The 115,343-nt window shown below is 63.6% G+C and carries 86 protein-coding genes, 1 tRNA gene and 1 pseudogene (2 of these 88 cut by a window edge); 33 read left to right on the forward strand and 55 right to left on the reverse strand.

From position 1 onward, the window contains the following. A protein-coding gene (locus tag CLU91_RS06990; protein WP_198521270.1) for a viperin family antiviral radical SAM protein crosses the window boundary here: on the reverse strand, positions 1-45 show its beginning. Its footprint begins 882 nt before the window's first position; 45 of the gene's 927 nt are visible here — the first part of the coding sequence; its start codon is at positions 43-45; its stop codon lies off the left edge, out of view. Positions 46-232: 187 nt separating this feature from the next. Here CLU91_RS06990 and CLU91_RS06995 point away from each other — a divergent pair, with 187 nt between their 5' ends. Beyond that, a complete protein-coding gene (locus CLU91_RS06995) occupies positions 233-2,989 on the forward strand; it encodes an ankyrin repeat domain-containing protein (RefSeq protein ID WP_100873582.1) in 2,757 nt (918 codons plus the stop codon). Here CLU91_RS06995 and glpK read toward each other — a convergent pair whose 3' ends face one another. The 8 genes and pseudogenes from glpK to glpD all read right to left on the reverse strand — a co-directional run bounded on the left by glpK (position 2,990) and on the right by glpD (position 12,189). Next, positions 2,990-4,483 carry a glycerol kinase GlpK gene (glpK, locus tag CLU91_RS07000; RefSeq protein WP_100873583.1) on the reverse strand — a complete coding sequence of 498 codons (1,494 nt, stop codon included), beginning with the start codon at positions 4,481-4,483 and terminating at the stop codon, positions 2,990-2,992. A gap of 80 nt (positions 4,484-4,563) precedes the next feature. Next, positions 4,564-6,292 (reverse strand): annotated as a pseudogene (locus CLU91_RS07005) (ABC transporter substrate-binding protein). Positions 6,293-6,355: 63 nt separating this feature from the next. Beyond that, a complete protein-coding gene (locus CLU91_RS07010) occupies positions 6,356-6,658 on the reverse strand; it encodes a DUF2160 domain-containing protein (RefSeq protein WP_402718758.1) in 303 nt (100 codons plus the stop codon). Between the two features lies 1 nt (position 6,659). Beyond that, positions 6,660-7,466 (reverse strand): carbohydrate ABC transporter permease, encoded by an 807-nt coding sequence (locus CLU91_RS07015; RefSeq protein WP_100873584.1) that lies wholly within the window; start codon positions 7,464-7,466, stop codon positions 6,660-6,662. Continuing rightward, positions 7,463-8,347, reverse strand: coding sequence for a carbohydrate ABC transporter permease (locus tag CLU91_RS07020; RefSeq protein WP_034754965.1), 885 nt, complete (start codon positions 8,345-8,347; stop codon positions 7,463-7,465). Before CLU91_RS07020 ends, CLU91_RS07015 begins: the two co-directional genes overlap by 4 nt. Then, positions 8,347-9,447, reverse strand: coding sequence for an ABC transporter ATP-binding protein (locus CLU91_RS07025; RefSeq protein WP_100873585.1), 1,101 nt, complete (start codon positions 9,445-9,447; stop codon positions 8,347-8,349). Before CLU91_RS07025 ends, CLU91_RS07020 begins: the two co-directional genes overlap by 1 nt. Position 9,448: 1 nt before the next feature. Continuing rightward, complete coding sequence (locus CLU91_RS07030) at positions 9,449-10,543, reverse strand: ABC transporter ATP-binding protein (protein ID WP_100873586.1); 1,095 nt, start codon at positions 10,541-10,543, stop codon at positions 9,449-9,451. A 74-nt stretch (positions 10,544-10,617) separates the two neighbouring features. After that, positions 10,618-12,189 (reverse strand): glycerol-3-phosphate dehydrogenase, encoded by a 1,572-nt coding sequence (gene glpD, locus CLU91_RS07035; RefSeq protein ID WP_442906420.1) that lies wholly within the window; start codon positions 12,187-12,189, stop codon positions 10,618-10,620. 194 nt (positions 12,190-12,383) lie between these two features. Between glpD and CLU91_RS07040 the strand changes: the two genes are divergently transcribed. The 3 genes from CLU91_RS07040 to CLU91_RS07050 all read left to right on the forward strand — a co-directional run bounded on the left by CLU91_RS07040 (position 12,384) and on the right by CLU91_RS07050 (position 14,998). Beyond that, positions 12,384-13,142: a DeoR/GlpR family DNA-binding transcription regulator gene (locus CLU91_RS07040; RefSeq protein ID WP_071076562.1), complete on the forward strand. Its 759-nt coding sequence runs from the start codon at positions 12,384-12,386 to the stop codon at positions 13,140-13,142. A 355-nt stretch (positions 13,143-13,497) separates the two neighbouring features. Next, on the forward strand, positions 13,498-14,001 hold the full coding sequence (locus CLU91_RS07045) for a MarR family winged helix-turn-helix transcriptional regulator (RefSeq protein ID WP_100873587.1): 504 nt from the start codon (positions 13,498-13,500) through the stop codon (positions 13,999-14,001). Positions 14,002-14,080: 79 nt separating this feature from the next. After that, positions 14,081-14,998 (forward strand): pyridoxal-phosphate dependent enzyme, encoded by a 918-nt coding sequence (locus tag CLU91_RS07050; protein WP_100873588.1) that lies wholly within the window; start codon positions 14,081-14,083, stop codon positions 14,996-14,998. A 3-nt stretch (positions 14,999-15,001) separates the two neighbouring features. Here CLU91_RS07050 and CLU91_RS07055 read toward each other — a convergent pair whose 3' ends face one another. The 7 genes from CLU91_RS07055 to CLU91_RS07085 form a co-directional block, all read right to left on the reverse strand. Then, positions 15,002-17,005 carry a diguanylate cyclase domain-containing protein gene (locus tag CLU91_RS07055; protein WP_157814636.1) on the reverse strand — a complete coding sequence of 668 codons (2,004 nt, stop codon included), beginning with the start codon at positions 17,003-17,005 and terminating at the stop codon, positions 15,002-15,004. Next, the gene (cysC, locus tag CLU91_RS07060; protein ID WP_100873590.1) at positions 17,002-17,532 is read right to left on the reverse strand and encodes an adenylyl-sulfate kinase; all 531 of its coding nucleotides are present in this window, start codon (positions 17,530-17,532) and stop codon (positions 17,002-17,004) included. The genes CLU91_RS07055 and cysC overlap by 4 nt, the downstream gene beginning before the upstream one ends. A gap of 62 nt (positions 17,533-17,594) precedes the next feature. Then, positions 17,595-20,264: a nitrate reductase gene (locus tag CLU91_RS07065; RefSeq protein WP_100873591.1), complete on the reverse strand. Its 2,670-nt coding sequence runs from the start codon at positions 20,262-20,264 to the stop codon at positions 17,595-17,597. A gap of 12 nt (positions 20,265-20,276) precedes the next feature. Next, positions 20,277-21,503: an NAD(P)/FAD-dependent oxidoreductase gene (locus CLU91_RS07070; RefSeq protein WP_100873592.1), complete on the reverse strand. Its 1,227-nt coding sequence runs from the start codon at positions 21,501-21,503 to the stop codon at positions 20,277-20,279. Further along, positions 21,500-21,853: a nitrite reductase small subunit NirD gene (nirD, locus tag CLU91_RS07075; protein ID WP_198521445.1), complete on the reverse strand. Its 354-nt coding sequence runs from the start codon at positions 21,851-21,853 to the stop codon at positions 21,500-21,502. The genes CLU91_RS07070 and nirD overlap by 4 nt, the downstream gene beginning before the upstream one ends. 12 nt (positions 21,854-21,865) lie before the next feature. Further along, entirely contained in the window at positions 21,866-24,418 is a 2,553-nt protein-coding gene (gene nirB, locus CLU91_RS07080) for a nitrite reductase large subunit NirB (protein ID WP_100873593.1), read from the reverse strand. A gap of 10 nt (positions 24,419-24,428) precedes the next feature. After that, on the reverse strand, positions 24,429-25,724 hold the full coding sequence (locus CLU91_RS07085; protein WP_100873594.1) for an MFS transporter: 1,296 nt from the start codon (positions 25,722-25,724) through the stop codon (positions 24,429-24,431). A 334-nt stretch (positions 25,725-26,058) separates the two neighbouring features. Here CLU91_RS07085 and CLU91_RS07090 point away from each other — a divergent pair, with 334 nt between their 5' ends. Together CLU91_RS07090 and CLU91_RS07095 are read left to right on the forward strand one after the other, a co-directional pair. Further along, complete coding sequence (locus CLU91_RS07090; protein ID WP_100873595.1) at positions 26,059-27,747, forward strand: CehA/McbA family metallohydrolase; 1,689 nt, start codon at positions 26,059-26,061, stop codon at positions 27,745-27,747. 190 nt (positions 27,748-27,937) lie between these two features. Beyond that, positions 27,938-30,043 (forward strand): prolyl oligopeptidase family serine peptidase, encoded by a 2,106-nt coding sequence (locus CLU91_RS07095; protein ID WP_100873596.1) that lies wholly within the window; start codon positions 27,938-27,940, stop codon positions 30,041-30,043. Positions 30,044-30,135: 92 nt separating this feature from the next. Here CLU91_RS07095 and CLU91_RS07100 read toward each other — a convergent pair whose 3' ends face one another. Next, entirely contained in the window at positions 30,136-30,759 is a 624-nt protein-coding gene (locus tag CLU91_RS07100) for a glutathione S-transferase family protein (protein WP_100873597.1), read from the reverse strand. Between the two features lie 212 nt (positions 30,760-30,971). Between CLU91_RS07100 and CLU91_RS07105 the strand changes: the two genes are divergently transcribed. Continuing rightward, the gene (locus tag CLU91_RS07105; protein ID WP_100873598.1) at positions 30,972-33,677 is read left to right on the forward strand and encodes a M1 family metallopeptidase; all 2,706 of its coding nucleotides are present in this window, start codon (positions 30,972-30,974) and stop codon (positions 33,675-33,677) included. A 536-nt stretch (positions 33,678-34,213) separates the two neighbouring features. Next, a complete protein-coding gene (locus CLU91_RS07110) occupies positions 34,214-34,942 on the forward strand; it encodes a YceI family protein (RefSeq protein ID WP_232730656.1) in 729 nt (242 codons plus the stop codon). Here the strand turns inward: CLU91_RS07110 and CLU91_RS07115 are convergent. Continuing rightward, positions 34,905-35,534 carry a LysE family translocator gene (locus CLU91_RS07115; RefSeq protein WP_100876617.1) on the reverse strand — a complete coding sequence of 210 codons (630 nt, stop codon included), beginning with the start codon at positions 35,532-35,534 and terminating at the stop codon, positions 34,905-34,907. The genes CLU91_RS07110 and CLU91_RS07115 overlap by 38 nt on opposite strands. Before the next feature lie 155 nt (positions 35,535-35,689). On the opposite strand from CLU91_RS07115, the gene CLU91_RS07120 reads away from it, so the two are divergent. After that, positions 35,690-38,590 carry a hybrid sensor histidine kinase/response regulator gene (locus CLU91_RS07120; RefSeq protein ID WP_232730657.1) on the forward strand — a complete coding sequence of 967 codons (2,901 nt, stop codon included), beginning with the start codon at positions 35,690-35,692 and terminating at the stop codon, positions 38,588-38,590. A 10-nt stretch (positions 38,591-38,600) separates the two neighbouring features. Here the strand turns inward: CLU91_RS07120 and CLU91_RS07125 are convergent, their stop codons facing one another. Next, complete coding sequence (locus CLU91_RS07125; protein ID WP_100873599.1) at positions 38,601-41,696, reverse strand: NAD(P)-binding protein; 3,096 nt, start codon at positions 41,694-41,696, stop codon at positions 38,601-38,603. A 247-nt stretch (positions 41,697-41,943) separates the two neighbouring features. Between CLU91_RS07125 and CLU91_RS07130 the strand changes: the two genes are divergently transcribed. Further along, positions 41,944-42,486 (forward strand): phosphohydrolase, encoded by a 543-nt coding sequence (locus CLU91_RS07130; RefSeq protein ID WP_100873600.1) that lies wholly within the window; start codon positions 41,944-41,946, stop codon positions 42,484-42,486. Between the two features lie 361 nt (positions 42,487-42,847). Further along, complete coding sequence (locus tag CLU91_RS07135; RefSeq protein WP_232730658.1) at positions 42,848-43,447, forward strand: response regulator; 600 nt, start codon at positions 42,848-42,850, stop codon at positions 43,445-43,447. Between the two features lie 417 nt (positions 43,448-43,864). Here the strand turns inward: CLU91_RS07135 and CLU91_RS28445 are convergent, their stop codons facing one another. Further along, entirely contained in the window at positions 43,865-44,308 is a 444-nt protein-coding gene (locus CLU91_RS28445) for a hypothetical protein (protein WP_232730659.1), read from the reverse strand. On the opposite strand from CLU91_RS28445, the gene CLU91_RS07145 reads away from it, so the two are divergent. Together CLU91_RS07145 and CLU91_RS07150 are read left to right on the forward strand one after the other, a co-directional pair. Beyond that, positions 44,307-44,900: a chromate transporter gene (locus CLU91_RS07145; protein WP_100873602.1), complete on the forward strand. Its 594-nt coding sequence runs from the start codon at positions 44,307-44,309 to the stop codon at positions 44,898-44,900. The genes CLU91_RS28445 and CLU91_RS07145 overlap by 2 nt on opposite strands. Continuing rightward, on the forward strand, positions 44,897-45,481 hold the full coding sequence (locus tag CLU91_RS07150) for a chromate transporter (protein ID WP_100873603.1): 585 nt from the start codon (positions 44,897-44,899) through the stop codon (positions 45,479-45,481). The genes CLU91_RS07145 and CLU91_RS07150 overlap by 4 nt, the downstream gene beginning before the upstream one ends. A gap of 2 nt (positions 45,482-45,483) precedes the next feature. Here the strand turns inward: CLU91_RS07150 and urtE are convergent, their stop codons facing one another. The 7 genes from urtE to CLU91_RS07185 all read right to left on the reverse strand — a co-directional run bounded on the left by urtE (position 45,484) and on the right by CLU91_RS07185 (position 52,699). Further along, complete coding sequence (gene urtE / locus CLU91_RS07155) at positions 45,484-46,182, reverse strand: urea ABC transporter ATP-binding subunit UrtE (protein WP_100873604.1); 699 nt, start codon at positions 46,180-46,182, stop codon at positions 45,484-45,486. A 2-nt stretch (positions 46,183-46,184) separates the two neighbouring features. Next, a complete protein-coding gene (gene urtD, locus CLU91_RS07160; RefSeq protein ID WP_100873605.1) occupies positions 46,185-47,015 on the reverse strand; it encodes an urea ABC transporter ATP-binding protein UrtD in 831 nt (276 codons plus the stop codon). Further along, positions 47,012-48,133 carry an urea ABC transporter permease subunit UrtC gene (urtC, locus tag CLU91_RS07165; RefSeq protein ID WP_100873606.1) on the reverse strand — a complete coding sequence of 374 codons (1,122 nt, stop codon included), beginning with the start codon at positions 48,131-48,133 and terminating at the stop codon, positions 47,012-47,014. Before urtC ends, urtD begins: the two co-directional genes overlap by 4 nt. Then, positions 48,130-49,713, reverse strand: coding sequence for an urea ABC transporter permease subunit UrtB (gene urtB / locus CLU91_RS07170; protein WP_100873607.1), 1,584 nt, complete (start codon positions 49,711-49,713; stop codon positions 48,130-48,132). Before urtB ends, urtC begins: the two co-directional genes overlap by 4 nt. Before the next feature lie 140 nt (positions 49,714-49,853). Next, positions 49,854-51,107, reverse strand: coding sequence for an urea ABC transporter substrate-binding protein (gene urtA, locus CLU91_RS07175; RefSeq protein WP_100873608.1), 1,254 nt, complete (start codon positions 51,105-51,107; stop codon positions 49,854-49,856). Positions 51,108-51,294: 187 nt separating this feature from the next. Continuing rightward, positions 51,295-52,083, reverse strand: coding sequence for a DUF4349 domain-containing protein (locus CLU91_RS07180; RefSeq protein WP_100873609.1), 789 nt, complete (start codon positions 52,081-52,083; stop codon positions 51,295-51,297). Between the two features lie 16 nt (positions 52,084-52,099). Beyond that, positions 52,100-52,699 carry a transglutaminase-like domain-containing protein gene (locus CLU91_RS07185; protein ID WP_100873610.1) on the reverse strand — a complete coding sequence of 200 codons (600 nt, stop codon included), beginning with the start codon at positions 52,697-52,699 and terminating at the stop codon, positions 52,100-52,102. A 274-nt stretch (positions 52,700-52,973) separates the two neighbouring features. On the opposite strand from CLU91_RS07185, the gene CLU91_RS07190 reads away from it, so the two are divergent. The 5 genes from CLU91_RS07190 to CLU91_RS07210 are packed head-to-tail and all read left to right on the forward strand — an operon-like array spanning position 52,974 to position 58,842. Further along, a complete protein-coding gene (locus CLU91_RS07190) occupies positions 52,974-53,552 on the forward strand; it encodes a DUF2760 domain-containing protein (protein WP_100873611.1) in 579 nt (192 codons plus the stop codon). Then, positions 53,549-55,420, forward strand: a complete 1,872-nt coding sequence (locus CLU91_RS07195) for an Hsp70 family protein (protein WP_100873612.1) — start codon at positions 53,549-53,551, stop codon at positions 55,418-55,420. Before CLU91_RS07190 ends, CLU91_RS07195 begins: the two co-directional genes overlap by 4 nt. A gap of 2 nt (positions 55,421-55,422) precedes the next feature. Next, positions 55,423-58,188, forward strand: coding sequence for an Hsp70 family protein (locus tag CLU91_RS07200; protein ID WP_100873613.1), 2,766 nt, complete (start codon positions 55,423-55,425; stop codon positions 58,186-58,188). 58 nt (positions 58,189-58,246) lie between these two features. Next, the gene (locus tag CLU91_RS07205; RefSeq protein WP_099380726.1) at positions 58,247-58,498 is read left to right on the forward strand and encodes an AbrB/MazE/SpoVT family DNA-binding domain-containing protein; all 252 of its coding nucleotides are present in this window, start codon (positions 58,247-58,249) and stop codon (positions 58,496-58,498) included. Then, positions 58,492-58,842, forward strand: a complete 351-nt coding sequence (locus tag CLU91_RS07210) for a type II toxin-antitoxin system ChpB family toxin (RefSeq protein ID WP_100873614.1) — start codon at positions 58,492-58,494, stop codon at positions 58,840-58,842. Before CLU91_RS07205 ends, CLU91_RS07210 begins: the two co-directional genes overlap by 7 nt. 62 nt (positions 58,843-58,904) lie before the next feature. Here CLU91_RS07210 and CLU91_RS07215 read toward each other — a convergent pair whose 3' ends face one another. The 3 genes from CLU91_RS07215 to CLU91_RS07225 form a co-directional block, all read right to left on the reverse strand. After that, on the reverse strand, positions 58,905-59,303 hold the full coding sequence (locus tag CLU91_RS07215; RefSeq protein ID WP_100873615.1) for a GFA family protein: 399 nt from the start codon (positions 59,301-59,303) through the stop codon (positions 58,905-58,907). A 62-nt stretch (positions 59,304-59,365) separates the two neighbouring features. After that, the gene (locus CLU91_RS07220; protein WP_100873616.1) at positions 59,366-60,943 is read right to left on the reverse strand and encodes a CHASE2 domain-containing protein; all 1,578 of its coding nucleotides are present in this window, start codon (positions 60,941-60,943) and stop codon (positions 59,366-59,368) included. 84 nt (positions 60,944-61,027) lie between these two features. Then, complete coding sequence (locus CLU91_RS07225) at positions 61,028-62,224, reverse strand: serine hydrolase domain-containing protein (protein ID WP_442906599.1); 1,197 nt, start codon at positions 62,222-62,224, stop codon at positions 61,028-61,030. A 372-nt stretch (positions 62,225-62,596) separates the two neighbouring features. On the opposite strand from CLU91_RS07225, the gene CLU91_RS07230 reads away from it, so the two are divergent. Beyond that, on the forward strand, positions 62,597-63,739 hold the full coding sequence (locus tag CLU91_RS07230; RefSeq protein ID WP_100873618.1) for a sigma-54-dependent Fis family transcriptional regulator: 1,143 nt from the start codon (positions 62,597-62,599) through the stop codon (positions 63,737-63,739). Positions 63,740-63,883: 144 nt separating this feature from the next. After that, positions 63,884-65,692, forward strand: coding sequence for an NAD(P)/FAD-dependent oxidoreductase (locus CLU91_RS07235; RefSeq protein WP_100873619.1), 1,809 nt, complete (start codon positions 63,884-63,886; stop codon positions 65,690-65,692). 170 nt (positions 65,693-65,862) lie between these two features. Here CLU91_RS07235 and CLU91_RS07240 read toward each other — a convergent pair whose 3' ends face one another. Continuing rightward, positions 65,863-66,429, reverse strand: coding sequence for a YceI family protein (locus tag CLU91_RS07240; RefSeq protein ID WP_100873620.1), 567 nt, complete (start codon positions 66,427-66,429; stop codon positions 65,863-65,865). Positions 66,430-66,886: 457 nt separating this feature from the next. Here CLU91_RS07240 and CLU91_RS07245 point away from each other — a divergent pair, with 457 nt between their 5' ends. From CLU91_RS07245 to CLU91_RS07260, 4 genes are all read left to right on the forward strand, one after another. Beyond that, entirely contained in the window at positions 66,887-67,345 is a 459-nt protein-coding gene (locus tag CLU91_RS07245; RefSeq protein WP_332870885.1) for a YbaN family protein, read from the forward strand. 324 nt (positions 67,346-67,669) lie between these two features. Then, positions 67,670-68,479, forward strand: a complete 810-nt coding sequence (locus tag CLU91_RS07250) for a methionine ABC transporter ATP-binding protein (RefSeq protein ID WP_100873622.1) — start codon at positions 67,670-67,672, stop codon at positions 68,477-68,479. Then, positions 68,472-69,146, forward strand: coding sequence for a methionine ABC transporter permease (locus tag CLU91_RS07255; protein ID WP_100873623.1), 675 nt, complete (start codon positions 68,472-68,474; stop codon positions 69,144-69,146). The genes CLU91_RS07250 and CLU91_RS07255 overlap by 8 nt, the downstream gene beginning before the upstream one ends. 32 nt (positions 69,147-69,178) lie before the next feature. Continuing rightward, entirely contained in the window at positions 69,179-70,006 is an 828-nt protein-coding gene (locus CLU91_RS07260) for a MetQ/NlpA family ABC transporter substrate-binding protein (RefSeq protein WP_100873624.1), read from the forward strand. 80 nt (positions 70,007-70,086) lie between these two features. On the opposite strand, the gene CLU91_RS07265 is transcribed toward CLU91_RS07260, so the two are convergent. Next, positions 70,087-70,704 (reverse strand): OmpW/AlkL family protein, encoded by a 618-nt coding sequence (locus CLU91_RS07265; protein WP_100873625.1) that lies wholly within the window; start codon positions 70,702-70,704, stop codon positions 70,087-70,089. Positions 70,705-70,941: 237 nt separating this feature from the next. Between CLU91_RS07265 and CLU91_RS07270 the strand changes: the two genes are divergently transcribed. Then, positions 70,942-71,910: an IS1595 family transposase gene (locus tag CLU91_RS07270; protein ID WP_100873626.1), complete on the forward strand. Its 969-nt coding sequence runs from the start codon at positions 70,942-70,944 to the stop codon at positions 71,908-71,910. 5 nt (positions 71,911-71,915) lie between these two features. Here the strand turns inward: CLU91_RS07270 and CLU91_RS07275 are convergent, their stop codons facing one another. Beyond that, positions 71,916-72,812: a LysR family transcriptional regulator gene (locus tag CLU91_RS07275; protein ID WP_100873627.1), complete on the reverse strand. Its 897-nt coding sequence runs from the start codon at positions 72,810-72,812 to the stop codon at positions 71,916-71,918. 253 nt (positions 72,813-73,065) lie between these two features. On the opposite strand from CLU91_RS07275, the gene fur reads away from it, so the two are divergent. From fur to CLU91_RS07310, 7 genes are all read left to right on the forward strand, one after another. After that, positions 73,066-73,506, forward strand: coding sequence for a ferric iron uptake transcriptional regulator (gene fur / locus CLU91_RS07280; protein ID WP_099763157.1), 441 nt, complete (start codon positions 73,066-73,068; stop codon positions 73,504-73,506). A 73-nt stretch (positions 73,507-73,579) separates the two neighbouring features. After that, positions 73,580-73,945: a MerR family transcriptional regulator gene (locus CLU91_RS07285; RefSeq protein ID WP_100873628.1), complete on the forward strand. Its 366-nt coding sequence runs from the start codon at positions 73,580-73,582 to the stop codon at positions 73,943-73,945. Between the two features lie 59 nt (positions 73,946-74,004). Further along, on the forward strand, positions 74,005-74,595 hold the full coding sequence (locus tag CLU91_RS07290) for an NAD(P)H-dependent oxidoreductase (RefSeq protein WP_198521271.1): 591 nt from the start codon (positions 74,005-74,007) through the stop codon (positions 74,593-74,595). 172 nt (positions 74,596-74,767) lie between these two features. Further along, entirely contained in the window at positions 74,768-75,982 is a 1,215-nt protein-coding gene (locus tag CLU91_RS07295; RefSeq protein WP_198521272.1) for a SpoIIE family protein phosphatase, read from the forward strand. A gap of 65 nt (positions 75,983-76,047) precedes the next feature. Continuing rightward, positions 76,048-76,605 carry a SiaB family protein kinase gene (locus CLU91_RS07300; RefSeq protein ID WP_071076508.1) on the forward strand — a complete coding sequence of 186 codons (558 nt, stop codon included), beginning with the start codon at positions 76,048-76,050 and terminating at the stop codon, positions 76,603-76,605. A 22-nt stretch (positions 76,606-76,627) separates the two neighbouring features. Further along, entirely contained in the window at positions 76,628-77,026 is a 399-nt protein-coding gene (locus CLU91_RS07305; protein ID WP_099763155.1) for a DUF1987 domain-containing protein, read from the forward strand. Positions 77,027-77,029: 3 nt separating this feature from the next. Next, on the forward strand, positions 77,030-77,770 hold the full coding sequence (locus CLU91_RS07310) for a GGDEF domain-containing protein (RefSeq protein WP_100873629.1): 741 nt from the start codon (positions 77,030-77,032) through the stop codon (positions 77,768-77,770). A gap of 14 nt (positions 77,771-77,784) precedes the next feature. Here the strand turns inward: CLU91_RS07310 and CLU91_RS07315 are convergent, their stop codons facing one another. The 9 genes from CLU91_RS07315 to CLU91_RS07355 all read right to left on the reverse strand — a co-directional run bounded on the left by CLU91_RS07315 (position 77,785) and on the right by CLU91_RS07355 (position 90,388). Beyond that, positions 77,785-78,498, reverse strand: a complete 714-nt coding sequence (locus tag CLU91_RS07315; RefSeq protein WP_232730661.1) for a substrate-binding periplasmic protein — start codon at positions 78,496-78,498, stop codon at positions 77,785-77,787. A 157-nt stretch (positions 78,499-78,655) separates the two neighbouring features. After that, positions 78,656-78,751 (reverse strand) — tRNA-Sec (locus CLU91_RS07320). Between the two features lie 12 nt (positions 78,752-78,763). Continuing rightward, positions 78,764-80,719: a selenocysteine-specific translation elongation factor gene (selB, locus tag CLU91_RS07325; protein WP_100873630.1), complete on the reverse strand. Its 1,956-nt coding sequence runs from the start codon at positions 80,717-80,719 to the stop codon at positions 78,764-78,766. Further along, positions 80,716-82,137: an L-seryl-tRNA(Sec) selenium transferase gene (selA, locus tag CLU91_RS07330; protein WP_100873631.1), complete on the reverse strand. Its 1,422-nt coding sequence runs from the start codon at positions 82,135-82,137 to the stop codon at positions 80,716-80,718. Before selA ends, selB begins: the two co-directional genes overlap by 4 nt. After that, positions 82,134-83,180, reverse strand: coding sequence for a formate dehydrogenase accessory protein FdhE (fdhE, locus tag CLU91_RS07335; RefSeq protein ID WP_100873632.1), 1,047 nt, complete (start codon positions 83,178-83,180; stop codon positions 82,134-82,136). Before fdhE ends, selA begins: the two co-directional genes overlap by 4 nt. A gap of 138 nt (positions 83,181-83,318) precedes the next feature. Beyond that, on the reverse strand, positions 83,319-83,990 hold the full coding sequence (locus CLU91_RS07340) for a formate dehydrogenase subunit gamma (RefSeq protein ID WP_100873633.1): 672 nt from the start codon (positions 83,988-83,990) through the stop codon (positions 83,319-83,321). Beyond that, positions 83,980-84,900, reverse strand: a complete 921-nt coding sequence (gene fdxH, locus CLU91_RS07345; RefSeq protein ID WP_035820208.1) for a formate dehydrogenase subunit beta — start codon at positions 84,898-84,900, stop codon at positions 83,980-83,982. The genes CLU91_RS07340 and fdxH overlap by 11 nt, the downstream gene beginning before the upstream one ends. Positions 84,901-84,913: 13 nt before the next feature. Beyond that, complete coding sequence (gene fdnG / locus CLU91_RS07350) at positions 84,914-87,985, reverse strand: formate dehydrogenase-N subunit alpha (RefSeq protein WP_100873634.1); 3,072 nt, start codon at positions 87,983-87,985, stop codon at positions 84,914-84,916. Positions 87,986-88,252: 267 nt separating this feature from the next. Beyond that, complete coding sequence (locus CLU91_RS07355; RefSeq protein ID WP_100873635.1) at positions 88,253-90,388, reverse strand: TonB-dependent receptor; 2,136 nt, start codon at positions 90,386-90,388, stop codon at positions 88,253-88,255. A gap of 382 nt (positions 90,389-90,770) precedes the next feature. Here CLU91_RS07355 and CLU91_RS07360 point away from each other — a divergent pair, with 382 nt between their 5' ends. After that, positions 90,771-92,477 carry a methyl-accepting chemotaxis protein gene (locus CLU91_RS07360; RefSeq protein WP_100873636.1) on the forward strand — a complete coding sequence of 569 codons (1,707 nt, stop codon included), beginning with the start codon at positions 90,771-90,773 and terminating at the stop codon, positions 92,475-92,477. A 23-nt stretch (positions 92,478-92,500) separates the two neighbouring features. Here the strand turns inward: CLU91_RS07360 and CLU91_RS07365 are convergent, their stop codons facing one another. The 13 genes from CLU91_RS07365 to CLU91_RS07430 all read right to left on the reverse strand — a co-directional run. After that, positions 92,501-94,222, reverse strand: coding sequence for a S41 family peptidase (locus CLU91_RS07365; protein ID WP_157814637.1), 1,722 nt, complete (start codon positions 94,220-94,222; stop codon positions 92,501-92,503). A gap of 62 nt (positions 94,223-94,284) precedes the next feature. Next, entirely contained in the window at positions 94,285-94,737 is a 453-nt protein-coding gene (locus CLU91_RS07370; RefSeq protein WP_100873638.1) for a hypothetical protein, read from the reverse strand. A gap of 163 nt (positions 94,738-94,900) precedes the next feature. Next, on the reverse strand, positions 94,901-96,262 hold the full coding sequence (locus tag CLU91_RS07375) for a trypsin-like peptidase domain-containing protein (RefSeq protein WP_100876623.1): 1,362 nt from the start codon (positions 96,260-96,262) through the stop codon (positions 94,901-94,903). Positions 96,263-96,337: 75 nt separating this feature from the next. Further along, on the reverse strand, positions 96,338-96,877 hold the full coding sequence (locus CLU91_RS07380; RefSeq protein ID WP_157814638.1) for a hypothetical protein: 540 nt from the start codon (positions 96,875-96,877) through the stop codon (positions 96,338-96,340). Between the two features lie 111 nt (positions 96,878-96,988). Beyond that, a complete protein-coding gene (locus CLU91_RS07390) occupies positions 96,989-108,292 on the reverse strand; it encodes a filamentous haemagglutinin family protein (RefSeq protein WP_232730662.1) in 11,304 nt (3,767 codons plus the stop codon). Between the two features lie 184 nt (positions 108,293-108,476). Further along, positions 108,477-109,478, reverse strand: coding sequence for a FecR family protein (locus CLU91_RS07395; RefSeq protein WP_157814639.1), 1,002 nt, complete (start codon positions 109,476-109,478; stop codon positions 108,477-108,479). 108 nt (positions 109,479-109,586) lie between these two features. After that, positions 109,587-110,093 carry an RNA polymerase sigma factor gene (locus CLU91_RS07400; protein WP_100873643.1) on the reverse strand — a complete coding sequence of 169 codons (507 nt, stop codon included), beginning with the start codon at positions 110,091-110,093 and terminating at the stop codon, positions 109,587-109,589. A gap of 12 nt (positions 110,094-110,105) precedes the next feature. Then, positions 110,106-110,789 carry a hypothetical protein gene (locus CLU91_RS07405; RefSeq protein ID WP_157814640.1) on the reverse strand — a complete coding sequence of 228 codons (684 nt, stop codon included), beginning with the start codon at positions 110,787-110,789 and terminating at the stop codon, positions 110,106-110,108. Between the two features lie 231 nt (positions 110,790-111,020). Continuing rightward, positions 111,021-111,701, reverse strand: coding sequence for a hypothetical protein (locus CLU91_RS07410; RefSeq protein WP_100873645.1), 681 nt, complete (start codon positions 111,699-111,701; stop codon positions 111,021-111,023). A 9-nt stretch (positions 111,702-111,710) separates the two neighbouring features. Then, positions 111,711-113,438, reverse strand: a complete 1,728-nt coding sequence (locus tag CLU91_RS07415; RefSeq protein WP_100873646.1) for a putative porin — start codon at positions 113,436-113,438, stop codon at positions 111,711-111,713. 36 nt (positions 113,439-113,474) lie between these two features. After that, positions 113,475-114,191, reverse strand: coding sequence for an energy transducer TonB family protein (locus tag CLU91_RS07420; RefSeq protein ID WP_232730663.1), 717 nt, complete (start codon positions 114,189-114,191; stop codon positions 113,475-113,477). Positions 114,192-114,201: 10 nt separating this feature from the next. Further along, entirely contained in the window at positions 114,202-114,612 is a 411-nt protein-coding gene (locus tag CLU91_RS07425; RefSeq protein ID WP_034753784.1) for an ExbD/TolR family protein, read from the reverse strand. 13 nt (positions 114,613-114,625) lie between these two features. Further along, positions 114,626-115,343: the 3' portion of a DUF2341 domain-containing protein gene (locus CLU91_RS07430; RefSeq protein WP_100873647.1), read on the reverse strand. 1,064 nt of this gene lie beyond the right edge of the window; 718 of the gene's 1,782 nt are visible here — the last part of the coding sequence; its start codon lies off the right edge, out of view; its stop codon occupies positions 114,626-114,628.

Below are 115,343 nucleotides of genomic sequence, written 5' to 3' on the forward strand. Positions count from 1 at the left end.
ATTGACGACGAGTTCGCGTACGGACATGGTGGGGGTAAGGCTCACGGCACACTCCGGTTGTTTGATCAGTCCTCACGATACCCAGAAAGTTACTCAAAAACCATGAAAAATCCCGCCCCCTCCCCTCGAGATTTGACATTTACAGCGATATCCATGGAAAAGAGGGGGTGGGGACGAGAAGTTTCCGTGACACCAGCACGAGCAACGTGGGAACATTATTGCAATCAAAACAATGAAAGCAAAAAAAACAATGGCAACCATTCCTAGCTTTGAAGCGCTGTTACTTGAAATCCATCAAAGCCTTGATTTAGGTCCCTATTCAAGCAAGGTCAAGGACAAATTCGCCAATCTCGGCATGCGCAACAAAAACCACAAAGACATGGCGGCCAATGTTTGTGGCGCCATCTTTAATAGCCTGGATATGGATGCTGCAGCTTGCCGAGATGCGGTCCTGGGAATGAGCGAATGGGAGGGGTACCACAAGGCTGTTGAACTCAACACATGGACCTCGAATGCAGACCAGCACCAAGTGGTATGGCATCTTCTCGGATACTGCTATGTTCCGGCCTTGGCCCGCAGAATCGCGTTCTGGAATCTCGACGGCGCATTCGACAAGGGAATGCCAGGCGGAGCATTCTGGTTCTTGCCTCACGTCAATATCACCACGGGAACAATGGAGCTGCCTGTGCCTCACGTTGTCGACTGGCTCATCGACCTGCTGGACTGCTCCATCGGCAAGGCAGGCGTCGGGACAGGATTGCCTGGTGACGACAATACCGACAGGGACTCCATCGTCAGGAACTTGCACAACTGGAAAAACGCATCTATCCCGCGCGTCCATTCGATCAATGGATACTTCTCTGACGGCGCCAAACTGGTGTTCAAAGGCGTATTTGAACTTGCAGAAGATCTTGCTGATGACGCCAAGTTTGAAGCGGCCCTCGCCTTCATTCAATTCAGAAATTTATCTGCGGACGACCTTCGCGATCAGATTCCGATGACACAGCCGGGGCGGCTTGAAGCTATCATGGATGAATCGGCCACCGATGAGGAGAAACAGCTTTTCGTGCAGGCACTGTTGACACGCTATGCAAAGCCAGGCATGGCCATGATCCGGCAGCGACTGCGGGTCGCCCGCATGGTGCAGGATGGATACATCAGATTGCTGAAGTTCCTCTGCCCGGGCGTACAGGCCACTTGTACGGACCCGTCTCAGAACAAGCTGCTGCAATTGGCGGGAATCTTCGGCACCGTCTACAATCTGACTGTTGATGCTTGGAAAAATTCCGACACGCAAGATGAGGAAGACATCCTGTTCGAATCACGGCTGGCCCCCTGGGACAAGGCGGACATCTTTCTCTCGATCTTGCCTTCCATTAAAAACGAGCGGCATCTCCCCGTGGCCGACCTGCTGACGCGCCGGTTCGCGAAACTCGCTGATGGCGATGCCCTGGAAGACCTCGTCGCACTCGACATGCACACTGCCACAACCCTTATCGCAAGCAAATGCCGGCGATTGAAGGAAGAGCATGAAGAAAACATGCGATTACACTCCTTGCTGGAGCGGGTCCGTACCGCCTCACCTTGGCGGGCGCTCCAGGGTGAAGCCAGCTATGCCGTCGTCAGCCATATTGCCAATTCGACCACTCCCCCTGCAAAAACCAGGTTGCTGGCGATGCAACGGTTGCGGGAATTAGCGGCAACGCCCGCGGAAATGGTTGGCGCGATTGTCCTGGAACTGGCCGAACTGTTGAATTGCCCTCACACGAACAGGCCAAGCGATGTCCGGCAACAGGTGGAAGCGCTCCTAGCAGATGCCGAAACCAGCGCTGGCCATACGACATGGAAGGCGCCCTTGCTGCAGTACCGCGCCAAGCACTTGCTGGCACAAAACGCGTTCGACGATGCGGCAAAGCTGATGCGGGCAGCACTCGAAGCTTGCAACGATGGAAACTTCGGCACACTGCGCGGTGAAATCGCCAGGGATGCGTTTGCCATCGAAGTTGCCAATCTGGGCCTAATTCCTGCCAACCACGAAAAATACCATCGCAATATGCTTGCCTATGGCATGTTTCAGGGCCAGGTGACATCACTGGAAGACACCGCCGTATGGGTGTCGGAGTATTTCTGGGACGACCTTTACAAGCCCTATCCTGGCATGGAGAGCGTGCAGCCATTGGCAAAAAAACAGGCGGAGGCATTCATCCAGGAAGCGCTTCCTGTCATCATCGAAGGTAACTGGGATGCCTTGAAGCAGTGGATGAAACACCATGCCAAAACGCTCAAACAAGGCACTATCCGTGAGGTGCGCAGCAACACCGTGCTCATGGCGTGGCTGAAGATGCAGGATGAATTTGCAAGACAGCTGCCCATACTGCGTGCTGCGGTCTCTTCCGATCTGCAAGGCGAAATAAGCAAGGTGGAAAAGTTGGTGGCCCATTGGCGCCATGCCATTCATCTGTTGGTTGAAGCATGGCCCAAACAAGTCAACATGGCAGACTTCAAAGGACAGACGCCCTTGATGATGGTGGCCGATGCCAGCGATGAGCAACTGACTCTGGCGTTCCTGAATGCCGGCGCCGATGTGAATGCCCAGGACTACCTGGGACGCACCGCCTTGCATGCGGCGGTTACTGCCCGGTCAAAAAACTGTGTTTCCATGCTGTTGACACATCAGGCGGACACGTCCAGAGTCACCTACGATGAAGCGAACACCGCACTCCATACGGCCGCGCGCATGGGCTACGCCGACATCGTAGCCCTTGTGATCGAACATCATGCACACCTCGTAGCAAAGGAAAACTCGTTTCACCAGACACCGTTGGAATTGGCAAAAAAGATAATGATTGACTTGCCAGGCTTCCGGAATATGATGGCAACACACCATAGGCGCAGCATTGGATCAACACAGGATTTCGATCAAATTATTGCAATGCTGACAGACACTGCATGCGATGATCAGCTCGGCAAAAAGAAAAATGCCAGCTAATCATTCGCTCCAGTCGCGCGAGCGCTCCACGGCCCGCTGCCATTTGTGCAGCCGGCTCAAGCGTTCATCGGCTGCCATGGCCGGCTCGAAACGGCGTCCCACCTGCCACTGGGCGGCGATTTCTTCCTGCGATGCCCAGAAACCCACGGCCAGGCCCGCCAGGTAGGCGGCGCCCAGGGCCGTCGTTTCCGTCACCACGGGACGCACCACGGGCACATTTAATATGTCGGCCTGGAACTGCATCAGCATGTCGTTGCGCGCCGCGCCGCCATCGACGCGCAATTCACTCAAGGCGATGCCCGCATCATCCTGCATGGCGGACAACACGTCGACGTTCTGGTAAGCCACGCCCTCCAGCGCCGCGCGCGCGATGTGGGCCTTGCCCGTGCCGCGCGTGATGCCGATCAGGGTGCCGCGCGCATATGGGTCCCAGTACGGCGCGCCGAGTCCGGCGAACGCGGGCACGAAGACCAGGCCGCCCGAATCGGGCACGCTGGTGGCCAGCGCTTCCACTTCGGACGAGTCGCGGATGATGCCCAGGCCATCGCGCATCCACTGCACGGCCGCGCCCGCAATGAAGGCGCTGCCTTCGAGCAAATAATCGGTTTGATTGGCATCCGTCCCCAGGCTCCAGCCCACCGTCGTCAACAGCCGGTTTTTCGATGGCAAGGGGCGCTTGCCCACGTTCATCAGCATGAAGCAGCCCGTGCCGTAGGTATTTTTCGCCATGCCAGGCTTTAAACACACCTGGCCAAACGTGGCGGCCTGCTGGTCGCCCGCGATGCCGGCAATCGGCACGGAGATACCCAGCAGGTCAACGTGCGTGTGCGCGGCCACGCCGCTCGATGGCACGACGTCGGGCAGCAGCGAGGCGGGAATGCCCAGCAGCGCCAGCAGATCCGTGTCCCACTGCAAAGTATGAATGTTGAACAGCATGGTGCGCGCCGCGTTGCTCGTGTCCGTCAAGTGGGCGCCGCTCATCTTGTAGATCAGCCAGCTGTCGATGGTGCCGAAGGCCAGTTCTCCCCGCTCGGCGCGCGCGCGGGCGCCGGGAACGTTGTCGAGCAGCCATTTCAATTTAGTCGCGGAAAAATAGGCGTCCAGCACCAAGCCCGTCTTTTGCTGGATCACGTCCGCCTTGCCCTGCCCGACCAGCTGCTCGCAATAGGCCGCATTTCTACGGTCTTGCCAGACGATGGCGTTGGCGACGGGCTCGCCCGTGGCGCGGTCCCACAGCACCGTCGTTTCGCGCTGGTTGGTCACGCCGATGGCGGCCACCTCGCTTGCCGCCACGCCGCTGTCGCGCAGCAACTGCTGCAGCACGCCTTCTTGCGAAGCCCAGATTTCGTTCGCGTCATGCTCGACCCAGCCCGGCTGGGGGAAAATCTGGCGAAATTCGCGCTGCGCGCTGGCGTGCGGCCGGCCCGCATGGTCAAACAGGATGGCACGCGAACTGGTGGTGCCCTGGTCTAAAGCAAGTATGTATTTGGTCATGGTCGCTACTACGTCTATACAGTGAAGAGGCACGGGCAAGCGCCCGTGCCCCGGGACAACGGCGGCAGAAGTTTACACGACTACCTTACCTTGCCCTCTTTCCAAGCCTGCAATAATTTATCGTAGGCAATCGTTTCACCCTTCGGCTTTTCATTCGCCAGCTTTTTCCATGGAGCGTGCTGGTCCGACAGATACTGGTTCGGATCGCCCTTGGCATTGAGCTTGGGGGCGCACGCCTTCATGCCGGCACGCTGCAGGCGCGCCATGACCTGGTCCATTTCCTCGGCCAGGTTATCCATGGCGGCCTGCGGCGTTTTTTTCCGCCGTAATGGCCGTGGCCACGTTTTTCCACCACAACTGGGCCAGCTTCGGATAGTCGGGCACGTTGTTGCCCGTCGGCGTCCACGCCACTCTGGCGGGGCTGCGGTAGAACTCGATCAAGCCGCCGTATTCGTTCGCGTGCTTCGTGAAGTAATCGTGGCGGATGTCGGAATCGCGAATAAAAGTCAGGCCGACGATGGATTTCTTCAGCGACACGGTTTTCGACGTGACGAATTGCGCGTACAACCAGGCGGCAGCCTTGCGGTCATCGGGCGTGGACTTGAACAGGAACCAGGAACCGACGTCCTGGTAGCCGTTCTGCATGCCCTCTTTCCAGTACGGGCCGTGCGGCGACGGCGCCATGCGCCATTTCGGCGTGCCGTCCTTGTTCACCACTGGCAAGCCCGGTTTCGTCATGCCAGCCGTAAATGCCGTGTACCAAAAGATTTGCTGGGCGATTTCACCCTGCGCCGGCACGGGGCCCGCTTCCGAGAAATTCATGCCGTTCGCCTGCGGCGGCGCGTATTTCTTCATCCAGTCGATGTATTTCGTCAGCGCATACACGGCCGCCGGCGAATTGGTGGCGCCGCCGCGTGAAACGGACGCGCCGACGGGTGTGCACTTGTCGGCCGCCACCTTGATGCCCCACTCGTCGACGGGCAAGCCATTCGGGATGCCCTTGTCGGCCGCGCCAGCCATCGACAGCCACGCATCCGTGAAGCGCCAGCCCAGGGATGGATCTTTCTTGCCATAATCCATGTGGCCATACACTTTCTTGCCGTCCAGTTCCTTCACGTCATTGGTGAAGAAGTCGGCGATGTCTTCATACGCGGACCAGTTCTGCGGCACGCCCAGCTCGTAGCCATACTTGGCCTTGAACTTGGCTTGCAAATCCTTGCGCGCGAACCAGTCGGCGCGGAACCAGTACAGGTTGGCAAATTGCTGGTCGGGCAGCTGGTACACCTTGCCGTCGGGCGCCGTGGTAAAACTGATGCCGATGAAATCTTTCAGGTCCAGGCCGGGATTGGTAAATTCCTTGCCCTTGGCGGCCATGTAGTCGGACAGCGGCTCGACGGCGCCATAGCGGTAGTGCGTGCCGATCAGGTCGGAATCGGAAATCCAGCCGTCATAGATGCTCTTGCCGGACTGCATGGAGGTTTGCAGCTTTTCCACCACATCGCCTTCCTGGATGATGTCGTGGCGCACCTTGATGCCCGTGATTTCCTCGAAGGCCTTGGCCAGGGTCTTCGATTCGTAGACGTGGGTGTCGATGGTTTCCGAGACCACGGAAATTTCCTTGATGCCCTTGGCTTTCAGCTTGGCGGCCGCATCGATGAACCACTGCATTTCAGCAAGCTGTTGCTGCTTGCTCAGGCTGGATGGCTGGAATTCCTTGTCGATCCAGGTTTGCGCCTGCTTGGCGTCGGCCAGGGCCGCATTCGACACGAGCATGGCCGCAGCCGCGAAGACCGTGAACTTCAATTTCATCGTGAATCTCCTTTTTAGTTGTCATCTGGCCTGCGATAGCGGGCCAGTGTTCTCATCTACGACTTATCCCCAACGCATTACCACCAACAACACTACAAAACTGATGCCGGCCCCGATGGCCTGCTGCATTTCCGTAAACCCCGCCCACGCCAGATTCACATACGCGGCCGTGAGTAAACCAATGAACAGCCTGTCGCCGCGCGTCGTCGGCATGGGCAAAAAGCCCTTGCGTGCTATGCTGGGCGAACGGATTTGCCACACCGTCATGCCAGCGAGCATCAAGCCGATGCAGATGAAGAAGATGGCCACTTCCGGCGTCCACGCCATCCAGCCGAACAGGCTGGCTGTGCTATCGGTATTTTCCATGTCACACCCTCCCCATCGCGAAACCCTTGGCGATGTAATGCCGCACGAACCAGATCACCAGCGCGCCGGGCACGATTGTCAGCACGCCCGCCGCCGCCAGCACGCCCCAGTCCATGCCGGCCGCCGACACCGTGCGCGTCATGGTGGCGGCGATCGGCTTGGCATTGACGGACGTCAAGGTGCGCGCCAGCAGCAATTCCACCCAGCTGAACATGAAGCAGAAGAAGGCTGTCACGCCCACGCCCGACTTGATCATCGGCAAGAAGATGCGGATGAAGAAACGGGGAAAACTGTAGCCGTCGATATACGCCGTCTCGTCGATTTCCTTGGGTACGCCGGACATGAAGCCTTCCAGTATCCACACGGCCAGCGGCACGTTGAAGACCATGTGCGCCAGCGCCACGGCCAGGTGCGTATCCATCAGGCCCACCGTCGAGTACAGCTGGAAGAACGGTACGAGGAAGACGGCGGGCGGCGTCATGCGGTTGGTCAGCAGCCAGAAGAACAGGTGTTTATCGCCGACAAAGTTATAGCGCGAAAAGGCATACGCGGCCGGCAAGGCGACGGTGACCGACATCACCATGTTCAGCGCCACGTACATCATGGAATTGATGTAGCCGCTATACCAAGATGGGTCCGTAAAGATGGTCTTGTAGTTGGCGAACGTCAGGTGTTCGGGCCACAAGCTCAGCACACCGACGATTTCCTCGTTGGTCTTGAGCGACATATTGAGCATCCAGTAGATGGGCAGCAAGGAACCCAGCAAAAAGACGATCAGGATGGTGGCACTGATTTTCTTATGCATCATTTCTGGTCTCCCGTGCCGACTCTCTGCATCCACGTGTACAGCACAAAGCAGAACAGCAGGATGATCAGGAAGTAAATCAATGAAAACGCGGACGCCGGCCCCAGATCGAACTGGCCGACGGCCTTTTGCGTCAGGTATTGCGACAAAAAGGTGGTGGCATTGCCCGGTCCGCCACCGGTCAGTACGAACGGTTCCGTGTAGATCATGAAACTGTCCATGAAGCGCAGCAAGACGGCGATCATCAGCACATTGCGCAGTTTCGGCAGCTGGATGTAGCGGAATACGGCCAGGCGCGAGGCGCCATCGATGCGCGCCGCCTGGTAATACGCGTCGGGGATGGCGCGCAAGCCCGCATAGCACAGCAGCACAACGAGAGGCGTCCAGTGCCAGATATCCATCACCATCACCGTCAGCCAGGCGTCGAGCGAATTGCCGTTGTAATTGTAATCAAAACCCAATTGATTCAAGGTGTAGCCCATCAGGCCGATGTCGCCACGGCCAAAGATTTGCCAGATGGTGCCCACCACGTTCCAAGGGATCAAGAGGGGCAGCGCGATCAGCACCAGGGCGAGGGACGCCTTCCAGCCATCGGCCGGCATGCACAGGGCAATCAGGATACCGAGCGGAATCTGGATGGCCAGCACGGAACCGGAAAACAGCAACTGGCGCAGCAAGGCGCTGTGCAAGTCGCCGTCCAGCATGACCATGCGGAACCACTCGGTACCGACGAAGACCTTTTGCGTGGGGCTCAGAATATCTTGCACGGAATAGTTCACCACCGTCATCAGGGGCAGGATGGCGGAAAAGGCCACGCACAGCAGCACGGGCAGAATCAGCAGCCAGGCACGGCGGTTGTTATCGGTTTTACCGTTATGTATCATCAGGCCACCCGCTTGTCGTTGACATAGTAAAGGGTGCGTTGCGGCGGAAAGCGCAGCCGCACAGCATTCCCGACGACGGCATCGATGGCGCGCAGCTTGGCCGCCACCGTGGCGCCGCCCAGCTGAAATTCCGCCAGATAATGCGTGCCCATGTTGCGTACGGCCGTGACCGTCGCGTCCAGGCAATGATCCTTCCCCCCGCCGCCCTCGCCCGCTTTCACGCATTCGACGAATTCCGGTCGTACGCCCATCGTGATTCTGCCTTGCGCGCCAGCCAGGGCCGCGCGGGCAGCGGCGGACACGGCGAGCAGCTGCCCCGCCACGCGCACGCCGCCATCGTCCAGGGTGCAATCGAGCAAGTTCATGCCCGGATTGCCGATAAAGTAGCCGACAAAGGTGTGTGCCGGTTCCTCGAACAGCGCTTGCGCGCTGCCCGTCTGCACCACTTCGCCCTGCGTCATGACGACCACCTGGTCGGCAAAGGTCAGCGCTTCCACCTGGTCGTGGGTAACGTAGATCAGGGACAATTTCAGTTCGTGGTGGATTTCCTTGAGTTTGCGGCGCAACAGCCATTTCAGATGCGGGTCGATCACCGTCAGCGGTTCGTCGAACAGCACGGCCGCCACGTCGGGGCGCACGAGCCCCCGTCCCAGCGAAATCTTTTGCTTGGCGTCCACGGACAAGCCGCTGGCGCGCAGTTTCAAGTCGCCCGTCAATTCCAGCATCTGCGCCACCTGCTGCACGCGCTTTTTCACCTCGATCTCTTTCCAGCCGCGATTGCGCAGCGGAAACGCCAGGTTGTCGTGCACGGTCATGGTGTCGTAGATGACGGGAAACTGGAACACTTGCGCGATATTCCGAGCTTCCGTGGGCAGCTGCGTCACATCCTTGCCGTCGAACAGCACCTTGCCATGCGACGGTTTCACCAGGCCGGAGATGATATTGAGCAAAGTCGTCTTGCCGCAGCCGGACGGCCCCAGCAAGGCGTAGGCGCCACCGTCCTGCCATTCCATGCTCATGGGCCGCAGCGCATAGTCGGCGGGGGCCGTCGGGTTCGGTTTGTAGGCGTGGGCCAGGTCGACCAGTTCGATGCGCGCCATGTCACACTCCTCCCTGCGCAGGAGCGAACAGCAGGCCGCCGTCTTGCCCGAAGATCAGCAAGGCATGCGGCTGGCAATACACGGTGCAGGCGCTGCCGATCTCCAGCTTGTGCACGCCACCGAGTTGCGCCACCAGGGCCAGCTCGCCGCGGCGCGCATGCACATAGGTTTCCGAGCCGCTGATTTCCGCCAGGTCCACCTGCGCCGCAATGGCCACGTCGCCATCGGACTGGGGAGACAGATGCAGGCTGTGCGCGCGCACGCCGAGGATCACCTCCGTGCTGTCGCCCAGGCGGGCGCGCTGTGCATCGCTCAGGGGTATGGCCAGGCCGTCGGCCAATTGCGCCACGCCATCTGCATCGACTTGCGCCGGGATAAGGTTGATGGGCGGATCGCTGAAGGTGCGCGCCACGGCGATGGAATTGGGCGCGTTGAAGACGTCCAGGGTCGGCCCCTGCTGCAGCAGCCGCCCTTCGTGCAGCACGGCCACGTGGCCGCCCAGCTGTAGCGCTTCCAGCGGTTCCGTGGTGGCATACACGACCGTCGTGCTGCCGCTGGAAAACAGTTCCGTCAATTCGCGGCGCAATTCCTCGCGCAATTTGTAGTCGAGGTTGACCAGCGGTTCGTCGAGCAGCAACAGCGAGGCATCCTTGATCAGCGCGCGCCCCAGCGCCGTGCGCTGCTGCTGGCCGCCCGACAATTCTCCTGGCGTGCGCTGCAAATACGGCGTGATGTGCAGGCGCTCGGCCAGCGCCAGCACCTTGGTGCGGATCTGCTCCTCGGGCTCCTTGCGCAAGCGCAAGGGCGAGGCGATATTGTCGTACACGGTGAAGGCTGGATAGTTGATGAATTGCTGGTACACCATGGCCAGGTTACGTTTGCTGACGGGCACGCCCGTTACGTCGACGCCATCGGCCGTCACCGTGCCCCCGCTGGGCTTGTCCAGGCCCGCCATCACGCGCATCAGGGTGGTCTTGCCGGCACGCGTAGTGCCCAGCAAGACGTTGATGGCGCCCGGCACCAGCGCCAGCGACATCGGATATAAATAATCGTCAGCCCCCTGCTTCCTGCTGATCTTGTCCAGTACCAGTTGCACGCGCGTCTCCTCCAGTGATGGTTTCTTATTCTTCGCCGTACCCTCTGTGGGGCGCGGTCGCCAACGTATTGCGCTTACGACGACAACGGGTGCTGCAACAGCCAGGCGTCGAGCGTGGCCGCCGTCTCGCGCGGCAGGTGCAGGCCCAGCTTGGAGCGCCGCCACAGGATGTCGGCCGCGCTGACGGCCCATTCATGGCGCCGCACATAGTCCACTTCCGCCGCGTACAGGCCGGCGACAATTTCCTCGCCCATGGCCGCCAGGTCCGTCCGCCCGGCCAGCAGCACATGGATGCGCGTACCGTAGGCCCGTGCATAGCGCGCCACCAGCGCCGCCGGCAGCCACGCATACTCGCGCTGCAAGCCTTGCACGAACTGGCCGAACTCGCGCACGGACCGGTTCTGCGGCGTGCTGCCGTACACGTCGCCGCCGGGCAGGCAAGCGTTGGCCGTCCAGGCTGGCCGTGTATTGCCCAGCAAGGGCGCCAGTAGATCGAGCGCTTCCTCGGCCAGCTTGCGAAACGTGGTGATCTTGCCGCCGAAGATACTCAGCAGCGGCGCGCCTTCCTGGTCCAGTTCGAAACGGTAATCGCGCGTGACGGCCTTGGCGTCGGCCGCCGCGTCTTCCACCAGCGGGCGCACGCCCGCATACGTCCAGACCACGTCGGCCGGCACGACGGGCTTGCTGAAATAGTAACTGGAAAGCTCGCACAAGTAACGAATTTCCTCGTCATCGATTTCCACCTTGCCACGCTCGCCCTGGTAGTCGAGATCGGTGGTGCCGATCAGCGTGAAATCATGCTCATACGGAATGGCAAACACGATGCGTCCATCGGGATGCTGGAAGATATATGCGTGATCATGCGCGAACAAGCGCTTGACGACGATATGGCTGCCCTTGATCAGGCGCAAATGCCGGCCCTGTCCGCCGGGCGCCGCCTGCTGCAGGAACTCGGCCGTCCAGGGTCCCGCCGCATTGACGACGCTGCGCGCGCGCACGGTCGTCTGCGTGCCGCTGGCATGCTGCAAGGTGGCCAGCCAGGAAGCGCCCTCCCCCTCGCCTTCGCGCGCCAGCGTCGTGCAGCGCGTGCGCGTCAGAATGGTGGCGCCCTTGTCCGCCGCATCGATGACGTTGAGCACCACCAGGCGCGCATCATCGACCCAGCCGTCGGAATACACGAAGCCGCGCTTGAACTGGGGTTGTAATGGTTGTCCCGCCGCGTGGCGGGTCAGATCGATGCCGCTGGAGGCGGGCAGGATTTCGCGCTTCGCCAGCATGTCGTAAAGGAACAAGCCGGCGCGTATCAGCCAGGCGGGACGCTGGCCCCTGGCGTGCGGCATGACGAAACGCAAGGGCCACATGATGTGCGGCGCCGAGCGCAGCAGCACCTCGCGCTCGATCAGCGCCTTGCGCACGAGGCCGAATTCATAGTATTCGAGGTAGCGCAGGCCACCGTGTATCAGCTTGGTGGATGCGGACGAGGTGTGCGCGGCCAGGTCGTCTTTTTCGCACAGCACCACGGACAAGCCCCGGCCCGCCGCGTCGCGCGCGATGCCGGCGCCGTTGATGCCGCCGCCCACCACCAGCACGTCGCATGTCATCGCCGGCTGCGGCACCGCGTCGATTCCCTGCTGCATTGAGGCCATCGGGACTCCATCGTTATCAAGGACAAGCGACCAAGAAAGACTAGGCACACCCGGCGACTGTGGTTAAGATCAATACGGATGTCATACGAATGCAATATGGATAAGATTACGCCATAAATCGAACTCATAGCAACATGTTTTCACCCACATTTGTTCGATTTTGTTCGCTTATGCAATTTTAAAGAGACACGCCCATGAATTTGAATCCCCGCCAGCGCCGCTTGCTTGAAGTGGTGCGCCAGAAAGTCACGATGTCGGTCGAGGAGTTGGCCCAGCAACTCGACGTCACGCCACAAACCGTGCGGCGCGACGTCAAGCAGATGGAAGAAGCGCGCCTGCTGGCCCGCTATCACGGCGGCGTGGGCTTGCCCTCGTCCGTGGAAAACATCGATTACAGCCAGCGCCAGGTCTTCAACAGCGACGCCAAGCGGCGCATCGCCACCGCCGTGGCGGCGCAAGTGCCGCATGGCTGCTCGCTGCTGATCAATATCGGCACTACCACCGAAGAAGTGGCGCGCGCGCTGGGACAGCACACGGGCTTGCACGTGGTGACGAACAACCTGAACGTGGCCGCCATCCTGGCCGACAACGCCGCCTGCGAAGTCATCGTGGCCGGCGGCGTGGTGCGCGGACGCGACCGTGGCATCGTGGGCGAAGCCACCATCGACTTCATCCGCCAGTTCAAGGTCGACATCGGCATCATCGGCATTTCCAGCATCGACGAAGACGGCAGCCTGCGCGACTTCGATGCGCGCGAAGTAAAAGTGGCGCAAGCCATCATCGAGCAGTCGCGCGAGGTGTGGCTGGTGGCTGACCAGCATAAATTCGGCCGCAAGGCGCTGGTGCGCCTGGCCGACCTGGCGCAAATCGATATCTTGTTTACGGATGCGCCGCCGCCGGCCCGCTTTGCCGACGTACTGCGCGACGCGGGCGTCAAAGTGGTGGTGGCCTGAGCGGCAGGTAGGTCTGCATGAAACGGCGCACTGCCGCGTGGGCAATACGGCAGGTCGGGGCCAGCGCAGCGAATGGTATGAAATATTTATCAATTCGGCAAAAAAGCTGTTACCATTGATACAACATGAGTTATTTTTTTAATCTTCCTCTCCGGTAATACGATTAGCCGCTTGATATTGCTTTTTATCTATCCAGAGCAAGGAAATGAGGAAAAACTCTTTGCCGGTCAGTGATTTCCTGTGAAAACAGTGTTAAAACTACCTCAAGCACGATGATTATTCCCAAACAAACCACTCGACAGCAAGCGTCAAGGCCCTGACCATGCCGACAACGCCGCCCAGTGAAGGAAAAGAAATGAGCCATAATTTTGAAACGGCCGCCTCGCCGCAAGCAGTCCATTCCAACAGCGTTCCCGTCAGCGAACTGGAAGCCCATCTGGGCTACTGGCTGCGTTTCGTCTCCAACCACGTTTCCCACAGCTTCCAGAAAAAAGCGGAAGCCAACGGCGTGACGGTGTCCGAATGGGTGGTGCTGCGCGAAATGTTCCGTCTGGGCTGCACCTCGCCCACGGTGCTGGCGCAAGTGTCCGGCATGAGCAAGGGCGCCGTGTCGAAGCTGATCGACCGCCTGGAAAGCAAGGGCATGGTCAGCAAGTCCATCCTGCTGGCCGACCGCCGCCAGCATTCGATCGAACTGACCACGGAAGGCGAGGCGCTGGTGCCCGTGCTGGCCGAGATGGCCGACCAGAACGACGAGGAATTCTTCGGCAAGCTGCCGCGCCAGCTGCGCGACGACCTGCTCGAGGCTATGAAGGCAGTGGCACGCACGCATCAGCTCAAGAGCGCGCCCCTGAATTAAGGCCGCTTGCGGCAAGCGTGGGACGGTGGCACGGGCGCTTCGGCTATGATGCTGGCCTGACCGTTTATCAGGAACACGCATGGCCCTGCACATCGAAACCCCTCTGCTCAACTCCCGTGCGCTGAGCCTGCTCAGCGAACGCGCCATCTGGCTCAAGCTCGAAGCCTTGCAGCCGCCCGGCTCCTTCAAGATCCGCGGCATCGGCCTGGCCTGCGAAGAATACGCGCGGCGCGGCGCCAGCCGCTTCATCTCTTCTTCCGGCGGCAATGCCGGCATCGCCGTCGCCTACGCGGGACGCCAGCTGGGCATTCCCGTCATCGTCGTGGTGCCGGAAACGACCAGCGCGCGGGCCCGGGCCCTGATCGCCCAGGAAGGCGCCGAAGTCATCGTGCACGGCGCCGCCTGGCAGGAAGCCAACGCGCTGGCGCAGTCGATGCTCACGCCGCAAGACGCCTTTTTGCACCCGTTCGACGACCCGCTGCTGTGGCAAGGGCACGCGGGCATGATCGATGAAGTGGCCCGCGCTGGCTTGAAACCGGACGCGGTGGTGCTGTCGGTGGGCGGCGGCGGCCTGCTGGCCGGCGTGGCCGAAGGCTTGCTGCGCAACGGCTGGGACGACGTGGCCATCGTGGCCGTGGAAACCGAAGGCGCGGCCTCGCTGGCGGCGGCCGTGGCCGCGCGCGACCACGTGGCCCTGCCATCTGTCGCCAGCATCGCCACCTCGCTGGCCGCGCGCCAGGTGTGCGCGCAAGCCTACGCCATCAGCCAGACGCGCCTGCTGCACAGCGTGGTGGTCTCGGACAAGGCCGCCGTCGCCGCCTGCCAGCGCTTTATTGACGACCAGCGCCTGGTGGTGGAGCCGGCCTGCGGCGCGGCGCTGGCCGCCGTCTACGGCAAGGTGCCGGAACTGGCGCCCTACCGCAATGTGCTCGTCATCGTCTGCGGCGGCGTCACGGCCACCACGCAGCAGCTCGACCACTGGAGCGCCACTCTGTAATAGCTACGGCGCCGCCTCAAGCAGCGCCACGCCGTCGCGGCCCTGCCTCTTCGCGGCATACAGGGCCTGGTCCGCCAGGTCAAGCAACTGCGCCGGCGTCAGCGCGCCTTCGCGGAAGATGGCGATGCCGATGCTGGTCGTCACCGGCAGCGGGCCGCCGGCCAGCTCGAACGGCTGGCGGATGGCGTCGATGATCTTCGCACCGATCTGGCGCACTTCCGCCGCGCCGTTCACGCCGTCGAAAATGATCACGAATTCATCGCCGGCCAGGCGCGCCACCAGGTCGCTGGCGCGCACGCTGCGCACCAGGCGCGCGGCGAATTCCTTGAGCACCTCGTCGCCCGTTTTGTGTCCCAGGCTGTCGTTGATGGCCTTGAAACGGTCGATATCGAGATAGGCCAGCGCCATCGGCGCGCGCGCCACGCGCGTGCGCTGCATGCTTTGCGCCAGCTGTTCGTCGAAGCGGCGCCGGTTGGCGATGCCCGTCAGCGTGTCGGTGGCGGCGGCAAACTGCAGCGCCGTATGCACCGCCTTGGTCTTGGTGATTTCGTGGATCAGGCCATACACGCCTTCCACCGCGCCGCTCTCGCCCACATCGGGCACATAGCTGGTCTGGAAGGCACGCCGGCCCGCCTCCCCCTCGCCATCGATGGTGAATTCATATTCGACCTCCTCGCCCGAGAAGGCGCGCTGCAGGTAGGCTTCGCGCAATTGATACGCGTCCTCCCCCAGCACGTCGCGTATCGACTGCATCATGCTTTCCTTGCGCGACCGGCCGAACCATTTTTCAAACGTGGCGTTGATGAACTGGTAGCGGTGCTCGCGGTCGATGTAGACGATCACCACGGGCACATGGTCCGTCAGCAGCTTCAGGCGCCGTTCGCTGTCGCGCGTCTGCGCCTCGGCGATTTCACGCTCGGCCACCAGTGAGTAAAAATCGCGGCTCAAGTCGCCGATTTCGTCGCGCCGCTCGATTTGCAGCGCCCCGATGTCCAGGCGCTGGCGGCCGATTTCATGCACATGGCGGCGCAGGCGCTCCAAAGGCTGCAACAGGCGCAGCACCACGCGCCAGCCGGCCAGTCCCGCCAGCAGCGCCAACAGCACGGCGGCCAGCAATATCTTGCTGCGCATCGCATGCAGTGGCGCAAAAGCTTCATGCATCGGATAAACCGAGGCCAGTATCCAGCCCGTGGCGGCGATGCGGTGGTAGGCGAACAAGGCATCGACGCCTTGCGTGGTGGTGCCCGTCAGCCAGCCCTCGAAGCCCTGCATGGCGCGCCGCGTCGGTTCGCTGATCGGGCCATGCGCTTCGATATGCTGCATGATGCGCGACTTGTCGGGATGCTCGACGATGACGCCGGTGCTGGTCATGATGTACAGATAGCCGCCCGTGCCCGGCTTGAGCGCGCCCAGGCGTCCCAGGAAATCGGGCTGGCGCAGGTTCACGCTCGCTGCCAGCACATGGCGCATGGCGCCGTGCGCGTCGAACACGGGCTGCGTCACCACCACGATGGGCATGCCCGAAATGCTGCCGTTGAGCGGCGCGGAAATCACGGAACGCCGGGTCGCCAGCGTCTGGTCGAAATACGGGCGGCCTTTCAGGTTCATCCTTGCCTGCGGTTTGACGGGGCCCACACTGGCCAGCACAAAGCCGTCGACGCCAACCACGGCGGCCGTGTAGAACTCCTTGCCCAGCACCGTTTGCGCGGCCAGGAAGCGCTGCAGGCCGGCGCCATCGTGCGCGCCGCTTGCCGCCAGACTGTCTGCCATCGCGCGCAGCACATTGCGCTTCGCATCGAGTTCCTCGTCGATGAAGACGGCGGCGCTGGCCAGCGATACATACTGCTGGCGTCCCGTCACGTCGCGCATGCCGCGCTCGGCCACGCTCAGGGTGGCCAGCGCCAGCGAGGCCACGGCCGCCAGCACGAGCAGGAAGACCACCACGCTCATGCGCGCCTTCAGGCTGGCGGGCAGGCGCCGGCGCAATCGTTTGCGCCAGGTCGTCACGGCCGCTGCTGAAGGTAGTGGCACAGGCGCTCGACCGACTCGTCCAGCGCCAGGGTGCCCGTGTCCAGGGTCAGCGCGGCGGCCAGCGGCGCCTCATACGGCGCCGAAATGCCCGTGAATTGCGCAAGCTGCCCCGCGCGCGCCTTCGCGTACAGGCCCTTGGGATCGCGCGCCTCGCACACGGCCAGCGGCGTGCTGACGTGGACTTCGATGAAATGCGCCGCGCCGATGATGGCGGCGGCCATGGCCCGGTCGGCGCGGTATGGGGAAATGAAGGCGGCGATGACGGTCAGGCCCGAGTCGTTCATCAGGCGCGCCACTTCGGCCGTGCGGCGGATGTTTTCATGCCGGTCATGCGGCGTAAAACCGAGGTCGCGGTTCAAGCCATGGCGCAGCTGGTCGCCGTCGAGCAGCGCCACGGCGCGGCCCTGCGCCTTCAACGCTTGCGCCAGCGCCAGCGCAATGCTGGTCTTGCCGGCGCCGCTCAAGCCCGTCAGCCAGACCGTGTCGTGTTGTCCTGCTGTCATCACACTGCCTCTCTTTTGTAGAGCTGGCAATATAACAAAGCCGCGCAGGAAAGGACAGATTATCAGGCTGCGCTGCGCGCCTCCAGCAGCAACTGTCGTATCTCGGGCACGCAGGAGCCGCAATTGCCGCCCGCCTTGACGCAGGCCGTCACCTGTGCCGTCGTCGTCAGTTTTTGCTCCACGATGGCGGCGCAAATGGTGTTGCGGCCCACGCCAAAGCACGAGCACACGGTGGGACCGGCGTCGGCGCCCTTGCCGATGGGCTGGCCCAGCAGCACGCCGGCGCGGTCCGCCGCATCCATTTGCGCGTGCGCAAACAGGCCCGCCAGCCAGCTGCGCGACGGCAGGTCGGGACGCGGCGAGACATACACGCATTGCGCGATGCGTCCTTCGTCCAGGTGCACGGCGCGGTACACGCCGGCGCTGGCGTCGGCATAATCGAGCCAGTCGGCGTCGTCGTCCGTGACGCCGAGCAGCGCGCGCGCCCAGGCGCCCAAGTCCTCGATGCGCTGGCGACCCGCCAGTTCATAGCGCAGGAATTGCTCGCCCTGGATGCGCGTCCAGTGCGCCACGCCGTCCAGCTTCAAGGGCGTGCGGCTCAATACGAAAGCATGCCAGTGCACGCGGAACTGCTCGATGCGCACGGGCGTATGCTTGAATTCGGGTTCGCCCGAGACGGTGTCGACGACCGGGTTGACGACGGCGCCCACGCGCGCGTCCGACGCATTGGCGTCGCTCCAGTGGATCGGCACGAAGACCTGGCCGCGCACGATGCCGCCGCCATGCACGACCCTCGCCACCATCGCGCCCCAGGCGCTGGAAATGCGCGCCAGCTCGCCTTCGCGCACGCTGTACAGCAGCGCATCCTGCGGGTGAATATCGATGAACGCTTCGGCGACATGGCCCGACAGTTTCGCCGCCTTGCCCGTGCGCGTCATCGTGTGCCACTGGTCGCGCACCCGGCCCGTGTTGAGGATCAGCGGATACTCTGCGTCGGGCGCATTGCGCGGCGCGCGCGGCGCCGTCGGCACGAAACGCGCGCGGCCGTCCGCATGCGCGTAGCGGCCGTCGCCGAACAGGCGCGCCTGGCCCTGCGGCCACTGCTGCGGCGCCAGATCATCGTACTGCGCGGCGCTCAGCGCCACCAGGTTCGACAGGTTGAACAGGCGCTTGGTGGCTCCCTCGTTGCGGAAAGCGGACAGGCGCGCGTGCTCATCGAAGATGGCTTGCGGCGACGTGAAATCGAAGCCGGCATAACCCATGCGCCGCGCCACGTCGCACAGCACGTCCCAGTCGGCGCGCGCCGCGCCGGGCGCCGGCAAGAACGCCCGCTGGCGCGAGATGCGGCGCTCCGAATTGCTCACCGTGCCATCCTTCTCGCCCCAGCCCAGCGCGGGCAGCAGCACGTCGGCATGCGCGTTCGTGTCCGACTGCGCGCTGATGTCCGACACCACCACCAGCTCGCACTTGGCCAGCGCGCGGCGCACCTGGTCGGCGTCCGGCATGCTGACGAGCGGATTGGTGGCGATGATCCACACGGCTTTTACTTTGCCCGCTTCGATCGCGTGGAACAGTTCCACCGCTTTCAGGCCAGGCTTGTGCGCCATGCCGGGAGAGTCCCAGAACGTCTGCACGGTGTCGCGGTGCAGGGGATTATCCAATTCCAGGTGCGCCGCCAGCATGTTGGCCAGGCCGCCCACTTCGCGCCCGCCCATGGCGTTCGGCTGGCCCGTCAGCGAAAACGGCCCCATGCCTGGCTGGCCGATACGCCCCGTCGCCAGGTGGCAGTTGATGATGCTGTTGACCTTGTCCGTGCCGGAGGACGACTGGTTCACGCCCTGCGAAAACGCCGTGACGACCTTGCGCGTGGCGGCAAACGCCTGGTAAAACGCCAGCAAGGCAAGCGGATCGACCTTGCAGATTTTCGCCACACGCAAAGGATCGGAACAGTCGACATGGGCAGCGGCCAGCGCCTCATCGAGGCCGCTGCTGTGCCGCGTGACGAAATCATCGGCGATCACGCCCTCCTTCGCCAGATAGCACAGCAAGCCGTTGAACAGCCACACGTCGGTGCCCGGTTTCACGGGCAAATGGACATCGGCCAGCTCGCAGGTGGCCGTGCGGCGCGGGTCGATCACCACCAGCTTCATCTCCGGCCGGGTTTCGCGGATGCGGGCGATGCGCTGGAACAAAATAGGATGGCACCAGGCCGTGTTCGAGCCCACCAGCACCACCATGTCGGCCAGCTCCAGGTCGTCATAGCAGCCCGGCACGATATCCTCGCCGAACGCGCGCTTGTGTCCCGCCACGGCCGACGACATGCACAGGCGCGAATTGGTGTCGATATTCGCGCTGCCCACATAGCCCTTCATGAATTTATTGGCCACATAATAATCTTCCGTCAGCAGCTGGCCCGAGACGTACAGGGCGACGGCGTCGGGGCCGTGTTCAGCGATGATGGCGCGCAAGCCGCCGGCCACCCGGTCCAGCGTGGCATCCCAGGAAGCGCGCTGCAGCACACCATCGACACGCACCTGCGGATACAGCAGGCGCTTGTCGAGGTCCAGGGTGTCGCCCAGCGCCGAGCCTTTCACGCACAACTTGCCCAGGTTGGCCGGGTGGCTGCTATCGCCGGCGATGCGGATGGCGCCGTCGGGCAGGCGTGTCGCTTCCACGCCGCAGCCGACGCCGCAGTACGGGCAAGTGGTTTTTACGGGCGTGCAGCTTGTCATGGGGAGGTCCTGTCAGGCGGCCTGGCCGCACAGGGCCTGGCCAAACAATAAATGGGAACGCAGCGCGCTGATGTCGCGGCGCTGCTGGATCAGGTCGAAATACCAGGGACCGTCCTGCACCTCGCCATACAGCACGGCGCCCACCAGGCGGCTGCCCTGCACCACCAGGCGCTTGTAGACGCCGCGGCGCGGATCGCGCAGCACCAGGTCTTCGCTGCCTTCGCCGCCGATGATGTCGCCGGCCGAATACAGGTCGATGCCCGTCACTTTCAATTTGGTGGCGCTGGCCTGCTGCACATAGCGCCGGTGTCCCGCGCCGGCCAGGTGCGCGCCGCATACGCGCGCCTGCTCCCAGATGGGCGCCACCAGGCCGAAGGTGGCGCGCCGGTGCTGCACGCACTCGCCCACCGCGTACACGCGCGGGTCATAGCTTTGCAGGCAGTCGTCGACGACGATGGCCCGCTCGCAGTGCAGGCCGGCCGCTTGCGCCAGCGCGATGTTGGGTCGCACGCCGGCCGTCATCACCACCAGGTCGGCCGGGATCGACGTGCCATCGGCAAAGCGAACTGCCTGCACCCGCTCGGTGCCGACAATTTCCGCCGTTTGTGCCTGCATCAAAAACCGCAGGCCGCGCGCTTCCAGCGCCGTTTTCAACAGCATCGACGCGGGCGCATCGAGCTGCTGGTTCATCAGGGCCCCGCTCATGTGCACCACGGTGACGTCCATGCCCTGGCGCTGCAAGCCGTTGGCCGCTTCCAGTCCCAGCAAGCCGCCGCCGATGACCACGGCGTGGCGATGCGTGCGCGCCGCCTGCAGCATGGTGTCGACGTCGCTGATGTCGCGAAAGCCGATCACGCCGGGCAGGTCGTGGCCCGGCACGGGCACGATGAACGGCGTCGATCCGGTGGCCAGCAGCAGGCGGTCGTAGCGCACTTCGATGCCCGACAGCGCCTGCACGGTGCGCGCCTTGCGGTCGATGCGCACCACGGGGTCGCCCGCGTGCAGGGTGATGCCGTTGTGCGCATACCAGTGCCGCGTGTGCAGCATGATGTCATCCACCGTCTTTTCACCGGCCAGCACGGGAGACAGCAAAATGCGGTTGTAATTGCCGTGCGGTTCGGCGCCGAACACGGTGATGTCGTACAGGTCCGGCGCGAGTTTCAACAGTTCCTCGACCGTGCGCATGCCGGCCATGCCGTTGCCGACCACGACTAAAGACGGCCGCGCGGCGGTGTTCATATGGCCACCCACACCATACCGCCGAACACGCGCGCGGGCCAGGCGGCGACGGAATGTTCGGGCGCTTCCAGGCACTCGCCGCTGGCCAGGTCGAAATGCTGCTTGTAGATGGGCGAGGCGACGACGACTCGCTCGCCGATGCTGCCCACCAGGCCACGCGACAGCACGGAAGCGCCCGCGTTCGGGTCGACATTATCGATGGCGTACACGCGCGGCGCGGCATCGCCGACGCGGAACACGGCCACGTGGCGCCCCCCCAGCAGCGCGCACACGCCCGTGTCGGGCACGATATCAAGCAAGGGACAGACGGCCACCCAGTTGTCGGCGCTGGCGCCGGACAGTTCATTCATCGCATTCATGGCTCAAGCCTCCACGGCAAGGATGGGGATCACGGTGCTGCGGCGTTCACTCGGCGTGGCAGGCCGGATCTGGCCCCGCTCTTCGACGAACACCACGTTGTCATCGTTCTTTTCGCTGTTGACGAAATGGCGGAAACGCTGGCGCACGGCGGGGTCGGTGACGGCCGCTTTCCATTCGCAGGCGTAGGTGTCGACCACGTGCTGCATGTCCGCTTCCAGTTCCGCCGCCATGCCCAGGCTGTCGTCGATGATGACGCGCTTGAGGTAATCGAGGCCCCCTTCCAGGTTGTCGCGCCACACGCTGGTGCGCTGCAGGCGGTCGGCCGTGCGCACGTAAAACATCAAAAAGCGGTCGACATAGCGCACCAGGGTCGCTTCGTCGAGATCGGAGGCGATCAGTTCCGCGTGGCGCGGCTTCATGCCGCCATTGCCGCACACGTACAGGTTCCAGCCCTTTTCCGTGGCGATCAGGCCGATGTCCTTGCCCTGCGCCTCGGCGCATTCGCGCGTGCAGCCGGAAACGCCGAACTTGATCTTGTGCGGCGTGCGCAAGCCCTTGTAGCGGTTCTCCAGCTCGATGGCAAAGCCCACGCTGTCGGCCACGCCATAGCGGCACCAGGTGGAACCGACGCACGATTTCACCGTGCGCAGCGACTTGCCGTAGGCGTGGCCCGATTCGAAGCCGGCCGCGATCAGTTCTTCCCAGATGGCCGGCAACTGGTCGACTCTTGCGCCGAACAGGTCGACCCGCTGGCCGCCCGTGATCTTCGTATAGAGACCATATTTTTTCGCCACCATGCCCACGGCGATCAAGCCGTCGGCCGTCACTTCGCCGCCCGGCATGCGCGGCACCACCGAGTACGTGCCATCCTTCTGGATATTGCCGAGGAAGTAATCGTTACTGTCCTGCAGGCTGGCGTGCACGGGCGACAGGACGAAATCGTTCCAGCAAGACGCCAGGATATTCGCCGCCACGGGCTTGCACACGTCGCAACCGAGACCCTGGCCATGCGCGCCCAGGAGTTCGCCAAAGCTGCGGATTTTGCCGACACGGACCAGGTGGTGCAATTCCTGGCGCGAGTACGCAAAATGCTCGCACACGTGATTGTTCACCATCAGGCCCTGCTTCTGCATTGCCGCCTTCATGATCTGCGTGACCAAAGGCACGCAGCCGCCGCACGCGGTGCCCGCTTTCGTGCAGCTTTTCAGGGCGGCTATGGTGGTGGCGCCCTCGGCGACGGCCGTGCACAGCGCGCCCTTCGACACGTCGTTGCACGAGCAGATTTGCGCCGACTCGGGCAAGGCGTCCACGCCCAGGCCCACCTTTTGCTGGCCGTCCGCCTGCGGCAGGATGAGAAATTCGGGAAACTCGGGCAGCTCGATTTTATTGAGCATCATCTGCAGCAAGGTGCCATATTCGCTGGCGTCGCCCACCATCACGCCGCCGAGCAGGTATTTGCCGCAATCGGAGACGACGATCTTCTTGTAGATCTGCTTGCGCTCGTCCATGAACTGGTAGGAGCGGCTGCCCGGCGCATTGCCGTGCGGGTCGCCGAGGCTGGCCACGTCCACGCCCATCAGTTTGAGCTTGGTGCTCATGTCGGCGCCCTTGAACGAGGCTTCGCCCTCCTCTTCCAGCACATGGCGCGCCGCGATGCGCGCCATTTCATAGCCGGGCGCCACCAGGCCGAAGACCAGGCCGCCCCACAGCGCGCATTCGCCGATCGCGTAAATATCCGGGTCGGAGGTGACGCAGCTGTCGTCGATGGCGATGCCGCCGCGCGGTCCCACCTCCAGGCCGCAGACCCGCGCCAGCTCGTCGCGGGGGCGGATGCCGGCCGAGAAGACGATCATGTCCGCTTCCAGGTGACTGCCATCGGCAAACTGCATGCGGTGCGTGGCCGCTTCGCCATCAAGGATGGCCAGGGTGTTCTTTTGCGTGTGCACGGTCACGCCCAGTTCCTCGATCTTGCGGCGCAGGACGCGCGCGCCGCCTTCATCGACCTGTACGGCCATCAGGCGCGGCGCGAATTCCACCACGTGGGTGTCGAGCTTCAAATCGCGCAAAGCCTTCGCGCATTCGAGGCCCAGCAGCCCGCCGCCGATGACCACGCCCGTTTTGGACTTGGCGCCCCAGGCCAGCATGGCTTCCAGGTCTTCGATGGTGCGGTAGACGAAACAGCCATCGCGCTCCTTGCCCGGCAGCGGCGGCACGAACGGCGTGGAACCGGTGGCGAATACCAGCTTGTCGTAGGCCAGCACTTCACCGGTGCTGGCCGTGACGGTTTTCGCCGCGCGGTCGATGGACACGGCGCGCGCATTGAGCTTCAACACGACGTTGCCCTTGTCGAAAAAGCCGGGCGCCACCAGCGACAGGTCCTCGGCCGATTTGCCGTTGAAAAATTCGGACAGGTGCACCCTGTCATAGGCGGGGCGCGGCTCTTCGCACAAGACCGTCACGGACAAGCGCGTATTGTTTTCCAGCGCCAGCCGTTCGAGGAATTTGTGCCCGACCATGCCATGGCCAAGGACGACGATCTTCACGGGGTGGTTCATTCTGCTCTCCTCAGGCCGTGGCCATGTTCGGTTCGGCCGCCAGCCCCGTGAAGCGGGCGGCGATGGCGCACAGGGCCGAGATCACCACCAGCGCACTGAGGATGATCAAGGTCTGGCGGATGTCGCCCGTGCCCTTCATCAGGAAACCGGCCGCCACGGCACCCACGTTGCCGCCGGCGCCGATGATGCCGGCCACGCCGCCCAGGGCCTTGCTGTCGATGAAGGGCACCAGCGCGTAGGTGGCGCCGCAAGCCATATGGGTGAACAGGCCGAAGACCAGCATGGCGATGACGGCGTACGTGACGCTGTCGACCTTGGCAAACCACAGCAAGCCCACGCCTTCGCCGATCATCAGCATGAACAGCAGGGTCACGCGGCTGTTCAGGTTGCCGCGCAGGGCCAGTTTGTCGGACAGCCAGCCGCCCAGGGCGCGGGCAAACAGGGCCAGCAAGCCGAAGCTGCCGGCGGCCAGGCCGGCCGATTTCAGCGACAGGCCGAAATGGTCGACGTAGTACACGGCGGCGATGTTGTGGATGAAAATCTCGATGCCGAAGCAGGCGCCGTAGGTGACGAACAGCAGCCACACGCGGTAGTTGGAGCTGGCCGCCTTGAAGCTGTCCCAGCCACCCTTTTTACCCCCCTCAATGGCGATGCCAGCGGCGCGCAAGTCCGAGTAATTGCCTTCCGGGCAATCCTGCGTATAGCGCCAGTACAGCACGGCCATCACCAGCATCAGCACGCCCGGCACCAGCAGGGCGATGCGCCAGCCCAGCGATTCGGACACGCCCAGCATCAGCACGGCACCGAGCAGCAGCGGCATCAGCGCCTGCGCCGCGCCGCCGCCCGCATTGCCCCAGCCGGCGGCGGCCGCATTCGCCGTGCCGACAACGCGGGGGGCGAACATCACGGAGGTGTGATATTGCGTGATGACGAAGCTGGCACCGACGGCGCCGATACCCAGGCGGAAGAACAGAAAGCTTTCATAGCTTTGCGAGGCGGCCACGCCCAGCACGGGAATGGCGCCCAGCAGCAGCAAGCCCGTGTAGGTCTTGCGGGGGCCGTAGCGGTCGCACAAGGGCCCGACGATCAGGCGCACGAGGATGGTGATGGCGACGGCCGCGATATTGATGTTCGCCACTTGCGCCAGGGAAAGACCGAACTCGCCCTTGATGACCGGCATCAGCGGCGCGCAGGCGAACCAGGCGAAGAAACACACGAAAAATGCCATCCACGTCAGGTGAAATGCCCGCATGGGCGGCGTGGCGAGGGAGAAGAGCGCGATGCGCGTTGCTTTTTGGCTGGCCATATAGGTTCCCGAAGTATCCCGAAAATAACAAAGATGCAAACAAAAACGGCGCCCGCCCCCGCCGATGAAAAAAATCAGCCAGAGCGGACGCCGTTGTCCAGGTGGTCCGTCGTTGGACCGTTGTGCGTTTATTCAGGGGATCGCCGTTGATCCGTACCTTCTGTTTAGCAAGCGCCGTGCCAGCTTGCCGCAGGGGCAAATCGCCTTATCGGTACGAGGTTTGCGCCAGATCATGGCCAATCACGGTGCAAACACGCCACTTGCTGGTGCATGCGGGAACCAGCGATGGCAATTCTTGTCTAAATACCATTCGAAGTCGTCGCGGGAGGCCACAATGGTCAAGACACTGCGCCGCTGGCGGCCACCGTGGCTGGCTTGCGCGTGCGTCGGCGTGTTGCTCATTACGTGGAGCAACACCGCTGCCGCGCAAGAGGCCAAGGAACACAGCGAACTCGATGCCACCGTCGTCGCGCCCTTCCGCGCCGCGCACGGCGAGCGGGTCACGCAGGCGCGCACATTTGTCCTGCGCCTCGCCTATCCCGACACAGGCCGCTCGCATGCGGTGCGCTGGAGCCTGACCTTGTCCGGCCCCGGCCCGCAAGGTGCCGTGCTGCGGCGCTGGTCGGGCACGGAACAGGTGGGGACCAAAGGCAAAAGCGTGAACTTGCCCTGGGATGGCCGCGCCGACGCCGATGCGCGCGAACGGCGCGTGCTGGCGCCGGACGGCTTTTACGAACTGCGCTTGCTGGCCGTGGCCGATGCGGGCACGCCGCAAGAGGCGCAAGTGGCGCAGCAATGGCACATCCAGGTGCAGCGGGGTGCCAGCACGGCACCTGCGGTGCCCGCCTTCCAGGCCGGCCTGCAACAATTGTCCCGCCTGGAAGGCCAGGTCGACTACCGCATCGTCTACGCCAACCTGCACAGCCAGACGCGCCACAGCGACGGCGGCGCGGCGCTCGACGCCTGCCATGGCGCGCAGGAGCCGCAAACGGCGCCCTACGGCCCCATCGACGCCTATATGTATGCGCAGCAACATGGCCTGGACGCCTTGCTGACCTCCGAACACAACCATATGTATGACGGCTCGGACGGCACCAACGCCGCCGCCGTGCCGGCAGAAGCCAAGGCCCTTTACCAGACGGGACTGGCCGAAGCGGCCGCCTACACGGCCGCCCACCCGGGCTTCCTGGCCCTGTACGGCATGGAATGGGGCGTCATCAACAAGGGTGGCCATCTAAATATCTTCAATAGCGAGCAGTTGCTGGGCTGGGAACGCAATGCCAGCGGCGAGCTGCTGGCCGATGTGGAAACGCCGAAGGGCGATTACGCGGGCCTGTACAGCTTGATGCGCGAACGGGGCTGGATCGGCCAGTTCAACCACCCGGCGCCAGCGGGCCAGTTTCTCGTCAACGGCCAGCCGCTGGGCTACACACAAGATGGCGACGCGGCCATGGTGCTGTGCGAAGTGATGAACACGTCCGCGTTTTCCACGAACGACGAGGAAACGGAAAACCGGCGCAGCAATTACGAGGCGGCTTGCAACCGGGCCCTGGCAGCGGGCTACCACCTGGCCTTCAGCAGCAACCAGGATAACCACTGCGCCAACTGGGGCGCGTCGTATGGCAACCGCACGGCCGTGCTGGTGGCCAGCGCGGCCGCCGGCATGCCCGTGTCACGCGAACAATTCCTCGACGCGCTGCGCGCGCGCCGCGTCTTTGCCACGATGGACAAGCACGCGCAATTGCTGTTCACGGCGAATGGCAGGCTGATGGGCGAGCGCTTCGATAACCGAGGGTCGCTGCGCCTGGCCACCCATTTCAGCAACAGCGCGGGGCGGCAAGCGGCGGTCATCGCCATCTTGCACGGCGTGCCGGGCGGCAACGGCTCCGTGACCCAAATATCGGACCAGGCCGAGCTCACCGTCACGCCCGCGCCGGGCCCCCACTTCTATTACGCGCGCCTGACGCAGGACGACGGCAATATCGTCTGGTCGGCGCCCGTGTGGGTCAATCAGCTGCCTTGAGGAGGCCGCCTCGCCTGTATCGCACCGCAGATTCTGCGGCGTGCTTCCATTCCAGCAAACAATATTGGAAAAGTAAGTATTTTTTCAGGTAGCCGCCCATAGACACTGGTTCCCCGCAGCAATCCATGGCACCATGGCTGCGCCGTTTTGCCCGCAACGCGGCCTCCATCGGACCAACCAGGAACCCTCTATGTCGTCATATCGCATTCTCGCCGGCAGCATGCTGCTCGGCCTGGCCGCAGCGGGCATTGCCCATGCGCAAGCTCCTTCCCCCGCCGCCGCCAATACCGATCCCCATTTGTGGCTGGAAGACGTTCTCGGCGACAAGCCGCTGGCCTGGGTCAAGCAGCACAATGCCGTCACCACCAAAGAACTGGAGGCCCGGCCCGGCTTCCCTGCCCTGCAGGCGCGCCTGAAAACCATCCTCAACTCGAAGGAACGCATTCCCTACGTCAGCAAGGAAGGCGAGTTTTACTACAATTTCTGGCGCGATGCGCAGCATGTGCGCGGCATCTGGCGCCGTACCACGCTGGCGCAGTACCAGCAGGCCGAACCCGCCTGGGAAACCGTGATCGACCTCGACCAACTGGCCGCCGGCGAGAGTGAAAACTGGGTCTGGGGCGGCGCGTCCTGCCTGTATCCGAAGGGCGAACGCTGCCTCATTTCCCTGTCGCGCGGCGGCGGCGACGCCAAGGTGGTGCGCGAATACGACGTGGCCAAGCGCGCCTTCGTCGACGGCGGTTTTACCTTGCCGGAAGCGAAGGGCAGCGCCAGCTGGATCGACCAGGATACCCTGTTCGTCTCCACCGATTTCGGCCCCGGCACGATGACCAGTTCGGGCTACCCGCGCATCATCAAACAGTGGCAGCGCGGCACGCCGCTGGCGCAAGCGCAAACCTTGTACGAAGCCAAGGCCGACGACTTGAGCGCGGGCGCCTACAAGGACTTCACGCCCGGCCACGAACACCAGTTCATCGAGCGGCAAATCGATTTCTACAGCGGAGAAATGTTCCTGCGCGACGGCGCCGACTTGAAGAAAGTGCCGAAGCCGGACGACGCCACGGCCTTCACCGTGCGCGACCAATTGATCATCACCCTGCGCTCGGACTGGAAAGTCAACGGCAAAACCTACCTGCAAGGCTCATTGCTGGCGACCGACTTCAAGGCCTTCATGCAGGGCAAGCAGGTGCTGGAAGTGCTGTACGCGCCCACGTCCACATCGTCGCTGGATAATGTCACGGCGACGAAATCGACCATCCTCGTCACCACCCTGGACAAAGTGAAAAACCGCCTGACGGAACTGCGCCACGTGAACGGCAAGTGGCAGCGCCGCGCCGTCGACGCGCCGAAACTGGGCACCCTGGCCGTCAGCGCGCTCGATTCCGTCGACTCGGACCAGTACTTCCTGACGGTGACGGACTTCCTCAACCCGACCACCCTGTACCTGGCCACGGCGCAAAGCGACCAGCGCACGAAAATCAAGTCGCTGCCCGCCTACTACGACGCGGCGCCATACAAGGTGGAGCAGTTCGAATCGACGTCGAAGGATGGCACGAAAGTGCCGTATTTCGCCATCATGGGCAAGAAGACGAAGTTCGATGGCAGCAATCCCACCGTGCTGTATGGCTACGGCGGCTTCGAAGTGTCGCTCAAACCGAGCTACAGCGGCACCACGGGCGTGGCGTGGCTGGAAAAAGGCGGCGTGTACGTGCTGGCGAATATCCGCGGCGGCGGCGAATTCGGCCCCCGCTGGCACCAGGCGGCATTGAAGGAAAACCGCCAGCGCGCATATGACGACTTCATCTCGGTGGCACAGGACCTGATCAAGCGCAAAGTCACCAGTCCGCGCCACCTGGGCATCATGGGCGGCAGCAATGGCGGCCTGCTGACGGGCGCCGTGCTGGTGCAGCGTCCCGATCTGTTCAACGCCGTCGTCAGCCAGGTGCCGCTGCTCGACATGCGCCGCTATAACAAGATGCTGGCGGGCGCCTCGTGGATGGGAGAATACGGCGACCCGGACGTGGCGGAACAATGGGCCTACATCAGCAAGTACTCGCCGTACCAGAACGTCTTCAAGGACAAAAAGTATCCGCGCGTGCTGTTTACTACCTCCACGCGCGATGACCGGGTCCACCCTGGCCATGCGCGCAAGATGGTGGCGAAGATGGAAGAGCAAGGCCACGACGTGCTGTACTGGGAAAACACGGAAGGCGGCCATGCGGGTGCGGCCAACAACGACCAGCAGGCGCTGATGTGGGCGCTGACCTACACCTTCCTGCACGAGCAGCTGAAGTAAAGTGGTGGTGTCGGATTACGCGCTCACGCGCCTCGGCGGCCCCGCTAATCCGACCTACCCAACATCACCGGCCTGCCCGGCTGCGGTATTCCTTACTTCGCCTGCGCGCTGGGGCGCTCGGCGATGCGGTCGCGGTAGGCCTGCAGGTTCTGCAACCCTTCCGCGCCCGGCCGGTACTTCATCAGGCCGCGCGCAAATTCCAGCGCGCAGAAGGCCGTGATGTCGGCAATCGTGAAACGCTCGCCAGCGATGTACGGCTGGCCGGCCAGCACCTGGTCCAGCCACTGCGCCGTTTCGCGCAGCTTGCCCGCCTGCGCCGTGGCGAAATCGGGGAACTGCGGGTTTTCCAGCGCCACCAGGGCCGGATGGCCGTGACGCACCCAGTTGGCGGCGGCGCTGAACAAATGCAGTTCCACGCGGCGGTCAGCCATCTCGATAAACGCGCGCTCCTCGAATCCCTCGCCCATCAGGTTCGGCTGCGGCTGCAAACCTTCCAGGTAGGTGCAGATGGCGCGCGTCTCGGTCAGCACGCGCCCGTCCGCCAGTTCCAGCACGGGCACCCGGCCCAGCGGGTTTTTCGCCAGGAAGGCGGGATCGCGGTGCTGGCCCGCCATCAGGTCGAGCGCCACTTCCTCAATGCCGGTGATGCCCTTCTCGGCGATGAACATGGTGACGCGGCGCGGATTGGGCGTGCGGGGGCTGATGGTCAGTTTCATGTGCGTGGGTCTCGTCTCGTTATGGTTGTTCACAATCATACCAGCGCACGGCAGCCGCGCGACGGCCCTGGCGCGTTGACTTTGCCCCCGTTTCGCCTTAGATTGCCGTACGGGAACGCTGGCCACCAGTTTCAGCGATGTCCCCAACACGTCACTCACGCCCGCAGCCTATCCGGCTGGCGGGCGTTTTATCCATGAAACCAGGGCATACCATGCATCGCACACCGACTCCGCGCTTCCGGCGCAGCCAACTGACCGCCGCCGTCCTGGCACTGGCTGCCGTCACCGCCTTCAACCCGGGCTACGCCGCCCCCGCCGCCAGGTACGCCTCGGCCAGCCACGCCACCACGACCACCACGCAGCTGCCGCGCGGCGTCACGCCCTTGCACTATATCGTGTCGATCACGCCGGATGCCGCCGCCGCTACCTTCAAGGGCGAAGCCGCCATCAAGGTGGCCATCGACAGGCCAACGGCCAGCATCACCTTCAATGCCTTGAACCTGGCATTTGCCGCCGCCGCCATCGAAGGCCAGGGCGGCAGCAAGCAGGTGACGCGCAAGATCGCGTTCGATGCGGACAAGCAGACGGCCACGGTGCATTTTGCCCAGCCACTGGCCAAGGGCGAGTACCTGTTGCGCATCGATTACAGCGGCAAGATCGGCACGCAGGCCACGGGCCTGTTCTCGCTCGACTACGACACGCCGCAAGGGCGCCAGCGGGCGCTGTACACGCAGTTCGAAAATTCGGACGCGCGCAGCATGCTGCCGTCGTGGGATGAGCCGGACTACAAGGCCACCTTCGATCTCAGTGTGGTCGTGCCGAGCAGCCAGATGGCCGTCAGCAACATGCCGATTGCCCGCAGCGAGGAGATGGGCTATGGCATGAAGCACGTGTACTTCGCCACCACGCCGCGCATGTCGACGTATCTGCTGTTCTTCGGCCTGGGCGACTTCGAGCGCGCCACGGCCATGAGCGACGGCACGGAAATCGGCGTCATCACGAAGAAAGGCGCGCTGGCGCAAAGCCGCTTCGCGCTCGACGAGTCAGCCGCCCTGCTGCGCGAGTACAACGATTACTTCGGCGTCCGCTACCCGCTGCCCAAGCTCGACAACATCGCCGCGCCGGGCCGCAGCCAGTTCTTCGGCGCGATGGAAAACTGGGGCGCCGTCTTCACCTTCGAATACGGCCTGCTGCTCGACCCGGCCATCTCGACCCAGTCGGACAAGGAAAACATCTACACCACGCTGTCGCATGAAATGGCGCACCAGTGGTTCGGCGACCTGGTCACCATGCGCTGGTGGGACGACCTGTGGCTCAACGAAGGTTTTGCGTCGTGGATGGAAAGCCGCACCACGGAGCGTCTGCACCCCGAATGGAACACGGCCCTGTCCAACGTGGGCGGGCGCGAATCGGCCATGAGCCAGGACGCGCTGCGCACCACGCATCCTGTGATCCAGCGCATCGCCACCGTGGAGCAAGCCAGCCAGGCCTTCGACGGCATCACCTACCAGAAGGGCGAAGCGGTGATCCGCATGCTCGAAGCCTACGTGGGTGCCGACACCTGGCGCACGGCCGTACGCAGCTACATGCGCAAGCATGCATATGGCAATACGGTGTCGGACGACCTGTGGCGCGAAGTCGATGCGGCCGCCGGCAAGTCCGTCAGCGCCATCGCCCATGATTTCACCCTCCAGCCAGGCGTGCCAATGATCACGGTGGGCGACGCCGTGTGCAGGAACGGCAGCACGCGCGTGACCCTCACGCAGACGGAGTTCAGCAAGGACCAGCCGAATAAAAAACCGCTGTCGTGGAAAGTGCCGGTGATGGCCTCGACGGTCGGCAACGGCAAGCTGGCCCGAGTGCTGGTCAAGAATGGCAAGGCGACCCTGAACGTGCCCGGCTGCGGCGCCCTGCTGGTGAACGCGGGCCAGAGCGGCTACTACCGCACCGTGTACGCGCCCGCCAACACGCGCGCGCTGGCCGGCAGCTTTGCGCGCCTGGCGCCCATCGACCAACTGGGCTTGCTGGCAGACAGCCAGTCGCTGGGCCTGGCCGGTGCGCAAAACCTGGCCGATTTCCTGGAATTGGTGAAGGCCACGCCGCTGTCGGCCGACCCGCAGGTGCTGGGCAAGGTGGCCGGCGCCCTGGGCGACCTGTACGAACAGTATGCCGGTGATAGCACGGAGAGCAAAACGCGCCAGCAGGCCTTCGGCCGCTACGCCATGGCGCGCCTGGCGCCCATGATGGCGCAGACGGGCTGGGAAGCGCGCGCGGGCGAAGCGTCGAGCGTGGCGACCCTGCGCGCACGCCTGATTGCCATCCTCGGCGACATGGGTGAGCCGGGCGTGATCGCCGAGGCGCGCCGCCGCTACGCGGCCAGCGAACAAGATCCCACCGCCATGCCCGCGCCGCTGCGCCGCACCATCCTGGGCGTGGTGGCCCAGCATGCGGACGAGACCACCTGGGAGCAGCTGCACGCCCGCGCGCAGCAGGAAAAGACGCCGCTGGTGAAGAATCAGCTATACGACTTGCTGGCGTCGAGCGACGATCCCGCCCTGGCGCAGCGCGCGCTGGCGCTGGCGCTGACGGATGAACCGGGCGTGACCAACAGCCCGGCCATGATCTCGCGCGTGTCGCGCACGCATCCGGAACTGGCCTTCGACTTCGCGCTGGCGCACCTGGAGCAAGTCAATGCACGCATCGATGCCAGTTCGCGCAGCCGCTACTTCCCGCGCCTGGCCGCCGGCTCGGCGCAGCCGCAGATGATCGCCAAGCTGGAAGCGTATGCGCAGGCCAACCTGCCGGCCAGCGCGCGTGGCGATGCCGACAGTTCCGTGGCCGGCATCAAGTACCGCATCAAGGTGCGCGCCGAACGGCTGCCCGCCGTCGATGCGTGGCTGGCCAAGCAAACGGGCTAAATGGAATTCCCGGCGCCACGGCGCCGGGATGTGATCAACACCGATGAAAACGCAGGCAAAAAAGACCGGCATCGCAAAGTGCGGTAGCCGGTTGAAACGCTGTTTCAGAGCGCAGGGATAAACTGGGAAAAACAGGAAAGCGGAAATCGTGCCGGTCATTGAGGTGTCCGGCAACCCTGCGCCCGGGGTTTCCGTGCGCCATGTATCCACTATGCCAGCCCTTCGCCGACACAGGCTTAGGACTTCATTAAATCCCCGCACTATCCCTGCACTTTCCCTGCCCCGCCCTGCGATTATTACTACAAAACAAGTTTCACGTGTCTGGTGCCGATGCTTGAGCTCACCGGCTAAGCTGTTGAGTCATGCCTGCATCCTATCGCTCCCGGAACGTAGTGACTTGCGCAACGCATGCTGTGTGCCAACAAAAGCATCATAACAGCGTCATATGACCGCCTTATGACGTAGCTCTAACATTGCACGCGCGCCGCCGCGCCGATCGCGTACTATTCCCCCATCGTCCTTGTTCCTTCTGCCCCATGTTCAGCCAGAACCTTCGCACCGTTTTCCTGCTCGCCTGCGCCGTGCTGGCCGCTTGCACGCCCTTGCCGCCCGCCCCTGCCCCTGCTTTCACGCCGGCTACCCCTGCCGCCACATCCGCGCCCGCGTGGCAGCGGCCCGGCGTGCAGTTACTGTACATCGCGCCCGAAGAATCGCTGCTGACCATCACCGTGCGGCGCGGCGGCGCGCTGGCCCGCCTGGGACATGACCACGTGATCGCCAGCCGCACCTTGCAAGGCGTGGTGGCGCCCGCGCCGGGACGCGCGCAATTCCAGTTCCGGCTCGACCAGATGAGTGTGGATGAAGAGGGCTTGCGCCAGGCGGCCGGCCTGACGACGACGCCGTCGGCCGACGCCATCGCCGGCACGCGCCACAACATGCTGGTGCGCGTGCTGGACGCCGAGCGTTATCCGTGGGTCAGCATCGCGGCGCGCCGCACGGGCGACAAGGAAGTGCTTGAGGCGGACATCACCTTGCATGGCGTGACGCGCACGGTGCAACTGCCGGTGCGCATCGAGCAAGCGGCCGATGGCCACAGCATTCAGGCCAGCGGCAGCCTGCTGTTGAAACAGAGCGACTTCGGCATCGTGCCGTTCGCCATCCTGGGCGGCGCCATAGCCGTGCAGGATCAGATGGAACTGGCGTTTCGCATTACCGCCCGGCAAGAACTCAGCGCGCCAGGATCAGGCGCAAGCCCAGACCGATGAAGATGGTGCCGGCCACGCGGTCCAGCCACAGGCCCGCGCGCGGGCGGCGGTTGAGCCACAGGCCGACGGCACCGGAAAAATAGCCGAGCAGGCAGAACAGCACGCAAGCCTGCGCCGTAAAGACCAGGCCCAGCTGCGCCGTCTGCCAGCTGGCATTGCCCTGGCCCGCGACGATAAACTGCGGCAAGAACGACAGAAAAAACAGCACGACTTTCGGATTGATACTGTTGGCAAACAGTCCTTTGCCGAACAGGCGCAGCAAGGACTCGTCGGGCAAGGCGCCCGCGCCATCGACTCTGGCGCCGCCACGGCTGCGCAAGGCGCCGATGCCCAGCCACACCAGGTACAGGCCGCCAACCACTTTCAGCGCCGTAAATGCCGTGGGCGAGGCGGCCAGCAGGGCCGACACGCCGATGGTCGCCAGCACCGTATGCGTGAGGCAGCCAAGGGCGCAGCCCAGGCCGAATGCCATGCCCTGGCGGCGTCCGCGCGACATGCCCACGCCCAGCACCATCAGGTTGTCGGGGCCGGGACTGGCGGTGATCAAAACGGCGGCGGCCAGGAAGGCCAGGAACTGGTCGGGACTGAGCATGGTGAACTCGCGGGCAAAAGCCGCCATGATACCGGAGCGCTCGCCATGCCGGCAGAACATGAGTGACCGTGCGCCACCAAGAGTCGATTAAAATGGCTACTCAACAGCAAACGGCGTTGCCGCCAGTTCCCGCGCGACCATCACCACACTCATCGATGCCTATCCAGCCGCCCCCCTCCCGCCACCGCGCTTCCCGCTCCCGCGTCAGCGTCTGGCTATGCGGCTGGCCGTTCCTGTTCGGCCTGCTGTTCGGTTTGCTGGGCCTGGCGGGCGCGGCGCAGGCAGCCCCTTTGTCACTGAGCAATCAAGGCATTGCGCACCTGGGCAGCGGAGGGAAACTGTTTTTCGCCGGAAATGACGCCGCGCCTGCCGATGCGGCCGCCCTGCCCGCCTGGCTGGCGCGCCAGCGCCCGGCCAACCAGGTCGACCTGTTCGGCGGCGCCTACTGGCTGCATGCGCAGGTGCGCAACGACAGCAGCGTCGCGGCCTGGGTCATCGACCCGAACGACACCCTGATCGACCTGGTCGACGTGCACGTGTATGGCCCCGCACCGCACACGGCGCCGCAGACCTTGCTGACGGGCTACCAGCGTCCGCACGAGTATTTGCTGCACTACGGCAGGAACGTACAGCTGGCGCCGGGCGCCACCTACGACATCCTGATCCGCTTTTCCAGCCCTTATTATGCGCGCGCGCCGCAGTTCGGCGTGAGGACGCAGCAGGACTACCGCAATCTGGTGGGCAAGGAAAACTTCCTGATGGTGGCGTCCATCGGCGCCCTGCTGGCGCTGGGCCTGTTCAATTTCTTCATCTTTTCCATCACCCTGGACAAAGCCTCGGCCTATTACGCGCTGTACGTGCTGACGTATGGCCTGGCCTGGGCCATGACGTTCCACGTCTTTGCCGACCTGTTCGACTGGCACCAGCTGCAGCTGCATTACGTGCCGTTCTTCCTGCTGCCCGTCTTCAGCACCCTGTTTTACATGCATTTCCTGTGCCTGCGCGACTACTCGCCCCTGCTGTACCACCTCAGCAAGGTCAATCTGGTGCTGCCACTGCTGCTCTTGCCCAGCTGCTTCGTCGCCCTGTCGTATGCGCACACCCTGGCCACCATCGCCATCAGCATCTGGATGCTGCTGGCGCTCATCTGCGGCATCGTCGTCTGGTGCCGCGGCTACCAGCCGGCGCGCTTCTTCGTGCTGGCCTTCGTCGCCCTGATGCTGCCCGGCTTCCTGATCCTGCCGGCCAACCTGGGCCTGATGCCGGCCATGGTGGCCAACGCCCAGCTGGTGACCCTGCTCGGCGGCACGCTCGACGGCTTGCTGCTGGCCTTTGCCCTGGCCGACCAGATCCGATTGCTGCGCAACAACCTGGAGCAACGGGTGCAGGAGCGCACCCTGGCGCTGACCCTCAGCAATGACGCCCTGCTGAAGGCCAAGGAGCATGCGGAAGTGGTCAGCCGCCACCGCATCGATTTTCTGTCCGCCATGAGCCACGACATCCGCACGCCGCTGGCCGGCGTGATCGGCATGCTGAAATTCGCCCTGCGCGACCAGTCGGTCAAGGGCCGCACGCAAGAGTACCTGCGCATCGGCCTGCACAATGGCGTCTCGCTCTTGACCATTCTCAACGACATCCTCGATTTCTCGAAGATCGACGCGGGCAAGCTGACCCTGGAAACCGTGGACTTCGACCTGCTGGCGCTGATCGGCGACGCGGCCGGCATCGTGCAGGGCCAGGCCGACGCCAAGAGCCTGCTGCTGCGCCGCGAACTGGCGCTGGACCTGCCCCGCTACGTGCGCGCCGATCCCACGCGCCTGCGCCAGATCCTCATCAACCTGCTGGGCAACGCGCTGAAATTCACGGCGAATGGCGAAGTGCTGCTGGAAGTGCGGCGCGCCCGCACGCCGCCGCGCCGCGATGGCCGCAGCGAGATCGACTTCATCATCAGCGACACGGGCCCCGGCATCGACGCGGACACCTTGCCGCGCCTGTTCCAGAAATTCGAGCAAGCCGACCACTCCACCACGCGCCGCTATGGCGGCACGGGACTGGGCCTGGCCATCTGCAAGGAATTGGTCGAACTGATGCAGGGCAGCATCGGCGTGGAAAGCCGGGTCGGCATCGGCTCGCGCTTCCATTTCACCTTGCCGCTGCATGACGGCAGCGCGCCGGCGGCCGACGCGCGCCGGCCCACGCGCCAGGCGCGCCATGCCTGCCGCCTGCGCATCCTGTGCGCCGAAGACGTGCGCACCAACCAGATCATCATCGGCACCCTGCTCGAAAGCATGGGCCATGAGGTGACCATCGTGGAAAACGGCGAACAGGCGCTGCACGCGCTGGGCACGGGCACCTACGACTGCGTGCTGATGGATGGCCGCATGCCGCTGATGGATGGCGAACAGGCCGCGCGCCTGATCCGCGACGGCGGCAACGCGCAATTCCCCATTCCCGACGCGCACATCCCCATCCTTGCGCTGACGGCCAATGCCAGCGAACATGACCGGCAACGCTACCTGGCCTGCGGCATGGACGACTTCCTCAGCAAACCCGTCGACGAAGCGCTGCTGTTCCAGAAAATCGACGCCATCATCGACCTGCTGCTGGCGCGCGGCCACGCCCTGCCGCCGGCCGGGCCCTCTGGGGACGATACCCTGGCGCGCCAGTTCGGCCTGGACGATGCCGACGACGCGCAGGCGCAAACGCCAGCGCCGGCCGATCCCATGACGGCGCCCGTGCACATCCTGCCGCTGGCAGGCCTGTCGCCGCAGCACTTGCAGCGCATCGCGCAAGCGTTCCTGACGGAGGCGCCGCGGCGCCTGGACCTGGCTTGCCACGCCGTGCGCGACGGCAACGCCAGCGCGGCCGCTGCCGCCTTCCACGCCTTGAAAGGCAGCGCCGGCTACCTGAGCCGCCCCACCCTGCACGGCCTGTGCCACCAGATGGAAGCCCTGGCCTCGAACGGCCAGCTCGAAAACGTGACGCAATTCCTGCCACAGCTGCAGACGGCGCTGGACGTGGCGCGGCGCGACCTGGAAGCTCAGCCGGGAGCTTGAGGCGCCCGCGCTAGAAATCCTTCTCGCCCTGGATCACGGCCGGATAGCCCGTCATGGCGCGCGAAGTCTGCATGCCCGCCATCACGGCCGCTTCCACGCAGCCCGCGTTCAGGCCCGTCCTGATCCAGTCGCCCGTCAGGAACAGGTTACTGAAGCCCGACTGGTCGGTGGCCAGCCGGTACTGCGTACTGTTCACCACCGACATCACGTAGCGCTCCGACGGGTCGACGTTGGCGCGCCAGTACTGGCTGTCGAAGCGCGCCGGCCCCGTGCCCTCTTTCGCGTCGACCAGCCATTGCCACGGAAACGCGCCCGGCGCGCCCGCCTCGGGCCACAGTGCGCCGATCTCGCGTTCGAGCTGGTGCAGCGCGCCCTGTTTCGCCCTGGCCGCGCAGCGGGCGGGAAAATCCGTGTCGGTGACGGGCGGGTAGCTGTCGACGGGGAAGGCGCTGCAAAAGTACGAGACATTTTTCGGCTCCAGCCCGGCCGGCCAGTCTTCGTGCGCCAATAGCTGGTCCATCGGCGCCCAGGTGTCGTACGGCTCAGTAAAAGCCGACAGCACCGGCTGCTGGCCCTTGGGCTGCGTGGTCCAGCCCATCTGATGCAAATCCTTGTTGAGCCATACCTGGTAAGCCTGCGTGGCCACGGTTTGCACCTTCTCGGCCGCCAGTTGCAGGGCCGGGCTGTGCGCCAGCAGTTGCGGGCACAGGGCGGGCAGCGAGCCGATGGAAATGCCGAACACCACCTTATCGAAATCGACGCCCTTCTTCAAGACCGTGGCGGGCAGCTGACGGCCGAACGCTTGCCGGTACTGCTGCGGCCAATCGCTCCAGTACAATTCCAGGTTGACGTCCTGCGCCTGCAGCAGCGCCGCCTGGGCCGGCTCAATCTGCGCATAATCGGGCGCGCTGGGCCAGCAAGCCAGGCCTTTCACGTCCACCAGCGGCGCGTAGCCGGCGGCGGGGTCCTTCAATTGCACCTGCTGCGTGATGCGGATACTGGCTATGTCGCCCGCGCCCGGCACCAGTTCTTCCACGCGCTGGAAGAACTTGAATTCCACGCCCCGTCTGGCGAGCACCTGGTACAGCGGCGTAAAGATGGTGTCGCCCATGCCGGCCTGCATCTTGAACATGATGCCGCCCTTGTAGGCCAGGCCGATGCGCGCCATCGAGCGCAACAGCGTCCCCGCCTCGATGTTCGGTTTCGAATAATCGCCGCCCTCGTAGGCAAACACCAGGTCGTAGAAACCGCGCACGGGCGCCGAATTGACGCTGAACTGCTCGTCGCCGCCATGTTTTCTCAGCCAGGCACGGAAATCGATGTCGTTGATGACGTCAAAGCCATGCTTGAACACGCCATCCTCGAACATGCCTTTCATGACCGTGATGCCCAGGTCCAGGCAAATGAACAGCCGGCGCAATGCATCGTCGCCATCGATCCGGGCGCGGTAGCGCAGGCGCAGCCACGCGCGGATGCCGTTCAGGGTGCTGGCCAGCAGCTGGTGGCGGGCCTGGTCGTGACGCGAGGAGTCGGGCGCCAGGTCGGCCACCAGCGCCGCCAGGGCGCCGACGGACAAGCCCACGTCGAGCCCCAGTTCATCGGCCTGCCCCACCACTTCATCGGCCAGGCGGCGCAGCCAGCCCGGCCACACTCCCTCTCCCTCGCCGTCGCCTGGCTGCGCGCTGGCGCGCACGATGCGCGCGTCGGCGTCCGCCACCTGCCGGATCTGGCGTATCCACTGCTCGATCCAGCCCACCATGGCGATGGCCATCTGCCACAGGGTGATGTCTTCGCCGCCCTCGCCCGGTTCACCCGGCAAGGTGGGAAAGACGATGGACCAGTTGCGCCACTGGCCCTTGACGTCTTCCGACAGGGCCACGTAATCGTGCTGCTGGAACGCGTCGCGCCAGGTGGCCAGCGGCGCGCCCGGCGGGCGTTCCAGGCTCGCATACGCTTCCTTGATCATCCTGAAGGCGTTGGCATAAAAGCCGAACCAGATGTGCAGGCCGTGTTCCTCGATGCGCTGGCCCGCTTGCGCATTGCGCCCGCTGGCGCCCTTGCCGCCCAGGCGCCAGCCCAGCTGGTAGACGGTGATGGCGTGCCGGTTTTGCCAGCCCGGCTGGTTCGTCAAGTAATACGCGGTGGTCATGGCCGCCACGCCGCCGCCGAGGATGGCGATCTTTTCCGGCGCGATCTGCGAGTTGTCGACCAGTTCCTCGCCCGGCATGGCCATGAAGTCGAAGTTCACATGGAAGGGCAATATTGCCGCCTGCGGCCCCAGCTGCAAACCCAGGGTCTGGTCGAGCGGAAAACTGTCGAACGCGTGCAAGGTGCATTCATACTCGTAGCCGAGCAGGCGCGCGCTGTGCAGGCGCTTGATCTCGGCCGGCGCGGCGACGATGGCCTGGTACACGGCTTTCACGCCCGCGCTGTCGGGGAATTGCTTGAGGAAAATCTGGTCGATGCGAGGATGGCGCAACAGCGACAGGATATCGGCCCAGCCGGCCTGGTCCATGTCGAAGAAATCGGGAATGGACAGGAAAATCTGGAAGGCCTGCTCGATCAGTTCCAGGAAGCTGTTGACGGGTTTATGCTGCCCCGTCTGCACGGTGGCATTGACTTCCAGCAGCGGGTGCAGGGCCAGTTTCGTCTCGGGTGAGAAATGCTGGAAACCCTTGGCGGCCACGGCACAGCGCAACGGCTCGCTGCCAGCGGCGGGAATGGCGTAGTCGCACAGGTATTTCGGGTAGCCGAACAGTTCGCGCCCGTTGATCAGGGCCATCGCGTCGTCGACGAAAATATGGCACGGGTACCAATAGATATGCGCCAGCTTGCCCTGTTCATCCATCTGGCCCACCATGATCCAGGTGACGATGTCGACTTCCGTGATCCAGCCCTTGGCCTGGTCGACGGGGTTGGCCGAATCCGCATGGTTGACGCGCGTAAACGTCAGCATCACGTACGGCGACAGCGCTTTCAGGGTCATCTTGCTGCCCGCCACCTGGTTCAGGGTGGTGTTGACGGTGGCTTGCAGTTTGGCCAGGTCGCCCCGGACGAAATAGCCATACATTTCCGATTGCTTCAATTGCAGCGGCGAGTGCATCATCACCGAACCGCCCTGATAGAGATACGAAGGTCTTGCTGAAGGTTGCGCCGTCATTGCCCTGCCCCTGTGAAGTTTCAGACAAACAAGATTGCTATAGTGTATTGAGAAAAACAATGAATGATATGAAATAAATGAAAGGATTTGCCAAGATGCATAGGCTCAGCAGCCCGCCACGCGCGCGGCGCGCCGGGGCAAGCCTGTGCCATCGGGTGTAGGATGAACCATCTTGACTATCCGAGCACAGGCAATGATTACCACCGATTACGTTTCCACTTATTCCGGCAACCGTTTTTATCCCTTGCGCCCGCATATCGACAAGGTAGTCATTGAAGACATTGCCCACGGCCTCGCTTATCAGTGCCGCTTCAATGGACAGACGCAAGTGTTTTACTCGGTCGCCCAGCACAGCCTGATCGTCGCGGAACTGGTGCCGCCCCATCTGCGCCTGGCCGCCCTGCTGCACGACGCGGCGGAAGCCTACCTGGGCGACATGGTGAAGCCCTTGAAAGTGCTGCTGCCGGAATTTGCCGTGCTGGAAGACAAGGTCAGCGCCATCATCGCCGCCACGTATGGCCTCGACTTTTCCGATTACGCCCCCATCAAGCGGGCCGACCTGATCGCACTGGCCACGGAAAAGCGCGACCTGATGCCGCACTCGGCCGAACGCTGGGCTTACCTTGACGGCATCGCCCCCTTGCCCGGTATAATCGACGCCATGGGTCCGGCCGAAGCCAAGCAGCGCTTCCTGCATGCCTTTGCCCAGCTGAGCGGGCTCGGACTGGCGGCGTGAATGCTTCCCCCTGCCGCACGAACGGGCGCTAAGCCCCGGTTTTTGCACGGCTTTTTCAGATATCCACAGCAACTGTGGATAAAGTTGTTGATAAGCCCCTCTTGACAAGCCGCAACGCCAGTACAGATGCGGCTTTCAACAATTTGCTGATTTCACAGGCAATTTTTTACCCCAATGAAATCAATGACTTAGAATCATGATTTTTCGCCAAAGCAAAGTTGCTCGAACACTATGAAAATATATTTTGCTGTGCATAAGCAATCTTGCTCTTGGCCGTCTTGCCTGAACCGCATTGTTTTGACAAACCCCGCAGACTGGCATAGTGTGGAGTGAGTGAGCACGATCAACGGTGGATAAATGCATGAATATGGATAGCGACAATGCCGCCAAGGGAGCGGACGAACCCGACTGGCTGGTCGAGGAACCACTCGGGCGGACAGACGTGGCAGCAGAGTCCGCCAACGCGGCGCCATGGCGCGTGCTGATTGTCGATGACGATGTCGATGTGCACGTGGTAACCAAGTTTGCCCTCAGCCAGGCCAGTTTCCAGGGCCGCAGGCTGAGCTTTCTGCACGCGTATTCGGGCGCCGAGGCGCTCGCCTTGCTGCGCAGCACACAAGATATCGCCGTGGTGCTGCTCGATGTCATCATGGAAACTCAGGATGCCGGGTTGCAAGTGGCGCGCCAGGTGCGCGAAGATTTGCACAACAGTGCCGTGCGCATCATCCTGCGCACGGGCCAGCCTGGCCAAGCACTGGAACACCGCATCATCATCGACTACGACATCAATGATTTCTGGTGCAAGACCGACCTGACCACGCGCAAGCTGTTTACCACCGTGATCGCCTCGCTGCGCACCTACGCCACCTTGCGCGAAGCGCAGCAACAAGTCGCCGACCTCGCCGCCGCCCTGGCCCACTGCGGCGACGCGCCAGCGGCACCGGCTGGCGGCAAGCCCTGAGCAGCCGCCGCTACTTTCAGTCATAAAAACAAAAGCACTGGACAGGCATACAGGCTTGTAGCATGCCCCATTCTGGCCCCTCTTGCTGGCCGATGGCATGCGCTGACCGGCGACTATTTCCTAAGTAGCGGATTGTTAAGCGCTTTTTCAGATATCCACACGGACTGTGGATATCTTTGTGGATAAGCGCCTATTGACAGGCTTCAAAGCCACAGCCCGTGCGGCTTTCAATAAACTGCTCAATCAAACAGCAAAAATAAAATCCATTAAAATCAATTACTTAGAAATTCACACATAATCACAAGAAAATTATTTCGCCAATTTCGTTAACCCATCATTTGTGCATAACTGAGCTGTAATGATCAATCCGACAACACCGGACTAACGCTGCCGGCAACACACTTGCCGAGCGGATATTCAATGCACGGTCTGGCGGCGCTGCTCCGGATGCAGCAGCACTCTTTCGATCAATTCGGGGGAGACATTGTATGACTTCAGGTATTCCAGGGCACACAAGGTACTAAAGGCGGCCTGCACGGCGATGCCCAGATTGACGATGTCGCACGTCTTTTGATCGATCCGGGCATGCGCCACCACGGCTTTGACGGGCATATGCAGCGTTTCTGTGGAATTAGGCATGATGAACAACTCCTGCGAAGGGGAACGGAGGGAGGGAGACGGCGTGGCGGTAAGAACCGCACCAGCGCTGACAGGAACAGTGGTCGTGCTGCCGATAAAGTATTGCCGATAAACTCTCGATGTCAATGGCAGGGAAACATGAGCCACAGTTTTTTTCTTGCAGGCACAACTGGAGCCGAAAGCGATGGACAAGCGCAATCGGCCACGGCGATAATCAGCCATGCCCTCATCCCCCCTTTCCGCCCTGCCGCCCGACCTGCCCCGTCCGCAACCGGCCTCGCTGGCCGACCTGTTCTTCTCGTTCACCTGGCTGGCCTTGCAGGGATTCGGCGGCGTGCTGGCCGTGATCCAGCGCGAAATGGTCGAACGCAAGCGCTGGCTGACGCAAGAGGAATTCCTGGAAGACTGGGCCGTGGCGCAAATCATGCCCGGACCGAATGTCGTCAACCTGTCGCTGATGGTGGGCGGGCGCTATTTCGGCTTGCGGGGCGCGCTGGCGGCGCTGGCCGGCATGCTGGCCGTGCCCCTCGTCATCGTACTGCTGCTCGGTGTGCTGTACACGCGCTTTGGCGACAATGCGCAGATGGCGGGCGCACTGCGCGGCATGGCCGCCGTGTCGGCCGGCATGATCGCCGCCACGGGCGTGAAACTGGCGACCGCGCTGACCAAGCATCCGCTGCCCCTGTGGCTGACCTTTTCCATCACCGTACTCGGCGTGCTGATGGTGGCCGTGCTGCGCTGGCCCCTGCTGTACATCCTGCTGGGCCTGGGCGGCATCGGCTGCCTGCTGACCTATCGAAAGCTGTCCGCATGACGCCGCCACTGCAACTGGTGTTGAGCGCGGGCGACTGGCTGAACCTGTTCGGCCACTACCTGATGCTGTCGCTGATGTCGATCGGCGGCGCCATCTCCACCACCTCCGAAATGCACCGCTTCCTCGTCGAGCAGCATGGCTGGCTGACCCAAGCGCAATTCAATGAGTCGATTGCCATCGCGCAAGCCGCGCCCGGCCCGAACGTGCTGTTCGTCGCCCTGATGGGCTGGAACGTGGGCATGAATGCGGGCAGCTACACGGCCGCCTACCTGGGCGTGCTGGTGACCATGGTGGGCATCATGCTGCCCAGCACGACCCTCACCTACGTGGCGGCCCAATGGGGCTACCGCAACCGCGACCTGCGCCCCGTGCGCGCCTTCAAGCAAGGCATGGCGCCCATCGTCGTCGCCCTGCTGATTTCCACGGGCATGATTTTGGGCGGCGCCAACCACGACCTGCGCACGGACTGGCCCCTGTGGAGCTTGTCCATCGTGGCCGGCCTGATCATCTGGCGCACGAAGATCCATTTATTGTGGCTGCTGGCGGCCGGCGCCGTGCTAGGCTGGTTCCAAGTCGTCTGACCTTACACGGCCAAATGGCGCTTGACCTCTTCGCCATCCATCTGTTCCGCTTTGCCGCTGGCCACCACGCTGCCGCGCGACAGCACGATGAAGTCGTCGGCCAGTGCGCGGGCAAAATCGAAATACTGTTCGCACAGCACGATGGCCATGTCGCCGCGCTGTTTCAATAAGGCAATGACCCTGCCGATATCCTTGATGACGGACGGCTGGATACCTTCCGTCGGCTCGTCGAAGATGATCAATTGCGGTTCGGCCAGCAGCGCGCGGGCGATGGCCAACTGCTGCTGTTGTCCGCCGGACAAATCGCCGCCGCGCCGCTGCAGCATCTCTTTGAGTACGGGAAACAGTTCATACACGTGGGGATCGATGCGCGAGGCTTGCCTGCCCCGCTTCACCGCCATACCCATCAGCAAGTTTTCCTCGACCGTCAGGCGCGCAAAGATGTCGCGCCCCTGCGGCACGTAGGCGATGCCCAGCTTGGCCCGCGCATGCGGCGTCAGTTTCGTGATGTCGCGCCCCTGGAACACCACCGTGCCCTGCGCCACGGGCAGCACGCCCATCAGGCATTTCAGCAAGGTGGTCTTGCCCACGCCATTACGCCCAAGCAAGGCCAGACACTCGCCCTTGCGCGCCGACAAACTGATGCCGCGCAAGGTATGCGAGGAGCCATAGTATTGATTTAACTGTTGCACTTCGAGCATGCTTACCTTCCCAGATAGACTTCGATGACCCGTTCGTCGGCTTGCACTTCGTCCATGCGGCCCTGCGCCAGCACGGAACCTTCATGCAGCACGGTGACGATGCCTTGCCGGGCGATCTCCGTGACGAACCCCATGTCGTGCTCGACCACCATGATCGAATGCTTGCCGCGCAATTCATTGAGCAATTCCGCCGTGCGCGCCGTTTCCGCGTCCGACATGCCGGCCACGGGTTCGTCCAATAGAATCAGTTGCGGCTCCTGCATCAGCAGCATGCCGATTTCCAGCCACTGCTTTTGCCCGTGCGACAGCAAACCGGCCGGCCGCGCCTCGTGGCCGTTGAGGCGTATCAAACGCAATATCGCTTCGATCTTGCCCGCCTGCTCGGACGTGAGGCGGGCAAACAGGGTGGGCGCCACGCGCTTGTCCATCTTCATCGCCAGTTCCAGGTTGTCGAACACCGTGTGCTGCTCGAACACCGTGGGGCGCTGGAACTTGCGGCCGATGCCCGCGTGGGCGATTTGCGCTTCCGTCATCGTCGCCAGGTTCATGGTCTGGCCGAACCAGGCCGTGCCGGACGTGGGCCGCGTCTTGCCGGTAATCACATCCATCATCGTCGTCTTGCCGGCGCCGTTAGGGCCGATGATGCAGCGCAACTCGCCCACGGAAATATCGAGGCTGAGCTTGTTGATGGCCTTGAAACCGTCAAACGACACGCTGATGTCTTCCAGGTAGAGGATGGCGCCATGCGTCGTATCTACGCCCTCGCTTTTCACGCGCGCATACGTGGGGCCAGCTTCCGCGCTGGCCATGCCGGGCAACATGCGGATGCTCATGCGGCCTCCTCTGCCACGATGGCGGACTTCTTGCGTTTGAGCTTGCTTAGCACGCCGAGCATGCCTTGCTGCATGAACAGGGTGACGACGATGAATAGCAAGCCCAGCGCGAACAGCCACAGTTCCGGCAAGGCGGCCGTGAACCAACTTTTCAAGCCGTTCACGGTGAAGGCGCCCAGAATCGGGCCGAGCAGGGTGCCGCGCCCGCCCACGGCCACCCACACCACCATTTCGATGGAGTTGGCCGGCGACATTTCGGACGGGTTGATGATGCCCACTTGCGGCACGTACAGGGCGCCAGCGATGCCGCACAGCACGGCCGACAAGGTCCAGACGAACAGCTTGAACCACAGCGGGTTGTAGCCGAGGAACATCAAGCGCGCCTCGCTGTCGCGCACGCCCTGCAACACCCTGCCCAGTTTCGAGCGGACGATGGCGCGCGCGCCGATCAAGGCGGCCAGCAGAAAGGCCAGGGTCAGCAGGAACAGCACGGCCCGGGTGGCGGGCGCCGTGATGCTGTGGCCAAGAATGGTCTTGAAATCCGTGAAACCGTTGTTGCCGCCAAAGCCCGTGTCATTGCGGAAGAACAAGAGCATGAAGGCATACGTCATCGCTTGCGTGATGATGGAAAAATACACACCCCTGATGCGCGAGCGAAACGCAAAATAACCGAAGACAAACGCCAGCACGCCCGGCACCAGCACGACGAGGGCCATGCAGTACCAGAAATGTTCCGTAAACGCCCAGTACCAGGGGTAAGTCTTCCAGTCGAGAAAGACCATAAAGTCGGGCAAGCTGCTGTGGTACTGGCCCTGGTCGCCGATGGCGCGCATCAGATACATGCCGTGCGCATACGCGCCCAAGGCGAAGAACACGCCGTGGCCCAGGGACAAGATGCCCGTGTAGCCCCAGACGAGGTCCAGCGCCAGCGCGGCCAGCGCGTAGCACATGAACTTGCCCACCAGCGCCACCGTGTAGGCGGACACGTGCAAGGCATGGCCTTCGGCAAACGCCAGGTTAAACATCGGCAATAGCGCCGCCAGCAGCGTGCATGCGGCAATCGCCAGCCAGACGGGCCGCGTGAACAGGCCCTGCTTTATCGGATAGGAGGTAGTCATTCGACGCTGCGTCCCTTCATGGCAAACAGGCCCTGCGGCCGGCGCTGGATGAAAATGATGATGAACACGAGAATGGCGATCTTCGCCAGCACGGCGCCCGCCACCGGTTCGAGGAACTTGTTCACTTCGCCCAGGCCCAGCGCGGCGATCACGGTGCCGGCCAGCTGGCCCACGCCACCGAGCACCACCACCATGAAGGAATCGACGATGTAGCTTTGGCCCAGGTCCGGCCCCACATTGCCCAGCTGCGACAGGGCCACGCCGCCCAGGCCCGCGATGCCGGAACCGAGGCCGAAGGTCAGCATGTCGACCTTGCCCGTGGCCACGCCCACGCAATCGGCCATGCGGCGGTTTTGCGTGACGGCCCGCACGAACAGGCCCAGCCGTGTCTTGTTCAGGATCAGCCACACGGCCACCACCACGACGATGGCGAAGCCGATGATGGCCAGCCGGTTGTACGGCAGCACGAGGCCGCCCAGCACGGTCACGCCGCCCGACATCCAGGCCGGGTTGGCCACTTCCACGTTTTGCGCGCCAAAGATCGTACGCACCGTCTGCATGAGGATCAGGCTGATGCCCCAGGTGGCCAGCAGGGTTTCCAGCGGCCGGCCATATAGCCAGCGGATCACCGTGCGTTCCAGCGCCACGCCCACCAGGCCGGCAACAACAAAGGCGGCCGGCAAGGCGGCCAGCAGATACGCATCCTGCAGGCCAGGCAGGAAGTTGCGGAAGAACAGCTGGCATAGATACGTCGTGTAAGCGCCTATCATCAGCAGTTCGCCATGCGCCATGTTGATGATGCCCATCAAGCCGAAGGTGATGGCCAGGCCCAAGGCGGCCAGCAGCAGCACGCTGCCCAGCGAGATGCCGTAGAACACAGTGCCGGCCAATTCCATGCGCGCCACCCGTCCCTTGATCTGGCCCATGGTGTCGATGGCGGCCAGTTGCACGGCTTCGTCCGGCTCGCCCCCTTTGTCCAGCATGGCTTGCAGCACGGGCAGCAAGCGCGCGTCGCTGCTGCCGGCCAGATCCTGCACGGCCTGCTTGCGCGTGGCGGCATCGGGCGCGTGCAGGTTGGCGCTGGCGATCAGCACTTGCAATATCTGCTGGATCTCGGCATCGCTCTCTTGCGCCAGTGCCTTGTGGATCAGGGGCAGCTGCGCGGGATCGACCGCCTTTTGCAACGCTTGCGCGGCGGCCAGCCGTGTGGCCCGCTCGGGCGCCAGCAGTTTCAGCCCCGACAGAGCCCCCGCCACGGCCGAGCGCAAGCGGTTGTTGACCATGATGCCGTCGATGCCCTCGGGCAGCGGCACGCTCTTGCCGATTACCGGGTCAACCGCCTGCTCGCCGTCGACGATGTACACCTTGCCGTCGGGCGCTGCATACAGGCTGTCGTCCTGCAAGGCTTGCAGCACACGGGCGGCCTCGGGCGTGGCCAGGGAGGCGATCTGGGCGACGGCGGCGACTCTGGCGTCGGAATCGTCGCCGGAGAGGGGTTTCAGCAGATCGGGAGGAATGGCTGCCTGCGCAGACAGCGGCAACAGGCAAAGTAATAACAAAATACGACGTAGCAGACGCATGCGGAAAGACCTCTCATCGTTACTTCAGCCCAAGCGAAATCTGGGGTCAGACGGGAACGCCGAGTTCCGTCGGGGGAATTCGTCCCAATGGGACGAATTCCGATCGCGAAGCGAGTGACCCCGGCCTTTCTGCTGCTAACTCATAACTTCTGCTTGCCCTCATTCCCCTTGATAAACGGGCTCCACGGCTGGGCGCGTATCGGTTCCTTGGTTTTCCACACGACATTGAATTGCCCATCGGCCTTGATCTCGCCGATCATCACGGGCTTGTGCAGGTGGTGATTCGTCGCATCCATGGTCAGGGTAAAACCCGATGGCGCCTTGACGCTTTGGCCGGCCATGGCGGCGATCACCTTGTCCGTGTCCGTCGATTTCGCCTTTTCCACGGCTTGCGCCCACATGTGGATGCCGACATAGGTCGCTTCCATCGGGTCGTTCGTCACGACCGAACCCGCGTTCGGCAGCTTTTGCGCCACGGCATAGGCTTTCCACTGCTTGATGAAGGCGGCATTCACGGGGTTCTTGACGGATTCAAAGTAATTCCACGCCGCCAGATGGCCGAGCAAGGGTTTGGTATCGATGCCGCGCAACTCTTCCTCGCCGACGGAAAACGCGACGACGGGCACGTCCGTGGCCTTCAGGCCGGCATTGCCCAGTTCCTTGTAAAACGGCACGTTGGAATCGCCATTGATGGTGGAAATGACGGCCGTCTTGCCGCCCGCGGAAAACTTCTTGATGTTGGCGACGATGGTTTGATAATCGGCGTGGCCGAACGGCGTGTAGACCTCGCTGATATCGCTATCCTTGACCCCTTTGCTTTTCAAAAAGGCGCGCAGGATCTTGTTGGTGGTGCGCGGATACACGTAATCCGTGCCCAGCAGCACGAAGCGCCTGGCGCCGCCGCCATCTGTGCTCATCAGGTATTCCACCGCCGGGATCGCCTGCTGGTTCGGTGCCGCGCCCGTATAAAACACGTTCTTTTCCAGTTCCTCGCCCTCATATTGCACCGGGTAAAACAGCAGGCTGTTGAGCTCCTTGAACACTGGCAAGACGGATTTGCGCGACACGGACGTCCAGCAGCCAAACACGACAGCCACTTTATCCTGCGCCACCAGTTGTCTCGCTTTTTCCGCGAACAAAGGCCAGTTCGATGCGGGGTCGACGACGACGGCTTCCAGCTTCTTGCCCAGCACGCCGCCCTTGGCATTGATTTCGGCGATCGTCATCAAGGCTACGTCCTTCAGCGACGTTTCGGAAATGGCCATGGTGCCCGACAGCGAGTGCAAAATGCCCACCTTGATCGTATCGGCGGCCAGGGCTGCCTGCATGGTGATGGACGTGGCCAGAGCGAATGCGCCGGCGGCGGCCGCTTTCAGGATGATGCGTCGTGACATGGGGACTCCTGTGATGGGTTCGTGGGGTCAAAGCTGGGCATACGATGTTGATAAAGCAGAATGCATGCCAGCACCGGCAGGTGTCCGCCATGGTGCATGCGGCTCCCGCCGCACGAAAAAAAAACCTGGCTGCACAAGGACTGTGCAGCCAGGTTTCAAATTGCCGTAAAACGGTGCGCCGAAGAAGTTACTCCTTGCGCGGCGCTCCACGCAAGCGGCGCCAGCCCTTGCGCCCCAGCGGGAACAGCAGCACGAACGCGATCAGCCACGGCAGGATATAGGCCATGGCCGTGATGGCGTTGGCCACGCCTTCCGACAGGTTTTCCGTGAAATTGCCCAGCGAGCGCTTGACGGGACGCCAGAACGATTGCTTGCCTTCGGCGCTGATGGCCACGTTCAGCAAGTCCGTGTCGATGCGCTGCATCAAGAGCGCATTGGCCGCCGTCGCCTGCTCCAGCTCCACTTGCACAGTGGCCAGTTCCTTGCTCACCTTGATCAGCGCATCGACATTCGCGCCCGAGCGCTTTTCCAGGTCTTGCAATTGCGCCTGGTATTGCTTGAGCATCTCCAGGCGTTTCTTGCTGTCGAGCACGGGGCGGCCCAGGTCTTCCACCTTGGTGCCCTGGCTGGTGACGTCGCCTTCGGCCGCGACCAGCGCGACAAGCTTCTTGATGCCGGCCGGCTTGGCGCGCATGCTGATGCGCGCATGCACATAGCGCCCACTGTCGAGGCTGGAGTCGAGCAGCAAGCAGCCGTTTTCCGTGTCGGCCTTGCAGGCGGCGACCACTTTTTCATACAGGGGCCGCACTTGCGCCTCATTCGTATCGACGCTGACATTATGTTCATAGGCAAGAAACTCGCTGCCCTTTTCCTTGCCATCGAGACGCGCGGCGCTCGACTGCCCACCGCTCTCGCCCTTGCCGCCGCAACCGGCCAGCAGCATCAGGCCGATCAAGCCAATACAGATTTTTTTCATGGTTTCTTTCTTTGGATTATTTTTGCAGAGGCAACAATTCAATATCGGGCAAGTGCGCCGCCACGTCCTGCACCGTCGCATGGCCGGTCAGCGATGCGATCACCTGGGGCAACGGTTCCGCCCAGATTTCCGGCAAGTCGCGTTCCTCGGGCGCCAGCACGGGAAAGGCCAGCTGCTCGCGTGGCGGCACAAAGGCGGCATCGACGCCGGCCTTGTTGCCGCGCGCATCGATGCGGTACCAACCAAAGTCCTGCAGATACACGGCGTTCAAGCCGTGCAGGCAAAACGGCGGCCCCGCTTCGCCCACGGCCAGGCGCTGGTAGCACAGGCCGGCGGGAATGCCGTTGGCACGCAGCAGCGCGGCCAGCAAATGGCTCTTCGCATAACAGTATCCCGTGCCATGCTGCAAGACGTCGGAAGCGCGGCAAGTGACGGGATTGCGCTGGTAGTCCCAGCTGTGGGCCACCTCGTCGCGCACGAAGGCAAAGCAGCGCGCTGCGATGACCGCGTCGCCCACGGCGCCTGCCGCCAGTGCGGCCGCCCTGGCGCGCACGGCCGGATGGTCGCTGTCGATATACAGGCTGCTGCCTAGATAGGAGGAAAAGTCGGTAACCATGGCATCAAGGTCATGCAAAAAGATAATGCGCGATTCTAGTCGAAGCCGGGCGAAATCGAGCGTTTCCTTGTGCAGGAACAAAGAAAATCCACGCGCCGGGCCAGCTGCGCGGGGGCCGGCGACTTTGGCGCCGGCCCGGTAGCTGGTATCATGCGGGCAAACGCGGCCGGCCCGATATGTACGACGGGGCCGGCGCAAGCACTACCCTGCGAAGCGGCCCCGCCACCGGGCGCGCCGCCGACGCCACCCTACAGATCAGAGAAACGAGTTCCCTATGAGCACACCATCGTCCCACCCATCGTTCTGGCGCCGTGTCCCGCTGGCTTTCGGCGCCTTCTTCAGCACCCTGTCGGACGCCGCCTATGCGGCCCGCGTGGAAAAACTGTCCTTGCCAGAGACTGCGCCCGTCGCCCCTGCTCCTGCGCCAGCTCCCGTGCCAACACCGGCCGCCGCACCCGTCATCTTGAAAGAAGCGACGCCGGACGCGGCCCTGCAATTGCTGGCCCTGCTGCAACGCGAAGCGCGCCTGATCGATTTTACCCAGGAAAACCTGGGCAGCCATGCCGATGCCGACATCGGCGCGGCCGCCCGCGTCGTGCATGAAGGCTGCGCCAAGGTCATGCGCGAATACTTCACCATCGAGGCCGTGCGTCAGGAAGCCGAGGGCAGCCGCATCGTCCTGCAAGAGGGATTTGACAGCGCGCAAGTACGCCTGACGGGCAACGTCGTCGGTTCGGCACCATTCACGGGCACCCTCAGCCATCGCGGCTGGCGCGCGTCCAGCGTGCGCCTGCCGAAACTGAGCGGGCAGCACGACGCGGCCATCCTGGCACCGGCCGAGGTGGAACTGTGAGCGATCAAGCCAACAACACTCCGCGCTACGCCATCGGCATCGACCTGGGCACCACCCACAGCGCCCTGTCGTATGTGAACCTGGTCGAGAGCGACGGCGAGCAATCGAGCCACGGCGTGCTGAAAGTGCCGCAGTTGTCGGCACCTGGCACGGTCGAAGAATTGCCGCTGCTGCCGTCGTTCGTGTATCTGCCGCACGCCGATGAAGTGGCGGCGGGCGACCTGGCCCTGCCCTGGGTAACCGAGGAAGCGCAAGCGCCGTTCGTCGTCGGTGAAATGGCCCGCAGCCGCGGCGCCACCACACCTATCCGTCTGGTGTCGAGTGCGAAAAGCTGGCTGTGCCACCCGGGCGTGGACCGCCGCGCGGCCATTCTGCCCAACGATGCGCCGGCGGAAGTGGCGCGCATCTCGCCGATCACGGCCGCCACGCGCTACCTGACGCACTTGCGCCAGGCCTGGGACAACGCCCACCCGCAAGCGCCGTTCGCGCAGCAGGAAATCACGGTGACGATTCCAGCATCGTTCGATCCGGCCGCGCGCGAGCTGACGATGGAAGCGGCGCAGGCGGCCGGCTACACCGCATTGACCTTGCTGGAAGAGCCGCAAGCGGCCCTGTACAGCTGGATCCAGACCAGCGAAGGCCGCTGGCGCAAGGAAGTCAAGCCGGGCGACATCATTTTAGTGGTCGACGTGGGCGGCGGCACCAGCGACTTTTCGCTGATCGCCGTGCTCGAGCGCGACGGCGTGCTGGAACCGCACCGCGTGGCCGTCGGTGAACACATCCTGCTCGGCGGCGATAATATGGACCTGGCGCTGGCCCACCTGGTGGCCCGCAAGCTGGCCGCCAACGGCACCCAGCTCGACGCCTGGCAAATGCGTGCGCTGACCTACGGCTGCCGCAGCGCCAAGGAAAGCCTGCTGGCCGACACCGGCCTCGATGTGGCGCCGATCGTCGTGCCGAGCCGCGGCTCGAAACTGATCGGCGGCTCCATCCGCACGGAACTGACGCGCGCGGAAGTGTCCACCTTCATTCTCGACGGCTTCTTCCCGCAGGTGGAAGCATCGAGCCGCCCTGCCGTGCGCACGCGCGCGGGCCTGACGCAACTGGGCTTGCCGTATGCGCAGGACGCGGCCATCACGCGCCACCTGGCGGCGTTTTTGGGCCGGCAAGTGGCGGCGACCAGCGAACTGGAAGGCTTTGCCGGTCGCCAGGCGGACGGCGCCAGCTTCTTGCACCCGACGGCCGTGCTGTTCAACGGCGGCGTCTTCAAGTCGGACTTGCTGGTGCAGCGCATCATGGCCACCGTCAACGACTGGCTGTACCTGGAAGGCGCGGAACCGGCGCGCATGCTGGCCGGGGCCGACCTGGACCTGGCCGTCGCGCGCGGTGCGGCCTACTACAGCTACGTGCGGCGCGGCCATGGCGTGCGCATCCGCGGCGGCACGGCCAGCGCCTTTTACGTCGCCATCGAATCGGCCATGCCGGCCATCCCCGGCATGGAACCGCCGATCCAGGCCCTGTGCGTGGCGCCGTTCGGCATGGAAGAAGGCAGCGAACTGGAATTGCCGGGCCAGCAATTCGGCCTCGTCGTGGGCGAACCCGTGCACTTCCGCTTCTTCGCCTCGTCCACGCGCCGCAACGACCAGATCGGCGATTTGCTCGACTTCTGGGGCCTTGACGAATTGCAGGAACTGAGCGAAATCCAGGCGACCCTGTCCGCAGAAGGCCGCTCGGCCGGCGACGTGGTGCAGGTCAAACTGCACGCGCGCGTGACGGAAGCGGGCACGCTGGAACTGCTGGCCGTCTCCGCTGACGGCGCCGAGCGCTGGAAAGTGGAATTCGACGTGCGCGGCACGCCGCAGCCATAAGCATGCGCAGCGCTGCGGGCAAGCCGGCCTTCCTGGTCGGCATCGACCTGGGCACCACCAACACGGTGGTCGCGTATGCGGATGCCAACGATGCGCAGGCGGGAATAAACCTGTTCGCCATCGAGCAGCTGGTCGCGCCAGGCGAAGTGGGCGCACGCCCTTTGCTGCCGTCCTTGCGCTACCACCCTGCCGCTGGCGAACTGGCGGCGGGCGACTTGCAGCTGCCGTGGCCGCAGCAGGACGTAGCGCGCGTCGACCATGCAGTACTGGGCGCCCTGGCGCGCCAGCTCGGCGCCCAAGTGCCGGGCCGGCTCGTTTCCAGCGTAAAGAGCTGGCTGTCGCATGCGAACGTGGACCGACAGGCGCCGATTTTGCCGTGGGGCGCCGATGCCGACGTGGCCAAGGTGTCGCCCGTGGCGGCCAGCGCCAGCTACCTCGCCTACGTGCGCGCTGCTTGGCATCACCGTTTCCCCGATTCTCCGCTCGAAGAGCAGGAACTGGTACTGACCATCCCCGCCTCGTTCGACGAGGGTGCGCGCGCACTTACTTTGGAAGCGGCGCGCATGGCGGGCTTGCCCACGGTGCGGCTGGTGGAAGAACCGCAGGCGGCCTTCTATGATTTCCTGCAGCGCCAGCGCGCCACCCTGCGCGCAGACCTGGCCGATACGCGCCGCATTCTGGTGTGCGACGTGGGTGGCGGCACCACCGATTTCAGCCTGATCGACGTCGCCTTCGATGACGACGGCACACCGCAGCTCACGCGCAGCAGCGTGGGCAACCATTTGATACTGGGCGGCGACAATATGGACCTGGCGCTGGCCCACCTGGTGGAAACGCGCATGGCCGCTGGCAGCGAAGGCGGCATGAAGCTGTCTGCCGCGCGCTTGTCGCAGCTGATGGAGCGCTGCCGCGCCGCCAAGGAATTGCTGCTCTCCAGCGACGCACCCGACAAGGCCACCGTCACCCTGCTGGGTGCAGGCTCGCGCCTGATTGGCGCCAGCCGTTCCGCCGACGTCACGCGCGAAGAAGTGGCGGCCATGGTGGTCGACGGCTTCTTCCCGAAGGTGGAATTCACCGAGACGGCAAAAAAAGGCCGCGCCGGCATCGTCGAATTCGGCCTGCCGTATGCGCAGGATGCGGCCATCACGCGCCACCTGGCCAGCTTTTTGCAACAGCATCAAGGCGCACTGCCCGACACCCTGCTGCTGAACGGCGGCGTGTTCCGCGCCGACGCGCTGGCGCGCCGCCTGGCCGACACGCTCGCCCAATGGCGCGGCGCTCCCCTCACCATCCTGCACAACGACAATCCCGACGTGGCCGTGGCCCGTGGCGCCGTCGCCTACGCGCTGGCCCGGCGTGGCCAGGCGCCGCGCATCGGCGGCGGTTCGCCGCGCAGCTATTTCCTCGTGCTGGGCGAAGCGGGCAAGGACCACCGCGCCGTGTGCATCCTGCCCCGTGGCAGCGCCAGCGGCGAGGAAATCCGCCTGACGGAGCGCCTGTTCGCGCTGCGCCTGGGCCGGCCCGTGCGCTTCCACCTGGCCACATCCCTCTTTGAGGCGGGCACGCCGCCGCAGCTGGGCGAAATCGTCGACCTGGACGCGGGAGAATACTTGCGCCTGCCGCCGCTGGCCAGCGTGCTGCAAGCGGAAAGCGGCGACAAGCGCGACATCACCGTGCAGCTGGCAACCGTGATGACGGAAGTGGGGACGTTGGAAGTGCACTGCGTGGCCGAAGCCGATGCCGGCCAGCGCTGGCTGCTGGAATTCCAGCTGCGAGGCGAAGAGGAATTACAAGCCGAATCGTCCAGCATCTCGCCGAGCGTGAAGGAAGCCATCGAGAAGATCGAGCGCATCTTCGGCGGCAAGGCGCAAAAGGTCGAGGCCAAGGAAGTGCGCCAGCTGCGCCAGCACCTGGAACGGGGACTGGGCGGGCGCGACAGCTGGGAGACACCGCTGCTGCGCCAGCTGTTCGACGCCTTGCTGCAACGCGCGCGTGGCCGGCGCCGCTCTGCCGAGCATGAACGGGTGTGGCTGAACCTGGCCGGCTACTGCCTGCGCCCCGGCTATGGCGATGCGCTCGACCCGTGGCGCATCGAGCAGCTGTGGGCCATGTTCGACGCGGGCGTGCAGCATCACAAGGATAACCAGGTGTGCGCCGAATGGTGGACTTTGTGGCGCAGGGTGACGGGTGGCTTGAATTCGGAGCAGCAACTGCGGCTGCTCGACGACTTCGCCTTCAACCTGCAAGCCGATGCGGCCCAGCGCGGCAGCCGCCCCGTCACCCTGGTGAACGGCAGCGACGACGACATGCTGCGCCTGGGCGCCTCGCTCGAGCGCATCCCCGGCGCCTACAAGGCCGAAGTGGGCGCCTGGCTGATCAAGCGTCTGCAGAAGGCGGATAGCGAAGCGGCCGACACGAATACCCTGTGGGCGCTGGCCAGGGTCGGCGCGCGCCAGCCCTTCCACGGCAGCGCGCACGAAGTGGTCGACAGCGCCACCGTGGCCGACTGGCTGCACGTGCTGCTGGCGCTGGACTGGAAAAAGACGGAACCGGCGGCGTTTGCCGCCACCCACCTGGCGCGCATGACGGGCGACCGCTCGCGCGACATCGGCGACGACTTGCGCGCCACTGTGCTGGCCCGCCTGAAAGCCGTCGGCGCCCCGCCTCTGTGGCAGGCGATGGTCAGCGAAGTGACGCAGCTGGACGAAGCTGTTACCCGCCGCATGCTGGGCGAGGCGCTGCCGCCGGGATTGAAGCTGATCGGGTAAACACCGTCCTTGATTATCAGATTACATGAATCTACAATGTAGATACATAGGAGGTATCATGGAACTATCGATCCAAAAATGGGGCAATAGCGCGGCCGTGCGCTTGCCAACGGAACTGCTGGGCATGCTGAAGGTGTCGCTGGGCGACAAGCTGGCGGTCGATGTGCGTCCGGACGGTGTATTCCTGAAAGCCAAGCGCCCTGCCTTCACGCTCGATGATCTGGTTGCCCAATGCGATGTCACGGCGCCAGAACCGGCCGACATGGCGGCATGGAGCCAGATCAAACCGGCAGGCCGCGAAGCATGGTAAAGCGCGTCCAGTTCGGCCGAGGCGACATCGTGATGGTCAATCTGGAGCCAACGGAAGGCCGTGAACAGCGCGGTGCGTCCCGGCCAGCGCTGGTGCTGTCCACCAGTGTCTTCAACGCGCTCGGCGTCGTGCTGATCGCCCCCATCACGCAAGGCGGCGACTTTGCCCGCCACGCGGGCTTTGCCGCGTCATTGAGCGGCAGCGGCACGGCAACGCAGGGCGTGGCGCTGGCCAACCAGATCCGCATGCTCGACCTGGAAGCACGCGGCGCAAAGCGCATCGAAACCGCACCTGAATTCGTCGTGGAAGACGCGCTGGCGCGCCTGCGCGCCATTACCGATTAAATTGACGCCAGTAGCATGTCGGATTACGCGCTTGCGCGCCTCGGCGGCCCCGCTAATCCGGCCTACCCCTCGCTACGCGCGCCGCGATACCGCGGCAAGCCATCGGCCAGCTTCACCCATTCCAGTTGCGTGTCCGTATAAATATGGCTGTGCGGCGGCAGTTGTTCCGGGTCGTCCAGACTGCCGGTGGTCAGGCCAACCTCGTCCGGGTCGCGCGCATCCTCGAACGTCAGCTGCGTGCCGCAGCGGGGGCAAAAACTGCGGGTGCAGTGTTCGCTGGACGCATACGGCGTGGCCTGTCCCTGCAGCCAGCGAAAGTTCGCCCGTGGCACGCTGAACCAGGCGACAAACGGCGCCCCCGACGCGCGGCGGCACATCGAGCAATGGCAGGCAGTTTCATGGAAGGCGCCCGTGCCCACTTCGTAGCGCACGTCGCCACATAAACATCCTCCGCTCAGCATGGCATCCTCCTGCAAATGAAAAAGGCGCCCAGTGTAGCGCCGCTGCGGCGCCACGGTTTGCGCTAGATCAGGGCGATGATCAACAGCACCACCGCCAGCGGCGCCTGCACCAGCACGATGCCCGGATGCGTGCGGCGCAGCCGGGCCCACACGGACAGGCCCGGCACTTCCTCGTGCGGATGGTGGGCTTCGTCGCGCAGCGACATCGCGTGCAGGAACATGCCGGCGATCAGGGGGCCTGGATTGACCCACCAGCCCTGCTCGAGCAAGCCGCGCGACAGGTAGATGGCCAGCGCGCCGATGGCCAGCGGCGAGGCCCACACCAGCACCAGCATCAGGCGGATGCCATAGAATTCGGCCAGTGTCCCCATGCGCTGCAAACGGCTGACATCATGGTCTTCCATGCGCTGGTCGATGGCCAGCTCGGCGCGGCCATACAGGGTCCACAAGCCGCCGAACAGGCAGCCCAGCAGCACGCCGATGACGATGTCGGCCACGAATACCGCATATTTGTTGACGTCGGCCGTGCCGATGCCCAGCGAGGTGTGGGCGGCCGCGTGCAGGTGCAGGCCGGCCTGCTCGCCTTCGGCCGTCGTGTAGCGGTCGCGCACGTCATACGTGCTGCCGATATACACGACGTTCTTGCGCAGCGCCCCGGCATCCACGCCGGCCTGGCCGTCGTTCAGTTTGACGCGCGTGCGCGTGGGATTCAGGAAGGCCGGCGCCACGGCGGCCGGGTGAAACGGCGCCGTGACGGCGTTCTGCTCCGCCGCATCCTTCGCGTCGCCGCGGATCACGGGTTCGAACGCCCGGCGCGCCAGCTCCTTTTCGCTGCCCGTGCGCCGCGCCAGCTGGCATACGCGGCCGGCCAGCGCCAGCACTTCCTTTTGCTGGGACAAGGCGGCCGGCATTGGTTGCTGCTGTTCCTGCTCGTCGGCGCCATGCGCCAGCTCGAAGGCCACGGCCGCCAGCACGGGGCTTTTCAGCTCGATGCGCGTGACGGCGCCCATGCGCTCGCGGATCCGCGGGCTGGCAAAGTGAATGCCGGCCGCGCAGCGCGCGCGTATCCACGGCAGGTTGGCGTTGCGGTCCGATTGTTCGGGCAGGATCAGTACCAGTTGCCGGCCATCGGCGGCCAGCCGGTCGAGCAAGCGGTCCAGCGGCCGCTCGCCCGCCTTGTGCTGTTCATACACGGCCGGCGCCAGGTCCAGGTCGATGGCCAGCACCTTGCCGCCGCGCGCGGCGGCGCTGGCGAGCACTTGCTCCAGGCGCGAGCGCTCCAGCGGTTCGCGCTCGTCGAAGACCTGTTCGAACGCGGGCTGGTCGATTTCGATGATGCCGGGCCGGTAGGCAGCGCCCGGGTCCTTGCTCCGCTCCAGCAGCTGCCCCTGTGCCGCGCTGGCGCGCAGCATGGCCGCGTCGAGCCATTCGAGCACGTGAAAACCTTCCAGCGCCAGCATCAGCGCGGCGATCAGGCTGGCGCCGATCACGTGATGCAGCAGATGCGTGCCCGTCAGCTTGAAGGCCGAGCCCAGCTGGACGGCCGGCCACAGCAGACGCCGCCAGAGCGGCGGGCGCGGTTGATCCGGCTGGCTGGTTTCCACGGTGCGTTCCCCTTGCGTGCGCTGCAGAAATATCATTCAAGCAACAAATAATGACAAAGGGATAGTGTATTGCAGTTGTGCCCGTTTCGCCGCACGGCTGGCACGGGTCAACCCGGCAGCCTACTTCGGCCTGGCCAGCAGCAGCTTGCCCAGCGCTTCGAAGGCCGGCGTGGTGGTCGGATCGTTGGCTGCATTGGCGGCCGTCGGCGTCGAGGCGAAACGCACGATCACCATTTCCGCCTTCGGATCGACATAGATGCGCTGGCCGTACACGCCGCGCGCCATGTAGGCGCCATGGTCGTTATGCGTGACCCACCACATGTCGCGGTAGCTCCAGCCCTTGAGCAAAGCGTAGCCGCCCTTGGCGAACAGCTGCTTGTCGCCGCCACGGCGGATATCCTCGACGGCCGCCTGCGGGATGATTTGCTGGCCGTTGTAGCGGCCGTCGTTGCGCAGCATCTCGCCGAAGCGGGCCAGGTCGCGCAAGCCCGCGCTCAAGCCGCCGCCGGCAAATGGCGTGCCGGTCGAATCGACCGACATATAGGCATCCTGCTCGGCGCCCAGCTTTTGCCAGACGTGCTCGGAAAGGTAGTCGTTGACGTTCTGCCCCGTGACACGGGCGATGATCCAGCCCAGCACGTCGGAATTGACGGTGCGGTAGCCAAAGCCCTCGCCATGTTTTCCCTCATGCTGCACCGTCTGCAGATACTCGAAATAGCTGCGCGGTCCCGTGTAATCGTTCGGCTTGGGCAGCGGGTTGCCGGCCGCCGCGTGCTGCCACACTTCCGCATTCGGGTCGGCGTAGTCTTCGCTGAATTTCAGGCCCGTGGTCATGTCGAGCACCTGGCGCACGGTGGCGTCGCCAAACGCGGACTTGGCCAGTTCCGGCACATACTCGGCCACTTTCTTGCCGGGATCGAGCTTGCCTTCGGCCACCAGGGCCGCGCCGATGGTGCCCATGACGGACTTCGTCACCGACATGGCGCCATGCTGGCCGCCCTCCTTCAACACGCCGAAATAGCGTTCATACACGATGCGGCCCCGGTGCAGCACGACGATGCCGTCCGTGTAATTGGCGCCCAGCGACTGCTCCCACGTCATCGTATCCTTGGCGCCCAGCGGCGTAAAACGCAGGCTGTCGATATCGTTGCGCAGCGCGCGCGGCAAAGGCACGGGCGCGGTCAAGCCGCGCGCCACCGCCACCGTCGGCATCAGCTGGCGGAAGTGCGACACGCTCCAGCGCAGCTGCGGAAAATTGAAATAGCTGCCATCGTCGAAGCGGATGATTTTATCGGCCGGCGGCGGCGCACCCACCATCCATTGCAGGCTGGCCGGATCGCTGGCGGCGGCCGACAGCGGCGCGGCAGCCACCTTGGTCGTCCCTGCCGCATGGGCGCCGGCGGCCAGCACCAGGCAGGCGGCGGCCAGGGCCAGATGGCGGATGGGTGGCAGTGTCGTCATGCATTTCTCCTGTCATGGCTGGCACCGGCGGCGGCGCTCGCTTCATGCGATGCATGCTAACAGAGAAACTTTTTTATCTTGTTCTACGGCATCCTATTGTGCGGGCCACACGCTGAGACGAACGTCTCACGCGCACGCCATGCTGCAGCGCAGGATGCGCGGCCCGGCGCTTCGTGCTACAAACGGAAAACCATCCAGACACCAGCATCAGAGACACCGGAGAGCGCCATGCCCTACGTCCGCCAGACCAGTCATATCGACCGCGTGCGCGACCTGATCGCCGGGCGCATCGTCAACCCAGGGGCCGATACGGCCAGGCTCGCGTCGTCGTACCGGCGCTCGCTGGACGACTACCGGCTCGACCCGGCCTCCACCACGGGGCCGCGCATCCTGACGGGCGCCGAATTGCGCGCCATCCAGCAATCCGAGGAAGGTTTTCTGCGCTCCACGGGCCAGTGCCTGCCGCGCCTGCATGCCATGGTGCGCGAAGCAGGTTACTGCGTCATCCTCGCCAATGCGCGCGGCGTGACGATCGACTACGTGGTCGACACGGACCAGCGCAAGGATTTCAAGAAGGCGGGCCTGTACCCCGGTTCGTGCTGGTCGGAAGAAGAGGAAGGCACGTGCGGCATCGCCTCCGTGCTGCTCGACCAGGAAGCCATCACCGTGCACAAGAGCGACCATTTTCGCGCCGCCTTCACGGGCCTGACCTGCAGCGCGGCGCCGATCTTTTCGCCGCACGGCGACTTGATCGGCGTGCTCGATGCGTCGGCATTGAACTCGCCCGACGCGCGCGACAGCCAGCGCCTGGTCAAGCAGCTGGTGCGGCAAGGCGCGAGCCTGATCGAGGACGGTTTTTTTCTCAAATCCTACAGCCATTGCTGCATCCTGCTGGCGCACCGCAACCGCCACTTCGTGGAAGTGCAGCCGGAAATGCTGCTCGCCATCGACGAGCATGGCGACATCGTCGCCGCCAACGGCTGCGCGCGCGACGTCATCGCGGGCCTGGATAGCCTGCCGCGTCCTGTCGGCGAAGTGCTGGAAGTGCGCGCCGAACGGCTGTTCGATGCGCGCGCGGGGCACAATCTGCTGTCGCTGCGGCTGGCCGGCGGCAGCACCTGGCTGCACGTGCGCGTGCGCGCGCCGCTGCGACCGGCCAAGGCGCGTGCGCGCGCCATGCGCGAGGCGCCCGTCGCGCAAGACGTGGTGGCATACACGGCGCCGGAGCTGGCCGAGCGCACGCGCATCGTGCACGCCATGAACGCCGCCAAATGGCGCCCGCTGCAGGCCGCTGCCATGCTGGGCGTCTCGCGCGCCACCCTGTACCGGCGCCTCAAGCAGCTGCACATCGTGGCGCCGCACCGGCAGTGAACACGTAAAAAGGACTGAGACTTCCGTCTCAATAGCCGCCATGCTGCGCTGCGCAATGCGGCGCCGGAACGCCAGTGTTACAACATCGTCAGCGGCAACACAGCCGCATCCCATCATAAAGTCAGCAGACTTGGAGGAGACACGATGCAAACCGATAACAACCCGCACGACCTGGCCGTGGCCGGCATCCTGGAGCAGCTCGAAGGCTGCCTTCACGCCAGCGACGGCACGGGCGCCGCACAACTGTTCGAACAGGATGGCTACTGGCGCGACCTGGTGCTGTTTACCTGGAACCTGAAAACTATGGAAGGCCGCGAGCAGATCGCCGCCATGCTGGCCGCCCAGCTGGGCGCCGTGCAGCCGCTCTCCATCCGCATCGCCGACGGCGAACATGCGGTCGAAGCGGGCGGCGTGCTGCAAAGCTGGATCACGGTGGAGACGAACGCGGCGCGCGGCGTGGGCTTCATTCGCATCCGCGACGGCAAGATCTGGACCCTGCTCACCACCATGAGCGAATTGAAGGGTTTTGAGGAAGCCAAGGGCGGCCGGCGGCCCATGGGCGCGGAACACGGCGCGCGCACGAATCGCAGCAGCTGGCTGGAACAGCGCGAGCAAGATGCAAAGGAACTGGGCTATACGCGCCAGCCCTATTGCGTCATCATCGGCGGTGGCCAGGGCGGCATCGCGCTCGGCGCGCGGCTGCGCCAGCTGAACGTCCCCACCATCATCATCGAGAAAAATGCGCGCCCTGGCGACAGCTGGCGCAAGCGCTACAAGTCCCTGTGCCTGCACGACCCCGTCTGGTACGACCACATGCCGTATATCCCGTTTCCCGACAACTGGCCCGTCTTCACCCCGAAGGACAAGGTCGGCGACTGGCTGGAGATGTACACCAAGGTGATGGAGCTCAATTACTGGGGTTCGACGTCATGCGAATCGGCCAGCTTCGACGCAGCCACGGGCGAGTGGACGGTGCAGGTGCTGCGCGATGGCCAGCCCGTCACCCTCAAGCCGAAGCAGCTGGTGCTGGCCACGGGCATGTCGGGCAAGGCCAACATGCCGAAGTTCAAGGGCATGGACGTGTTCCAGGGCGAGCAGCAGCACTCGTCGCAGCATCCGGGGCCGGACGCGTATGTGGGCAAGAAGGTGGTGGTGGTCGGCGCGAACAATTCCGCGCACGATATCTGCGCCGCCCTGTGGGAAGCGGGCGTGGACGTGACCATGGTGCAGCGCTCGTCGACGCACATCGTCAAGTCCGATTCCCTGATGGACCTGGCCTTGGGCGACCTGTATTCGGAACGGGCGCTGGCCGCCGGCATGACCACAAACAAGGCCGACCTGACGTTCGCCTCGATCCCGTACAAGATACTGGCCGACTTCCAGAAGCCCGTCTTCAAGGCCATCCGCGAACGCGACGCGGATTTTTACGCGCGTCTGGAAGAACGGGGCTTCATGCTCGACTTCGGCGACGACGATTCCGGCCTTTTCATGAAATACCTGCGCCGCGGCTCCGGCTACTACATCGACGTGGGCGCTTCCGAGCTGGTCGCCGAGGGCAAGATCAAGCTGAAAAGCGGCGTCGGCGTGCAGGAGCTGAAAGCCCATTCGATCGTGCTGTCGGACGGCACGGAACTGCCGTCCGACCTGGTGGTGTACGCCACCGGCTACGGTTCCATGAATGGCTGGGCGGCCGACCTGATCTCGCCCGAGGTGGCGAACAAGGTGGGCAAGGTGTGGGGATTGGGTTCGTCCACGACGAAAGATCCGGGTCCGTGGGAGGGCGAACAGCGCAATATGTGGAAGCCCACGCAGCAGCAAGCGCTGTGGTTCCACGGCGGTAACCTGCACCAGTCGCGCCACTATTCCCAGTACCTGTCGCTGCAACTGAAGGCGCGCATGGAAGGGTTGGATACGCCCGTGTATGGACAGCAGGAGGTGCATCACCTGGCGTGATGTCGACTACCTGGACGAAAAAAAACGGCGGGCTATTTGCCCGCCGTTTTTTTCAGCGTCAACCCAAGAGCAAAAACTGGGGTCGGACCCGACGGGGGAACGTTACCCAATGGGGAACACTCCAATCACGCAGTGACCGACCCCGGCAGTGCAGATGTCGGGTTTAAAAATTACTGCTTGATCGCTTCGATTGCGAAGGTCAGGGTGACATCATCACTGACAGCTGGCGCATATTTGCCGGCGTTGAATTCCGAGCGCTTGATCTTGGCCGTGGCGTTGGCGCCGCAAGCGTCTTTTTTCAGCATCGGGTGCGGTGCGCAGGCGAACGAGGTGACGGTCAGGGTCACTGGCTTGGTCACGCCTTTCAGGGTCAGGTTGCCTTCGACGGAGGCCAGCTTGTCGCCGTCGAAATTGAACTTGGTCGATTTGTAGGTGGCGACCGGATACTTGGCCGTGTCGAGGAAGTCTTCGCCCTGGATGTGCGAGTTGAACAGGGTCGAACCCGTGTCAACGGATTTGGTGTCGATCAGCACTTCGACGGCGCCCGTCTTGGCGGCGCGGTCCAGCGTGACCTTGCCGGTGGTGTTATTGAAACGGCTTTGCTGCGTCGAGAAACCCATGTGGGTGTACTCGAAACGGGGGAAAGTGTGGCTGCCATCGATGACATAGACTTCAGGCGCGGCAACAGCGGACAGCGAGAAGCCGGCGGCGGCGATAAAAGCGAGCAGTTTTTTCATTGTAGATTCCTGATAGAAAGTGGAGGATGTCAAAACCGCAAGCAGCTGCAGGCGAACGACGCATGCGGCTGATTGTCTGGCTTCAGTTACAACAGATTATGCATGGCATGAAGATCGATGTAAAACGCAAAATATACCTAGTTAGCATCGATAAAATCGATAATAACAACGATGATGTCCACGACAGCTCCTTCTGCTGCCGATTATTGTCTGCATTGCCAAAAATATCCAGCGATATCAGATCATCAAATGAGAATGATTCTTGTTATTATCCTATGAAATGGTTATCATCGCGGCCCTGGCAGGCATGCAGTGGCGCCTTGATTCATCCATAATAGAGCAGAACACAGCACAGAAAAAACATGACGGCCAACCGCCACGATACGAATACTTTGAACGCTCACCCCACCAATTTCTCGCCATCCAGCCAGGGCCTGACCGCCGGCGCCTTCGCCTGATGCAGGAGCCGCACGCCCGGATGCCGCTGCGCGAAGCGCACGGCGTGCGCCTGCGCCGCTGGGCCTGGACCGCCGCCGGCGCCCTGATGGTGCTGCTGGGGATCATCGGCGCCATGCTGCCCGTCATGCCGACGACGATTTTCCTGATCCTCGCCCTGGCCTGCTTCAGCCGCGCCTCGCCGCGCCTCGAGCACTGGCTGCTGCAGCATCCCCGCTTCGGTCCGCCGCTGCGCCAGTGGCGCGAACACCGTGCCGTCTCGAGGCGCGGCAAGGCCATGGCTTGCCTGGGCATGGCCATCGGCTTCGTCGCCATGTGCCTGGGCCACCCGCCGTGGTGGGTCATCGCCATAGTGGGCGCCATGGAAATCGCCGTCCTCGTCTACCTGTTGCGGCGGCCCGAAGGCCCTGCCGCCAGCGGAGCAGAATCTGCCCGTGAAGAGGGTCGTGGCGGGCAGTAAACCGCCCTGCCCGCATGCAAAAAACGGCAAGTGAGCCGAACCACACATAAAAACACCGCGATGCGCGCGCAGGGCGCGTCGAACTTTTCACCAAGATGCGGCTCCACCATGCCAGTCCACGTGATTAAATTCGGCAAGTGATCCACTTTCCCGCTTTTTCAACTTGAAAACCGGCGCATAGACATTATTTGCATATTCAAAGCAAGATTCTGTCGTAGGAGTAATAACACGATCGGAGGTATACTACGCAACCGACGTAGCAGGCCGGGCGATTTGGCCCCTGCAAGCAAGCCTGTCACGGTCCAATAAAAAAGGAAACACTGCATGACCACATCACACCGTACGCCGGTGATTCGCATCGATGGCGCGAACAAGACCTTCGCGCTGCCCAAAGGCGAACAATTCCACGCGGTCAAATCGGTCACGCTGGAAGTCTATCCCGGTGATATTTTCGGCCTGATCGGCAAGAGCGGCGCCGGCAAATCGACCTTGCTGCGCCTGATTAACCTGCTCGAACGTCCCGACAGCGGCACCATTACCGTGGCCGGGCGCGAACTGACACGCCTGGGCAAGAGCGAATTGCGCGACGCGCGCCAGAACATCGGCATGATTTTCCAGCAGTTCAACCTGCTGCAAAACGCCAGCGTCTTCGACAACGTCGCCTTCCCCCTGAAAATCCATGGCACCACCAAGGGCGAGCAGATCGCCGCCAGGGTCGAGGAATGCCTGGCGCTCGTCGGCCTGTCCGACAAGCTGCACAGCTATCCGGCCCAATTGTCCGGCGGGCAGAAGCAGCGCGTGGCGATCGCCCGCGCCCTGGCCAGCCACCCCGACGTGCTGCTGTGCGACGAGCCGACGTCCGCGCTGGACGCAGAAACCACGCGCGCCCTGCTCGACACCCTGCGCGACATCAATGCGCGCCTTGGCGTGACCATCGTCATCGTCAGCCATGAGCTGTCGGTGCTGGGCGCCATCTGCAACCGCGTCGCCGTCGTGGAAAACGGCGCCATCGCCGAACAATTCGACTTGAGCGACACGGCCACCCCGCGCAAGACGGCGCTGGGACGCGAGCTGGCGTACTACGGCACCGAGGCGTTTGAAGCCACCGCATGGAAGGATGCAACACATGTTTGAAGAATCGATCAATAACGTCATCAACCTGCTGCCGGAAATCTGGGTGGCGCTGGGCCAGACCATGACCATGCTGGGCATTGGATTGACGGCCGCCATCCTGATCGGCGGCCCGCTGGGCATTGTGCTGTTTCTCGTCTCGGAAGGCCAGTCGCTGGAAAACCGTCCGCTGTCGATGATCCTCGGCTGGCTGGTCAATACCGTGCGCAGCTTCCCCTTCATCATCTTGCTGGTCGCCCTGACGCCGTTTACGCGCATTATCGCGGGCACCTCGATCGGCCCGCTGGCCGCTGCCGTGCCGCTGTCGTTCGCCGCCATTCCCTACCTGGCGCGCCTGGTGGAACAGAACCTGCGCGAAGTGCCGCGCGGCGTGATCGAGGCGGCGCACGCCATGGGCGCGTCGGAAATGCAGATCATCTTCCGCGTGCTGCTGGTCGAAGCGCGCTCCGGCCTGGTGCTGGCGCTGACCGTGCTGTCGATCAGCTTCCTGTCGTATTCGGCCGTGGCCGGCGTGGTGGGCGGCGGCGGCATCGGCGACCTGGCCATCCGCTACGGCTACTACCGCTTCGAGACGGACATCATGGTCGCCACCGTGGCCATCCTGATCGTGCTGGTGCAAACCATTCAGTTCGCCGGCACGCGCATCGCCAAGCGCCTCGACAAACGTTAATTCATCTTTAGTATTTCAGTACAAGGAAAAGCATGAACCATATTCGCCGCAACCTGCTGCTGGCCGCCGCCAGCCTGGCCTTCGCCACCGCCGCTCACGCCAAGGACCCGAAAGAACTCGTCATCGGCACCAGCTCCGGCCCGTATTCGGACCAGCTGAAGCTGGGCATCAAACCCATCCTGGAAAAACAGGGCTACAAGGTCAAGATCGTCGAATTCAACGACTACGTGCAGCCGAACTACGCGCTGGCCGAAGGCTCGCTGGACGCCAACGTGTTCCAGCACATCGTGTATCTGACCAAGTTCGCCACCGATAACAAGCTGCCCTTGAGCTCCCTCATCACCGTGCCAACCATGCCCATCGGCCTGTACGGCGGCAAGCAAAAAACCCTGGCGGACGTCAAGAACGGCGCCACCATCACCATGCCGAACGACCCGACCAACCAGGCGCGCGCGCTGGTCATGCTGGCCAAGATGGGCTGGATCAAGCTGAAACCGAACGTCGACCCGCTGCGCGCGTCCGAACGCGACGTGCTGGACAACCCGAAGAAGCTGAAACTGGTGCCGCTGGAAGCGGCGCAGCTGCCACGTTCGCTGGCCGACGCCGACTACGCTTTCGTCAATGGCAACTTCGCCCTGGCCGCCGGCATGAAGCTGACCTCGGCCCTCGCCGTGGAAAAGATCTCGGACAGCTACATCAACCTGGTGGCCATCCGCACGGCCGACAAGGCCAAGCCATGGGTCAAGGACCTGGAAGCGGCCTACCGCTCGCGCGCCTTCCTCGACGCGACGAACAAATACCTGGCCGGCTACGAAAAGACGGACTACCAGCTGGCGCTGGAAAAGACGCTGAAAAAATAAGGCAAAGCGCTGCACGCAAAAAAACGGCCAGGTTCACACCTGGCCGTTTTTTTTGCGCGCCACTGTGGCGCTATCAGCACTTAGAAACGGTAGCCGACACCTACGCCGATCAGGACAGGATCAACCTTGACTTCGCTGATCTTGGCGCCACCGGCCAGTACGTCGCTGCGGATCTGCACTTTCTTGATGTCGAAGTTCAGCGACCAGTTTTTGTCCAGCTTGTAGTCGACGCCAGCTTGCAGCGAGAAGCCCCAGCTGTCATGTTCCAGGCGGCCGGCGCCATTCAGCAATTTCACGTCCGAGATATTCGTGTAGTTCACGCCTGCGCCGACGTATGGGCTGAACTGTTTTTCAGGCATGAAGTGGTATTGCAGCGACAGGGTCGGCGGCAAATGCTTGAAGCTGCCGATCTTCGTGCCGGACAAGGTGACGTCATGCTTTTGCGGGTACGTCAGGATCAGTTCGGCAGCGATGTTCGGGGTGAAGAAGTACGAAATATCGATTTCCGGAATCGTCTTGCTGCTGACGTGAATCAGGTCGGATGCGCCGACGCCACCCACAGGAGCAGATTTGTTGGCCGGATCGATATGCACGGCGCGCGCACGGACCAGCCATGGGCTTTCCTGTGCCATTGCGTTGCCGGCGAATGCGCCGATGGCGGCCAGGACGATTGCTGCTGCAGTTGCGGACTTTTTCATTCTAGTTCCCTCTTTTTGTCGTTAAGTAACGCTGCGAAGTCTAAGAGTGCAGTGCAACAAAAACTTTGATCCACATCAAATAGTGCTAGATGGCATCATCAGAGCGATTTTTTTCTTTACCCAGGTCAAGAAAATGCGGCATTGCAAAATTAAAGGCGCTGTCATCGAAAGCGGTGGGAACGCGCCGCAGTTGCTGAGGTCTAACTGGATCAGGTATTTCCTTTCAAGGAGCCGATCATGGACGCCGCCCAGTGGCAGACCTTTGCCAGCCAATTCCCGCAACTGTCGCACCGCCAGCGTCTTGCCAGCAGCGAATTATTGCGCACCAGCGCGCCACAGGCTGCGGCCCTCGTCCTGATCGAGCAAACAGCGCTGGCGCAACTGCATTGTCCCAGCTGTCGATCGACACATTTCCACCGTCACGGCCAGACGCACGGTCTGCAGCGCTATCGCTGCGTGCCTTGCCGCAAAACCTTCAACGCCTTGAGCGGCACGCCGCTGGCGCATCTGCACCACAAGGAACGCTGGCTGGCCTATGCCGATTGCCTGCTCAACTCGTTTTCGGTACGCAAGGCGGCCAGCAAGGTGCATATCCATCGCAACACCAGCTTTCGCTGGCGCCACCGTTTCCTCGCGCTGGCCAAGACCGACCGGCCGCGCTGCCTGCATGGCATTACCGAAGCCGACGAGATGTATTTGCTGGAGTCGCAGAAAGGTTCAAAACACATGACGCGACCGGCGCGCAAGCGCGGAGGCCGCGCCAGCCAGCGTGGCATTTCCAACGAGCAGGTGTGCGTGCTGGTGGCGCGCGACCGCACCGGCCAAACCGTCGACTTTATTGCCGGCATGGGCCAGCTGAGCAAGGCCAAACTGCACGCCTGCCTGCCAGCGGTGATCGACCGTGACATCTTGTTGGTGAGCGATGGCCATCCGGCCTATCCCGTGTTTGCCAGGGAGATCGGCATCGGGCATGCGGCCGTTAACTTGCGGGCCGGCGTTCGCGTGCGCGGCACGGTGCATGTGCAGAACGTCAATGCGTATCACAGCAGGTTGCGCGGCTGGCTGCAGGCGTTTCATGGCGTGGCCACGCGCTACCTGCCGAACTACCTGGGCTGGCGCTGGATACTCGACGCACGGAGAATATTGTCCCCCGAAAGCTTGCTCAGAGCCACTTTGGGGACATTCCCACATCTGACGGTGACATAGCCAAATTAAACCACCTCGGCGAACAGGCTGGCGAGCCAGTCGGCAAACACGCGCACGCGCGGCGACAGTTGCCGCTGATGGGGATACAGCACGGACACGGGCAGCGGGTCGGGACGCATGGCCGACAACACTTCCACCAGCTCGCCGGTAGCGAGCGCCTGCTGCAGATGGTAGCGGGGTGCCTGGATCAAGCCCAGGCCCGCGCGGCAGCAGGCGTGATACGCGTCGGCATTGTTGACGGACACCGTGCCCGGCAAGGCCACGCTGTAGTGCTGGCCATCCACCTTGAAATCGAAGGGCCAGACCTTGCCCGTCTGGACGGAAAAGAAATTGACGGCGCGGTGGCCATCGAGCTGCGCCAGATTCTCCGGCGTGCCGTGCGCGGCCAGGTAGGCGGGGCTGGCGCACGTCAGCTGTTCCAGCAGCGCCAGCCGGCGCGCCACCATGGACGAGTCGCTCAATTCGCCCACGCGCAGCACGCAGTCGACGCCTTCGCGCACCAGGTCGACGAGGCGGTCGCCCATGCCGATTTCCAGTTCGATCAAAGGGTAGCGGGTGCAGAACTGGTCCAGCACGGGCAAGACGAAATGCATGGCCAGGGTCGCGTGCAGGTCGACGCGCAGCTTGCCGGCCGGCTGCTGCATCGCCGAACTGAACACGGCTTCCGTTTCTTCCAGGTCCGCCAGCAGGCGCACGCAGCGCTGGTAATACGCCTGGCCATCGGGCGTGGGCGTCACTTGCCGCGTTGTCCGCTGCAGCAGGCGCACGCGCAGCCGCGCTTCGAGCTGCTTGATCGCATGCGTGACGGTCGCCTTCGGGTAACCGAGGTCATGCGCCGCCTGGGTGAAACTGCGCAGCTCGACGATACGCGTAAACAGACGCATCGCATCAAATCGGTCCATACCCCCTCCATTGTTGTTGCCTGCTGCACAGTGTAACGATACGAGCGCCATTTTTCCATCCGCAACGAGGACTGCTGCCACAAGTTGCCCGCCACGCAATGGCCACTTGCACCGATGTCACTGGATTAGCAGCGGTTTGAGCAACATACTATGTCCAGTGCACACATGAGAATGGTAATGATTATCATTTGCGATATAATGCACGTTCACACTTAAGCGCTCGCTCAGGCGATCATAAAAAGGAATGGGAGACATGGATATATTGAGGGAACTGCGTGAATCGGGCTTGAAAGTGACCATCCCCCGCTTGCGCATTCTGCAGCTGTTTCAAGAAGGGGGCATCAAGCACCTGAGTGCGGACGATGTCTACAAACTCTTGCTGGCTGAAAAAATCGACGTGGGCCTGGCCACCATCTACCGCGTGCTGATGCAGTTCGCCGAGGCGGGCATCTTGTTTCGCCGGCACTTCGAATCGGGCCATGCCGTCTTTGAACTGAATGAAGGCCAACACCACGATCACCTGGTCTGCACGGGTTGCGGCAAGGTCGATGAATTCGTCGATGAAGGCATCGAACTGCGCCAGAATGAAATCGCCACCGAGCGGGGCTTCGTGCTGCACGAGCACGCGCTGTCGCTGTACGGCACCTGCGCCGAGTGCACGGCGAAGAAAGTCCCGCCGCGCAAAGCCTCCTGAGGCAGCGCGCAAGGTAGCGCGTGGCAAGCCACCTGCGCTACACTGCGTGCGCCACAGCTCAACAGGAACAAGCATGTACATCGGAGAAATCGCCCGCCTGGCGGGTACCTCGCCCAAGGCCTTGCGCCACTATGAAACGCTGGGCTTGCTGGGCGACGTGCGCCGCTCCGGCGCCTACCGCGTCTACACGCAGCAAGACCTGGCGCAAGTCAGACTGATACGCCAGGCGCAGGCGCTGGGCTTCCGCCTGGCTGAACTGCTGCCCATTCTCGCTGGCGACGAGACCGACTGGGCCGCCCTGTCGCAGCACATCGCCGCCAAGCGCGCGCAGATACAGCAGGAGTTCGCCCGCCTGCGCCAACTCGACGCGCAGCTGGCCGGCATCGACACGGAAATCCGCGACTGCCTGGCGCGCCAGCACCTTCCAGCGGCCGCTTGACTCTGCCCCCAGGGGCAGGCTTTAGCATGCAAGCTGTTCTTTAACGGAAAGCCTGCAACATGAGCAAAATTACACCGAAGCGCATTCTCATTCTCCTCGGCCACCCGTCCGGCGACAGTTTCTGCGCCGCCCTGGCCGAAGCCTACGCCGCCACGGCCCGCAGCGCGGGCCATACGGTGCGCGAACTGCGCCTGGGCCAGCTGGACTTCGATCCCATCCTGCACGAAGGCTACCGCCAGGTACAGCCGCTGGAAGCGGACTTGCTGGCGGCGCAGGAAGCCATCAGCTGGGCCGAACACCTGGTGTTCGCCTACCCCATCTGGTGGGGCGGCGCGCCAGCCCTGCTGAAGGGTTTTGTCGACCGCGTCTTCCTGCCCGGCTTTGCCTTCAAGTACCGCCCGGGCAAGGCTTTCCCCGCCCAGCTGCTGAAGGGCCGCACGGCCCAGCTGCTGGTGACGATGGATACGCCGCCCTGGTATTTCCGCTGGATCTATCACATGCCCGGCATCCACCAGCTGCGCAAGACGACCTTGGAATTTTGCGGCGTCAAGCCCGTCAAAGTGGCCAGCTTCGGCCCCATCCTCGACTCCACCGAAGTGCAGCGCGCGCGCTGGCTGGAGCAGGCGCAGGCGCTGGCCCGGCGCCTGTAAGTTGCTTGCCATGCAGCCATCATGCATACGGTTTTGACAAGCTGGTAATCAAGCCGTCACATTCAAAGGCTACCATGATGATATTGCCTGTTTGTCAGTCGCCTTGCCGTCGCGACAACAAGGGTCCGCTCGTCATGTAAAGGTAGCCGCTGTGGAGTTCAACGCTTCTCGATTGCATCTTCCCCGTTATCGCACGTCCGTGGCGTTTGATCTGTGCATACCCACGGAATCGGTGCAGGCCGACGCCAGCAATTTCGCCGTGCTGGAGCTGTTCACGGAACGGCGCGACATGATGAGCCTGCCAGTCACGGAGCAGCACAAGCCCATCGGCTTGATCAGCCGCAACATCTTCATGTCGCAGATGTCCAAGCCCTTTTATCACGAGGTGTACGGCAAGAAGAGCTGCATCGCCTTCATGGACAAGGAACCGCTGATCGTCGATGGCGCCATGAGCATCGAAGACCTCACCTTCCGCGCCGTGGAAGCGGGCGAAAAGGCGCTGGCCGACGGCTTCATCATCACGGACGGCGGCGCGCTGGCCGGCGTGGGCTTCGGCTTGCAGCTGATGAACGTTGTGGCCACCATGCAGGCGGAAAAGAACCGGCAAATCATGCACAGCATCGATTACGCCAGCGTGATCCAGCGTGCCCGGCTGCGCACCTCGGATGCGGAATTGCGCGCCACCCTGCCCGACGCGCACCTGGAATGGCAGCCGCGCGACGTCGTCGGCGGCGATTTTTACTTCTTCGAGCGCCACGCGGGCGGCTGGTTCGCCGCCATCGCCGACTGCACCGGCCACGGCGTGCCGGGCGCCTTCATGACCCTGATCGCCTCGTCGGCCCTGAGCCAGGCCCTGCGCGAACTGGGGCCGCGCGATCCGGCCGCCCTGATCGGCGCCGTCAGCCGCGCCATCAAGACCTTGCTGGGCCAGGACGGCGCCGGCAGCGACAACGCTGGCCACGCCGGTTCGAACGACGGCATGGATTGCGCTTTCCTGTGTTACGACGACGCCAGCGCCAGCCTGCGTTTCGCGGGGGCGAAACTGGCGCTGTACGTGGTGGCGCCGGGCGAGGACAGCGTGCGCGCCATCGACGGCGCGCGCATGGGCGTGGGCTATGTCGACACGCCGCCCGGCTACTGCTGGCACAACGAGACGCTGGCCGTACCCGCCGGCAGCCTGCTGTTCCTCACCACCGACGGCTTGCTCGACCAGATCGGCGGCGCGCGCGACATCGCCTACGGCAAGCGGCGCATGCGCGAGCAGCTGCTGGCGCAGCGCGACGCTCCCGCCGGCGACGTGGCGGCAGCGCTGCTGCAGGACAGCGCCGCCTGGCAGGGAAAACAGCCGCGCCGCGACGACCTGACCTTTTTCTGTTTCCGCCTGTAGTTTTGGCGCCATCAAACCACATTATCAACAAGAAACCGGGTCACCGGCTAGCCAGGAGCACGGACGTGCTGTACGAAGAATTCAACGAGTTTTGGGATGTGGCACGCAAGCGCAACATCATCTTTTTTTACGTGGGCTATTTCTCGCAGCACGTGGTGAGCGCCATTTCCGAAACCATCAAGGCGCGCCTCGACACGGCCGGCGCGGCCGGCCCCACGCGGCGGCGCATCTTTTCCTCGTTCATCGAGATGTCGCAAAACATCATGCACTATTCGGCCGACAGCCTGACGCCCGATGCGCAGCTGGACCAGCAGATGCGGCGCGGCTCGTTTTGCATCGGCACGCGCGGCGACAGCTTTTTCCTGCTGTGCGCCAACCCCGTCTCGACGGACAACGTGGCGCAGATCCGCGCCCGCCTGGAGCCGCTGCACACGATGACGATGGAAGAAATCCGCCTCGCCTACAAGAAGGCCTTGCGCGAGGAAGCGCCGGCCGACAGCAAGGGCGCGGGCCTGGGTTTTCTCACCATGGCGCGCGACGCCAGCGAGCCGCTGGAATTCGAATTCGTCCAGGACCCCCAGGAGCCGGGGCACACCATCTTCTGCATCAAAGCCATCATTTGAAAGAGCCGACTCAGGAAAGCATATGCAATTACCGTCACCACTGTTCATCGCCGCGACCCCGTGTTCGCCCGAAATCGACTTCCGTTTCGAGCAGCACACCCTGTCGATCAAGGGCGAGTCATATCCGGAAAACGCGGCCGCCTTCTATGGCCCGCTGATCGCCACCGTGCGCGCCTACCTGGACGCCTGCCGCGAGAGCGCCATCACCGTCAACGTCTCGCTGGCCTACTTCAACAGCTCCAGCACGAAGATGCTGTTTACCCTGTTCGACACCCTGAACCAGGCGGCCATCGATGGCAACCAGGTGCGCCTGAACTGGTATCACGACGAAGACGACGACACCATCCTGGAGTTCGGCCAGGAGCTGCAGCAGGATTTCACGGCGCTCGATTTCTGCGACCATCCCGTGCGAGGCAGCTAGAGCATGCACGCCGCCATCTCCGAGTCCGGCCTGGAACCCGACCTGTTCACCGTGGAAGCGGCGGCGCTGGCTGCCGCGCGGCGCATGCACGCCGACGCCAACGCGTCGGGCGCGGAACAGCGGCGCGTGCTCGGTGAACTGATCATCCACTACGAGCGGCTGATGCGCGAGACGCGGCGCCTGATCGGCCGCAGCGACCGCGCCGAGCGCGACATGCATTTGCTGAACCGCCAGTTGCAAACCCTGGCCGGCCAGCTCGAATACCGCGCCACGCACGACCCGCTGACGGGCGCCCTGAACCGCGGCGCCGTGATCGAGCATGCCTCGCACTGCCTGGCGAAAGGCGACATGGCGCTGATCGTGCTCGACATCGACCTGTTCAAACAGGTCAACGACGATTTTGGCCACCCGGCCGGCGACGGCGTGATCCAGGCCGTGGTCGACTGCCTGAAGGGATTATTGGGACAAGAGACGGCCATCGGCAGGGTCGGCGGTGAAGAGTTTTCCGTGGTCTGGCCCACATCTTCGCGCGACGAGGCGGCGCAAATCGCGCAGCGCATCTGCGAGAGCGTCGGCCGCCAGCGCCATGCGCCACCCATCACGCGCGCCATCACCGTCAGCGTTGGCCTGAGCTGGAACCGCGCCGGCACGCCGTTCGAGACGGCCTACAGCCATGCCGACCAAGCCCTGTACCAGGCCAAGCGCGAAGGACGCAACTGCGTGCGCCAGTGGCTGGAGAGCTGAATCAGCGCACTGAATCAGCGATGATGCTCGCGCGCCATGCTGCCGTCGCGGCGCATGGCCGCTGCGGCGCGCTGCATGGCAGCCACCTGCGCCTCGGGTACCTTGAGGTTACAGGCCAGGTAAGTCTGCACGCGGTTAAAGGTCAGCAGCGGCACCACTTTGCCCTCCCACTCCTTGCCGGCAAATGGTTTGCTGCCCACCGCCATGCCGACGGCCCACAGGTCGATGCGCCCCAGCAGCAGCTTTTGCGGATTGAGCCACTCCTGCGTCACGGGCGCCACGTTCATGCCATGCTGGCGCAGGTAGTCGTCGCGCGCGTCGCCGAGCACCGTGCCGATCACCAGGCCGCGCGCATCGGCCAGCGTGCGCAAGGTCAGATGCCGCTCGGCCAGGCCGTAGAGTATCCATTCCGCTTCGTTGAGGGGGCCGATCCAGCGAAATTGCGCTTCGCGCTCCTGCGTGCGGCTGGTGGAAAAGATGCAGGTATCAGGCTCGCGCAGCGCCTGCGCGTACGCGCGCTTCCACGGCAGCAATTCGATACTGTAGGCGATACCGGCGCGCGCCATGATGTCGCGCACCTTGAGCGTTTCCCGTCCCACGACGACATTGCCTTCCATCATGCTCGATGGCGGCAAGTGCTCGCCGACGATACGCACGTCTACCGCCGCGGCCAGCGCCGGCATCAGCAGCGCCACTGCCAGCAGCCACGCCATGCTTGCTTGTTTCATGCTTGCTTTCATCTGCTACAGGGGAATCAAGCCGATGTTACCATCGGCTCACCCTGGCATCGCCGCATATTATCAATTACACCATTTATTTTCCGCAGCGTGGCAACAAGCCAACGCCGGGAGAACGCCATGCGGAAGAGGATGGGAGGAAAGTAACTGGCGGAAAACAGTAGGAGTCGAACCTACGGGAGAACGTCTGACGCCCTCCACCGGGTTTGAAGCCCGGCCACATCACCGGATGAGTGTGCTTTCCGCGGTGCCTGAGCTAGCTGTTGGGCAAGGCTGCCGTATAGGACCATAGCGCTTGCGGGCGTAATAGATGCCCATTGCCAACACGGCGAGTATAACCGACGCGGTCGAAGAATTCCAAGACCTGGATCGCCCGCTTGCGGCCCAGACCGCTGGCATCGCGGAAGGTGGCCGCGCCCACGGCGCCGGAACCGGGCGCCAGGCCTTCGTCCAGCTCCGCTTTTTCGGCCAGAGTGCGCACCAGTTGCGCCAGCTCGGCCAGCGCCGCCTGGTGATAAAACAGGTCGTGCACCACCTGGCTGATCTGCCCTGCCTTGGCCAGCTTGCGCAGCAGCCTGCGCGTTTCATCCTCGGCCAGGCCGAAGCCGCGCGCCAGGTCGCGCGTCCACGGCGGCTCGAAGCGCCCCTGCTCCAGCGCGGCCAGCAAGGGCTCGGCCAGCGCCTGCTCCTGCGGCGTCAGTTCCACGCTGTGCGTCGGCAGATGCAGGCTGGCGCCGCGCGCCAGCACTCTGCCCTGCGCCAGCAAGCCTTCGACCAGATGGCTCCACAAGGCGTCTTCCATCTCCGCGTCGACGATGCGTTTCAAACGCCACAGTTCCGGCCCCGCCTCGTCGGGGGCGCGCGCATGGAAGACGTCCAATGCTGCCAGCACGCGCTCTTCCAGCGCCAGCAGCGCCGCCGGTGCCAGCAACAGGGCGTCGCCACCGCGCAGGGCGATGCGCCGCGTCTCGGCCGGCAGCGCGATGGCGTTCGCCGGCAGCAGCGACAGGCGCACCAGCAGCGACTCGCGCAGGCCCAGCGGGCTTTGCGCCAGCAGGGCCGCAATATCGCCCTGCGCGATGAACGCGGCCAGCGCATCGAGCCAGGCCAGCCTGGCCGGGCTGCGCCGCTTGCGCGCGGGGCCGAACGGGTCGAGCACCATGCCGCCGCCCACCGTCTGCGTCGCTTGCGCATTGCGCACGACGAAGCGGTCTCCCGGCACGCCGTGCATGGGAGACTCGAACACCAGTTGTACTCGGCCCGTCTGCCCCGGCGACAGCGTCTCGCCATCGAGCATGACGGCGCGCGCCAGCTGGTGCGCCGCGCCCAGGTGCACGTGCAGCGGCGACCAAGCTTTCAATTGCACGCCGGCGTCGGGCAAGAGCGTCAATTCCACGTCGAGGCGCTCGGAGCACTGCGCCAGCTCGGGCGCGACGATCCAGTTGCCCCGTTCGATGCGTTCGCGCTCGATGCCGGCCAGGTTCAGCGCCAGGCGCTGGCCCGCCATGCCCGTCTCGGCCGCGCGGTTCTGCGCATGGATGCTGCGCACGCGCGCGCCTGCGCCGCCGGGCGCCAGCTGCAGAACGTCGCCCACCCGCGCCGTACCCGCCAGCGCCGTGCCGGTGACGATGGTGCCCTGCCCCGACAAGGTGAACACGCGGTCCACACCGAGGCGGAACAAGCGCCGCTCGTCGCGCTGCGGCAGGCTGCGCGCCACTTGCGTCAGGTGCGCCAGCAAGGCGGCCACGCCGGGATCGTTGTCGCGGCTGGCGGCCGTGGGAAAGATCGGGCTGCCCGCCAGCGGCGTGCCGGCCAGCAGCGCTTCGATGTCCGCTTCCACCTGCGCCACGCGGGCGCCGTCGGCGCGGTCGATCTTGGTCAGCGCCACGGCGCCGCGCGTCACGCCCAGCAGCTGCAAGATGGCCAGGTGCTCGTGCGTCTGCGGCATGATGCCGTCGTCGGCCGCCACCACCAGCAGGGCAAAGTCGATGCCCGTCACGCCGGACGCCATGGTGCGGATGAATTTTTCGTGTCCGGGCACGTCGATCACGCCCAGCACCGTGCCGTCCGCCAGCGGCAGATAGGCGTAGCCAAGTTCTATCGAAATGCCGCGCGCCTGCTCTTCCTTCAGGCGGTCCGTGTACACGCCCGTCAGCGCGCGCGTGAGCGTCGTCTTGCCATGGTCGATATGGCCTGCCGTGCCGACGATCATGCGGACAACTCGGCCAGCTGCGCGATGAAGGCCGTTTCGTGCGCCGCTTCCAGGCAGCGCAGATCGAGCCACAGGGTATCTTGCCCGATGCGCCCGATCACGGGGCATGGCAAGGCGCGCAAACGCTGTTCCAGCATTCCCAGGGGATTGCTCAGGCGCGAGCCAGGCGCGCTGCGAATGGCCAGGCCAAAGCTCGGTAGCTGGTCGACGGGCAAGGCGCCGCTACCGATCTGGCTTTTCATCGCTTCGGCCGTGACCACGTACTGCATGCCCAGCGCGCCTTGCAGCAGCGGCAGCAGGGTGTGCGCCTGCACGCGCATGGCGGCCGCAGGGCGCGTCAGCAAACGCAAGGTAGTCAGGCGTTCGGCCAGCAAGTCCGGCGCGCGGTACAGCTGCAGCACCGGGGCCAGTGCGGCCAGGGTCAGCTTGCCGACCCGCAGCGCACGCTTCAGCGGGTTGCGCTTGATCTTCGCGATCAGGTCGGCGCGCCCGACGATGACGCCGCACTGCGGGCCGCCGAGCAGTTTGTCGCCGCTGAAGGTCACCAGGTCGGCGCCCGCCGCTATCGTTTCGCGCACCGTCGTTTCATGCGGCAGACCATACTGCGCCAGGTCGACCAGGGTGCCGCTGCCCAGGTCCACGGCCGTGGGAATGGCGTGTTGCGCTGCCAGCGGAACCAGTTCGGCCAGCTCCACGCTTTTCGTGAAACCCGTGATCGCGTAATTGCTGCAATGGACCTTCATCAAGAGGGCCGTGTCTTCATTCACGCCATTGGCGTAATCGGCCAGGTGGGTGCGGTTGGTGCTGCCCACTTCGCGCAGCACGGCGCCCGCGCGCGTCATCACGTCGGGGATGCGGAAGGCGCCGCCGATTTCCACGAGTTCGCCGCGCGAGACGACGACCTCTTTATTCTGCGCTAGGGTATTGAGCATCAGCAGCACGGCGGCCGCGTTGTTGTTGACGATGGTGGCCGCTTCGGCCCCAGTCAGTTCGCGCAGCAATTCCTCGACCAGGTCGTCGCGGTCGCCGCGCTTGCCCGTCTCCAGGTCGAATTCCAGGTTCATCGGCCACTGCAGCGCTTCCACCACCGCTTGCACGGCGGCGTCGGGCAGCAGCGCGCGGCCCAGGTTCGTGTGCAGCACGGTGCCCGTCAGGTTGAACACGGCGCGCAGCTGCGGGCGCGCTTGCGTGTGCAGCCGCTCGGCCATGTGCGCGGCGATGGCGGCGATCGATGCGCCCTCCTCGCCGCATGCACCAAACCCTGCGCCGGCCAGCATGGCCGTGCGCAGTTCGGCCAGCACGGCGCGCGCGCAGGCCAGGGTTTGCACGCGGCCATAGCGCGCGATCAGTTCCAGGCAAGCCGCGTCGCCCAAGATGCGGTCGACCGATGGCAGGCGCACGGTTTGCCCCGTCGTCATGACGGCTGATCCGAGCTTTTACCCAGCCACAGCAGCGGATTGCCGCTGGCGCGCTGGTAGCCCGCTTCGCCCACCAGCAGGTCGAGCATCAGGCTGGCCAGGTCGTCGGCCAGCGGTTCGACGTTGTAATCGTGTTCCTGGTTGAAGACTTTTCGATACGTATGGCAATCGTCGCAGGTTTCCGCGCGCGCCACTTTCTTCGGGTCGTTCGCCTTGTTCGGCAATTTGTCGTCCTTGGCCGCCACGGGGTCGAACGGTGCTGCGTCGGCCGCGTCCAGGCCCTGGTAGGCGATCTTGCCATTCTGTTCGCAGGTCGAGCACTTCACGCGCACCATATGCCATTCGCTTTCGCAAATGCCGCAGTGCAGGTAGCGGTAGCCTTGCGACTGGCCGCCGATGCGGATCACGCTGGCGACGGGGTGCGAACCGCAGACGGGGCACAGGGTGCCCGTTTCCAGGTCCGGCACGCGCGCGGCGCGCAATTGGCTGGCCGACACCGACCATAAAATCTGCAGCGCGGCGGCGACGAACGGCGCATGCATGGGATTGAGGTTGTCGCCGTTTTCATCGAGCACGGCGTCGGCGCAGGCGTCCAGCGCTGGCGCGTCGAGCGCGCGCAGCTGGGCCAGCACCTGGGTCAGTCCGCCCGACAATGCCGGCTGGCTGGCCGCCGTGGCGGCCAATTCATCGAGCAGGCTGGCAAAGATGTCGCGCCACACGGGCGGACGGGCGCCATTCACGGGCAGCACCGGCATGCGGTGCTGGATGGCGCGGCGCAGCGCGTCGGGGTCGGCGGCGGGCACGGCGCCGGGCGCCAGTTTTCCCACCACGGCGGCCTGCGCATCGGCCAGCGCGGCCATCAGCACCAGGTAACCCTGCATGCCCGCGTCGACGGGGATGCCCTTGATTTTGCCCTGCGCCAGCTCGCGCAAGCGCTGTGCGCGCGCCGTAAACAGGCTGTCAGGCTGCGGCAGCAGCAGGCGCGGAATCGCGTTGTGGTCCAGGCCTTCGATTTCGCCTGGCTGAAGAATGCGTTGTACCAATGGAGTTTTCCCATCAAAAAAGGGGATGTAAAAGTATTTTAATCGATACGGTCGCGGCAAGCCGCAAAGAAAGGGGTCAGTCCCTTCGGGTCTGACCCCAGCAGTTGCAGTTGGGTTTAATTACGATTACGAAGAGCCTTAGTCCTTCGTATTGCGAATAACCGCCTCAAACCACTTCGGATGGTGCTTGCGCGCCCAGCCGTAGGTGACGGTGCCGCGCACCATGGCGCCGATCGAACCCTTGACCCACAGGGCCGCGTAGATGTGCACGATGATGGCGCAGATGATGGCAAACGCGCAACCGGCATGCAGCAAGGCGGCAAAGCGCACCACGTCGATCGGGAAGTAGAACGCAAAATACGCGCGCCAGATCACGATACCCGACAGCAGCAAGCCGATCATGCTGACCAGCAACACGAAGAACAGGACCTTCTGGCCGGCATTGTATTTGCCGATCTTCGGAAGCTTCTCCTCGCGGTTGTGGAGCACGTCGTCCATCTGTTTGAGCCACTGCTTGTCGCCGTCCTCGAACTTGTTGTGGTGCCAGAAACGCAGCACGAGGATCGCGAACGAGACAAACATCACCAGGCCGGCAAACGGATGCAGGATGCGCGTCCATTGCCCGCCGCCGAACAGGTTCGCCAGCCACGCCATCGAGGGATGGAACATGGCCAGGCCGGACAATGCCAGCATGACGAAGCTGATGGCGGTGACCCAGTGATTCGTGCGCTCGTTCGGGTTGTAGCGTTCGATCAAGGGGTTGCCATCCTTGTCGCGCAGCTTGCCGTCGTGATGTTCACTATGCTTCATGCTGTTCCTCCCGGATGCGCTTGGCCTCTTCCAGCGCTTCGTGCTCTTCGTCCTTGCTCACTTCGTTCGGACCGACACGCGTGTAATGGAACAGGCCTGCCAGGGCCGTGGCGGCCATGCCGGCCACCGCCAGCGGTTTGGACCAGCCCTTCCAGAAGCCCACCATCGGGCTGATGCGCGGGCGTTCCGGCAAGTTCGAATACAGCTTCGGCTTGTCGGCATGGTGCAGCACGTACATCACGTGCGTGCCGCCCACGCCCAGCGGATCGTACAGTCCCGCGTTCTCGAACCCGCGCGACTTCAGGTCGACGATGCGCTCTTCCGCATGCACCTTCATGTCTTCCTTGGTGCCGAAGACGATGGCGCCCGTCGGGCAGGTTTTCACGCAGGCCGGTTCCTGGCCCACGGCCACGCGGTCCGAGCACAAGGTGCACTTGTAGGCGCGGTCGTCCTTTTTCGAAATGCGGGGCACGTCGAAAGGACAGCCGGCCACGCAGTAGCCGCAGCCGATGCAGTTTTCCTGGTGGAAGTCCACGATGCCGTTCGTGTACTGCACGATGGCGCCCGGCGCCGGACAGGCCTTCAGGCAGCCCGGATCCTCGCAGTGCATGCAGCCATCCTTGCGGATCAGCCATTCGAGGTTGCCGTCGTTGTTTTCGTGTTCGGCAAAACGCATCACCGTCCACGATTGCGGCGTCAAGTCCGTCGGATTGTCATAGGTGCCATGGTTTTCGCCGACTTCGTCACGCAAGTCGTTCCATTCCATGCACGCCGTCTGGCAAGCCTTGCAGCCGATGCATTTCGACACATCGATCAGCTTGGCCACGGTGCCCGTCACCGGGCTGCGCGCTTGCGGCGGGGTCACCGTGGTCGCCGACAGGCGCCGGATATCTAAGGATTGCAGTGCCATTATTGAGCTCCCATCATGCTTTTTCCACCTTCACGAGGAAGGACTTGAATTCCGGCGTTTGCGAATTCGCATCCCCCACGCCCGGCGTCAGGGTATTGATCAGATACCCTGGCTTGGCCACGCCCGTAAAGCCCCAGTGCAGCGGCAGGCCCACGGTATGCACCTGCTTGCCCTCGATCGTCAACGCCTTGATGCGCTTGGTGACGACGGCCTTGGCGATGATGTGACCCCGCTTGGAACTGACGCGCACTTCGCCACCGGCAACGACGCCGATGCTCTTGGCCAGCTCTTCGCCGATTTCAACGAATTGCTGCGGCTGGATGATCGCATTCAGGCGTGCATGCTTGGTCCAGTAATGGAAATGCTCGGTCAGGCGGTAGCTGGTGGCCACATGCGGATACTCCTCATGCGTGCCGAACATTTTCCGGTCATCGGCGAACACGCGCGCGGCCGGATTGCTGGTCGCCTGCGGGTTTTTCGGATGCATGGGGTTGTAGCCCAGCGGATTTTCAAACGGCTCGTAATGCTCGGGGAACGGGCCTTCGGCCATGGCGCCGCGCGCAAAGAAGCGCGCCACGCCCTCGCCCAGCATGATGAACGGACCCATGCCGTTTTCCGGCGGTTCGTCGACCTTGAAGTCGGGAATATCGGCCCCGCTCCAGTTCGTGCCATTCCACTCGATGAGCTTGCGGGTCGGATCGAAAGCCTTGCCCTTCAAGTCGCATGAAGCGCGGTTGTACAGCACGCGGCGGTTCGCCGGCCACGCCCAGGCCCAGCCCAGCGTCTGGCCGATACCGGTCGGGTCGCTGTTGTCGCGCCGTCCCATCTGGTTGCCCGCCTGCGTCCAGCTGCCGGCGAAGATCCAGCAACCGCTGGTGGTCGTGCCGTCGTCGCGCAATTGCGCAAACGAAGCCAGCTGCTCGCCCTTTTTCACCAGCAGCTTGGTCGGATCCTTGAGATCGTACAAGTCGGCCAGCGCCTTGCCGTTGAATTCGCGGGCGATTTCTTCGGGCTGCGGGTTATGCGGCTGCGCATAATTCCACGTCAGGTTGAGAATAGGATCGGGGAACTTGCCGCCCTCTTTCTGGTACATGCTACGCATGCGCAAGAACAGGCCCGACATGATCTCCAGGTCGCTGCGCGCCTGGCCCGGCGGTTCGGCCGCCTGCCAGTGCCACTGCAGCACGCGCGAGGAACTCACCAGCGAACCGCGCTCTTCGGCGAAGCAGCTGGTCGGCAAGCGGAACACTTCCGTCATGATCTTGGTGGGATCGACTTCGTGGTATTGCCCGTGCGGCTTCCAGAATTCGCCCGTTTCCACAGCCAGCGGGTCCATGATGACGAGGAACTTCAGCTTAGCCAGCGCTTCCGTGACCTTCTGCTTGTTCGGCGCGGACGCCAGCACATTGAAGCCCTGGCAGATATAACCCGTCATCTTGCCTTGGTGCATGTTCTCGATGGCTTGCATCAAGTCATACGGCTTGTCGAGCTTTGGCAGGTAGTCGAAGGCGTAGTTGTTTTCCGCAGTGGCAAAGTCGCCCCACCACGTCTTCATGAAGCTGACGTGGAATTTGCGGTAATTGCTCCAGTAGCTGAGCTGGTTCGGCCGCAGCGGCTTGGTGGCGCGCGCGGCGATATAGCCATCGAAATCCTGCTCGGCTTCGTTCGGCAAGGTCATATAACCTGGCAACAGGTTCGACATCAGGCCCAGATCGGTCAAGCCCTGGATGTTCGAGTGGCCGCGCAAGGCGTTCATGCCGCCGCCCGCGATGCCCATATTGCCCAGCAACAGCTGCACCATGGCGCCCGTGCGGATGGTTTGCGCGCCCGTCGAGTGGTGCGTCCAGCCCAGCGCGTACAGGATGGTACCGGCGCGTCCCGGCACGGCGGTCGAAGCCAGGGCTTCCGCTACTTTGTGGAACTTGTCGGCCGACACGCCGCACGTCCGCTCGACCATCTCGGTCGTGTAGCGTGCATAGTGCTTCTTCATCATCTGGTAGACGCAGCGCGGGTGTTCCAGGGTCGGGTCGACCTTGGCGTAGCCGTCGTCGCCGATCTCGTAATCCCAGGTGGCCTTGTTGGTGTACTTGCCTTTTTCCTTGTCGTAACCCGAGAACAGGCCGTCCTCGAACGCATAGTCTTCGCGCACGATGAAAGGCATGTCCGTGTAGTTGCGCACGTACTCATGCTGGATCTTGTCGTTCGTCAGCAGATAATTGATGATCGCGCCGAGGAAGACGATGTCCGTGCCGGTACGCGTGGCGCAGTAGTAATCTGCCACGGATGCGGTACGGGTAAAACGCGGATCGACAACGATCAGCTTGGCCTTGTTATGCGCCTTCGCTTCCGTTACCCATTTGAATCCGCAAGGATGTGCTTCTGCTGCATTGCCGCCCATGACCAAAATCACATCGGCATTCTTGATATCGACCCAATGATTCGTCATCGCGCCACGGCCAAACGTCGGGGCAAGACCTGCCACCGTCGGTCCGTGTCATACACGCGCCTGATTATCAAAGGTCAGCATCCCCATGCTGCGCACTGTCTTGTGGGTCAGGTAACCGACCTCGTTGCTGCCGGCGGACGCGGCCAGCATGCCGGTGGAGAGCCAGCGGTTGACGGTCTTGCCATCGGCATTCTTTTCGATCAGGTTGGCATCGCGGTCATCCTTCATCAGGCGCGCGATCTTGTCGAGCGCCACATCCCAGGAGATCGGTTGCCATTGCGTGCCGCCCGGTGCGCGGTACTCAGGCACTTTCAGGCGGTTCGGGCTGTGGATGAAGTCGACCAGGCTGGCGCCTTTCGGGCACAGGGTGCCGCGGTTCACCGGGTGATCGGCATCGCCTTCCACGTGGATGATGCTGGAAACGGCATTTTTTGCGCCGTCGCCCAGACCATACAGCAGGACGCCACATCCTACCGAACAGTAAGGACAGGTATTGCGTGTCTCGGTGGTGCGAGACAGCTTGTATTGCCGCACTTCCGCCATCGCCTGGCCCGGTGCGAAACCGAGCAGGGCAAGGCTGGAGCCAGCAATGGTCGCGCCAGTTACCCGAAGGAACTGGCGCCTGGACATCTGAACCATATTCAGGCCTCTATGATGTGAGTAAATAAAAAGTCATACAACGTCGTGGTGGTGTCATATCGCCAAGATATAAGCACCATGCCTGTGCCGTATGACAGTATTTTACCCCTCAAACCCCGTCAAGGCTCAGTCCGCCGGAGAAAATTGCACATAGTCAACATTATTTGATCAGTACTGAGCAGTTCCTCTAAACAATGCCGGCCTGCCCGGCGCAGCGCCCGCCATGAAAAAACCCGCTCGCGAGCGGGTTTTGAGGAGTGACAACAATTACAGGCTGTAGCGCAAGGTCAGCGCCACGTTGCGCGGCGCACCCGGCAAGCTCAGGTTCGGGCTGGAACCGTGGCCCGAGACGATGTAGCGCGTATCGCCGATATTGTTGATGTTCAGCTGCACTTCATAGCGGCCCGTGCGGTATGCGGCCATGGCGTCGGCCGTCACGTAGCCGGGCAAGACCACCGTGTTGCCGGCATTGGCGAAACGGCTGCCGACGGCATTCGCGCCGCCACCCACGGTGAAGCCGTGGCCCAGGTCTTTCGTCAGCCACAGATTGGCCATGTTGCGTGCCGTCAGGGTGGCGCGCTTGCCTTTGACGTCAACGGAGCCAGCCGCACTCACGCTCGTGTCCTTGGCGATGGAGTCCGTGATGGTGGCGTCCAGGTAAGCATAGCCGGCCATCATTTTCCAGCCATCGTGCAAGTCCGCGTTGAAGGTCAGTTCCAGGCCATCCGTGCGCTGCGTGCCGATAGGAACGATGCGGTTCGTGATCGGTTCGCTGCTCTTGATATTGTCGCGCTCCAGGCGGAACAGCGACACGGTGGCATTCGCGCGGCCGCCCCACAGCTCGTACTTGGCGCCCACTTCCGTGTTGCGCGTGGTTTCCGGCGCCAGGTCGGCGTTATTCGCGGCCAGGGCGAAGTTTTCGCCGCTGGGCTGGAAGGAGCGGCTCCACGACGCGTAGTACGATTGCGCCGCGCTCGGTTGCCAGACGAGGCCGGCGCGGGGGCTGTAAGCCGAATCCGTGCGCGACAGCTTGGCCGTCGTCACGCCGGCCGCATTGGCCAGGCGCGACTGCTGCTTGTAGCTGTCGTAGCGCAGGCCGGCCAGCGCCTTCCACTCGTCGCTGATGCTGATGGCATCCTGCACGTAGGCGGCGGCCGTGTCATAGGTACCGAAAGTATCGCTGCGCGCGCCCAGCTTGCTGCGGTCGACCTGCGGCAGGACGGGATGGAAGATCGACACGTTCGGCCCCACCAAGATAGCGGCCCAACTGTTGGCATCCTTGTTTTGCTTGCCGAATTCGGCGCCGTACAGCACTTCATGGCGCAAGGTGCCCGTCACCAGCTTTTGCGTCAGTTCCGTCTGGTTGAACCAGCCGCTCTCGTCGCGGTTCAGCTTGGCGTGACCGAGGTTCATCGTGCCCTTGACTTCATTGACGTTGCCGGAAATATTCGTGTTGTTGCGGTCCAGGTGGTAATCGTAATAGCGGAAGGCATTGCGCAGCGACAAGCTGTCGCTGAACTTGTGCGTCAGGGTGGCGGCCGTGGAGACCACGCGCGACTGGCTGAAGTCGGCATCGCGCGCGTTCGCGGCGCCGTAATAAGTGCCCGCATCGACGGCGACGGGACGGCCGTGCCAGGACGGGATGCCGAAGTCCGTCAGGCGGCGGTCTTCCAGATAATCGCCCTGCAGCAGCAATTTGGTGGCGCTGGACAGGCGGATGGCCACCGATGGCGCCAGCGCCGTGCGCTTGATGAATTGCTGCTCGCGGTAGCTGTCGGACACTTCGCGCGCGCCCGTGACACGCCAGTCCACCGTCTCGCCCACACGGCCCACGTCGACTTCGCCACGGCGCCCGGCCGTGTTCGTCAAGCTCAGGGCCACGTCCGTGATATCGATACCCGGTTTTTTGGTGATGCGGTTGACCAGGCCGCCCGAGGAACCGCGACCGTACAGCACGGCAGCCGGTCCCTTGATCACTTCCAGGCGCTCGACGTTCGACAGGTCGCGGAAATACAGCGCGTCATCGCGGAAGCCGTCGACGAACTGGTCGCCGATGGCCGTGAAGCCGCGGATGAACACCTGGTCGCGCTGGCCGTCGCCGGTGGACAAGCCCACGCCGGGGATGTTCTTCATGATGTCCTGGATCGACATGGCGTTCTGGTCGCGGATGACGGCGGCCGGCACCACGTTGATCGTCTGCGGCACGTCGCGCAGGGCCATTTCCGTCTTGGTACCGCTGGCGGACGTGCCGGCGACATAAGCATCCTTGTCCTTCGATGCCGTCACCGTGACGGCGGGCAAGCTTTCCTGTGCCCAGGCCGCCAATGGCACGGCGCCAAAGGTCAGGGCGCCCAGTACGGCGATGGTGATCGGTTTACATCCTGGCTTGCGCTGTTGCTGCATACAATTCCCTGGTCGATGTTTTAATACGAATGATTATCATTAGTATTTTATCAGCCGGCACGGCGAAAAGTAAGGCGAAATGTAAGTGATAGTACTTATGGACTAGGTACTTGACGTAAAAACACAACAGGAAATAGATATCAAAAGGCAATTAAAATTGCCTTGAAAAACTATTTCTCTGCGTCAATGCTATACTTGCGGCTTGCTGGACAGCGGTCAGCCTGACCGACGTGCCCCTTGCTTTACCTCCATCGCCACGCTCAGCGTGGCGCGCCGCACAGCCATCACGCGGCACCCGAAGACCCCGATCCCCTGCGCCTTGCGGCGCCTGTCCGCCCCTGCTGGCGGCGGCGATCATGACTATTACATTGTTAGGACTTACATGAAAAACCTGAACATCGGCAGCCGCCTTGGCGTCGGCTTTGCTGTCGTATTGCTGTTGCTTGCCGCCTTGACCGTCACCGCCCTCGTGCGCATGCAAACGGCCAGCGACCTGACTTACCGCCTCATCAATACCAGCATCAAGAACCAGCGCATGGTAGCCGAATGGTCGAAGATCATTGAATTGAACAGCGTGCGCGGCGTGGCCTCGTTTGAAATCACCGATCCCGTCGTGCGCGCCAGGATCGAGCAAGACTTGAAAGTCGATGCGGACCGCTCCAGCAAACTGCAGGACGACATCGTCGCCTCGCTGCTCAACCCGGCCGTGATCGAGCAGTTCAAGGTCGTGCGCAAGGTGCGCACCGACTACGTGACGACGCGCGCACGCGCCTTCAAGATGAAGGCCGACGGCGACGTGGCGGGCGCCAAGGAAGTGTTCGAGAAAGAAGTCGCACCCATCACCGTGGCTTACCTGGCCGAAGTGAAGCGTTTTGCCGGCATGCAGATCAAGGCCGCCGACGGCGTCGGCAACAGCATCATCGAAGCCTACAGCAGCACCCGCATCTTCCTCATCACCATGGGCGTGCTGGCCGTGCTGATGGGCATCGGTTTCGCCTGGTGGATCACGCGTTCGATCACCGGCCCCATCCGCGATGCCGTGAAAGTGGCGGAAACCGTGGCAGCGGGCGACCTGAGCAGTATCATCACGGCGCAAGGCCGCGATGAAACGGGCCAGCTGATGCATGCCCTGAAAACCATGAACGACAGCCTGATCGGCATCGTCGGCCAGGTCCGCAGCGGCACCGACACCATCGCCACGGCGTCCGCTGAAATTGCCGCCGGCAACCAGGACCTGTCGTCGCGCACGGAACAGCAAGCCAGTTCGCTGGAAGAAACGGCCTCGTCGATGGAAGAACTGACCTCGACCGTGAAGCAGAATGCGGACAATGCGCGCCAGGCGAATAAACTGGCCGGCGACGCAGCCGGCATCGCCAGCCGCGGCGGCGCCGTGGTGGCCGAAGTGGTGGCCACCATGGGCGAGATCAATACCTCGTCGAAGAAAATCGTCGACATCATTTCCGTCATCGACGGCATCGCCTTCCAGACCAACATCCTGGCCCTGAACGCGGCCGTGGAAGCGGCACGCGCCGGCGAGCAGGGTCGCGGCTTTGCCGTGGTGGCAACGGAAGTGCGCAACCTGGCGCAGCGTTCGGCAGCGGCGGCAAAAGAGATCAAGGGCTTGATCGACGACTCCGTGCAAAAAGTCGACGTGGGCACGGACCTGGTCGACAAGGCCGGCAAGACGATGGAAGAAATCGTGCAAAGCATAGCGTTCGTCACCTCCATCATGAGCGAGATCAGCAACGCCAGCGAAGAGCAGAGCGCCGGCATCGAGCAAGTCAACCAGGCCATTTCCGAAATGGACCAGGTGACCCAGCAAAATGCAGCGCTGGTGGAAGAAGCGTCGGCAGCGGCCGAAGCGATGCAGGAACAGGCGAGCGAACTGGCGCAGGTGGTCAGCGTCTTCCGCCTGGACGCGAATGCGGCGGCGACCGACCGTTTCAGCATGAAAGCGGCGCAGCGCAGCGCGCCTGCAGCCCCGGCCGCGCCAGCCCGCAAGGCCTCCACCCCTGCCCTGCGCCTGCCCGTGACGCGCAAGAGCGGCAAGGCACCGGCGCCGGCCGAAGGCGAGTGGGAAGAGTTTTAAGTCCGCAGCAACAGCAAGAACAGCTATTGCCGGCGTATCTCGGCAATAGCCGCCTCCAGCACCTCGTCGCGCCCGGCCCGTATGCCGGCAAGCGTGGGCCTGACCTCGATATCGGGGAGGATGCCCACGCGCTGCGTGGGGCGCCGGTCCGGATAAAACACGCCGATGCCGCTGATCAGGGTGCTCAAGCCGCCGGGCAGCGCAAACGTCGAGATATTGCCATCCGCGCCAGCCGTGGTGCTGCCGACCACCTTCGCGCGCGGCGCCGCGCGCAAGGCCATGGCCGTATATTCGGCCTGGCTTTGGCTCACTTCATCGACCAGCAACATGACCTTGCCCGCATAGCGCAGCGCTTGCGGGTACAAGGCCACAGGCTGGGTCCAGTGGAAGGCGCCGGGGTTGCCAAGGTCGCCCTTGGTAAAGCGGGCAAACGCCGTGGGCCGCTCGACCAGGTAAGACCCCAGGGCAAAGACGACAAACTCGCGCGGGTAGTTGCGTAGATCGATAATCAGGCCGCGGCTGCCCGCCGCCGCTGCCATATGCGCCGCCACGTCGGCCCGCTTGAGGCTCGACAGCTTGAGGTAGGCGATATCGTCGCCCAGGCGCTGGAACGTTTCCCCTTCCCTGTCATGTGTATCCGGACCCGCTTGCCGAGCGGCTGGCACGCGCTGCGCCGTCAATTCCACAGCCTCCTGGCCGCGGCGCACCTGCAGCCGGATTGCACCGCAGGCGCCAGCCGTCAGCCTGCCCGCCATGTCGCGCAAGCGCGCCGCCTCATTCGATGCCGCATAGTGGGGCCGCCAGGTGGCGACCAGTTGCGCCACCGGCACGCCATCGACGCTGTCAATGACATCGCCGACCTGCAAGCGCGTCGCCACTTCGGCGTCGGCCTCACGGTAACCCACCACCACGGCGCTGGTGTCGATGAAGCGGAGCTTGACTGGCAGCCGGCATTGCCCCACGGGCGGACGCACGTGCATCGAACTCCACAGATTAGTATGGGTATCGTGCAGGCGCGCGATCACCGCCATCATTTCCAGCTGATAGCTGGCGCGGTCCCTGGCCAGCGCGATGCGCGGCAGCGACTGGCGCAGGACGTCATCCCATTTTTCCCCTGTCAGATCGCGGTAGGGCGCCCAGTATTCGATGATATTCCAGAAGCGAAACAAGGCCAGCAACTGAAAGCCGGCATCGGGCAGCGCGATATTTTCATAGGCAATCTCATGTTCAAAGACGGGATTGCCCACCTGCGCATCCAGACGCAGATAAAACTGGCTGGCCGTCGCCGGCCGGCGCAGATAAATGTGCCGCAGATCGGCGCGCAGGCCGGCGCCCAGCAAGCTCGCGTCATCGAGCCATTGCAGGGCGGGACGCAGATGCAGCTCACCCTGTGCCGGAACGGCACAAGGGGCGCAGTCGGCAAGCGGCCCCAGACCTGCTATCCAGTCCCGCAGCACGGCATCGCCCGCCGCCCTGTCGGGCGCGGCCAGCACCCGGGGCATGACACGCAAGAGTTCATAGTCCCACTGCCGCCCGCCTGCGGTGATCAAGGGGTGATGGTATTTCAGGAAGCCCCATACCTTGCCGAGCACGGCGAGGTTGTCGACTTGCACCGGCGTCACGGCATCGAGCGCGATGCGCGAGCCGGCGTCGAATGCGTGATCGGTATCAAATGCGGCGTGGCCACCATCCTGCGAAAAAGCCAGGGGCGCCGTACCGACGAGCACAATGGCAATGGCTGGCATGCACCAGCGCGCCAGTCTCAAACAGGGTATCCATGTCATCGGGCATCCTTATCGACAGTAAATCAGCTCAGGCGCGCTTGCGCATCCGCGACCAGGGTGGCCAGCTCGCGCGGCACCGCTTGCGCCAGGAAATCGAGCGCCAGTTGTTCCGGATCGATGGCGGCATCCGCCGGCAAGCCATGCTCGAAGCCACCGACCATGATGCGGCAGAAATGCGGCGATTCGGCCCGCGTTTCCACATACCAGCAGCCCGCATGGCCCTGCACGAAGTATTCGCCGATAAAGTAGCCGAGCATGGTTTTTACCCACTGCCAGCTCTCGTCGCGGATGACGATGGTGCGCATGGCCGCATCGATGTACGGCAGGTATTCGGCCGCGTTCGTCAACACTTCGTGCGCCGGCTGGATGCCCAGGCGCTCGACGAAGTTCACCAGCGAGGCGCCCAGCGCGTCATAGTAGGCGTCAAAAGCCGTTTGGCTTTGTTGCAATAATTGTTCTTGTTCGTTCGACTGCATCCCAACCTCATCACTCAATATAAACTCGCCCATTCCTGAGTTTCATATTATATATGCCGCTCCCGGAAGCCAGGTCCGCGATCAGACGCCAGGCCTGATGGCGCAATCGGCCGCCGTGCTGTTTTACCGGGGCCGGCAGGCATCCACCATCCATGCCGCGCGCCTATCCGGCGTCGCGCGGCGTCGGTTTTTTTGTTTCGATCGGAATAAACAAGCGTGTCGCGCCACGCTGTATCAACAGCGCCACCGCGCCGTCGCCCTCGCCCACTTCTGCAGCGAGCTCCTGTATCGTTCCCACGGTTCTCCCGTTCACGGCAAGTATCACATCCGCAGCTTTTACGCCGGCGCGCAAGGCCGCGGCGTTCAGCCGCTGCACCAGCAAGCCACCGTCGATGCGCAACAGCACTTGTTCCTGCGGCAGCAATGGCCGGACGACCAGTCCCAGCGGCGCCTGCAGGTCAGGCCTGGCCGTTGGCGGGCGCGATGCGTCTGCGCGGTCGGGCACCACGACGAGCGTCAGCGCCGTGCGGTCGCGCCACACCGTCAATGCCACCTCTTCGCCCGGCACGGCATCGGCAATGAAGATCAATGCGTCGGCCGACTGGATCACGTCATGCTGATTGACGCGCAAGATGACGTCGCCGGATTTCACGCCGGAGCGATCCGCCGCCGCGCCCCGCTCGACGAAACCGACCAGCGCGCCAGCCGGACGCGACAAGTGAAACGACTCCGCCAGGGCCTGATTCACTTCCTGAACCGTCATGCCCAGGCGGCCCCGCGTTACGCTGCCCCTGGCTTGCAGCTGCTCCTTGATGCGCATTGCCGCGTCGATCGGAATCGCAAACGACAGTCCCTGATAGCCGCCGCTATTGCTGTAAATACGCGAATTGATGCCGATGACTTCGCCGCGCCGGTTGAACAACGGTCCGCCTGAATTGCCGGGATTGACCGGCACGTCCGTTTGCAGGAATGGCGTGTAATCGGCGCCAGGCAGAATCCGGCGCGTGGCGCTGATGATGCCGGCCGTGGCGGAATTGCTGAAACCAAAAGGAGAGCCTATCGCCAGGACCCAGTCACCGACATCCACGATGGCCGGATCGCCGATACGTACCGTCGGCAAGCCGCGCGCATCGATCTTCAGCAAGGCCACGTCGGCGACGCGATCCGTCCCTATCAGGCGCGCCTTGAATTCACGCCGGTCGGTCAACTTGACGCTGATCTGGCTGCCGCGCGCCACCACATGGGCATTGGTCAGGATATAGCCATCCTCGCTGACGATGAAGCCGGAGCCCAGACTGTCTTCCTGCACGCCATGCTGCACCGGGGCCGCACTGCCCGCGCGTTGCGGCGCCAGGTCGCGGACCACGCCGACATTGACGACTGCCGGCCCATATCTTTTGGCCAGCGCGGAAAAATCGGGGGCATTCCACAACCAGGAACGTTGCATGGAACCGCAAGCGCCGAGCGTCATGGCAAGCAGCAAAGCCAAGGCCATCGCCAGCAGCTTGCTGTATCGAAACTTCATGCCATCCGGCGCGACGTGCGGCATTGCCTTTACCTCCAGGTTTTTCCCGCGCCGGGCGCAAGCAAGCGCCATGATTCAATGGGTTTCACTGCGATGCAAGGTCAATTCCAGCATCATCGGTTGGCGCATGTCCGGCGGCGGCGCTGCAGGCAAGGCCCGGGCAGTCAACAGCGCACGCAAGTCCGCATCGGCCTGCGCCTGGCCAAGCGATGCGAACTCGACACGCTGAACCTGGCCCGATGGCGCCACCCACACCCGCACGATCAATGGCGGCGGCACGGCCTGCCCGCCTTGCATCCATGCCTGCAAGCGCGCCGCGGCATCGCTGGCAGGGTCGCTGAGCCACGCTTCAAATTGCGTTCCCGCCATCTGCGCATAGCCGATCCATTGCTGTGGAACAGGCTGCGCCGACGCGGCAGGCAGTTGCGCTGCCACTACCGTCATGCCCACACCAAGGGTGGCCAGCATTCTCAACAGGCGCTCGATGCCGCGTCGAACGATGCCGGGCAGAACGGCGTATATGGTTTTTTTCTGGTCACCTGAATGCTGCATGCTCTTCCTGGTCAAAATAATGCGTCGGTTTTCCCTGGCGGCATCCGCCAGGGACCATGCCATGCTCACGTCCCGCCGGACCGGCAGCATCGCCATGTTTCCCAGCGGGACTATGCTACAGACGGGATTTGCCGCCCGCGTATGCCGTTTGTCACGGAAATGTCACGCGTCCGCCTATTTCCTGATCTGACGCTGCTCGGCCGGCGTCAACCGCGCCAGCTGCGCAGGACTCAGATCGCCCTGTCCCAGGACCTGAAATGCGCTATTCGCATCGTAGCGGGCGCCTCCCGGCAGCGAACCATGCGATGGCGCCGCGTCAACATTGCCATTCGCTGGCAATAGCTCATTCCCAAAACCCAGCACGCGCACCGAAAAGATCGACGGCAGGTTTCGGCGGGCATCGTTGCGCTCGCGCTGCAGCACGTCCTGTGCCGCCGCCGCGGCCTGCGACGCCACCGCGCTGGCATTGCTCAAGGCGCCGACGTTCACCGAGGCAGGCGGTGGCAAGCCTTTGGCTTCCCCCTTGACCTTGATGTTGTCTGCATTGAGCACCTGCAAGGCCATGATGTTGAGGTTGCCGGCAACACGGATACCGGCATCACCGGCATTGATGACGCCTTCCGGTGCGACCAGGTCGACGTCGCCGTCGCCTACGGTACCGATACCGCTGCCGCTCATGTCCGATTTTTCGCGCACGATGGTCTGACCATCGACATCGGTGACGACCTCCGGTGCCGAGGGTACCCGCACCGTCTTCGAGCCGCGGCCGGCATCGATGCCGCCCCGGCTGGACCAAATGATCTGGTCGCTGCCGCGCAGCGCGGCTTCCGGGACGAAAGACAGAATACGCGACTGGTTGACGACGACATCGTCCTTGGCAAACACGTTGATGTGGCCGGAGCCCAGCGTCACCAGGCCGTAGCCGGCCGGCACGGCCGCTCCCAGCGATGCCACTTGCACACCGCCGCCTGGCGTGAGGACGTTGATGTCGCCACCGGACATGGTGCGTAGCATCATGTTATTGGCTGAAACATTGCCTTTCCATCCATCACCCGGGAACAAGGTGGCGATGGCCTGGTAACCACGGTTGTAGCCGCCGTTGCGCGGTACCCCGTTGACGCCGGGCTCACCTTGATCGCGGCCAGCCTCGCGCAATTCCAGCAGGAAAACCTGGCGCAGGAATTGCTGTTGCGCCAACTGGGGCAAGGACTGGAAGCGCGTCCAGGCCTCGACGGGCGCCAGGTCCTGCCCTGTCATGTCCTTCATGTAGGAAACCAGACCGCGGCGGGTGACTTTCTGCTGCCCGCCGGACCGTGTTTCGATGCTGTCGACAAGGTAGATCGGCAGCACGCCGCCATCGGCCGTTGCGGCCTTGAGATACGCCGGCATGGCGGCGACCCTGGATGGATCGAGGTAGGCGCTGGCAAAGGCGTCGTAGCCGGTAGCGCTGTGCATGCCCGCCATCAGCGTGATCGACGCGCCCTGGGATGGCAGGCCATTGATCTGCGTTTCCGCCATCGGCCGATTGTCCGCATCGGTGTAGCGCTGGTTCGCCAGGGTTTGTATTTTCAGGTTATCCGCATAGATGTCGCGCCCGGCGGACAAGGTCAGGGCGCCGGGGCCCTGCACGGCGATGCTGCCGGTATCGCTGACCTGATTGATGATCGCGGCACGCACATTCGTCATCGCGAGGATGTCGTTGCCGGCTTCCAGCAAGGTCACATCGCCCGGCCGTATATTGCGCGCATTGAGCCGCATCCCGCGGATATCCTGGCCCGCGCGTATCCAGGTCTGTTCATTCGCCGTCACGTCCAGTCCCAGGATGGAACCGGCTCCCGCGTAAATACGGCTGGGCGCAAAATCGCGCGCCAGGGGCAAGACATCAGGATTGCTCAGGGCACGCATGTAGGGATCGCTGAAATACGATGCGCCCGTCCTGTCGATCTGATTCGCCAGCAAGGCATCCATGGCAATCTGAGCCTGGCTGCCCGGCATGAAAGGGGAAGGCATCATGCCAGGTGTCGCATAGGGCATGACCACTTGTGCCTCGACATCGCCATAGATACGCAATTCTCTCAGTTCGTCGCGATGTTGCGTCGCAAAACGTATGTCGTCTTGCGCGATCAATTGCACGTCATTCGTGCTGCCGGCCATGCCCCTCAGCGGCCCTTGTATTTCCAGACTGCCATTGAGCGCAAAAGCTGCCAGGCGGGCGGGGAAACGATTGCCCCCATGACCGATCAAATTATTCTGAGCAGTATAGGCAGGCTTCAAGGACAGGTCGCGAAACACAAAATCGGCCTGATTGACGAAGGTGATGTCACCCCCGGTGGAAACCAGCTTGAGCGCGGTCCGGTCGGTATAGCCGCTCATGTAGGCGGCGTAATCCATCCTCTCCAGCGTCCCCGTACCATCGTCGCCATAACGGACAAGCAGCGGATCGATCACGGTTTGCAGGCGCAGATCGCCGGCTGTGCGTACAGTCAGCGTGGCGTCGCCGAGCGCCAGGATGGGGGCGACGGAAAAGGTAAAGTCGCGGCGATCAGGCTCACCATCATTCCAGATGACGGAAACGCTATTGCCGACAGCGGTTTCACCGGCCTTGATATCGCCCGTGCCCCGCGCAATGTAATATTGACCGCCACGGATGACGCCGCCAGCTTCGACGTTCATGCTGCCGCCATTGCGCGTTTCCATCGTCATCGCTTCGCCGGCGGCAAGACCGCCGCGCATGCGCATCGTCGTTGGCAGCACCACCACCAGATTGTTCAGGTCTCCACCGGCGTTGACGCTGACATTGCCGCCCCCGAGGGCGCCCACGCCTTGCTGGAAGGCCGCATAATTGACCCACCAGCTCGATTGTTCAGCCGGCAACATCAACAGCCCATAACTGCCATCTGGCCGCATGCCATAGACATTGCTCTCGTACTCGCTGAAGTAACGCTGTTTGTTCAAGGTCCCCTGCCGGTTCAGCCACTCCGTGAAGCGCTGCCCGGCAGGCTGCGCCGTAATGCTGCCCTGCGCACCGATATCGAGATTGCCGCCTTCGATGCCGTAGGCTGCACCCGCATTCGCCGTCGTGAAGTCGCCCCACGTCGCCATGTCCTTGCGGCCTGCCGTATAGATCACGGATTCCTTGTGCGCCAGCGTCACATCCCTGCCTGCCCGCACTTCCAGGTCACCGCTGCCGGTGCGTACCAGTTTCCCCGCGCCATTGTCGATCGCGGCATCCGGATTGCTGTCGGCAATACCGATGATGATGCTGCCGCTGCCCACGCCTTGTGCCGCCAGCGGTTTCACTGCCAGGGTATTGGCCGAGTCCAGGTCGGCACCTGCGACGAGGCGCAGATTCCACGAAGCACCTTCCTGCAATTTTCCGCTACGGCCGGCTTGGTCGAATCCATCGCTCAAATGCCCTTTGACGCTCAGGTTGCCGCCTGCCCGCAAGGTCAGCGAGCCCTGGCGCGCGGTCGCAAAGTCGTCATGCACATTCCAGTCGCCGTTCATGCTCAGGTCGCCCGTACTTTCGATGACGATGCCGGACGCGATGGCAACATGGCTGCCAAGCCGGCTGGCGATGGCAGGCGCGGCAGCGTTGAAGCGGGCAGCATCGGCGACTGCGGCCACCTTGACGGAATCGACCGTGCTGCCGTCGTAGTCGGCCACGTTGTAGGTGGCGACGCCTTCGAGGACCGCGGAACGGGCGCCGACGATGCTGGCGTTCAGTGACGTGGCGTTGAGATCATTGTGTGCGGCATTCTGTTGCGCACGCAACCTGACTCTGCCGCCTTCGTTGCCGGCAACATCAATGGTACCGCCTTGCAAGTTCAGCTGGCCGCCCGTCGCTTCGACGGTGACGCGGCCACTGCCGAATTCACCGGTAGCGCCTGCCAGCAATTGCGCGCCTTGGTGCAGCGTCACGCCGTCACCGCCGGTGATGCGAATCGCGCCGCCATACGCAGCCCGGGCGTCAATGGTGCCGCTGACGCTGATACTGCCTTGATCGGCGCTGAGACCGAAGTTTTCCACCGTGGTCGTGCCATCGAGCCGGATGTCGCCCTGGCGGATGCGGAACTGGCGTGAACGATTCATGCCTGCCTCATTGAGGCGTTGGCTGAAGCCGGCGAAATCGCTCAATTCAGCAATATCTAGCGAGAAAGAACCCGCTTTGCCAGCCGTGCCGCCGCTACCGCCTGCCTGGGCGCGTATGCTGCCATCGAGCACCACGGTGCCGCCATTGGCTGCGGCGATATGCAGGGCGCCCGCATTGCCGCCCAGCTTGTGCGCCGCCAGATTCAGATTGCTGCCGCGCTTGAGCCGTACATCGCCGCCCACCGCCGACAGTTTGATGTTGCCGGCATCGGCATATTCGGCCACGTCGAAGAATTGCTTGGCATAGCCGCCGACATCGACTTGTGCGGTATCGGCAAGAACCAGGTCACCGTTGGTGGCCGTCATGTCGATGCTACCGCCAAGCGCAACGGCGCGACCGCCGAACAGGACGCTGGCGCCGGACAGGCTCAGGCGGGAGCCCAGGCTGTTCTGCAGATGCTGTTGTGCCGGATTGCCCCCAGCCGTTGCCAGCACCTGCAATGCGCCGCTGGTGCTGATGCTTTGCGCCGCACCGTCGCGGCCAGTCAGCAGAGGCGTGTTCAAGCTCAGGGCGATGGCGCCGGTATCGATGCCGCCTTTCGCGGCACCGACGATCTGCTCGCGGCCACCGAGGGCGATGGCATTGAATCCGGCAAAGCTCTTCTGGCCTGCGCCAAGGATCAGGGTGCCGGCGTCGAGTTTCAGTGTGCCATTGCCATTGCCTGCCGCGGCCAGATTGGCGCCACTGTTTTCCAGCGTGATGGCGTCGCCCTTGACGGTGACGTCACCGCCATGGCCGGCAAACGCCGCGCCGTCGAATGTCAGCGCAGCGAGGCCTGCCGCCCCGAGGTCGAGCGACTGATGGAAATCAAAGCTGGAGTAGCTGCGAAAGGTCAGGTGCCTGGAATTGCTCAGTTGGGCCAGGGCTGCGGTGTCGAGCACCAGGCCGCTGCCGCCGCCAAAACCGATACGGCCGGCAGCGACCGACAGATGGGCGCCGGACAGGCGGGCGGAGGCGGCAAGATCGGTTTCACGCGTGGCGTCAAGCAGCAAGGCGCCGCCACCATTGAGTACCGCACCGGCACCGACAGTGAGCAAACCGCCCCGCGTGGTATCGACGTTCTGGCGCATCACTTTGATGGCCTCGCCATTGGCGACGCGCACCAGTGCGCCCCAGTCTTTGGCCGGCGTGGTCAGCACGTCATCCTTGGCATCCTTCGCATCGACCACCCCATCGTAGTTATCGTCGGGATTGCCGTCCGGGTCCGTATAGACCGCAGCCTGCATGGGCTTGACGATGAGATTGCCACTGCTGCTGGCGCTGCCTTTGGCACTGACGACACTGCCAGCATCAATGGCGACCTGCTCGCTGGCGGCCAGGATGATTTCCGGGCCTTGCAGTTCCGAACCGGCGCCATTGCGCACGACGATATTGCTGGCGGTGACATCGACCTGCGTGCCCAGCAGGTCACCTTTGCGCGTGCCGCCTATGAGCAAGCTGCCGGCGCCGAAATTCGACAGGCCTGCGGCATCGATGACGAGGTAGCCCTGCGCCTGCAGCGTGCCGGCATCCTGCCCGGCCCCCACGATGGCGATCTTCTTGCCGGCGATATCGACCAGGCCGCCCCGTCCACCCTGGTCTGCCTGCGACAGCAGGCTGCCATTGAGCGTCAGGCGATTGCTGGCATCAAAGACGACGCCGCCGCCGTCGCGCGCCAGACGCGGCGTGACGATGTCCTGGCCAGTCAGGCGGTATTGCGTGAGCTTGAAAGCGTCCGACGAAAAGAAATGATTGGCAAAGGCCTCGTTGTATTCGGTGTACTTGCGCAGCGTGCTGCCGGACATGACGCGCCATGCCGATGCCTGTGTATCCTCGCTGGCGCCATACATATTGCCGCCCTTGCCTTGCATGATGAGGTGCCCCTCCGGCGTGGCAAAGCCCGGCGCGACCGGGCCGGCCCATGCATTGCCGGTCGACTGGACCGCAAAAGCGCCCGGCAGCAAGGCGTAACGTGCGGGCAGCAAGGCGTACCAGCCGGCAGCCAGGCCGGGACCACCGGCGAGCCAGATGCGGCTGCCCGATGCGACACCGGCAACAGGCGCGCTTGCCAGCTGGCCCGGCATCACGGCGTACATGCCGGGCATGTTGAGGATATCGTGGGAACCACCTGGACCGGGAACGAACTCCCAGGCATACAGATCGCCGCCACCGCGAATGTCGACCACCGCGCCCTGGGCCAGGTTGATGTCCGGTGCAGCCATGCTGATGCGCTTCTCGGGCGGCGACGTGAGCGAACCGGTGGCCGGATTGCTGCCATCGGCCGGCCGGGTGGGATCCTGCCAGTGCTCGTTGTTGGACAAGGTGCCATACGGCACCATCAGCCCGGCACCGGAGACGGAGGTGATGCTGCCGGCACCGAGTGTCAGTTGATTGCTGGCGAACAATTCGATCTGGCCAAAGGGGGCGCGCAATACCCCATTCTGTTCAATCACGGGCGCTTCCAGGCGCAACGTGCCTCCCGCCGACAATGGCAGGGCCGCTGCGGTGCCCAGGCGCTCCACGGCAATCGCTTCGCCGGACACGATTTTGGCATTCACTGCCGCGGATGGATAGATCTGTCCCGCGGCGATGCTCAGCGCGCCATCGACGTCCAGCACGGCAGTGCTGGCACTGGCATCGATCGGGGTGCTCGCGGCGCTGAAACGCAACTCCGGCGCATGCAATGCCGTCCGGGCAAAGCCACGAATGCTGACGGGCCCGGCGATGCCGGCGGCGCCGCTCTGGCCACCGACGACATCGATGACGTCGGCGTTCAACGTCAGGCTGCCCGTGCGCCGTGCGCTTGCGGCCGGCGCGGCAACGGCGGAGGTCTGTTTGAGTCCGATATACGCCGCCGTCAGGCTGGCATGGCCCGACTCCCCGGCAGCATGACGCAGCGTGCCATCGACCGTGATGCTCGTCGCTGCGGCAAGCTGCACGTCACCCAATTCCACCGCGCCGACAGAGGCCAGTGCGAGGTTGGCAAAGCCGCCCTGGGAAAACGATGCCGGCCGCAGCACCATGAGCGAATTGACCGGCGTCAAGGACCGCAAATCCAGGCCGACGTAGTCGCGGAACAAGTCCAGCACGGTATCATTCATGCCAAATGCCGCGTAATCAATGGCAGCGCCCGGCCCGCCGCCCGCCGCGCCAGTGGCAGTCACGGCAAGGGCAAGCCTGGATGCCGAGCCTAAATGTTCGTACAGCTCCTTGCTGATGACCAGGGGAGGCAAACTCGGGTCCACCATCGTGGCGAAATCAAAGCCGATGATTTTATCGGCGCTACATAAACCGGCGGCCATGCAAAAATAGCTACGTACGCGCTCTGCCAGATTGGCGCCAGTCTCCGCAGACGCATGCGCAATCGCCAGGGTGCCGCCCTGGGCGCCAGCGCCACCGGCCTGGCCTGCCAGCGTGCCGGCCATCAGCCCTGCGCCACGCACACGTATCGACCCTCCGTCACTTGCCAGCTTGCGTTTGGCATACCCCGGCTGTCCCGGCGCATTGCCGGCCTCGGCCTGCTCGATCTCCCCATGGGCGCCCGACACGTCAAGCAGCGAACCGGCTGCCAGTGTCACCTCGGCGCCGCGGATATCGATCACGCCGCCGGCCCTGACCTCGCCCTGCCAATGCCCGGACTTGTCCGCATGGATCGATGCCACGCCACGCGCCAGCAATTGCGCATCCGCGCCCACTGCGACGCTGGCGCCACTGAGTTCGATGCTGCCCGCCGGGGCTTCCAGGCGACCCAGTACCTCCAGCGCACCGTTGACGCCGCCGGCACCGAACTGCAACCGTCCCGCGGTATCGGCAATGATCACCGCGTCCTTGCCCACGCTGATGGCGCCGTTTTCCGTCGACAACGCCAGGCCGCCCGGCTTGCGCTGCAGCCGCTCTTGCTGTCGCAGCACCGTGACCGGCGCCACCTCGGCCAGGCTGCGGCCGGTCGCGACATCGCGGTAGGCGAACGAATTGAGATCGATGCCGGCTGCCTGCTGCACCACCGTCACGCCGTCCGGCACCGCAATCTTGCCGGCGCCGCGCGTGGTGACAGAGACATGGCCGAAACCGCGATCGCCATACAGGCTGGCTGGCAGCAGCACGACGTCCGGCGCCTCCGCCGCTCCGCCCAGTTGCACCGAGGAAGCCGTTTCAATGAACAGGCTGCCGGATGAACCGGCTGCATACGCACGCAGATTCAGCGCCGCCAGGTCCAGATCCGGCGTCACGCCGGCCAGGGTGACGGAGCCGGCATTTCCCACGCGCAAAGTCGGCAAGCCATTCTTGCCAGCGTCTGCACGGCCGCCGCCGGACACATCGATTACCGCATCGCCTTTCGCCGACATTTTGCCGACATTGAGCCGGATGGCGCCGCCATTCATCGCCCATGGACCCGCTGGCATGCCATCCCGCCACGCGTTGATCCATTGCCCGGAAACATCCAGCCCGCCCTGGGCACCGATATCCAATTGTCCGTTGACGGAATCGAGGACGACGGAGCCGTTGGCGGAACGGATCATGCCGCTGATGCGGATATTGCCGGTCGACCCATCGGCACCGGAAACATACAGCGCGGTGCCGGGCATGAATGCCAGATTGGCGCCGCTGGCCACTTCAAAGTCGCCGCGAATGATGTTGAAATTGAGCTGCCCCAAGCCTGAATTGCTCAGCATGCCGTCGGCGAGCAAGGTCAGTTTTTTTGATTGCGGCCTGGCCGGATCGACGGGAAGATAGAAGTCCGAACCGAGCACCGTCGTGGCGTTGAATGCACTGCCGAGGCGTTGCGGATCATGGCTGACGATGATGGTGCCCGGCGACCAGGGGCGGTCGTCGACAGTGCCGCCGCCCAATTCCAGCTTGCCGCCCGTGTTGCCGCCAGGTGCCTGCCGCTGGCGCTCGCCCACCACCACGCCACCCCACACATCGCCTTCGAGCACCATGGCATCGCCGGCAAAGATCTGTACCTCGCCGGCCTTGCGCCCCTCCGTATAGCCGGCTTCCAGCCGGTTGCCACCCATCAAGGGATTGCGCCAGGTTTCCGCCTTCCCCCAACGCGCGCTCTTGCGCGTGAAATTGCCGGCGATACCGACGTAGTCGATATCGGGCATGGCTTGATCCATCGCATACAGACGGCCATCGGCGCCCTGGAGCCTGGTGGCGGTGTTGATGCCGTCGGTATAGCGGATCGAGCCACCCGAGACGTCGATCATCGAACCGCTGCGCGCAATGACGGCGCCACCTGCACGCAACATGATTTTTCCGGCATCCGCCGACAGTTCATTCAGATCGGTCTTGCCGACGCCCACCCAGCCTGCCATGTCGCCCAGCGGCGTGCCGACCCATTCGCCGGGCAGGTACACCAATTGCCCATTCGCATCCTTTTTCTGGACCCACTTCACGCCGGCCATCGGCGCATTTTTAAACACGCCGTGTTCGCGGCGGTCGACGATCACTTTTTTACCGCGTAGCCAGGAGTCCAGCAACAGTGGCGAATCACGCAATTCATTGGTCCGCAACTCCGCTTCGATGAAGTTGCGCGACATCGCCACCAGCATGTCTTGCAAACCAGCCACGCTCAGGTAGGCATCGCCGTCGAGATAGATACGACTGGCATCACCCGTACTGCCTTTGCGCCAGGGCTGCTGGGTAAAGATCGGATTGACAGCCGATTCCATGTTGATCTTGCCGGCAGGAACAACGACGCCTGCCTGCGATTTGATGTCGATCAATTGACCGTACATGCCGACCCAGCCTGGCTGGTAGCGCGTGGCAAGGGCCGACGTTTCGATTTCACTCTTATCCGATGTGTCCGGCAAAATCTGGGTCACACTGCCGCTGCCCAGCGTCAAGGTGCCGGCCGACCAGTTGTACAGATCGTCAATGCCATCGGCGTACATATGCGTGCCCAGGCCCCAGGCGCGCAACAGGATGGAACCATTGCGGTTGTTCAATGCGGTGGTCGACATCAGCACACCATCCTGGCGCACGTCTTGCGCTTGCAACGTGACGTTGCCGCGGTCGGCCCGCACCGTGCCGGTATTGCTCACCTCATAGCCGACCGCCTTGGCGCGCGCGGCCATTTCAGGCAAGACAACGTCGCGGATACCTGCGACGTAATTGAAATCCGCGTACGCGGTTCCCAACCCCAGCGCAGCCTGCATCTGTCCACCAGTAAATACCCAGCCAGGGACCGCCGATACGGCGACATCGAGGCCGCGCACGGCATTCGGGTCGAGTGCCGATGGGGTCTTCAGATACACGTTTTCGCCGGCTGCCAGGATGACCTGGCCATCGGGCGCCGAGATATAGCCGGCATTCCTGACCTTGGGCGCGAACAGCATGACCTTGCTGCCATTGTCGACTTCAATGCGCGCCCCCGCCTCGACCCTGACCTCTCCAGGCGCCGTGCCGGGCTCGAACCGGTCCACCAGGCCCAGCTGGTCCGGAACGACGCCGTTACCGGCAACATAGCCTGACGCGCCGTATATCGATGGTTTCTGGGTGGTAAATTCTCCGAACTGCGGCACCGGGAAATCATTGCCCTGATTGGCCAGGGTCTGCGCATTGTTGATACCCAGCTTGAATTGCTGGTCGCTCAGGCGCAGCGTACTGGCCACCAGGGTGCGCGTATTGACCTGGCTATTGCCGTTAAAGATGATGCCGTTGCGGTTGATGATGTACACCGAACCGTCGGCCTTGATCTGCCCCGCGATCTCGCTGGGCTTGCCGCTGGGATCGTTGATGCGGTTCAGGGCGATCCAATTGTTGCTGCCGTCCGCCTTGCTGCCGCCCTTCTGGTTGAAATTGACGATGGTATTTTTGCCGACATTGAAGGTTTCCCAGTTCAGGATGGCTTTGTCGTCCGTCTGCCGGATTTCGACGACGGTCTTGCCGCCGGTTGCCGTTTGCGTCGGAGCGTTTGCATTGAGCCAGCCTGCCGTGAGACTGTTGCTGTCGACCTTCAGGCCACCTTCGGCCAATCCATCGGGCCTGACGCCGGCGCTGGCGGCGGCGAGACGCGCCGCTGCTTGCAGCGCCTGTTGCGCGGCGACATTGCGTGCTGCCAGGGTAAGATTGGCGAATGCGCGTTGCTGTTGCTGCTGCATGCCCTGTTGCTGCGGCGCGGCGCCGTTCAGGGACGTGACCGCCATGCCATTCGGCAATTTTCCGCTGGCCTCCGCGACGCTGCGTATCGCCCCTTTCTGCGCCATCCAGGCCGCACTGAAGGCTTGCTGCGCATACGCGTTGCTCATGGCGCCGCCCGTCGCCAGCATCAAGGTGATGGCTCGCGCCAATGGCTTGATGCGCCACGCCAGTTTCTCGGTGCGATCTCGACGTTGCGACAAGGCTGGGAGCATCGGTGCAAAACAAATGGACGGCATGGGGGTTCTTTCAGTGATGGATCGTGTTGGAAAGATGATTGCGGAAGAAAATTTTCGACCGCTCTTGCATCTAGACGAATGCCAATACGGAAAGCTGTACACCAATTTTGAGGGTGGCGCGATGGCCGCCTCGCGTCGCTATCCCGCCTTACTTGAGAATGACGACACCGCCCGGCAAGGACGTGGCGTCCAGGCTGAACAGACGTTGAATTTGTGCGACGGCCTTGTCCAGGTGGCGAATATTGAAACGCCCATCGACCGGACGATCACGCATCTTTTTTGCCAGCAGCACGACGCGCCCCGGACGATAGCGGTTGATTTCCGCCACCACCCGGGACAGCGCCGTTTGTTGAAAACTCAGCACACCATCACGCCAGGCCGAGACGTCGGCCAGACTGACCTGCTGTACTGCTCCGATGGCATTTTTGTCATATACCACCTGCTGCGCCGCCACGAGCATGATGCTTCTGCCTGCCGCCTCGACGTTGACGGAACCGGCGACACAGGTCACGCACACTTCCTCATCGAGATAGCGCACTTCGAAGCGCGCATCGCGGCCCGCCGTGCGGCCCCCTGCGGCAGCGACCGTGAAATCGCGCGCGCGCCGCGTGACATCGACCGCAACCTCGCCGCCCATGACATCAATACCGACCGTGTCGCCGCCTGCCGCCCGCAATGCAATACTGCTGCGCGTATTCATCTCGACCTGCACGCCATCGGCAAGTGTCAGGCCACGTTGCTCACCGGTCGCCGTGCGGTAATCCGACTGCCAGGCATCCGCAGCAGAGGGCCACAAATCGAGCGGAGGACGAAGCAATGCCACACCGCCGACGGCCACGGCGGCCACCGCGCCGCCGAGGAAGGCACGGCGTGACATGGGGGCAATTTTCTTGCTGTGCGCAGACGTGCGCAATTGCGCCAGCTGCGCATCGTGCATGCCCGCCAGCGTCGCGGCTGGCAACAAGTCATGCCACTTGCGCTGGGCATTCCTGAATGCCTGCGCATGTTGCTCGCTGAGCGCGCACCAGCGCACCAGCGCTTGCGCATCGGCAGCGCGCGCATTGCCGGACTTGAGTAGCCGCAGCCAGGCGTGCGCACGCAATTCCAGCGCATCGGGACGGCGGCCGGCACCGGGCATCTCGTCACGCACTGGGAATTGCTCCGGCAGATAAGTCAAGCAGCATGGGGGACTCGAAAAGGGGATCGTCTACCGATAAGACGTCTTTCAAGGACAAAAACTGCACGGTATTTTTCATATTCATTGCATCTGTTCAATAACATACTCATGTGCGCGCTTCAGTTCGCGATCCACCAGGCTCAATGAAACACCGAGACGGTCTGCCACCTCCTGCCTGGGCATTTCATCCACGCGTATCAGTATCAGGATATGGCGCCGGCGTAGCGGCATTTTCTGAATCACCTGTGCCAGGCGTTCCGCTTCCGAACGGGCCTCGGCCGTTTGCGCCGGACCCGGCATCGGATCGGCCAGTGTATTCAAGACCTGATCGACTTCATCGCCGCTGAGAAAACGTTTTTCGGCGCGAAGGCGATCCAGCGCAGAATTGGTTGCCATGCGCATCAGGTAGCTCAATGGATACTGTACCGGCTCGTGGGATTCTTTGCCACTTTCCAGACGCAACCAGGTGTCCTGCAAGGCATCGCCGGCCAGGTCGGCACTGCCGAGATGTAGAGTGAGGCGCCGCTTCAAGTCATCGTAGCGGCGCGCCAGAAACTCGCGCAGTGAAAGGAAATCGGATTTGTTCATCGTTTTCTGACTTTAATGAACAGCGCAGGCGCCGGCAGCCGTCAATGCCTGCGGCAGGATCAGCATGAAAAACGGCTTTGACAGATCCGCAGGTCCATAGCCGACATCGACACGCTGCAAGGCGGCGAGGATAGCCTTGTCGCGCGCGCCATCGCCGGTAGAATCGAGCAACAGCGGCCGCAAGATCCGCCCCCTGGCATCGAGATGAAAGCGCAAGGCGATCCGGTAGCCGCCGCCAGCAGTCAAAGGATCGCGGCAAAATGCTTCCCTTACCTGCGCCTGCAATGGCCCGTCATAACTCACGTCGCGTTCGGCGGCGGCAGACGATGGCGCCGTCGCGGGCTCCAGGACGAAGGCATCCATGGCCGTAAAGTAGGCTGCCAGCCCGGTGCCTTCCAGCATCCTGGCCAACGCCGCCCGCGGTGTGTAATCCCCCGATACCAGAGCCGACATGCGGCCTGCAGTCGATGCCGAACCGTACAAGCCAGAAAACCCCGTCTGATTGCCAAACGTCGTCAATGCCGCTTGCAGGGGTTGCGCCGGAATGTCAAACACCCGGCTCTCATGGGCGAGGCGCTGCACCGGCTGCACCGCAGTTGCAGCGGCATGCGGGTAGCGCAAGGAGTGCGATTGGCCGGCAGCATCGAGCGTCAGCAGTGACATGCCGGCCACCAATGCATACATGGCGCCGGGCACGACCGTTCTTGCCATAACAATTTAAGTGAGGTGTACATGCATGGGATGTGGAATCGGCGCGGGCGCCGAATTGTCAGTCTTTCCATGTTATCGAAGAAATATGACGTTGCCATGACAAACAGGCGGGAAAACCCCATGCCGGCCGGTACCGATGGCGGGCATGGAAAGGTCAGCGATGGCGGCCGGACGCGACGCCTGTCCTGCTTCAGGCTGTCGCGCCCTCCATACCAGTCAATCGGATTGGGGGGATGCCAGCGCCGCGGCGGCCGGCGTTTCCGTCTGGCGCGCATCAAAGCGGCCCTGGTACAGCTGGTCGCCATATTGCTGGGCGATTTGTTCCAGCTTGACCCGGCTTTGCGCGGCGAACGGCTGGCGCGCTTGCATGACGCCCAGCACGTCGAGGCCTTCATACGCACGCAGGATGTCTTGCCCGGCCGCATACAGCTGGGCATTCTTGCTTTCGCAGCGCGCCAGGGCGCCGCGCTGGGACGCCACTTCGGCGTCGAGGCGCGCACGCTCCGCTTCGATCTGCTTGCCCGTGGCGGCCAGCCGTTCGCTGGCCTGGCGGTACTGCGCCAGGCTGGCCGTTGCCTCTTGCGCGGCGGCGGCGCCGCGCTGTTGCTCGGCTGCCAGCTTTTCCCGCTGCGCGCGCTCCTGCGCCAGCTGCGACTGGCTGCGCGCCAGCTCCTTTTTCAAGCCGTCGCTGGCAGGCGCGGCGGCAGCGGGCACGGCCTTGGCTTTGAGTACGTCCAGCTCGCCGCGCGTCTGCTGCAATTGCGCCGTCACATTGCGCAATTCGGCCCGCAGACGCTCTTCCATGCTTTGCCCCTTCTGTCCCTGCGCCTGGGCCGTGCCGGCGCCCAGCAAGCTCAGCAACAGCAAAGGCAGGCGCATTTTCTTGGATATCAACATCGTGGCTCCTTAAAAGCGCGCGTTCAGTTCGATTTGCAGCGTGTCGATCGACAGCGCCGACCCGAACACTTCGCGGCTCGACGTCCAGCGGCCGTTCAGCCAGGTATTCTTGTCGAGCGCATACGCACCGCCCAGGTAATAGCCGCGCGCATTCGTGCCGCCCAGGTGGAAGGTGGAATCGTTGTAGGCGTCAGGCAAGGCGTCCGGTTCGATGCGCTTGTAGCCGAGCAACACGTTCCAGTCGCCGCGCGCGGCCGGGCTGGCCTTGCCCAGGGTCGCCTGCAGCATGTAGGCATTGCCGCCGCTCCTGAAATCGGCTTGCGAGACGCCGCCCGTGCCGCCGAAGTTGTTCATGATGCCGCCCTTGGCGCGCGCCCACATGGCACTCTTGTCGTAGGCCATGTTGCGCACATAATCGCCTTCGATGCGCAAGTCCTGGCCGCCCGCCACCTTGCTGTCCCAGCGCGCATTGATATTGGCCAGACGGAATTTAGAGGCCAGACCGACGAATTGCGGCTGCGGCGTGTTCGCCGGATCGAGCGGGTTCAAGGCGATATTGCGCAGCAACATCAAGCTATTGCCCTTTTGCATGCTCGATGGACGCGACCAGTCCGTGCTGCAGCCATCGGCGCCCGCGTACAGCGCACACGGCTGCGAGTACTCTCCGCTGATGTTGCGGAAGTTGTAGTAGGCCAGGGCGCCGCGCAATTGGTGGTCGCTATTGATCTTCCACGAGGCGCCCACTTGCGCGCCCAGCAGCCACTTGTTTTCGCTGGCCATTTTTGCCTGGCTGCGGCTCGGTGCATTGTCGGACGAGTACTCGAGCGGAATGATGCCCAGGGTGCCGAAGACGGTGACGTCCTTGTTCGCGCCCACCGGTTGCTGCAGCTTGGCGGCGATGCCGTCGAAATTGAGTTCGCTGGAAAACAGTTCGTCGCCAGAGACGAATGGATTGTCGAAGCGGCCCGCCGTCAGTTTCAGCCAGGAAGCGGGCTGGTACGACAACCAGGCCTGGTCCAGCCAGATATTTTTCTTGCCCAGGCCGCCACCGAGGGTTTGCGTGGTCGACACGGGGCTGTCGTCGTTGCCGCTGGCCAGGCGGATACCCGCTTGCGTGTTGTCGGAAAGGTCGGCCAGGATGCCCAGGCGGGCACGCGCGCGCAGCAAGTGCTTGCGGTCTTCGCGCGTGTTCAGCAGCGCCGGCAGGGCCAGGTTGGTGTTCGCATTGACGTCGTAGCCGCTGCCGCTGTTGAGCGAGCGCCAGTCGATCTCGATATTGCTGTTGGCCATGTCGTAATAGCGCGATTCGTAGCGCGCGCGCACATCGCCTTCCAGACGGATGCGCTTGGTCCAGGCCGGCGTTTCATTCGGCGCCGCCCAGCCGCCCGCCTTGGCTTCGGCCAGCACTTGCCCCTTGATCTCGTCGCGGATCTGCTCGCGCACGGTGTGCGACAGATACGGCACGCGCACGTCGCCCGGCTGTACCTGCGCCAGGGCCGCCGGCGCGGCGGCCGGACGGGCTTGCGCTTCGCTCTGCGCTTGCGCCAGCAGCGCCTCGCCGGCATCCTTGTTGAGGGCGCCGCTCTGGATCAGGCCGCGGATCAGTTTGACCATGGTGCTGTCCGCCGGTGCTTGCGCTTGTGCTTGCACGGCGCCTGCCGCCACGCTCAGGGCCAGGGCAGCGAGCGCCAGCGGAAGGCGGCGCAGACGCTGTGGGGAGGTAAATAAGGAATTCATCGCTTCTTTCGGTAAATGAGGAATTAGTTCATGCGCTTACGGGCGCCGACCTTTAATGGAAACGCGGGCCGGGAACCGCAGGGATGCCGGTGGCCGCTCGTCGGCGCGGAAATCGCGCACCATGGCCAGCACTTGCTCATCGGTCTGCGCATTGCCCGTGCCTTGCACCAGCTGCACCTTCGTCGTCTTGCCTTCCGCATCGAGCCACAGGTCGACGCGGATATCGCTAAACGCCAGCTGGCGCGTGCGCGGGTCGCGGGCGAACGCCATCTGCAGGGCATTGGCCACATAGCGGCCATACGATCCCGCGCCGAGTCCGCCGCCACCGCCGCCGCCCGTCATGCCGCCGCCGCGCCCGGCCTGGATGCCGAAGGCGTCGCTGCCGGCCTGCGCCGCACCATCGATGGTGACGGGGTCGCCCTTGTCCGGCGACGGGCTTTCCGGCGCGTCATCCATGGGCTTGTCGGCCGGCGTCGGTTCCGGTTCCGACACTTCCGGCACCACCTTGTCGGGCGTCGGTTCCGGCAGTTTTTCCGGTTCCGGCGGCGGCGGTGGTGGCGGCGGCAGCATCAGCATCGGCGGGGCCGCCACTTCGCGCTTGGTGGCGGCCGTGTCGGACAGCAAATACCAGACCAGCGCGGCCAGACCAGCGGCCAGCAGCGCGCCGCCAGCCACGCCGCCCCAGCGGCGCCACCACTGCGCCGCGCCCGACGCTTCCGGGGCGGCCATCTTCATCATATCGTCACGCTTCACCTTGCGCTCCTCATGCCGGCTTGCCGGTCACCAGGCCCACCTGGTTCAGGTCGATCCGGCGCAGCAAGTCGAGCACTTCGACCACTTTCGCGTATTGCACGGCAGCATCGCCACGCACGATCACGGGAAAGTCGGGCGTCAGGGCCTTTTCCGTGCGCAAGCGCTCTTCCAGCTCGGGCAGGGTGACGGGATAGGCATCGAGAAAGACCTGGCCCGCGTTGTCGATGGTGATGGCCTTGGTCTTCGGTTTTTCCAGCGCCATGGCCGAACTGGCCTTGGGCAGGTCGACCTTGATGCCGGGAATGCTGGCGTTGCTGGTCAGAATAAAAATCACCAGCACCACCAGCAGCACGTCGACGAAGGGCGTGATGTTGATGCCGCCGCTACGCTTGCGGGGGGTAAACTTGGCGGAGGTGGCCATGGTTATGTGCCCCTCACGCCTGTTGCAGCACGGGACGCATCTGGCGTCCGTCGCCCTGCTCTTCCGCCAGGCGCGTGGCGAATTCATCGACGAAGACGGCCATATCGGCGACGATGGCGTCCGAACGCGAAGACAGCCAGTTGTAGCCGAACAGCGCGGGAATCGCCACGCCCAGGCCGGCAGCCGTACACAGCAATGCTGCCGCCATGCCCGGCGCCACCGAGTTGATGTCCACGGCACCAGCCATGGCCGCCACGACGAACACCAGCATGATGCCGATCACGGTGCCGAACAGGCCGACGTAGGGCGCGCCTTCGATGGTGGTCGAGAGCCAGATCATGCGTTTGGACATGCGTTCGCTTTCGCGCACCATCACGCCATCCATGGCGGCGCGGATGGCGCCGATCGTCGCGTTCGAGACGGCGTTCAGGTCGTAGCCGCGGTCGTGGCGGCGGCGCATCTCGTCGATGGCCACGTCATACAAACGCCACAGCGAGGAATCGGTCTTCACGGAAGGGCTCAGCTTGCCGTTGCGCGCCAGGTGGTCGAGCGGCGCGCCGGCCGCTTCGTGGAAGGACTGCATGAATTGCGCATTCGCGCGCGCGATGGCGCCATAGCTGCGGCCCTTGCCGATCATGATGATCCACGACAAGACCATCATCAAGCCCAGCAGACCCACGACGATCCAGGCGTCGAGCGGCATGGCGGCGATGATGAAGCCGAAATGGCTT

Origin of the sequence: Janthinobacterium sp. 64, assembly GCF_002813325.1 — a bacterium.
In the GTDB taxonomy this organism is placed as follows: Bacteria; Pseudomonadota; Gammaproteobacteria; order Burkholderiales; family Burkholderiaceae_D; genus Janthinobacterium.

Bases quoted from the DNA above. Each gene is read 5' to 3' on its own strand.
- CLU91_RS06995 (WP_100873582.1), top strand. From the start codon at position 233: ATGAAAGCAAAAAAAACAATGGCAACCATTCCTAGCTTTGAAGCGCTG.
- glpK (WP_100873583.1), bottom strand. From the start codon at position 4,483: ATGACCAAATACATACTTGCTTTAGACCAGGGCACCACCAGTTCGCGT.
- CLU91_RS07010 (WP_402718758.1), bottom strand. From the start codon at position 6,658: ATGGAAAATACCGATAGCACAGCCAGCCTGTTCGGCTGGATGGCGTGG.
- CLU91_RS07015 (WP_100873584.1), bottom strand. From the start codon at position 7,466: ATGATGCATAAGAAAATCAGTGCCACCATCCTGATCGTCTTTTTGCTG.
- CLU91_RS07020 (WP_034754965.1), bottom strand. From the start codon at position 8,347: ATGATACATAACGGTAAAACCGATAACAACCGCCGTGCCTGGCTGCTG.
- CLU91_RS07025 (WP_100873585.1), bottom strand. From the start codon at position 9,447: ATGGCGCGCATCGAACTGGTCGACCTGGCCCACGCCTACAAACCGAAC.
- glpD (WP_442906420.1), bottom strand. From the start codon at position 12,189: ATGGCCTCAATGCAGCAGGGAATCGACGCGGTGCCGCAGCCGGCGATG.
- CLU91_RS07040 (WP_071076562.1), top strand. From the start codon at position 12,384: ATGAATTTGAATCCCCGCCAGCGCCGCTTGCTTGAAGTGGTGCGCCAG.
- CLU91_RS07045 (WP_100873587.1), top strand. From the start codon at position 13,498: ATGAGCCATAATTTTGAAACGGCCGCCTCGCCGCAAGCAGTCCATTCC.
- CLU91_RS07050 (WP_100873588.1), top strand. From the start codon at position 14,081: ATGGCCCTGCACATCGAAACCCCTCTGCTCAACTCCCGTGCGCTGAGC.
- cysC (WP_100873590.1), bottom strand. From the start codon at position 17,532: ATGACAGCAGGACAACACGACACGGTCTGGCTGACGGGCTTGAGCGGC.
- CLU91_RS07065 (WP_100873591.1), bottom strand. From the start codon at position 20,264: ATGACAAGCTGCACGCCCGTAAAAACCACTTGCCCGTACTGCGGCGTC.
- CLU91_RS07070 (WP_100873592.1), bottom strand. From the start codon at position 21,503: ATGAACACCGCCGCGCGGCCGTCTTTAGTCGTGGTCGGCAACGGCATG.
- nirD (WP_198521445.1), bottom strand. From the start codon at position 21,853: ATGAATGAACTGTCCGGCGCCAGCGCCGACAACTGGGTGGCCGTCTGT.
- nirB (WP_100873593.1), bottom strand. From the start codon at position 24,418: ATGAACCACCCCGTGAAGATCGTCGTCCTTGGCCATGGCATGGTCGGG.
- CLU91_RS07085 (WP_100873594.1), bottom strand. From the start codon at position 25,724: ATGGCCAGCCAAAAAGCAACGCGCATCGCGCTCTTCTCCCTCGCCACG.
- CLU91_RS07090 (WP_100873595.1), top strand. From the start codon at position 26,059: ATGGTCAAGACACTGCGCCGCTGGCGGCCACCGTGGCTGGCTTGCGCG.
- CLU91_RS07095 (WP_100873596.1), top strand. From the start codon at position 27,938: ATGTCGTCATATCGCATTCTCGCCGGCAGCATGCTGCTCGGCCTGGCC.
- CLU91_RS07100 (WP_100873597.1), bottom strand. From the start codon at position 30,759: ATGAAACTGACCATCAGCCCCCGCACGCCCAATCCGCGCCGCGTCACC.
- CLU91_RS07105 (WP_100873598.1), top strand. From the start codon at position 30,972: ATGCATCGCACACCGACTCCGCGCTTCCGGCGCAGCCAACTGACCGCC.
- CLU91_RS07110 (WP_232730656.1), top strand. From the start codon at position 34,214: ATGTTCAGCCAGAACCTTCGCACCGTTTTCCTGCTCGCCTGCGCCGTG.
- CLU91_RS07115 (WP_100876617.1), bottom strand. From the start codon at position 35,534: ATGCTCAGTCCCGACCAGTTCCTGGCCTTCCTGGCCGCCGCCGTTTTG.
- CLU91_RS07120 (WP_232730657.1), top strand. From the start codon at position 35,690: ATGCCTATCCAGCCGCCCCCCTCCCGCCACCGCGCTTCCCGCTCCCGC.
- CLU91_RS07125 (WP_100873599.1), bottom strand. From the start codon at position 41,696: ATGATGCACTCGCCGCTGCAATTGAAGCAATCGGAAATGTATGGCTAT.
- CLU91_RS07130 (WP_100873600.1), top strand. From the start codon at position 41,944: ATGATTACCACCGATTACGTTTCCACTTATTCCGGCAACCGTTTTTAT.
- CLU91_RS07135 (WP_232730658.1), top strand. From the start codon at position 42,848: ATGAATATGGATAGCGACAATGCCGCCAAGGGAGCGGACGAACCCGAC.
- CLU91_RS07145 (WP_100873602.1), top strand. From the start codon at position 44,307: ATGCCCTCATCCCCCCTTTCCGCCCTGCCGCCCGACCTGCCCCGTCCG.
- CLU91_RS28445 (WP_232730659.1), bottom strand. From the start codon at position 44,308: ATGGCTGATTATCGCCGTGGCCGATTGCGCTTGTCCATCGCTTTCGGC.
- CLU91_RS07150 (WP_100873603.1), top strand. From the start codon at position 44,897: ATGACGCCGCCACTGCAACTGGTGTTGAGCGCGGGCGACTGGCTGAAC.
- urtE (WP_100873604.1), bottom strand. From the start codon at position 46,182: ATGCTCGAAGTGCAACAGTTAAATCAATACTATGGCTCCTCGCATACC.
- urtD (WP_100873605.1), bottom strand. From the start codon at position 47,015: ATGAGCATCCGCATGTTGCCCGGCATGGCCAGCGCGGAAGCTGGCCCC.
- urtC (WP_100873606.1), bottom strand. From the start codon at position 48,133: ATGACTACCTCCTATCCGATAAAGCAGGGCCTGTTCACGCGGCCCGTC.
- urtB (WP_100873607.1), bottom strand. From the start codon at position 49,713: ATGCGTCTGCTACGTCGTATTTTGTTATTACTTTGCCTGTTGCCGCTG.
- urtA (WP_100873608.1), bottom strand. From the start codon at position 51,107: ATGTCACGACGCATCATCCTGAAAGCGGCCGCCGCCGGCGCATTCGCT.
- CLU91_RS07180 (WP_100873609.1), bottom strand. From the start codon at position 52,083: ATGAAAAAAATCTGTATTGGCTTGATCGGCCTGATGCTGCTGGCCGGT.
- CLU91_RS07185 (WP_100873610.1), bottom strand. From the start codon at position 52,699: ATGGTTACCGACTTTTCCTCCTATCTAGGCAGCAGCCTGTATATCGAC.
- CLU91_RS07190 (WP_100873611.1), top strand. From the start codon at position 52,974: ATGAGCACACCATCGTCCCACCCATCGTTCTGGCGCCGTGTCCCGCTG.
- CLU91_RS07200 (WP_100873613.1), top strand. From the start codon at position 55,423: ATGCGCAGCGCTGCGGGCAAGCCGGCCTTCCTGGTCGGCATCGACCTG.
- CLU91_RS07205 (WP_099380726.1), top strand. From the start codon at position 58,247: ATGGAACTATCGATCCAAAAATGGGGCAATAGCGCGGCCGTGCGCTTG.
- CLU91_RS07210 (WP_100873614.1), top strand. From the start codon at position 58,492: ATGGTAAAGCGCGTCCAGTTCGGCCGAGGCGACATCGTGATGGTCAAT.
- CLU91_RS07215 (WP_100873615.1), bottom strand. From the start codon at position 59,303: ATGCTGAGCGGAGGATGTTTATGTGGCGACGTGCGCTACGAAGTGGGC.
- CLU91_RS07220 (WP_100873616.1), bottom strand. From the start codon at position 60,943: ATGATATTTCTGCAGCGCACGCAAGGGGAACGCACCGTGGAAACCAGC.
- CLU91_RS07225 (WP_442906599.1), bottom strand. From the start codon at position 62,224: ATGGTGGGTGCGCCGCCGCCGGCCGATAAAATCATCCGCTTCGACGAT.
- CLU91_RS07230 (WP_100873618.1), top strand. From the start codon at position 62,597: ATGCCCTACGTCCGCCAGACCAGTCATATCGACCGCGTGCGCGACCTG.
- CLU91_RS07235 (WP_100873619.1), top strand. From the start codon at position 63,884: ATGCAAACCGATAACAACCCGCACGACCTGGCCGTGGCCGGCATCCTG.
- CLU91_RS07240 (WP_100873620.1), bottom strand. From the start codon at position 66,429: ATGAAAAAACTGCTCGCTTTTATCGCCGCCGCCGGCTTCTCGCTGTCC.
- CLU91_RS07245 (WP_332870885.1), top strand. From the start codon at position 66,887: ATGCAGGAGCCGCACGCCCGGATGCCGCTGCGCGAAGCGCACGGCGTG.
- CLU91_RS07250 (WP_100873622.1), top strand. From the start codon at position 67,670: ATGACCACATCACACCGTACGCCGGTGATTCGCATCGATGGCGCGAAC.
- CLU91_RS07255 (WP_100873623.1), top strand. From the start codon at position 68,472: ATGTTTGAAGAATCGATCAATAACGTCATCAACCTGCTGCCGGAAATC.
- CLU91_RS07260 (WP_100873624.1), top strand. From the start codon at position 69,179: ATGAACCATATTCGCCGCAACCTGCTGCTGGCCGCCGCCAGCCTGGCC.
- CLU91_RS07265 (WP_100873625.1), bottom strand. From the start codon at position 70,704: ATGAAAAAGTCCGCAACTGCAGCAGCAATCGTCCTGGCCGCCATCGGC.
- CLU91_RS07270 (WP_100873626.1), top strand. From the start codon at position 70,942: ATGGACGCCGCCCAGTGGCAGACCTTTGCCAGCCAATTCCCGCAACTG.
- CLU91_RS07275 (WP_100873627.1), bottom strand. From the start codon at position 72,812: ATGGACCGATTTGATGCGATGCGTCTGTTTACGCGTATCGTCGAGCTG.
- fur (WP_099763157.1), top strand. From the start codon at position 73,066: ATGGATATATTGAGGGAACTGCGTGAATCGGGCTTGAAAGTGACCATC.
- CLU91_RS07285 (WP_100873628.1), top strand. From the start codon at position 73,580: ATGTACATCGGAGAAATCGCCCGCCTGGCGGGTACCTCGCCCAAGGCC.
- CLU91_RS07290 (WP_198521271.1), top strand. From the start codon at position 74,005: ATGAGCAAAATTACACCGAAGCGCATTCTCATTCTCCTCGGCCACCCG.
- CLU91_RS07305 (WP_099763155.1), top strand. From the start codon at position 76,628: ATGCAATTACCGTCACCACTGTTCATCGCCGCGACCCCGTGTTCGCCC.
- CLU91_RS07310 (WP_100873629.1), top strand. From the start codon at position 77,030: ATGCACGCCGCCATCTCCGAGTCCGGCCTGGAACCCGACCTGTTCACC.
- CLU91_RS07315 (WP_232730661.1), bottom strand. From the start codon at position 78,498: ATGAAACAAGCAAGCATGGCGTGGCTGCTGGCAGTGGCGCTGCTGATG.
- selB (WP_100873630.1), bottom strand. From the start codon at position 80,719: ATGATCGTCGGCACGGCAGGCCATATCGACCATGGCAAGACGACGCTC.
- selA (WP_100873631.1), bottom strand. From the start codon at position 82,137: ATGACGACGGGGCAAACCGTGCGCCTGCCATCGGTCGACCGCATCTTG.
- CLU91_RS07340 (WP_100873633.1), bottom strand. From the start codon at position 83,990: ATGAAGCATAGTGAACATCACGACGGCAAGCTGCGCGACAAGGATGGC.
- fdxH (WP_035820208.1), bottom strand. From the start codon at position 84,900: ATGGCACTGCAATCCTTAGATATCCGGCGCCTGTCGGCGACCACGGTG.
- CLU91_RS07355 (WP_100873635.1), bottom strand. From the start codon at position 90,388: ATGCAGCAACAGCGCAAGCCAGGATGTAAACCGATCACCATCGCCGTA.
- CLU91_RS07360 (WP_100873636.1), top strand. From the start codon at position 90,771: ATGAAAAACCTGAACATCGGCAGCCGCCTTGGCGTCGGCTTTGCTGTC.
- CLU91_RS07365 (WP_157814637.1), bottom strand. From the start codon at position 94,222: ATGCCAGCCATTGCCATTGTGCTCGTCGGTACGGCGCCCCTGGCTTTT.
- CLU91_RS07370 (WP_100873638.1), bottom strand. From the start codon at position 94,737: ATGCAGTCGAACGAACAAGAACAATTATTGCAACAAAGCCAAACGGCT.
- CLU91_RS07375 (WP_100876623.1), bottom strand. From the start codon at position 96,262: ATGAAGTTTCGATACAGCAAGCTGCTGGCGATGGCCTTGGCTTTGCTG.
- CLU91_RS07380 (WP_157814638.1), bottom strand. From the start codon at position 96,877: ATGGCATGGTCCCTGGCGGATGCCGCCAGGGAAAACCGACGCATTATT.
- CLU91_RS07400 (WP_100873643.1), bottom strand. From the start codon at position 110,093: ATGAACAAATCCGATTTCCTTTCACTGCGCGAGTTTCTGGCGCGCCGC.
- CLU91_RS07410 (WP_100873645.1), bottom strand. From the start codon at position 111,701: ATGTTGATATCCAAGAAAATGCGCCTGCCTTTGCTGTTGCTGAGCTTG.
- CLU91_RS07415 (WP_100873646.1), bottom strand. From the start codon at position 113,438: ATGAATTCCTTATTTACCTCCCCACAGCGTCTGCGCCGCCTTCCGCTG.
- CLU91_RS07425 (WP_034753784.1), bottom strand. From the start codon at position 114,612: ATGGCCACCTCCGCCAAGTTTACCCCCCGCAAGCGTAGCGGCGGCATC.